A 115343-nucleotide genomic window follows, 5' to 3' on the forward strand; every position below is an offset into this window, starting at 1 on the left:
TTTTGCGAGATCCACGCCAATCACCCTATACTTGTTCATGGTCTTCTCCCGTCTTGAATGAAGTGACACTTTCATTCTGGCGCATTTTGACGCCGACAATGGGGGGGAGGAGACCATCTCATCATCCATGGGCGCTCGGCTTTTTCATCCCTGAAAAAGACGTTTCGCTTTCACGCCTACCTGTGCCGCAGTGTTTGAGAGTGTTAATTAAGGGATTAAAACACTGACTCAAACGGCCCCATCTCGATTTGAACTGACTTGGTTTGGGTATAGTGATTAAGCGTCTCGATACCGTTCTCGCGACCAATGCCCGACTCTTTATAGCCGCCTACCGGCATCTCCGAGGGTGACTCACCCCAGGTGTTAATCCAGCAGATTCCTGCTTCCAACTGATGAATCACGCGGTGGGCACGGTTCAGGCTTTCGCTGAAGACACCGGCGGCGAGGCCATAGGTGGTGTCGTTGGCGCGGCGAATGACCTCTGATTCGTCGTCAAAGGCGAGCACCGACATCACTGGGCCGAAGATCTCTTCGCGCACGATACGCATATCGTCGGTGCAGTCGGTGAATACCGTAGGGGCAGCCCAGGCACCGTTGGCGTAGCTACCGGTGTTCCACTCGTCGTCACCGACTAACAAGCGAGCACCTTGCTGTTTGCCCAGCGCAATATAGGAGAGCACTTTCTCCTGGTGTTCAAAGCTGACCAAAGGCCCAAAGTTAACGCTGGGATCCATTGGGTCACCGGCCTTGATGCGCTTGACGCGTTCCACCAGCTTGGCTTCAAAGGCGTCTTTTACGCTGCGTTCTACAAATACCCGCGTACCGTTGGTACAAATTTGGCCGCTGGAGTAGAAGTTGGCCATCATGGCGGCGTCGGCAGCGCGATCAAGGTCGGCATCGGCGAACACCAGCAGCGGCGACTTGCCCCCCAGTTCCATGGTGACGTCTTTTAATGTCGAGCTAGCAGCAGCGGCCATCACCTTTTTGCCGGTACCCGCCTCGCCGGTGAACGAGACTTTCGCGATGCCGGGGTGTCCGGTGAGCATCGCTCCCACGCGGCCATCGCCCTGAACAACGTTAAATACGCCGTTAGGCAAGCCCGCCTCGGTGAAGATTTCCGCCAGTTTCATCACCGTAAGTGGAGTCACTTCGCTGGGCTTAAACACCACCGCGTTGCCTGCAGCCAGCGCCGGGGCGGCTTTCCAGCAGGCAATTTGAATCGGGTAGTTCCAGGCGCCAATCGCGCCAATCACGCCCAGTGGCTCGCGGCGGGTGTACACAAACGAGCTATCGCGCAGGGGGATCTGGCTGCCTTCAATCGCGGGCGCCAAACCTGCGTAGTACTCCAGCGCATCCGCCCCGGTCACGATATCGACGCTAGCGGTCTCGCTGATTGGCTTGCCGGTGTTGCGGGTTTCCAGCTCGGCGAGCTCATCATTGCGCTCTCTTAACAGCGCGACGGCGCGCAGCATGATGCGCGCACGTTCCATGCCGGTCATGGCGGCCCACTCGCGCTGGCCGCGTTGGGCAGCGGCGACGGCTGAATCGACATCGGCTTGGCTGGCTTGGCCGATAGTGGCCAGCAGGCTGCCATCGAAAGGGTTGGTAACGGTAAACGTATCGCTTGAAGTGGCGTCTACCTGGCGACCATCAATATAAAGTGGTTGTACGTCTTGAGCGGCCATGTAGGACTCCTTAAATAAGATAAAAAATTAGCTGTAAGTGTTGGAAGCGGGTTGTTGGCATCCATAGTGCGCAAGAAGCTGATCGAGATAGGTGTGGGCAAGAAAGCGCGCTTCTTCAGCATCAAGGCCTTCTGGTGTTAGCGCGCCGCGCAGCCATAGCCCATCAATCATGGCGGCCAGGCCGCGGGCGGCGTTACGGGCCTCTAGGCGAGGCATTACACGGCGGAACTGGTGGCATAAATTGCTGTAAAGGCGGCGGTCATTGACGTTTTGCAACCGCTGCAGCATCGGTTTGTGCATGCTGCTGGCCCAGAACGCTAACCAGGTCTTGGCGGCGGGGCCGGTGACCTGAGTGCGGTCAAAGTTACCCTCAATAATGGCGCCAATGTGGGCGCGGGAGGAGTCGTCTTCCAGCGCATGGCGGCGCACCGCAACGGCCGTGGAGAGGTCAGTCAGAATTTGCCGCATGGTCGCTTCCAGCAGGCCATCTTTACCGCCAAAGTAGTGGCTGATAATGCCCGCTGAAACGCCCGCATGACGCGCAATACGCATCACGGTGGTTTCGGCCAGGCCAACTTCATCAATGGCTGCCATGGTCGCATTAATTAACTGCTGGCGGCGTATCGGTTCCATTCCCACCTTTGGCACGACGTTCTCCTAAAGAGATTCTCCTAATTCGTTGAATGCCTTACGCGGGTCGATGCTTGAAACCCGAGCGTAGACATGATTACCTAACCATGATGGCATTTTTTTATTGAACGTTCAATCAATAAAAAGACGCCGACAATATTTATCGATTTAAGGGGACAACGATGATGAGCAGAATTTCTCCACGCTATGCAGGTGCTTTATTGCTGGCTGCGGGTTTGCCTACGGCGGCCTATGCAGATGAGTGCAGCAGCGTGCGGTTTGCTGAAGTGGGTTGGACGGATATTACCGCCACCACTGCGCTCGCCAGTGAAGTGCTCGAAGGCCTTGGGTACGAGCCCAGCATTGATACAGTTTCCGTGCCGATTGCCTACGCCGGTATGCGTAACAATGATTTCGATGTCTTCCTGGGTAATTGGATGCCTTCCATGGCCTCTATCAGCGACCCTTATATCGAACGCGGTGAAGTTGAACGCCTGGCGACCAATCTGGAAGGGGCTAAGTACACCCTGGCGGTGCCTCAATACGTTTACGATGCGGGGGTGACGTCGGTTAACGATTTAGCGGAGCATGCGGAGCAGTTTGACCGCAGCGTTCACGGCATCGAAGCGGGTAACGACGGCAACGAACTCATCGAGCAGATGATCGATGACGACGCCTACGGATTAGGCGATTGGCAGGTGATCGATTCCAGCGAAGCGGGGATGCTGGCGGAGCTGCGCGCTCGGGTGCCCAACGAGCAGTGGATGGTATTTTTGGGCTGGGAGCCGCACCCCATGAACTCCAACTTCGACATGGCCTACCTTTCTGATGCCGATGACTATTTCGGCCCAGACTTGGGCGGCGCGACGGTGCACACCAACACCCGAGCCGGTTTCGTGGAAGAGTGCCCAAACGTAGGTACCTTACTGCGCAATATGACCTTTACCTTGGAAATGGAAAACCAATTGATGAGCGCGATCATGGATGATGGTGAAGATCCCCGTGATGCGGCCCGTGAGTACCTAAAAGCCAATGAGGGTATTCTTGATGAGTGGTTAGCGGGTGTCACGACTCGCGACGGCGAGCCTGGCGCTCCTGCTGTGCGTGCAGCCATTCAATAAGGCAGCTTTGCCACGCCTTGCAATAGAAGCGGCAAGCCGGATTCCGGCTTGCCTTTCGTTATTAAGGTAGGCATAATCTGCACCCGTTGATGAGGGAAAGGCTACGTAGCTCAGCTGGTTAGAGCACATCACTCATAATGATGGGGTCCCCTGTTCAAATCAGGGCGTAGCCACCACATCAGCATTAGCACACTTAATTTACCTCTTTGGTAAATCGTCTGTTTTAGACAACAAAGTGTGCCGTTATGGTGGCCCCTTAGGTCCTCCCGCAACGCTAAACTGCGAACCCCGCCAGGCCCGGAAGGGAGCAACGGTAGTGGTGGCTGCGTGTGCCGGGATGTGGCTTTTGGGGCCGCCTCCATTTCTAGTAAACAATAGATCAGTTGACTCCCCGTCAATTTGTATCAGCAAAACTTGTTGCTGATACAAGTGTGCTTTCCAGCCTTATCTTCTGGTGATCCCAAATAGAATGTCGCTTGTAGTATCAGCTTTAGGTTTAGTTAGCCATACCACCTAGTTCCTGTTGCTGAGTTGTTTGTTCAGTTTCGATTTGACTCTTAGTGTCTATTTCAATCGTTGGCTGCTTGAATTGGCGCAGCTGTCGCTTTAAGTAGTTAGTGTAAAGGTATTTGTTGTAAACCGCCCAACAGTGGAATATCAGGAAAGTGATGATGAAACCCGCCAGCACTATCTTGATCATGATTGAGGCGTAGAGTTGTTCAAGGAACGCTTCCTCCATAATAAAAAACATGTACAGTCTGGCCATCACCAAAATCCACAATGTTAGTGTGGCCAGTGTGATCAAGGTATCGCGTGATCGATAGCCCCAGCTTTTCTGGCAGGGGTTGTCGATGATGACGGGCATCAGTTTATTGTTCATTGAATTGCTCCCCTCTGTCCGGGCTAGTCCAGGTGGCATGCCTTCCTTTTTGGCGCAGCATAGCTTTTGGGAAGGCGATAATGACGGTGGCCATATTGATAATCCAATAGGCGAATGGATACCAGATACTCCAGTAGACGCAGCGGAATATCTCCTTGTCGTAGCGGCTGTCAATATAGAAACTAACGCTGAACTGGATGAAGCTGATGGCGATCAGGATGCTGCCGAAGTAGGAGAGCAGCTTGGCGGTGATAGGCCATGCCATAGGCATTAACAATTGAGATATCAGCCATGCCACAATCAACGTGATAACGGAATAGCACCACACCACGCTGATGATGTACTCCAGCATCAGTAGCCAGAAGCGGCGGTTTTTCCAACGGCTGGTTTGAGAGAAGTAGCGCAGGAACACTTCACCGCCACCTTGCGCCCAGCGCAACCGCTGCTTGAAAAGCCCGCGTAGAGTCTCCGGCATTAGTACCCAACACATGGCCCTGGGTTCATAGCGCACCTGACCGCCTGCCAGCTGTAAGCGCCAACTGACATCAATGTCCTCGGTGATCATGTCGGTATTCCAGCCACCGATCTCTTCCAGCGCCTTGCGCCGGAACGCGCAGATAACTCCAGAAATGGTAAACACCATTCCGTAGATACGCTGGGCGCGTTTGATCAAACCTATAATGGCGGAGAACTCGCCGGTCTGAATCTTGCCAATGGCGGTTGAGCGGGTTCTCACCCGAGGGTTGCCGGTAACGCCACTGACGTTTGGACTACTGATAAAGTGGCTGACCATATAGCCAATGGCGTCGTAGTCGAGTATCGCATCGCCATCGATTCCCACGATGATGTCACCGGTGGCGTAGCTCAAGCCATTGTTCATGGCGCTTGCCTTGCCCTGGTTGGCTTGGTGCAGTACCTGTAGTGCCGGGTACTCGAGTGCTAAGGCATCCAGTCGGCTGGCGGTATCGTCCTTACTACCGTCGTTGACGGCGATAACATCCATGTGCGGATAGTTCTGCTTGAAAAGGTGATGAATGGTCTCATCCACATTCGCCTCTTCGTTATAACAGGGCAGCAATACGGTTACTTTAGGAGCGTTCTCGTCCCACATGAAGGTGGCAGGCCAAGGTTGTTTACGCTCCCAGTGAACGTAGAAGTAGATGCCCCCGCATATCCAGATGGTTGCCATCAGGCTTGGGTAACCGAGTGTAAAGATGGCTAGATGGTCAAGTATATTCATGGGATGGCCCTAAACCGACGTCCAATGGAAAAGACAGGTCGCATCACATTGATATCCGGATGGTTTTGGTGGAAGTCATCGGGATAGTAACCAATGTTTTTGATGCCTTCTTCACGCAAAATGCGAACCCACTGAGCGATCTCAGCGCTGGGAATGGGGGTTTGGGTGTGCCAGTTTTGTGCCTGCAGTTCGAATACCAATTGGTCGGCGCTTACCTGCGCCAGCGAACGCTGGGCAAGGCTTCTCAGCCACTCATCGGGATTCTCGGCTTCTTCCATGTAGGGCATAGCCATCACGGCGACAAAATCGTAACCAGCGGCAAAGTTTTGCATATCCTGGGCAAACCAGCGTTGGCTACGCGGCTCCATCACTGTGACGGCGTAAAGGTTGCGTGAGGTGGTAAATACCTTATTGTCCGCCTGGCGATAGTAGTTCGCTGCCTGTTCCAGCTCGAGAGTGAAATCGGTCAGGTATTCGGTCTTGAAGCGTGTCCAAGTGGTCATCAAGCCTTCGTCATTGCGGATGGCGTTGATATCCCTTGGCAATGACGCGCTCTGATAAGCGCTCAGGGCGCCAGGGGAGGCATCCTCAAAGTCTGTAAAGAAGGCATCGTCGTGAAACAGCAGACCATCGAACTTGGTCAGTCGACCAAGATCTTGGTAAATCTCACGAATGGTATGACGGTTCGCTTCCACGTAAGGCGAGAGGCGACGGTAGTGGTCGGGTGACTCGCTGCCAGTCCTTACATCGGTCACGTACTGGTAACCAGGCCCTAGGTCAAACGACAGCACCGGCATCCATGCATATACCTTTACGTTGGCACGTTTCTTTAACTGCCAGGCAACACGGTTGAAAAGGTCGGCTCTAACCGGCAAATGTCGATTGGGGAAGTAGAGGGCATCGGCTACTCCGTCACCATCCGGATCAGCGTAAGCTTGCAGGTACACTGTGCTGACACCGTAACGGGAAATGCGCTCAATCAAACGGTCGAGATTCTGCTCTTGCTGAATTGGATCCGGGTCATACACATAATCCAGATCAACGTGTACGATCCGCAGCTCTTCGATTTCCCATATGCGGTTGGAAAGTATCTCTTCAATCGTTTCCAGGGTAGTCTCCTGGTCAATGAGATACCGGTTCATGCTGCTCATTGAGTCATTGAGATGGTTGGGAGCACTGAGCAAGCTGAAAGTGTATTCCATACCATATTCGGCGGCGATATCGAGAGTCGCCTGGCTGTAGGCACCGTAGGGCCATACCATGATACGGGGGCTCTGGCCTACCTGTTGTTGGAATCGTTGTTGAGTACGAGCCATATCGTTACGAATCCGCTCAAGGTAAGCAGCTTCGCTTTCATAACCGCTGCGCGCGTTCCATATACTGGTTACCGCGGCTGCTTGTTCGTTGCCCATGGGGTTGCCGACTACCCCGTAATGAAGGTCGTAGGAGTGGGAGGCGATTTCCACCAGCGGTGATTCGTTCAGCGTTCTGACCTGCTCCCAACTGAGAAAACGTTCGCGGGGCAGGGTGATGTTGCCATAGGGCACACGTCCACCAGCGGGTACATCCAGCCAACTGCCTACCACAGCTTGTACGGCGGGGAAGTTGTAGAGTTTGAGTAGTGGGAACACAATGTCATAAAAGCTGCGATAGCCATCATCGAAAGTCAGCAGTACGGCTTTGTCTGGCAGAGGTTGCCTCCCTGCTTTGGCATCCAGGATCTGCTGTAAACTCACTGGCTGGTATCCGCCAACAGCAATGAGGTTGAAGTGTTCAATTAGCCGGCTGCGAGTAATGGTCTGCGAATAGATATCCAGCTCAGGGGTGACGCTGGAGTCCACAATATCGTGATAGCTGATCACCACATAATCCCCCGGCAAGCGGTCAGCCTGGGCCTGCTGAATGTTGACCACTACCAGCAGAACCGCGCTCAGTACAATAACGCGCCAGAGTGTCATAGGAATCTCCATACAAAGCCGGCTGAAATAACATTGTCATATTCAGGAACACCGTCGTAGACGGCTCGTTCGCGGGTAATGCCATATTCAAAATTTACGGTGGGGGTGAGCTCCCAGCTGTGCTGGTACCCAATCGACCACGTGTTCTCGCTGTCGAAATCTTCTTGCCAGTAGCGTCCTGAACCGAGGGAAATGGACTGGATAAAGGACTGCCGGTAGTCAATCGGGGTTTCGTAGTTGACGGTTAATACACCGGCCAGGCTTGCGTCGCGCCGAGGATTGAAATAGCTGGCATCCACATCATCATTACGTGATGCGGATGCCTGTACCTCTCCGTTGACCTGCCAGCGATCCAGATGGTAAAGCGTTTGATTCCAGTAGCCATAAACAGATTGGCGCAGGTTGCTATCGTCAAAATCGGTGGCCATAACGCCGATAGCACCAGCACCACGCTCGTCTTGTCGATAGGCCAGTTCAGCACGGTAGCGATCGGCGTTGACGCCATCCCGCAGTGCCCTCAGTGGTGTGTCGATGGTGTTGATCTCGACGCCCAACGTGGTGGTGACGTGATCCGTTGGGGCGTACTTCAGCTCGGCGAGAGCCAGGAAGTCGTCGTTGAGCTGTGAGCCGTGGCCCGCAGCAAGGGTGACTGTAGCTGGGTGCAGGTTCCATTCGTAGCCGGCTACGTTGTAGGAAGCATAGAGATTCTCATCGTCAAATTCTCCGAACTGGCCAACACGTTGTGCGAAAGGACGAGAGCCGTTGCTATTTCGCGGCCCTTCAAGAAGTACTTCATAGCGCCACTCTCGGGATGCTTGAGTACCGCTACCTTGTCCCTTACTGCGCTCGAACGTACTGCTTAGTTGCGGAGCACGTTGTTCGCGCCACTCTCGCGCTAGGTCATCCCGTGAGGCACTCGGCCTTGCTTCGGTAGTCGTTCTCGCAATTTCAGCAGTGGTGCCTTGCCACTGGCCCCGCTGCAATCGGGCAAGCAGTACCCCGTGCTGGGCAACAGTTTGTTGGTCAGGTGGAAGTAGCTGCTCAGCCTGTTGGTAAGAAGTTTCCGCTTTTCTTGTCCAGCCTCTCTCACGCTCAATATCACCCTTTATCAGCCAAAGGTAGGGATCCGCTGGTGCTTGATTTTGATATTCCGCAAGGCGCTCGCTAGCCTCGTCGGTGCGACCTCGCCAGGCATCAAGTAGAACTTCCAGCAACAAAACTTTTTGATAGTTGGGGTTCTCAATACGTACGGTGCGAGTAAAGTCTAGGCGTTGCTCAGGTTCACTGGCACGCCACTCTTCCAATAATTTGTCCGCATCGCGAAATCGCTGAGCGTCAGTGTAACTGTAAAACAGTCCCTCATTGAGGGGATCGTCAGGGTTGGTTGCCTGTTCGGGGGATTGTCGAATCAGGTTTTCGTAGAGTTCGATGGCTTCATCAGGACGCCCCATGCCATTCAGTGCATAGGCTCTGGCACGCGCCACATAGCTTGGTAGCTGGCCATGCTGGTTTTCAAGCCGCATGGCTAGCGCTTCCGCTTCAGAGAAGCGCCTAAGCTCTGCGAGCGCCACCACCTTGTCGTATTCAGCAATGGTGATAAGTTCTTGGGGGGCATCTGGAGTGTTCAAAACGCTGTTCAATTGCGCCAACCCTTCCTCCGTTCTGGTGGGCTGGTCGGTATGTATGCCCAAGCGTATATCCGTTACCCCTTCATAGTAAGTAAGCCACAGACGGTCATTATCGCTGAAGACATCGGCGTTGGACTGCATGATACGGCGTGCCGCCGAGCTGGCGCCAAGCCCCACGGCCAGACGGTAAAGTGCTTGCAATTCGCCCGTATTGTTTGGATCTTGAGCTACTAGTGCCTGGCGGGCGTCCAGCTCTTGCATGGCGTCAGTTGTCTGTGCTGCCAGGTAGCCCTTTGCCTCAAGCCCAGCCGTTGTTGTACCTGCTACCTGGTTGTACTGCTGCAACGATATATCCGCCAGGGTATAGCTGCCCATATCGGTATGAACCAACGCTTGGCCTAGCCATCCTTGTGGATTTGACGGGTTTCTATAGGTAAGTGTTCGGAACATCTCCAATGCCTTGTCGTATTCACCTACACTGCGAGCCGCACCGGCAAGGTTGGCAAGTTCCGAATCACTGTAATTTTCCGTTTGGCACCAAGGGCACACGTCCAGTGCTTCCTGGTAGCGAGTGGCGCGTACCAGCAGTGCTATCAGATCAGCCCGAACACGCACATCGCGTGTTTGGTGATAAAGTGACTGTAAACCGTCAATGGATGTTTCCAGTGCCCCCTGGCGTGCCTGGATAACCAGTGCTTCGCGTTGCGCATCAGTCGTTGTTTGCCCCTGCACCGCAGCGGAAGTGAGGCAAGCGAGCAGGCAAATCGGCAGTAGGGAGCTAGGACGATTCTGCATGGTGATATTCCTACCCTGGGAGCTAATGACAGCTTGTTTGTAATAAAATGTATCTCTCAGTGTATAGGAGTTTCTTTAAGTAAATATTGGACTAAAACATGAACTTGAAGAGGAATATCATCAGTCTAAGAGGTGAGTTGGCTCATCCTAACGCTATGATGAAAGCCCTTATAAGCTTAATTATAAAGGAACAATATTCTTTAATTTCGGCAAGGTAAGCCACGGACAAGCTCAAGGCCTTGACATAATATTGAGATATTAATGAAGTATATTTATGACCGAAGCTGACATTGCTTATTTATGGATTTCCCATGGAAGCAAAGTGCGGTTAGAGGTGCCGCTTCCCTCTTCTAATTTTAATCAATCTATATTCCCCTCCGTAATTATTGCCCTTCGCCAAACTGTTAAGGTGCTTACTTGCACTAAATCAGCTATCGCGGTACTAAACAGATACTTATTCAGTGACGGATAATGCAATGAAAATGCTACTGCGATGGATGCTTAGCTTTGTGGCGCTATTAGCGCTTCTGTTGGCGGGGCCTGTTTGGATATTGGCGAGTAATCAGGTGGTGACTGATGGGCATTGGTCGTCGCTGGATCGGTCATCTGCTGGTATTGCACCTGATCCAGAGGAGAATTCGGAAGCCGTGGTTCAGGTTTATTCCGCGCGTGCTTATAACTGGCGTGGGGCGTTTGGTGAACATATCTGGATTGCGACCAAGGCGGAAAATGCCGATAGCTACCGACTTCATCAAGTGTTGAGCTGGCGGCGCCCAACGGTGGTCTCTTCAATTGATACGCCTGATCGAGCGTGGTTTGGCAATCCTCCCACACTGTTGGCTGATTATCGCGGCGATGCGGCTGCTCAGATAATACCCCAAATAGATGCCGCCGCCGCTGACTATCCCCAGGCTGAGCTTTATCGAGTGTGGCCTGGGCCGAACAGCAATAGCTTTATTGCCTGGGTAATACGCGAAGTACCCGGTTTTGAGGTGTCGCTCCCGGTAACTGCAATCGGCAAGGATTATATTTTCAATGGTGTTTTTGCGGCTGTGCCCAGTGGCACCGGGTATCAGCTCTCGTTCGGTGGGGTGGCAGGTATTATGTTGGCACTGGAGGAGGGCATTGAACTCAACCTCCTCGGCTTAAGCTTTGGTGTCGACGTGATGCGACCCGCTCTGAAACTACCAGGCATAGGGCGGCTGGGGATGCCCGCTAAAGTATTGGGAAGCTCATCATGACAGTAAAAGCCGTTGTGTTCATTTTTATGCTGAATTCAGGTAAATCATCTGCGTTTTCCCCACTGATAACGAGCAGCAGGTTTAGCTCTTTTGCTGCTGCTCGGTGAAGCGCTGCATGATGGCTAGGGTTTCGTCGCTAACATGGTGCTCCATGCCTTCAGCGTCAATTCGCGCAGTCGCATCTCTCACCCCGAGAGCACGTAAGAAGTGCAGCACGATATCGTGACGGGCGCGTGATGTCTCTGCCATTTTCTGCCCTGCTTCGGTTAGAAACAGCGAGCGATATGGCTTGCTAGTGACTAACTCCAGCTCATTTAGACGCCGAATCATTTTTGAGACCGTCGCCTGGCTGACCGCCATACGGTTGGCAATGTCTGCCGCGCGCGCTTCGCCGCGGTGTGCCAGTAGATCACCAATTAGCTCGACATAGTCTTCAATCAGCTCGGTTTCGTGGGCGTTTCGCACCGTCGCATACTGCTGGGCGTGCTGCTCCACAGGGGGCAGGGCATCACCAGGAATGCTCGGGGCAGGCAATGAAGCGTTTGGATTAGAATCAGTCATTGGTAAATTATATCGAAAGCAGTGGTAACAATCATTGGATACTTCTTGGGATAGTAGCGTATTTTTGGGCAATATTGTTAGCCAAGGCTAAACTGTTTGCACAATGCTTTTTTGTTGAGCTACAGTCTACTTATCGGTCATGTACAAAAAAGGAGAGACAATGAGTAAGTGCAGCCTGGGTATAGCCTTAAGCCTGCCGCTCTGGCTGAGCGCCGCTCTAGCCAGTACGGAAGCGCCCAATGCTGAGGCGCAAGAGAGTGCGATGTCTCCCCTGAATGTGGCCGTCACGTTTTCTGTGCTTGGCGATATAGTTGCCAGCGTGGCAGGGGAGGATGCCAATGTCTCGGTATTAACCCCGGTTGGCGCTGAAGTGCACGAATGGGAATTAACCCCCAGTAATTTCGCTGCTTTGGAAAGCGCAGACGTTGTGTTTTACAACGGCTACCAGTTAGAGCAGTGGATGCCCCAGGTCGAAGCAACGGTCATTGACGGAACGCCGCTGGTGGCAGTCGCCGAAGCCTCTGAATACCCGACTCAGACGATCATTACCGGCGACATGGAAGGCGATGTCGATCCTCATCTATGGATGGATCCGCGTGCGGTGTCAGCTTTTGTTCAAGTGGTCGCTAATGAGCTGGAGCATCTACTCCCTCAGCGGGCTGAAGCGCTTCAGCAGCGTGCTGAAGCGCTGAAAGAAGCGCTGCATGCACTGCATGTTGAACTCCAGGAGCGCCTAGAAGCGATACCTGAAGAGCGCCGCGTGCTACTGAGTAGCGAAGCCGCTTTCCTGTACTTCTCAGACGCTTATCACTTTGAGCATGACGGCATCTGGGGAACCAACGCCGAAACCGAGGGTTCACCCCGTCAGCTTATGCGCGTGGTGGATATGATTAATGAACGCCAACCAGCGGCGCTGTTCTGGGAGAGCACTATTTCCGACCGCCACGTCACCAGCCTGGCACGGGATACCGGTGTTAAAGTCGCGGGGCCGCTATATGTGGACTCGCTTAGCGAGCCAGAGGGTGAAGCGGGCGATTATTTCACCATGATGCGCCACAACGTTGAGCTGTTGCGCGAAACATTGGCAACTGAGTAAACGATCATGGCAACGACTTTTGGCGGCGCCCCCGTGGCGATTAATATCCAAGGGCTCTACGCAGCTTATCAGCGCCAGCCCGTCTTGGAAGACATTGACTTGCAGTTCCCTGCGGGTAAATGGACGGCCATTGTAGGGCCTAACGGTGCGGGTAAATCGACGCTTTTTCATGTGCTTACCGGTAGCATGAAAGCGCTGCGGGGCAGTGTGCAGGCGTTTAATCAGCCGATTGAAATACACCGAAAAGCGGGACATATCGCTTACATGGCCCAACGTGAAGCCATTGAGTGGGATTTCCCTGTTTCCGTATGGGAGACCGTCATGGGCGGCCGCTACGGGCATATGCGCAATGATCCGTTGTGGCGGCGTTTATTGCCTTCGCACTGTTACCATCCTAGCCATGGGGAGGCCGTGCGTGAGGCGCTGAGGGCAGTCGATATGTTGGCATTGGCAGAGCGTCCTATTGGCGCGCTCTCAGGCGGGCAGAAAAAACGCGTATTGCTAGCCCGCGCGCTCGCCCAGCAGGCCAATATTTTACTTCTTGATGAGCCACTGGCGGGCGTAGACCCGCCCAGTGAGCGCTTGATTTTAGGCGTACTTGCTCGGGAGCGCGAGGCAGGGCGCACGGTTATTATGGTGACTCACGATATGCCCGGTGCTCGCCGACATGTTGACCATGTGGTGCTGATCAACCGTTTTATCCGTGGGGTAGGGTCGCCTGATGAAATGCTCAGTGATGCCAAATTGGCTGAGCTGGCGGTGAGCTCAATCGAACAGTCGGCGAACGATGTGCGCGTCGCTGAAGCATCTTCTTCCTTTATGGCTGCCCAGGGGTAAGTAAAGTGACAGAACTAATGACGGCACTGAGCCTGTTTGGCGACACCTTGGTGAGTGGGCTCATCGCTGCGTTGATGGTCATTGTCAATCTGCTGCCTAGCGCTGTTTCAGATGCATTCCAGTACGCCTTTATGCAGCGGGCCTTATTAACCTCGGTGCTAGTGGGTGCTATTTGCGGTATTTTATCTTGCTATGTGGTGCTTAAACGCTGGTCGCTGCTGGGGGATGCTATCTCTCATGCGGTGCTGCCAGGGGTGGCGATTGCCTACCTGTTAGGCTGGCCATTTTTTGTAGGCGCGTTTATAACCGGCGCCTTAACCTCGGTAGGAATTGGTGCTATTGAGCGCCACACACGGATTAAGTCTGACGCGGCCATGGGATTGATGTTCACAAGTGCCTTCGCGCTGGGCATAGTGATTATTAGCAAAATTGCCTCTAGTACTCACCTGATGCATATTCTGTTTGGCAACGTCCTAGGTGTTAAACAGTCGGCGCTATTGCTGACATTGGTAGCCAGTGTGATTGCCCTGTTAGTCGTGTGGCTCGCCTATCGGCCGCTGCTACTTTATGCCTTCGACCCCCTGCAGGCCCAAGCGCTGGGCTTTAATACCAGCATCATTCACTACGGGTTGATCCTACTACTAACTCTTACCATCGTAGCGAGTTTGGAAACAGTGGGGATTATTTTGGTAGTGGCGATGCTGATCACTCCTGGCGCCACGGCACACCTGCTGACCGATCGTTTTAAAACCATGATGCTGATTTCCGTGGCGGTTGGGGTTAGCTCGGCGGTTATTGGGCTATGGCTTTCGGTAGTGCTGGACGTAGCCTCTGGCGGCACCATTGTATTGGTCGCTACCAGTTGGTTCTTTCTTGCCCTACTATTCTCGCCCCAACACGGTTTGATACTTCGCCAGTGGCGTCGCTGGCGTATGGGTTAGCGCTAACACAACCGACTGCCTAATAGCAGCAGCGCCGGGTCTAAGCTGTGCCAACCCCACCAAGCTAACGCTAAACTGGCAAGCAGGGCGACCGCTAAGAGCAGAATAGAAAACGTTTTGGCAGCGTTCATGGGCTTACCTTGGTGAGTGTTGTGCGCTCAAGCGGCTTTTCACTTATAAACCAATGTAGCGCAGCTGCCACGACAGAGAGCACGATAGCCATTTGCCAGACCGTATTGTAGTTGCCAGTAAGGTCATAAAAATAGCCGCCCAGCCAGACGCCCATAAAGGAGCCAAGCTGGTGAAATAGAAATACGATGCCGCCCAGCATGGAGAGGTGACGAACACCAAACACAGAAGCCACGATGCCGTTGGTCAGTGGCACGGTGGAGAGCCATAGCAATCCTATGATGATACCGAATAGGTAAGCGCTAATTGGGCTTAACGGCAAATAAACAAATGCCGTAATCACTACGCCGCGAATCAAGTAGAGCCAGGTTAGCAATTTGGGTTTTGACCAGATACCGCCCATCCAACCTGCCGTATAAGTGCCGACAATATTAAACAGCCCCACTAGCGCCAGTACCGTTGTCCCCACTTGCACTGCCAGGCCTTTGTCGAATAAATAGCCGGGAAGGTGCACGGCAATGAACACCACCTGGAAGCCGCAGACAAAAAAGCCTAAACAGAGTAGCCAAAAGCCTTTTTGGCCTGCTGCTTCATTTAGCGCATCTTTTAGGCTTAAATCGGAGGCCGTTTTGGCCGAGGGCTTATCACGCAGCATGGCCCCCAAAGGAATGATAACAGTGGCAATGGCGGCCATGGCCATTAGCGCTGCCGCCCAGCCTAGCCACTCTAGCAAACCCAGTGTACCGGGCAGCATCGCGAACTGCCCAAACGAGCCTGCCGCGCTGACAATACCCATGGCCATACTGCGCTTTTCGGGCGCCACTGCACGGCCAACTGCGCCAAGGATCACCGAGAAGGTTGTCCCGGAGAGACCAAGACCAATCAACAGCCCAGCGCTGACCGTCATGCCCAGCTCTGAAGTAGAGAGGCTCATAAACAGCAGCCCCAAGGCATAAAGCAAACCGCCAACCACGATAATCCGGGCCGCACCGAAGCGATCCGCCAGTGCCCCGGTAAAGGGTTGCGATAAGCCCCAAACCAGGTTTTGTAAGGCAAGCGCAAAAGCAAATACGCCGCGCCCCCAGCCCAGTTCGCTACTGAGCGGCTCCATAAAGAGCCCGAAGCCATGACGTAAGCCCATGGCCGTCGAGATGACCAGGCTTCCCAATATAATCAACAGCAGTGAGTGGCGAACAACGAAGGCCATGGTGTTCTCTTTATTGGCAGGCTAACAGTTGGCTCACTATCGCATGCGTTGTGCGCTTTTAGAAGCTGCCAAATAGTGTTCCCAAGGTAATCACACTGATTAACGCAATGATCGGCAATGCAATGGTGACCATGGCAACGTTGCCGTAGGACTGGCGATGGGTCAGGCCGCAGATAGCCAGTAGGGTGATAACGGCGCCTGAGTGGGGGAGCGTGTCCATGCCCCCTGCAGCAAGCGTCGCTACCCGGTGCATTAGCTCAGGGCTAATGCCAGCTTGTTGCGCCATGGCTAAGTATTCACTGCCCAGGGTTTCGAGCGCAATTGAGAGCCCGCCGGAAGAGGAGCCGGTGATCCCCGCCAGCACGCTCATCGCCATGGCTTCTGAAATCAATGGGTTGCCAGGTGAAGCCGTAAGCACCGCATCGCGAATAAGGGCAAAGCCTGCCAAACTTGCGATGACCGCGCCGTAACCTACCTCTGAAGCAGTGTTAAAAATTGGTAGCAGCGAACCCAAGCAACCTTTATTCACGCTCTCCTTAAGATCCAGCCAGTGCTTCCAGCGGGTAATGACTAGCCATGCAGAAGCGCTCAGCAGGGCAATTAAAATAGCCCAAAGCCCGCTCTGACCCGACGGGGATACGTTTTCAAACTCGTCGCTGATAAAGCTTAAATCAAGGGCAGGAAACACACCGTAGGTAAACAGCGCATTCAAGCCAATTACCATAATGATGGGTATCAGTGCCAGCCACAGGGGGAGGCTGGTAGTTGCTTGTTCTTCATTGGCAACTGCTTCGCGCTCAGTATGCTGGCCGTATCCTTCCCCATTAGATGCCGCTTTTTTTACCCGTGACTGAAGGTAGAAAGTACCCAGCCCAAGCATAATCAGTCCGGCGATAATACCCAGGCCAGGCGCTGCAAAGCTGTTGGTTTCATAATAAGGAATGGGGATCGCGTTCTGTATTGAAGGTGTACCCGGTAGAGCTGTCATGGTGAAGGTAAAAGAGCCAAGCGCAATAGAAGCCGGAATCAACCGCTTCGGCACATTGGCGCTGCGAAACAGCTCGCGACTGATCGGATAAATGGCAAAAGCGACTACAAACAGCGATACGCCGCCATAGGTGAGAACTGCACAGGCCATGACGACGGTGAGCACCACATGGTGAGTGCCCAGTTTTTTGACAATCCCATTGGCAATTGATTGAGCAGCACCGGAATCGGCCATCAACTGCCCAAACAGCGCGCCCAGCAGAAACAGCGGGAAAAACTGAATCACATAGTTGCCTAGTGCGCGCATAAAGGTATCGGTGTAGATCGGCAATAAAAAGGCGGCGTCGCCAGAGAGCAGCACCGCTAAACATGCCATAAGAGGCGCCAGCAGCAGCACCGAAATGCCTCGGTACGCGAGGAACATTAATAAAAGCAGTGAAATGACAATCGCAAGTATGCTCATGCGAGCTCCTAAGCAAACGATAAAGTAGCCGACGCTGAAATTAAGCGGAAGAGAGATGGTAGGTAGTATGGTGCAATGCAGCAATGGTGTGGCGACTAAAGTCGTAATGCGTGAAGCATTAACCGTGGCCTTAGGTTTACCTATTTAATCTGCTAAAATCCGCCCCCTTCGCCGTTAATGACCTCTCAATAGCTCTAGGAATTTTCATGAATGCAGTAATTCTTGCGGTGCTCGTGATGGTGGCGCTATCGCTGGCGCGTGTCTCAGTAGTATTTGCGTTAGTCGTCGGCGCTTTAGTTGGCGGTTTAGTGGGTGGATTGTCACTAGAGCAAACGCTGGACGCCTTTAATCAAGGCGTTGGCGGTGGCGCCCAGGTAGCCCTGGCCTACGCCACCTTGGGGGCTTTCGCGGTAGCGATCTCCCGCTCTGGATTGCCGGATATGCTGGCTAACCGTTTGATTACACTTCTCGGCAAAGAGACCAACGCCGTGCATCAGGCGCGGGTCAAAATGCTGTTGCTAACGGCTGTGTTGTTGGTGGCTATCTCTTCTCAGAACGCTATTCCAGTACATATCGCCTTTATACCCGTACTGATTCCGCCGCTGTTGACCGTGATGAACCGTTTAAAGCTGGATCGTCGTGCGGTGGCCTGTGCGCTTACCTTTGGCTTAACGGCGCCGTACATGCTGCTGCCGGTAGGTTTTGGAGCGATCTTTCTAAATGATATTCTTCTGGCCAACTTAAATAGCGCCGGGGAGCCGTTGGGGTTGGAAATTACCCGCGGCATGGTGCCTATGGCGATGGCGATACCCGTAGGCGGCATGGCGCTGGGGTTAATCGTTGCGCTATTTTGGAGCTATCGCCGCCCACGAGAATACCAGGCCCAGGATATCGCTAACGCCAACGTGACTGAAGTTCATACCCCCCCTAAGCCGCATATGCTAGGGCTTGTGATGTCGGGTGTAGCTATTGTCGCAGCGCTTGGTCTGCAGCTTTATAGCGGCTCAATGATATTGGGTGGCTTGGTAGGGATTGGCCTGCTTTCCATAGGCGGGATCTTTAAATGGCGCGAAGCGGACGATCTGTTTACCAGCGGTATGCGTATGATGGCGCTGATCGGTTTTATCATGATCTCTGCGGCGGGCTTTGCCGAAGTAATGAAAACCACGGGAGAGATTGATGCCCTGGTATCGGGAGCCTTTGCGCTATTCGGCGATAATCGAGGCTTAGCTGCGCTGGTGATGCTACTGGTCGGGCTGTTTATTACCCTGGGTATCGGCTCGTCGTTCTCAACCATTCCGATTATTGCCGCTATTTTTGTGCCCTTGGCGGTACAGTTCGGCTTCTCGCCAATGGCCACAGTAGTGTTGGTGGGAACCGCCGCGGCGCTAGGCGACGCTGGCTCGCCAGCATCGGATTCAACCTTGGGGCCAACCTCAGGTCTTAACGTTGACCGTCAGCACGACCATATGTGGGACAGCGTGGTGCCGACATTTCTGCACTACAACATTCCGTTAGTAGGCTTTGGCTGGCTAGCGGCGATGATGCTCTAAAGGCGCCGCTTTAAAACGTCTATTTTAGAATTATAAAGGGACAACGCTGGTTGTCCCTTTTTGATTGAGCTGGAGTCTTATCATTATTTAGGCAGGTGGCTTTCAAACGCGCTTAATAGGCCCCTTAACAATGAAAGCTCTTTGCGGCTGGGCTGAGCACGGGCGAAGAGGGCTTGAAGCTGTTCTTCAGTGCGGGCGTGGGGCTGGGTTAAAAAGCCGCTCTCCTGCATTAAGCGGCCCAGATGCGCTTGAAAGTGTAGGAACTGTTCGCGGCTGGGCGGTGTTGCCTCCACTGGGCGCTGATAAGCAAAGCCGCTGTCCTCGCCTTTACGCCAGGCACGGTGCACTTCATAAGCCAGTATCTGTACCGCCTGGGATAAATTCAGAATACCGTAATCAGGATTAGCAGGAATGCTGACCTGGTGGGTGCAGCAGCGGATCTCATCATTCGTCAGTCCCGAGCGTTCGCGCCCAAATACTAGCGCCACTGGCGCCGTTTGCGCGTTCTGGATAACGTCTGCCGCCATCTCATCGGGTTCGTCAAAGTGGGGTAAGGGCAGGCTGCGTAAACGTGCGCTGGCGCCAACGACCTGCACGCAGTCTATGACTGCCTCTTCCAGCGATGTCACAACACGTGCATTTTCGAGCACGTCGGTGGCACCGGCAGCCAACCGGGTGGCTTCTTCATCAGGAAACATGCGAGGGTTAACCAGTACCAGCTCGGTTAAGCCCATGGTTTTCATTGCCCGCGCGGCCGCCCCAATATTGCCGGGATGGAAGGTCTGTACGAGTACGATACGGATATGCTGCAACATGCGCTAAGGAGCCTGGTAGCTTGTAAAAATCGCGGCGATGATACCATGCTAGCCTAGCGGTTTGGTGTACAAAGCGCGTTAACCCGTTGTCCTAAACGCAACAACCCCGCACGAGGCGGGGTTGTTGGTGACTGCCTTAACAGCTGGCAGTCGTGAGCAGAGGGCTCAGGGGTGCATTACATCATGCCGCCCATACCACCCATTCCGCCCATGCCACCCATATCAGGTGCAGAGTCTTTCTCTTCCGGGTCTTCTGCGATCATGCACTCGGTGGTGATCATCAGGCCCGCAACAGAACCCGCGGACTGCAGCGCAGAACGGGTAACTTTAGCCGGATCCAGCACGCCCATTTCAAACAGGTCGCCGAATTCACCGGTCTGTGCATTGTAGCCGAAGTTCCCTTCAGCATCTTTAACACGGTTGATGACAACAGCGGGCTCTTCACCAGCGTTGGAAACGATTTGACGCAGCGGAGACTGCATAGCGCGTAGCGCCATGTTGATACCGTGGTTCTGGTCTTCGTTTTCGCCGGTTAGACCCTGTACTTTCGCCATTACGCGAACCAGTGCTGTACCGCCACCAGGTACCACGCCTTCTTCAACGGCCGCACGGGTAGAGTGCAGGGCGTCTTCAACGCGGGCTTTCTTCTCTTTCATTTCCACTTCGGTGGCAGCACCGACGCGGATAACGGCAACACCGCCTGCCAGTTTGGCAACGCGCTCTTGCAGCTTCTCTTTGTCGTAGTCAGAAGAGGTGTCTTCGATTTGCGCGCGGATCTGGCTAACGCGTGCTTCAATGTCGTTTTCCGCACCAGCGCCATCGATGATGGTGGTGTTCTCTTTCGACATGGTCATACGCTTGGCGGTACCCAGGTGATCCAGGTTCGCTTGCTCAAGCGTTAAACCAACTTCTTCAGAAATAACCGTCCCGTTGGTCAGGATAGCGATATCCTGCAGCATGGACTTACGACGGTCACCGAAGCCAGGAGCTTTAGCAGCGGCTACTTTCACGATGCCGCGCATGTTGTTCACAACCAAGGTTGCCAGGGCTTCGCCTTCGATATCTTCAGCGATGATGGCCAGCGGCTTGCCTTGCTTGGCAACGGCTTCTAGCACCGGCAGCAGTTCACGGATGTTGGAGATCTTTTTATCCACTAACAGGATGTAAGGATCTTCCAGTTCGACCGTCATGGTGTCCTGGTTGGTAACGAAGTAGGGCGAGAGGTAGCCGCGATCAAACTGCATACCTTCAACGACTTCCAGCTCGTCTTCAAAGCCACGGCCTTCATCAACAGTGATGACGCCTTCTTTACCGACTTTTTCCATCGCTTCGGCGATGATTTCGCCAATGCGCTGGTCGCCGTTAGCAGAGATAGTACCTACCTGGGCAATCGACTTGGTGTCGGTGCAGGGTACAGACATTGCTTTGATTTCTTTAACGGCAGCAGCAACGGCTTGGTCGATGCCGCGCTTAAGATCCATCGGGTTCATGCCCGCCGTTACGCCTTTCAGGCCTTCAGCAATAATTGCCTGGGCCAGAACGGTAGCGGTGGTGGTACCGTCGCCTGCGGCGTCAGAAGTCTGTGAAGCGACTTCTTTAACCATCTGGGCGCCCATGTTTTCGAACTTGTCTTTCAGTTCAATCTCTTTGGCAACAGAAACACCGTCTTTAGTCACGGTGGGGGAGCCGAAAGATTTTTCCAGTACCACGTTACGGCCTTTCGGGCCGAGGGTAACTTTTACCGCGTTGGCGAGGACGTCAACACCGCGGGCCATGCGCTTACGAGCATCATCGGAGAACTTAACTTGTTTAGCTGACATATCTGCTACTTCCTAAATTGAATGCAAAAACGTGAAAGTAATGAATCGTTGCGCCCACTAAAAAGGTGAGCAGTAACGATTGTTAGCCTTCAACAACGGCAAGAATATCGGCTTCGCTCATGATCAAGACTTCTTCGCCGTCGATTTTTTGCTTCTCAACGCCATAACCATCTTTAAAGATCACGTTATCGCCAACCTTGACGTCTAGCGGGCGGACATCGCCATTTTCCAGAATGCGACCATTGCCGACAGCGAGGATTTCACCGCGTGTCGGTTTTTCTGCTGCATTGCCCGGAAGCACGATGCCGCCTGCAGTTTTTTGCTCTTCTTCAACGCGACGGACGATGACACGATCGTGCAAAGGACGGATATTCATTCACGTTCTCCTGAGTATGGTTGAAGCCCTGATAAGGGCGGTTAGCTAAAAAGTGTTCTCGAGGTAGTAACCCGCGAGAAGCGAAGACTTCACAGTCTTCATTGTTAATGGCAGCTACCGTTTAGATTGCTGCCGAATTTGTATGCTGGATGAAAAATGGGGGCTGCGGATGACCTTTCAAGGGGGGCAGGTAATAAAAAATTGCTTTTCCACTGATTTTTTTCTGAAGTAAACCTCAACGACGGCGCGGGGGCTCATCTCTGCTGATAAAATCCCCCTCAAGCGGTCCATCCTGTTGTGACGATTGACTGTTTTGATATTCATCAGGCCGAGCTGATGATGCACGTGGGCCTTGCTGGTGCACGGCAACTTTTTTAAGCCCCAGCCAGGTAAGCGCCTTGAACATCAGCTGGCGTGCGCTGGGAATCAGGCACGCCAAGCCTAGCGCATCAGACAAAAAGCCTGGGGCCATTAATAAAGCACCGCCGAAGATAAGTGCAGCGCCAGTTAATAGCTCGCTGGAGGGGAGTTCCCCGGCCTGCATCCGCTGGCGTGCCCGGGCAAAGGTGGATACACCCTCTTTGCGAATTAGATGTAGCCCGACAAAACCGGTGCCGAGCACTAAGAGTAGGGTTGTGAGTAGGCCGATCTGGCTGCCAATCGAAAACAGAACCACAAAATCAAGTAGCGTAAAGAGTGATATAAAAATAAGAATAGGCATGGCTAACTCCCAAAAACGCCAGAAAGCGGCTCGATAACCGTCGTAATTGCGTAATATGGTGTCATAAATATAAATAGCAAGCAGCACGCATTGCGCATTCCAGCGGTGATGTAACTCGATTTATGCCAATAAATCTTCTATGCTGCAATGCACAATGAGGCTGGTTTAATCCGCTGTAAGGAGTCACGAATGGTACTTACCGATAAAGTAATTGCAGTCACGGGTGGAGCGCGCGGGTTGGGTTATGCCATGGCGCTGCGTTTAGGCAAGCAGGGCGCGCGCATGGCGCTATTGGATATGAGCGCTGATGCGCTTGATCAGGCGGTATCGCAACTTTCTGCTGAAGGTGTCGATGCCCAGGCGTTTGTGGTCAATGTTGCCGAAGAGGTCTCCGTGACTCAGGCGTTTGCGGATATTGCCCAACGTATGGCTCCGGTTAGCGGTTGTATCAATAATGCGGGGATTACACAGGATGCGCTGCTGGTAAAGGCCAAAGAGGGGAAAGTGGAAAAACGCATGTCCTTTGAGGCTTGGCAAAACGTTATTAATGTTAATTTGAGCGGTGTTTTCCTATGTGGTCGTGAGGCCGCCACTCAGATGATTGAAGCCGGGCATGAAGGTGTGATCGTCAATATCTCGAGTATTTCGCGTGCAGGCAATATGGGGCAAAGCAACTACGCTGCTGCAAAAGCGGGCGTGCATGCATTAACCGTCACTTGGAGCCAGGAGTTGGCACGCTATGGTATTCGTACCGGCACCGTAGCGCCTGGGTTTGTGGCGACCGAAATGACCGCTGCGATGCGCCCAGATATGTTAGAGCGTATCTCGTCAAGCGTACCGTTAAAGCGTTTGGGCGAACCCGATGATATTGCCCAAAGTGTTGCCTTTATTATGGAGAACGACTACTTCACTGGGCGCATTATTGAGTGTGACGGCGGTTTGCGGCTGTAGCTTTTTGCTGTGGTCATACAGAAGAGGTTGCATAGGGTTGTTGCATAGTTTTGTTGCATAGATGGGCGGCCCTGTTTGGCCGCCGAGCATGTTTAAGGCTATAGCGTGTATTCAAAGCTTAAAAGTAGTCACGGCTAATTTTGCGCTGAAAGTACATCTCCAGGCGTAGTGTCATTGCCCAGCGCGGGTCGTAGCTAACGTCGCGCTGGAAGTGTAGCTCTGGAATCACATCAGCGAATAAAATACCTTTATGAAGATCGCGGCGGTAGCGCGTCTGCAGGTAGTAATTGGTCATGCGCGGGTTGGAGGCACTTTCACCGATGGCTATGGCTGAGTAGCGAAGTGCACTACGCCGATTAATGCGGTGATTGATTTCGGCAACTTCACTGTACTCAAGCTTATCCTCTTCTTCGCGCCACTGGACGGTGGTAATAAAGCGTAAGTGGCGGCGTTCGCTCAGCGGTCGACCGACGTCCCAGCGTGTGCGCGCCGAGTAGCCGTCATTGTTAAACCAGGAAACGCGGTTATTCGACTCAAGCTGCCATGGCCCTTCACCCAGTTGCCAGAGGCGCTCGCTGGTGAAACGCACGTAAGGGTCAAGAGGGAGGCGCAGGCGAACACCTGCCCCTACTCGATTGCTCCAGTTTTCACGTTTATCTCGGCTCTCCAGCCAATCCAAGCCGAGTGTGGAGCTACGACGATCACGCTGGTCATTGGCAAGGCGTCCGGAGCCTTGCTCTTCCAGGGTGCCTTGCGACTCTTCGGGATCACTCTCGATAACCAGTCGCAAACGATCCTCTGAGGTAGGTAAATCAATACGGTAACGAAGGGTGGTGTCGCCACGGGTACCGTCGCCCTCCATCCAATCAATTTCTTGGCCGAAACGAAGATAGGACTCGTTGTTGACCTGCATATGATCGTCAGTGCCAAAGAATCCATCAATGCGGCGCGATGTATTATCTACCCAGTTGCCTACGCTCTCACGAAACGGCTCAATGCGCTCTTCCGCCCACTCGGGTAAATCACTATCTTCCTCCTCTGCGTGCAGGTTCGTCGACACCGTAGTGAGTATGCCAAGCCAGCAGAGGGTTACAAATTTATGCATCGTCAGTAGTCTCGGTAATGGGGGCGTCGTCGCTTAGCTATAGCCTTGATTCAGCGTGCTTTATGGGTCTCAATCTCTTTCGCCCACTCCAGTACACGCTTACGTTGGCCACGGCTATTGAGTCGTTCCGTATCGACACTCGCCGGGATAAGCTGATGATTGGGTGACGCATCTAGGTCGAGATTAAAGGTTCGCGATGCTCCGGTTGGCATGTCTTCGGATCCATAAATAGCGATAACGCGAATTTCAAGCTGAATATTCTGCTCTTGCAACTGATTGTCATCGATTTCCCAATAATCTTTAACCTGACTGACAATATCACCAAACGATTGAATATTCAGGTAATCTCCGGAAGCTAGCGGGCCTTGATGAGTGCGGTAGCTGGTTTCCTGTGGCGCACCTTTTTGTTGCTCCCCAGTTTGCTGCTCACCCTTGCGCTGCTGATACTCCACCACGTCCAGGGAGTAACTGCCCTTTTGGGTATGCAGTACCGCTACAAGGTGCTGAATATAGATTGCTTCACTGCTCATGTTGCTGATTAAGCAGATAGACTCCACACCGATCCCTCTGCCGCGATTAATAATGACGCGAGGGCGGCGCTGCCGCACATAGCCGTTATAGAGAAGCTGGGCATAAAATACCCATACAAAAAGCGTGCAAATGCTCGCTACAGCCGAGATTGCTTGAGCGTTATCGTTGAGCCATTCCATAATGTGAGATCCTTCTCATCTTTATTAGTGATCATCCCTCAATATAGCGTTGGGTGATAGCCATGGAGGGAAATTTTGTAAGTTATTGAGTATAGAGACTAGCGGAAAAGCAGGAGCAAGTCAGCCAAACCGGCTGCTGTTAGGAATCAATGTAGGTAAATGCCAGACGTGCAAATGCATGGCATTAAGCCATTCATGTTTTTCAAAGGAAGAGTATGCGTTATGCGAACAATGCTGATCAAAAAGTAATTCATAAAGCGCCCAAGTTAGGCTATATGAAAACCATTTGAAGCAAGAGGAGGGGTAATGCTAACTAATTGAAAACTAACAAGTAATTGGTGCGGATGGGGAGACTCGAACTCCCACACCTTACGGCACTAGAACCTAAATCTAGCGTGTCTACCAATTCCACCACATCCGCTAAGACGAGGCGTATATTATCAAACTTCTGCTGTAAGTCAATCAATGATTTGTTATTCGTACATAGAACGTGAGGAGACAGCATGGCGTTAAAGCAGTGGCTACAGTGGGGAGGGCATTTGTTCAAGCAGGCCATGCCAGGCTATTGCGCATTTTGCCTGGCACCGGCGCTAGCGGGGCGAGGGTGGTGCGCGACCTGTTTGGACGAGCTGCCATGGAACTTACTTGCCTGTCGCCAATGTGGTGACCCTGTCCCCCATGGCGAGAGCTTGTGTGGACACTGCTTAATTGACCCGCCGGCATTTTCGACCACCCAGGCGGGGCTGCTGTATCAAGGGGTGATTAAACAGCTGGTGCATGATTTCAAATTTCAAGCTTCGCCACGGGCGGGCATGCTACTGGCTGAATTGATGCTGTTAACTCCGCCGACGACTATGGGAGATGCCCTGTTGCCGGTGCCTATGACCACCGCACATGCTTGCACACGCGGGTTTAATCAATCGCACTGGTTGGCAGAGCAGTTAGGCAAAACATGTGATGTGCCGCTGGTTAATGCCAGAAGGGTAAAAGATAGCCCTTCTCAGCGCACGTTGAATCGCCGCCAGCGGGCGGCCAATCTGGCGGGCGCTTTTGTATTTGAATCACCGCCTCCGGCGCATTTGTTAATAATTGATGACGTGGTTACCACAGGTTCCACAGGCCATGCCTTGGCGTGTGCTGCGCTGGATGCAGGTGCAAAGCGTGTTGATATTTGGGCGGCCGCACGGACACCATTAAGCCAGGATTGATAGAATAGCGCTTACGCTAATTCAGCACTCTTTTTTGCCAACCCAGGAGTGGCCTATGTCACACCCGTTTAGCTCTCTTTCGCCCGATTTAGTGATGTCTGCAGTGGAGTCGCTGGATATTTGGCCTGCAGGCGAGCCTTTTGCGCTGAACAGCTATGAAAACCGTGTGCTGCTGTTTCGCGATGACGACGGCAAAAACTGGATTGTTAAGTTTTATCGGCCTGACCGCTGGTCAGATAGTGCGATTCAGGAGGAGCACGATTTTCTGCAGGAGCTGGTAGATCAGCAGGTGCCGGTAGTGGCGCCGTGGCGTAATAAAGCAGGTGTGTCGTTACACTATTTTAAGGATTTTCGGTTTACGCTGTTTCCCCATTGCCCTGGCCAGGCGCCGGAGTTGGATAACCCTTCGCACCTGTTTGCAATGGGGGAGTTGCTGGGTCGGTTGCACCAGGTGTCGGCTAAAAAAGCCTTCCAGCACCGCCCACGTTTAGAGATGGCCAGCGGTATCCTTGATGCTCAACAGCGCGTGCTGGCCAGCGCTTGGATGAATAGTCATCAGCGTCGGGCCTATGACCGTGTGATTGAGAAGGTGCATCAGCAGCTTATAAAGCATGATGTGCCCGCCAGCAGTATGATTCGCTGTCACGGTGACTGCCATTTGGGCAATGTGCTTGGGCGTGATGAGCAGTTTACCCTGGTAGATTTTGACGACTGCACCATGGCGCCCGCTATGCAAGATATCTGGATGCTACTGCCTACCGATGATCCGCAAGGGTGGCGATCCCACTTAAGTGAAATTACCGAAGGGTATGAAGAGACGCGTCCTTTTCCTACTGAGCAGATGGCGCTTATTGAGCCGCTAAGAAGTTATCGGCTGATAAGGCATTCGGCGTGGCTGGTATCGCGTTGGGATGATCCCGCTTTTCCTCGGGCGTTCCCCTGGCTGGCGGATAGCGGCTATTGGGATCAGCATATCCGCCAATTAGAGCAGCAGTGTTTGCAGTTGGACGAGCCGCGCTGGCTGGCATAGCAGCTATGGATTAAACAGCCTGATTAATCCTGAATCACAGTTTTAGTAGGCACAGTCCCCTCAGGCGCAGCTTCGTCAGGCACAGACTCTTCGCGAGGAACGGGATTACCGATACCCTCTCCGTCTACCTGCCGACGCTGCTCGTTAAGTTCTGCAGAAGGATTGTCCTGCTCTTTAATCTCGACGGGCTGATCCAACGTAAGGAGGAATGCCTGGCCAGGGGAGAGTGAACACGCTGTGCCTTCGCAGGCGATGCCGTATTGTCCCTCTTTGTCATAAGCGCTGGCACTAAATTCGCCAGTGAAAATATTACTGTCAGCGTCGTGTGTTTCAATACAGGTCGCCTCTTGGGTCGTAACGCGAATGCGCTCGTCGACCAGGTGTGCACTGCCTATGATGACGCAGTATTCAGGTAAAGAGTGCGAGGCGCTGGCGGCTTGAGTAGGGTGTAGCAAAATATCGTTCAGGCGCGTTTGGTTTGATTCAAATGCAAGCTCTTCAACGACTTCTACGCCGACGGTTGCTTCATTGGGTAGAGAAAGCGTGGCTTCTGAAGCTACAGCCAAGAACGGCGTAGCAAAAAAAGGGGCCGCGAGGGCGGTTAACCAAAAAGGCGTTGGTTTAAATGACATAGCGAACTCTCGATGTTGGCGCCTGCGATAAAGGCAGTAAAAATGAACCCATGAATCATAGCACAGGGCCCTGGGTTACAAAGTGAACCACGCGGCGCTCTGTCGCAGTTAAACAAGTCACAGGCAACCGAGATGCGGTAAAATGCTCCCCTTGCTTAATACTCGTTGTGCAAGATCTTTTAAAGGTATACCTTTTGTATAATGTACGTAGATGAGGGGCGAAGTTTATGTCGCTCTAATGAAGGTGTTACTTCTCATGGGCAAAAAGGGAATTGCCCTTGGTGACCGCCTGGACGCGATTGCGCATGGATCTTGGGATAGTTCTTGAGATGGCTCTTGGGATGGTTCTTGAGATGGTTTTTGAGATAGTTATTGATGAGGCTAAATATGTCCGATGATATTGCTGAGCACTACCGCCAGATAATCTCAGCACTTGGCGAAGACCCCAATCGAGAAGGGTTACGAGATACGCCTAAGCGTGCAGCCAAGGCTATGCAGTTTCTCAATGCGGGCTACACTCAGTCATTGGACGAGATTATTAATGGCGCGGTGTTTGAGTCGCAAACGGATGAAATGGTGCTGGTAAAAGACATTGAGCTCTACTCCATGTGTGAGCATCATCTGCTGCCATTTATCGGCAAATGCCATATCGCTTATTTGCCTGACGGGAAAGTGTTAGGCCTCTCTAAGTTTGCCCGTATCGTCGACATGTTTGCCCGTCGTATGCAGATTCAGGAGAACCTAACCCGTGAAATCGCCGAGGCCGTGCAGGAGGTTACCCAGGCAAAGGGCGTTGCCGTGGTCATTGAAGCGCGACACCTTTGCATGATGATGCGTGGCGTGGAGAAACAAAACTCCAGCATGACATCGTCGGTAATGCTGGGTGGCTTCCGCAAGAACCAAGCGACTCGGCAAGAGTTTTTAATGCTCATTAGCTAAATTAACCGGTGGCCCGCGGCCGGTGGATCATGCCGTAAATTTGGTTTAAAGGGGTGTTTCGTCTTAGCATGAAGACGTTAATGAGCCTACGAGGCCATCATTTTTGGTCAGGAGCCTGTCATGGAAGCGCTTAAAGAAACACAGCTATATTGCCCCTTTGCTTATATCGACGGCAGTTGGGTCGCGGCAGATAGTGGCGAGCAGATTACCGTATTAAACCCGGCCACCGGTGAATCGATTGGCGATATTCCTCGCCTGGGCAAGGCTGAGACCGAGCGGGCCATTGATGCCGCAGATGCTGCGTTACCGGCCTGGCGAGCGCTGACGGCCCAAGAGCGCGCTGACTTACTGTTGAAATGGCACGATCTGATGCTGGAGCATCAGCAGGATCTTGCCATGCTGATGACCTACGAGCAGGGCAAACCGCTAAAAGAAGCCGCGGGTGAAATCGCTTATGCAGCCAGCTTTTTACGCTGGTTTGCCGAAGAAGCGCGGCGCGTTTACGGCGAAACAATTCCCGCGGCAAATACCAATCAGCGCATTGTCGTTACTAAACAGCCTGTCGGTGTGGTGGGGGCGATTACACCGTGGAATTTCCCTGCGGCGATGATTACCCGTAAAGCCGGTGCAGCACTGGCCGCTGGTTGCACGATAGTGGTTAAGCCCGCTAGCCAGACTCCTTTCTCTGCGACGGCTTTAGCGCTGTTGGCCGAACGGGCAGGTATCCCGCGTGGTGTCTTTAACGTAGTACCCGGAAGCGCTAGCGATATTGCCCAAGCGATGACTCAGTCACCTAAGGTACGCAAGATCACCTTTACCGGTTCGACCGAGGTGGGGCGCAAGCTGATGGCCCAAGCGGCGGAACATATCCAGAAAATATCGCTAGAGCTGGGCGGTAATGCGCCCTTTATCGTGTTTGAGGATGCCGATTTAGACGCCGCCGTGGAAGGCGCCATGGCCGCCAAATTCCGCAACGCCGGGCAAACCTGCGTCTGCACTAACCGCTTTTTGGTTCAGTCCAGCGTGATTAACGCCTTTTGTGAAAAATTGGCGGTCGCCATGAACAGCGAACTGCATGTGGGGGATGGTACCAAGCCCAATATCAATATCGGTCCGTTAATCGATGATAACGCAGTTAAAAAAGTCAGCGAGCATGTGCAGGACGCCATCGATAATGGCGCTGAACTCTTGTTGGGTGGCCATCCGCATCCGCTGGGCGGCAATTTCTTTACGCCGACGCTGATCAGTTTCGCGACTGACAAGATGAAAGTGGCTCACGAAGAGACCTTTGGGCCATTAGCTGCTGTCTTCCCGTTTGACGATGAGGAGACCGCTATTGAGATGGCCAATGACACCCAGTATGGCTTGGCGTCCTATTTCTACTCACGTGACCTTGCCCGCGTATGGCGCGTAGCCGAGGCGCTGGAGTACGGTATGGTGGGCATTAATACCGGCGCTATTTCCAACGCTGCTGCGCCGTTTGGGGGTGTGAAAGCCTCGGGGCTGGGGCGTGAAGGCGGCCATCAAGGTCTGGAAGAGTACCTTGAAACCAAGTATCTATGCATTGACCTTGGCTAATTCTCGTATCGCCGCTTATTGAACATAAGAGGGTTCACGAGAGCGTAAAAAAGCCCCATCGGCACAGTGCCGATGGGGCTTTGTCGTTTTTGCTGATATTAAAAAAGGCGTTTAGTGACGGAAGTGGCGCATACCGGTAAAGACCATGGCAATACCTGCTTCGTTGGCTGCATCGATCACTTCCTGGTCGCGCATGGAGCCGCCGGGCTGAATAACGGCGGTAATCCCAGCTGCAGCGGCGGCATCGATACCATCACGGAAAGGGAAGAAAGCGTCAGACGCCATCACCGAGCCGGGCACCGAAAGCCCTTCGTCAGCGGCTTTAATGCCGGCGATTTTGGCCGAATAAACGCGGCTCATTTGGCCAGCGCCCACGCCCACGGTTTGGCCCTCTTTGGCGTACACAATGGCGTTAGATTTTACAAATTTGGCTACGCGCCAGGCAAAAGCCAGATCACGCAGCTCTTGCTCGCTGGGAGCGCGCTGGCTAACCACGGTCAATTCATCGCGAGTGACCATGCCGTCGTCGCGCTGCTGCACCAGCAAGCCGCCATTGACGCGCTTAAAGTCCAACGCAGGCTGCTGCTCAGCTGGCCAGTGGGCGCTGACGTCTAATAAGCGCACATTCTGCTTATTGGCCACAATAGCAGCGGCTTCATCGCTAACGCCGGGCGCAATAATCACCTCGACAAACTGGCGGTCGATAATTGCCTGGGCTGTTTCCGCATCCAGCGGCGTATTGAAGGCGATAATACCGCCAAACGCGCTGGTAGGATCCGTGGCAAACGCTTTGTCATAGGCCGCAAGCGCGGTGGCGCCGATGGCGACGCCGCAGGGGTTGGCGTGCTTAACGATAACGCAGGCGGTCTCGTTAAAGGCCTTGACGCACTCAAAGGCGGCGTCGGTATCGGCCACGTTGTTATAAGAAAGCGGTTTGCCCTGGAGCATTTTTGCGGTAGCAACGCTGGGCTCGCTTGCCTGGGGGTCTACGTAGAAGGCCGCTTGTTGATGGGGGTTTTCGCCGTAACGCATATCCTGCTTTTTATCGAGCTGCAGGTTAAAGGTGCGCGGGAACACTTCATCAGCAGTATTAACCTTACGACCCAAGTAGTCTGCAATCGCGCCGTCGTAGCCAGCAGTATGCTCAAAAGCTTTCACTGCTAAATCGAAACGCGTGCCGCGACTGACGTGGCCATCTTGGGCGGCCAACTCGCCTAGCACGCGGGCATAATCACTGCTATTGACCACAATGGTGGTGTAAGCGTGGTTTTTGGCGCAGGCGCGAACCATGGTAGGGCCGCCGATATCGATATTCTCGATGGCATCTTCAAGCGTGCAGTCAGGCTTGGCAACGGTGGCGGCGAAGGGGTAGAGATTGACCACTACCATATCGATCGGCGTGATTTCGTTCTCGGCCATTACCGCATCATCCTGGCCGCGACGGGCTAAAATGCCGCCGTGAATTTTCGGGTGTAGCGTTTTAACTCGGCCATCCATAATTTCGGGGAAGCCGGTGTGCTCAGACACCTCTTTCACGGCAATAGCATTTTCTTGCAGCAGGCGGAAAGTACCGCCCGTGGAGAGCAGTTCAACGCCGTGCTCGGCGAGGCCGCGGGCGAATTCAATAATGCCGGTTTTATCAGAAACGCTCAGCAGGGCGCGGCGGACGGGGGTGGCGTTGCTGTCAGTCAGGGAAGGATTATCAGCCATGAGAGGGGTATCAGCCATTAGAGTGCTCGTGTGCAGAGTCGAGAATTAAAAACAACAACGCCCCAGGGTTATGGGGCGTCACCTTCGATTAGTCCGTATAGCTTGAGCTTTTTGCGCAGGGTGCCGCGGTTTAGCCCGAGTACATCAGCAGCCCGCGTCTGATTGCCGTCGGTGTGCTCCAAAACGCAGGCCAGCAGTGGCGCTTCTACTTCGGCCATTACCATAGCGTAAAGATCGCTAGCCTGGCTGCCGTCTAAATGCTCAAAGTAGCGGCGCATAGCCGTTTCCACTGCCTCCCGGAGCGGCTGCGGCGGCGAGTTAGCCGCAGGGTCTGCTAGCGTACCCGCTAAAGGGGAGTTGCTCTCGTAAAAGGCGTCGCTGGTAAGAGCGTCGCTTGAGTAGTTGTCGCTAGATAGAAGATCGCGTTCGGTCATGCAGCATAGCTTCCTTTGGCTAGCAAACGCGTGGCGGCGCCGGGGGCCATCGCGTTATTGATCCAATCAAATTGCGTTTCAGGTGACGCTAACGCATTGAACTGCTGCTTAAGCGCGCGCTGTTGTGGCGGCGTAAAGCGTTGGTCGTCGCTGAGGTACCAGCCGACATGTTTGCGCGCGATACGCACACCCATGGTGGTGCCATAAAACGCGTGCAACGCTTCTAAGTGCCCGTGAAGCACTTGGTGGCGCTCCGCGAGGCTTGGCAGCGCCATCCGCTCTCCATGTTGGAGATAGTGGTTGATCTGTTGAAAGATCCACGGGTTACCCTGAGCACCACGGCCGACCATCACTGCATCAGCGCCGGTATAAGCGAGTACTTCGGCGGCTTTTTCCGGACTTGTTATGTCGCCGTTAGCAATTATCGGGATCGATAGGTGAGATTTGATCTCGGCAATTGTGTCGTACTCTGCTTGTCCAGTATAGCGCTGCTGGCGATGACGGCCATGTACAGCGAGCGATTGAATGCCAGCTGACTCGGCGAGCCGGGCAATGCGCAGGGCATTATTTGATTCGGCGCACCAGCCTGTGCGGATTTTTAGTGTGACGGGTATCTCAACCGCTGCTACTACCGCATCGAGTATTTCAGCTACCAAGGCTTCATCGCGAAGCAACGCCGACCCTGCCGCTTTGTTACACACTTTTTTGGCCGGGCAGCCCATATTGATATCAATAACCTGCGCGCCCAGCTCGGCATTCAAACGCGCTGCCTGGGCGAGCATTTCAGCGTCGCCTCCAGCAATTTGCACCACTCTCGGCTCAGGCTCACCACGGTGATCCATGCGCAGCAGGGATTTGCGAGTATGCCATAGACTGGGGTCTGCAGTGACCATTTCCCCCACGACCCATCCAGCGCCAAGCCGCCGGCATAGTTGGCGGAAAGGGCGGTCGGTGACACCGGCCATTGGCGCAAGCATAACCCGATTGGGTAATGCAAACGAACCGATGGCGACTGATCCATTGGTGGCCGATACATTGGTGATTGGGCCAATGTTGGCAGGTGGTGGGTTTAACGTCATGGCATCGAACTTTATTGGTTTTGAGCAGTGAGTGCTGGGATGGCGACGAGTAGGCGTTTCAAGGGGGCGTATGATACGCCTACTCGCTGATGGGGTGAAGGCCAATTGCCGCTTTAACGCGAACGCACGCCGCTCAGCCGTACCCATCCTTCGCGGATTACGGGCTCATCCATGATAAGGCCCTGCGTTGCATAGGCTTCGTAAACATCATCGGCCTGATTGGCCAAAATCCCCGATAGCGCAATGCGGCCGCCAGGTGCCACATGCCCGGCAATCATCGGTGCCAGTTCAACCAACGGGCCGGCTAGAATATTGGCGGTCACGATAGGATAGTGGCCGCCATCGCTTAACTGCTCAGGGTAGTAGAGAGTTAAATCCGACTCAGCAATAGCGTTACGCTCAGCATTGTCGCGGCTGGCCTGTAGCGCCTGGGGATCAATATCGGTGGCATCGGCATGGCGAGCGCCTAGTTTAAGCGCAGCAATGGCGAGAATGCCGGAGCCACAGCCTACATCCAGCACTTTTTGTCCTGCTAGATGACCCGCCACCGCCAGCTCATCCAGCCACTCCAGGCACAGTGCAGTGGTCGGGTGCGTGCCGGTGCCAAAGGCAAGGCCAGGGTCGAGTATCAAGTTAACGGCGTTGGCCTCGGGTGGTTCGTGCCAGCTGGGAACAATCCACAGGCGTTGACCCATGCGCAGCGGCGTGAAGTCATCCATCCACTCCCGCTCCCAATCCCGATCGGCAAGCAGCTCATACTCAATGGTCGGGCAGGGCTCGCCAGGCATCTGTTCCGACCAGGCGGCCTCGATGCGCTCCAGCATGCTCTCGACGCCCTCCAGGTCATCGTAGAGGCCGGTGAGGATGGTATCTTCCCATAGCGGGGTGGTGCCGCGTTCGGGCTCAAATACCGGATCATCGTGGGCATCTTGAAGGCCAATGGCGGTCGCACCTTCCTCAAGCAGTAGCTCTTCAAGGAGCTCGGCCTGTTCGGGAGCGACGTGGGCTTTGAGTTGCAGCCAGGGCATGAGAGTTCTCCGCAAGGCGATTTAAAGACACATACAGTAAAGACACGTGCAGTAAAGACAAAGACGGGGTGGACATGGCCACCCCGCTGGGTATCACATAGTGCGCTGGAAAGCGCTTAGCCGCTAGCTGCTGAGTTTCTTTTCCAGGTAATGAATGTTGACCCCGCCTTGACGGAAGTAGCTGTCGCGAACTAAATCTTTTTGCAGGTCGATATTGGTTTTAATACCTTCCACCAGCAGTTCGTCGAGGGCATTGCGCATTCGTGTCAGGGCTGTTTCACGATCGGCGCCCCAGGTGATCAGCTTGCCGATCAGAGAATCATAGTGCGGGGGTACGGTGTAGCCGGTATAGAGATGGGAATCCATGCGGACGCCTAAACCACCGGGGGCGTGAAACAGCGTTACCTTGCCGGGCGAGGGCATAAAGGTGCGCGAGTCTTCGGCGTTAATACGGCACTCAAAGGCGTGGCCATTGAGCTGTACATCTTCCTGCCGAATCGACAGCGGCAGGCCGGAAGCGATGCGTAGCTGCTCTTTGACGATATCCACGCCAGTGACCATTTCGGTGACTGGGTGCTCGACCTGTACGCGGGTATTCATCTCGATAAAGAAGTATTCGCCGTCTTCATACAAGAACTCAAAGGTACCTGCGCCGCGGTAGTTGATCTTGATACACGCCTGGCGGCACGCTTCAAGCACCTGGGCGCGAGCTTCTGGGTCAAGGCCTGGCGCCGGGGCTTCTTCGAGCACTTTTTGGTGACGCCGTTGCAGTGAGCAGTCGCGGTCATAAAGATGAATCGCGTTACCCTGGCCGTCAGCTAGCACCTGGACTTCGACGTGGCGCGGCTTCTCCAGGAACTTTTCCATGTAGACCGTGCCATCACCAAAGGCGGCGTGGGCTTCAGTACGGGTCACCGTAATCGCCGATAGCAGATGGCCTTCAGTGTGCACCACGCGCATACCACGCCCACCGCCGCCAGAAGCCGCCTTAATGATGACCGGGTAACCGATACGTTGTGCAGTGGCTAGGTTGGTGGCGTCGTCGTCACCCAGTGGGCCGTCGGAGCCTGGAACCGTGGGAACGCCTGCTTCCTTCATTGACTGGATGGCGCTGACTTTATCGCCCATCAGGCGAATCGTCTCGGCGCGGGGGCCAATAAAGGTAAAGCCTGAACGCTCAACCTGTTCGGCAAAGTTGGCGTTTTCAGACAAAAAACCATAGCCAGGGTGTATAGCAGAGGAGTCAGTAACTTCGGCCGCACTGATCAGGGCCGGAATATTTAAGTAAGACTGCGCTGACGAAGCCGGGCCAATACACACGGCTTCATCCGCCAAGCGAACGTGCATGAGTTCACGATCAGCCTTGGAATGCACCGCTACGGTTTTAATGCCCAGTTCTTTACAGGCCCGCAGGATACGGAGGGCAATCTCGCCGCGGTTGGCGATAAGTACCTTGTCCAGCATGGGAGAGTCCACCCGTGTTGAAAATGAAAGATTAAGCGATAACGATCATCGGTTGATCGAATTCCACTGGCTCGCCATCTTCCACCAGGATGGCTTCCACTACACCGTCACGGTCAGCTTCAATCTGGTTCATCATTTTCATGGCTTCAATGATGCATATGGTGTCGCCCTGCTTAACGCTATCGCCGACTTCAACAAAGGATTTGGCGCCCGGCGCTGGGCTGCGGTAGAAGGTTCCTACCATAGGAGAGTTAACGGCTTCACCCTGGTAGCTTGCGCTCTGAGGCTCGGCTTCAGAAGCAGGCGCTGATGCCGGAGCGCCCGCAGCGGGAGCGGCTGGTGCATAGCCAGGATGCTGCGCATATTGGGGCATCGGCTGTGGCTGCCACGAAGCACCGTTGGGATGGCGGCTGATGCGTACTGACTCTTCGCCCTCCTGAATTTCAATCTCGCTAATGTTGGACTCTTCGAGCAGCTCAATCAGTTTCTTAACTTTGCGGATATCCATGGCATGGCCCCATCAATGTCATAAAAGTAGTCATAAAGCGCTCAAGCCTATGTGTAGGGAGCTCTTTATGGCGCGTACGTTGCGCAGTAAACCAGATTTAAAAATGAGGAGAACGCGGCATGTTAGCGAACGTTACCCCGTTCTCAGCGTTAAAAAAGCAAGTTTTTAGCTAATATGGGAGCGGAGTTTGCCGAAAAAGTGCCAGGATGTCCAGCAACACCCTAAGCCAATATCAAAACCAGCATCTAGAGCAGAATTAAACAACTGTTTGACGATATTCGCTGCAAAAAGCCGTTTTAGCGCTTGAGCGAGCTGTTATGACAGGTATTGAAATCAGCGGTTCACCAGCCATTGGCTGACAGTTTCAAGGTGCTCGTACAGTTGGTCGGCAGTCACTTCGCCTTGAATGCGCGCAGCGCGAATTTCTTCTCCCTGGCTAAAAAAGAGTAGGCTGGGAGGGCCGAAGAGTTTGAATTGATCAAGCAACTCACGACTCTGGGCGTCAGTGTGGGTGACATCGGCGGCGATCAAGGTGTAGTCGCTCAGCGCTGTAGATACCCGCGGATCGGGATAAACATCCCGCTCCAGCAGCTTGCAGGAAATGCACCAGTCGGCGGTAAAGTGAACTAATACCGGCTGGTTGGCAGCTTCGGCTTGAGCAATAGCCGCATCAAGCTCGGTTAAACTGCTTACTTCAGTAAAGTCGAGAGTTTTTGCGCTAGACTCGCCGGAAATGCTGGACGTTGCCGCGAGAGGACGCAAGGGGTTACTACCCCCTTGAGCGGCACCAATCACCAGCACTACCCCCCAAGCTAACAGCATTAGCCCCAGCGTTTGACGTGCCCGCGGCCACCCCTGTGGTTGGTTGAAGTTGAGTGCCCCAAGCGCCAGCGCCGTGCCTATCGCCAACGCTGCCCATAGCAACAGTGCAACGGGCGCGGCCACTAAGCGCTCGATCATCCAAATCGCGACGCCCAGCAGCAATAGGCCAAAGGCGATCTTCACTCCATTCATCCAGGCGCCTGAGCGGGGCAGTAGCGTGGTGCCAAAGGTGCCGACCAGAAGCAGCGGTACGCCCATACCCATTCCCAACGCAAACAGCACCGCGCCGCCCATCGCCGCATCCCCGGTCGACGAGATAAACACCAGCGCACCCGCTAAGGGGGCTGTTACACAGGGCGACACCACCAGCACCGATAGGGCGCCTGCTAAGGCTAGCCCCGCCGGACCACTACGTTGCGCACGGGTCTGCCAAGCGCCGATACGGTTTGCTAAACGGGGCGACAGGTTAAGGTTAAAGGCCCCGAACATGGCCAGTGCAAAGAGCGTGAACAGCACGGCAAAGGTGATTAATACCGGAGCTGACTGTAGACGCGCCTGAAGATTAAGCCCGGCACCAAACAATCCCATTAACACCCCAACCAGCGCGTAGGTCAGCGCCATGCCGAGTACATAGCTTAACGAGAGCGCAAAGGCGCGGGGGCGGGTAGGATTTTGGCCGACTACGATCGATGACAGAATCGGAATCATCGGCAGCACGCAGGGGGTAAAGGTAAGCCCCAGGCCGGCAATAAAAAACAGCCCCAGCGCTAGCGGCAAACTAGCATCGCTGATCAAAGCACTAAAGCGGCTGTCTTCGCTTTGAGGCCCAGAAAAGTCACCCTGTGGGGGGGCAGTTTCACTTGCGGTGTTATCTCCTGCCTGCCAGTTTGCAAATTGATTGGGCGGCTCCGTTTCGCTGGCCTGAAGCTGGGTGCGCTCCGGTGGGTAGCATAACCCCGCATCTGCACAGCCTTGGAAGGTTAGCTCAATATTTAAAGGGCCTGAGTAGGGCGCCTCCAGTGGAACTTCAAACACTAACTGGTCACGGAACACATACACATCGCCCATGAACTCATCGTTGGTAAAGATGCCTCCAGGAATGATGGGGTCGCCAAGGCTGGCATCCGCTGTTTGGCTGGTTAGCGCAAGCTGGTGGCGATAGAGGTAGTATTCGTCGGCGATATCGATGCCGATATAGAGCGTGTTACCATCATGCCAAGCGGCTGGCTGAAAGGCTTCCATAACAGGTAAAAATTCGTCTTGGTTGCTAGACGATGAAAACCACTGTGCGTTGACATTTAGTGGCAGTAGGCCAAGAAAAAAACTCAATAACGTGAACAGGCTTAGGCGTTTAATAGCTAACACGGTGCGTCCTTAATCAATGGCATCGCAGTGAAAGGCGAATAGCATACCGCAACCTTAAACCTCTGGCGTATACGCTGCGGTGACATGACGCGGACATTAGTATTACGTTAATTCTCCTAACGCAATAAGGCCGCCCGAAGGCGGCCTTATAACGACTAACGGCGCAATAAACGCCGCAATACCATGTTACGCCTTCTGATAGGCGGCCACTGACTTCTCAATTGCCTTGCGGGCAGCGTCTGCGCCTTCCCAAGACTCTACTTTTACCCATTTGCCTTTTTCGAGATCTTTGTAGTTCTCGAAGAAGTGGGCAATTTGCTGGCGCAGTAGCTCAGGCAGATCGGTCACTTCATGGACATCGTCGTAGAGTGAGCTGAGCTTGGCGTGGGGCACGCAGATCAACTTGGCATCTTCACCGGCTTCGTCGGTCATGTTCAGAATGCCTACCGGCCGCGCGCGAATAATGCTGCCAGGCTGAACCGGGTGCGGGGTAACCACCAAGGCGTCCAGGGCATCACCATCGTCGGCCAGGGTGTGTGGGATAAAACCGTAGTTAGCGGGGTAGAACATGGGAGTGGCCATAAAGCGGTCAACGAGGAGTGCGCCCATGTCCTTATCAATTTCATACTTAATGGGGTCGTGGTTAGCTGGAATTTCGATCACCACGTAAACGTCGTTGGGGAGATCCTTTCCAGCGGGGATATTGTCGAAGTTCATCGTTGATTCCTTGGTAGTTCAGTGACTAAAGTCGTGCAGTGGCTAAAGTCGTGCAGTGGTTAGGCAATCGTTGCAAGTCGTTTATGGCGAAGAATTATACGAACATGGCTGCCCGATTACCAATGCGACATAGGTTGGCCGCAAGCGATAACGCATGTGTCCTCAAAACAGACGAATACGATAGAGACGTTTGGTGGGCATCGTTTCTGTTCTGCTGCGTGTATCATAGGCAGCGTTTATTGACAGTGTTGGTTGAAAATGTTGGTTGACAGTGATGTCCCTCGATCGAGTCGGCAGCCTAGGAGGATGACTTGTCGCACGCCCAGTTGCTCATCAGTTATGGTCAAGCGTTTGTCGCGCCCGATCGGCGCCTGCACCGCAGTTCAATGTCTGTTCGCTTTCCTGAAGCGCCCCTGCTGCGTGCCAAAGGCGGCTGCGCGGTGATTAGCGACTCCATTTCACGCAATACCATGGCCAAACAGGCGGGGGATATAAGCGTACGCGGCTTTCTGGCTGACTACTTTTCTACCCCCGACCACTGGGATGTTAAAACCTCAGCCACCCGCGTACTGCGTGCGCTCAACAGCTGGTGTTACAGCCAAAGCCAGCACGTCAAAGAGGGCAGTTTTGTCTCTTCCATGTCGGCGATGGTCTTTCGTGGTCGCGAAGCCCACCTGTTTCATATGGGGGATACGCTGGTGTTTCGTTTGCGCGGTGCGGAGTTTGAGCAGTTAAGTCGCGACCATGTGACCGATCTAGGCGGCTATCGCTACCCTTCGCGTGCGCTGGGCATGGACGGCAGCGTCGATATTGATTACACCCATATAGCGCTTAAACAGGGCGACTTGTTCCTGTTCACCACCCAGGGCGTGCGCGGCACGCTGCTGCCTTCCGACTATGTGCGTTTGATTCGCCAGGATGCCAGTGATCTGGATGCCGCCTGTGAGCGCTTAGCTAATGAGGCCAAACAGCGCGCTCAGGAGCGCGGCTACGGTGGAGATCAGTTCTGCTTCCAATTGGTACGTATCGACGAACTACCCGACGAGGTGACTGAGCATCCGGGGCAGCTTTATGGCGACCTGCCGATTCCGCCCGAGCTGGCTCCAGGTGAGCGTCTAGATGGGTTGGAGGTGCTTGCTGTGCTATCACGGACGGCCCAGTCGCGGGTGTATCGTGTTCGTGACGTGCATAGCGAGCGGGAAATGGTCATGAAAGCGCCCAGCCCCGAGCTTTCGTTGCGCAATGCTTACCTTGAACACTTTCTGCTCCAGCAGTGGGTGGTGGAGCGCGTTAATTCGCCCTTTGTGGTGAAGGTGATGGAGCCATCCCGGCCGCGTCGCTACCTCTACTATTTGATGCAACATATTGAAGGCGAGACGCTACGGCAATGGGCGGAACGCCATCCTCAAGCCAGCCTGACCCAGCGTCTGGATATTGCCAATCAGTTGGGTAAAGCGGTGCAAGCGCTGCATCATCGGGAAATTATTCATCAGCAGATCACTCCCGATAATATCCTGATCGACCCCCACGGCAAGCTAGTGCTCACCGATTTTAGCGCCTGCCATATGCGTGATGGCGAAGGCCACCGTCACTCCGGCGAATTGCTCCGCCAAATTGGCTTTAACGAGCACACCGCCCCCGAATATGCCTTGGGCGACAGCATTGGTCGGCGCAGCGATCAATACTCGCTAGCCTCTACCACTTACTGGCTTTTGACGGGGGCTTTGCCGTATACGCTGACACCCAATCGGTTGCGCAGTCATACTGACCTGGAAGAGTTGACCTATCGCAGCGCGCGCACCACTAACCCGGAAATCTCTCCAGAGCTAGACGATGCGCTACGCCGCGCCCTGGATCCTCAAAGGGCGCTGCGGTTTAGGCGCATGTCCGAGTTTTTGCATGCGTTGAGGGTGCCGCTTGGGCGACTACCCAATCGCGAAGAGAGCCGCCAGGAGCCGCGGCGGTTTTGGCAGGGGGTGGCAGGCATACTGCTGTTGCTGCTCGTGCTTTCCTGGCTATTGAGGTAGCAAAGAGCATACAAAAGCGGGGAGATGAATCACTTCATCGCCCCGCTTTTTATTGCCGCTAACTCAGTCGTTTTGCGTTAGCAGACTTACAACGTAAAAACAGGCAGTTTGCGTTCTGCTTTGGCCAGTTTCAGCTTAGCCACTTTGGGCAGGCCGTTCTCAAACGGCGGGAAGTCCTCGCCCTGAATCAGCGGTGAGAGATAGTCCCGGCAGGTTTGGGTAATGGCAAAGCCGTTTTCGCTGATAAAGTCCCGGGGCATGAATTTCTCTTGATTGGCCACCTGGGCGAGCGGGGCAGAGATGACATCCCACTGGTAGGGCGACTGAGAAATACGGCGAATGGCCGGCATCATGGCGTTTTTACCTGCCAGCGCCAAGGTGACTGCTTCACGACCCACCGCATAGGCTTGTTCAACGTCGGTTTTAGAGGCCAGATGGCGTGCCGCCCGCTGAAGGTAATCAGCCACCGCCCAGTGATACTTGTAGCCTAAATCCTGCTTGATCATACCGGCAAGCGTCGGAGCTACACCGCCAAGCTGACGGTGGCCGAATGCATCGGTATTACCCGCATCGGCCAGGAAGGTACCATCTTCGTAGCGCGCGCCTTCAGAGACCACGATAACGCAGTAGCCATACTGCTTGACGCTCTCTTCAACCCGCGCCATGGCCGCTTTACGGTTGAAGGGGATCTCCGGGAAGATAATCATATGCGGCGGCTCGCCTTCGGCTTCGCCAGCTAAACCACCGGCGGCGGCGATCCAGCCCGCGTGGCGGCCCATTACTTCGAGCACAAATACTTTGGTGGAAGTGGCGCACATGGAGGCGATATCCAACGAAGCCTCCAGAGTCGAGGTGGCAATGTACTTGGCCACACTGCCAAATCCTGGGCTGTTGTCGGTAATCGGCAGGTCGTTATCGACGGTTTTGGGCACGTGGATAGCGGTCAGTGGATAGCCCAGCTTCTCGGAAAGTTGCGAGACCTTTAAGCAGGTGTCGGCGCTGTCACCACCACCGTTATAAAAGAAGTAACGAATATCGTGGGCCTTGAATACCTCAATCAAGCGCTCGTACTGGGCGCGGTGGGTATCAATATCTTTCAGCTTGTAGCGGCAGGAGCCAAAAGCGCCGCCCGGCGTATGGCGCAGAGCCGCAATCGCTTCATCGCTCTCCTGGGTAACGTCGATCAGGTCTTCCGTTAAGGCACCAATAATGCCGTTATGACCGGCGTAAACCTTGCCAATCTGGTCGGGTGCTTGACGGCAGGCTTCGATAACGCCACAGGCGCTGGCGTTGATCACGGCGGTGACGCCACCGGATTGGGCGTAAAAGGCATTATGCTGGGCCATGGAAACGTCTCATCTCCTGAAAACGGTTGGGTGAATCGGCAACAATTTATCACTGCGCTATTTATCACTGCGCTATTTATCACTGCGCTATTTATCACTGCTACGTAGCGCGGGGTGCAGGTGGCAGTGGGTTACAAAATGGCGTTGCTGCGGTGTCGCAAAGTTTAGCGTAAAGACCTGTTGACTGCATTAGCTGCGGCGGGCTGCTAATCCCCGCCGTCCATCTCCTGTTCACGCTGGGCAAGCTGCCAGCCACCCAAGTCTTTATAGCGGTTGACCATGGCGCAGAACAGCTCGGCGGTGCGCTCGGTGTCATAGCGAGCGGAGTGGGCGGCCTTGTTATCAAACTCAATGCCTGCAGCACGGCATGCCCTGGCAAGTACCGTTTGCCCATAGACCAGGCCTGCAAGGGTGGCGGTATCAAAGCTTGAGAACGGGTGAAAAGGATTGCGCTTGATACCGCAGCGATTGACCGCTGCGTTCAAGAAGCCCTGATCGAACGCCGCATTATGGCCAACTAAAATAGCCCGGGTGCAGTCGTGGGCCTTGATCGATTTTCTGATCGGGCGGAATATCTCCCCCAGCGCTTCAGACTCGCTCAGCGCCACCTGGCGGCGTAGGGGATCGTCCAGATTAATGCCGGTAAAATCGAGCGCGGACTGCTCCACGTTCGCCCCTTCAAAGGGCTGAATGTGGTAAGCATAGGTGGCATCAGGAAGCAGGTTGCCCTCCGGATCCATGGTTAGCGTGACGGCGGCTATCTCAAGTACGGCGTCACCTTGGGCATTAAATCCCCCGGTTTCTAAATCAACGACCACGGGCAGGTAACTGCGAAAACGTTGGGCCATTAATTCGCGGGCAATTGCCTCGCTCATGCAGCTCTCCTTATCTTCAAGCGAGTAATAGTTGAAGCGAGTAATAGTAAAGCGAGTCATCAATCAACATCAGCGGTAAGCCACCGCTGTGAATGGTGTGATTCTAGCAGCTTTAGCCCCCAGGCGTCGTTGACGGTATTCGCTGGGCATTGAGAACGCTATACTCAAGGTCTGTTTCAAAGGGCTATCTCAAAGGTCTAGCCCTGAGAGCGATCGCATTAGCCGAGCGCTAATGGCAGATGTGGTTTTTACTCATGAATTTCATATGGTCAACGAGGAGCAAAGAATGTCCGATGTCAAAAAGGTTGTGCTGGCTTATTCAGGCGGCCTGGACACATCCGTAATCGTTAAGTGGTTGCAAGAGACCTACAACTGCGAGGTAGTGACTTTTACTGCCGACATCGGTCAGGGCGAAGAAGTCGAACCGGCGCGAACCAAAGCGCAAGCGCTTGGCGTAAAAGAGATTTATATCGAAGACCTGCGCGAAGAGTTCGTGCGTGACTACGTCTACCCGATGTTCCGCGCCAACACTATCTATGAAGGCGAATACCTGCTGGGCACCTCTATCGCTCGCCCGCTAATTGCCAAGCGCTTGATCGAAATTGCCAATGAAACCGGCGCCGACGCTATTTCACACGGTGCCACGGGTAAAGGCAACGACCAGGTACGCTTTGAACTTGGTGGCTATGCCCTGAAGCCCGGCGTAAAAGTGATCGCTCCTTGGCGCGAGTGGGACTTAACTTCTCGCGAAAAGCTAATGGCTTACTGCGAAGAGCATAAGATCCCGGTCGACTTTGCCAATAAAAAGAAAAAATCGCCTTACTCCATGGACGCCAACCTGCTGCACATCTCCTACGAGGGCGGCATTTTGGAAGATCCCTGGGCCGAAGCCGAAGACGATATGTGGCGCTGGAGCGTCTCTCCTGAAGCCGCACCCGATACCCCCACTTACGTTGAGCTGACGTATGAAAAGGGCGATATCGTGGCCATCGACGGTGAGCCGTTGAAAGCTCATGAAGTGCTCGAAAAACTCAATAAATTGGGCGGTGACAACGGTATCGGCCGTTTGGATATTGTTGAAAACCGCTATGTAGGTATGAAATCCCGTGGTTGTTACGAAACGCCAGGGGGCACCATTATGTTGCGTGCCCACCGTGCCATTGAGTCGCTAACCCTGGATCGCGAAGAAGCCCACCTGAAAGATCAACTGATGCCCAAATACGCGGAAGTGATCTACAACGGTTATTGGTGGAGCCCAGAGCGCCGCATGCTGCAGGCGGCGATTGACGAGACCCAAAAGAATGTATCGGGTGTCGTGCGTATGAAGCTCTATAAGGGCAACGCTATCGTGGTGGGGCGTAAGTCTGATGATTCGCTGTTTGATGAATCAATCGCTACCTTCGAAGATGATGCGGGCGCTTACGACCAGAAAGATGCCGAAGGCTTTATCAAGCTGAACGCGCTGCGGTTGCGCATTGCCGCAGGTAAAGGGCGTAAACAGAGCTAAATAAAAGAGCACCGCAAACCTTGCTAGGAGCCTGTCCGGCTTGGCCGATCGTCGCGAGAAGCACGGATTTTGAGCCAAATTTATCGATCGATTGAGGCGAATAGCGCGCTATTTAACGAAATCGACCGAATAAAGTTGGCCAGAATACCGGGATTCGCAGTAGGTCAGTGTTAAGTCGGACAGGCTCCTAGGGCGGCAGGCTGTTACTGCCGCCCTACAAGAGAAGGAGCCGCTGTGTATCAAAAGGAGTCATCATGCTAAAAAAAATACTTTCCGGTCTCTTTGGTAGTGGTCGTCAGGCTGAGTCAGGCGCTACCACCAAAGCTGCTGAGCCGGTGGAATACAAAGGCTACGAGATTGTTTCTCAGCCAGACAATCAGAGCGGCCAGTACCGCGTCAGCGGTTGGATTCGTAAGGCTGGCGCCAGCGGTGAAACCCTTGAACACCGTTTTGAGCGTTCCGATATGCTACCAGGGCGAGATGCCTGCGATACCATGATGGTCACCAAAGCTCAGCGCTATATCGATGAAGTGGGTGATGCGATGTTTAAGCCTGACCCACGCCGGGCAGGCGATAGCGAGTAGTAATACCGTCAAAACATTTAGTCAAAGGAGAGGCGTATGCGTGTAGTACACCAAGCCTCACCCTGGCGCTCTCTATTCCATGAGAATGGAACGCTTAATACCTCGGCGCTCAACGCGCCGTTAGATCATCTCTTCGCTAAACTCTTCGCAAATCACTCCTCGCCGCACACCTCTTTAGCGGAAGCCTACGCGTGGCAACTGCCGCTAGTGGAAACACTGGTGCATTATGACCTGCCCGCCTGGCGGATAAGCCAGATTATCAGTGACCACAATGCCCATCTCTATCGGCAGGCTATCGTACTATCCCAGGACGAAATGCAGGCGCAAGGGTGGGGTGCACCGCCAGTCGACTACTGCGTACTGCTGCTGGGTTCCGCGGCGCGCTTCGAGAGTCTGCTAGGCCCCGACCAGGATAATGCGCTGATTATTGACGATTACCCTGACTACCGGCATGTGGAGATCGACGGCTACTTTCAGGCCCTGGGCGAACGGTTTACCCAGCGCCTGGATGATGCAGGGATTCCACTCTGCCATGGTCATGTCATGGCGCGCTGGCCGATGTGGCGCAAACGGCTTAGCGAATGGCAAGCACAGCTTGAGATATGGAGCACTGATCGACAGGTAAAACGCGTCCAGCAGACCAATATCCTGCTCGATTTTGCCCCGGTAGCGGGCAATCCAGCGCTTGCTGCGCAGCTGGGGGAGAGCATCGCTTTGATACTGCCCAAAGCGTCACTGTTTATGGATGAAATGATGGCACTACTGGATGAGCTACCGGTGGCGCTGGATCGCTTTGGGCGCCTCGCCTCAAGCCCAGGCCTGGATGCTCCCCACGAGCACGCCATTAACCTTAAGCATCAAGGCTTGCTACCCTTGATCAGCGCAGCGCGCTTGCTCTGCCTGCGCCATGGGCTGCGTGATATAGCCACTCGCGAGCGATTGATCGCGCTCAGTCATAAGGCGGATGCGCTGACGTCGACTGAGTCGGCGTTGCTTGTCGCCGCTTTTGAGCGTCTGCAGCAGCGTCTATTGGATCAACAGCGGTATAACAAATCCCGTGGACAAGTCGCAGATGGTTGGGTTGACCTGCGGCGCCTACGCGAAGATGAGCGTCTACTGCTGAAGTTTGACCTGCAGCAGATTAAACGCTTGAGTTCTAGTGCTCAAAGCGGGGGGTAAAATAAATCAGCCTACATCGGTATACACAAGTGAGCGTGCTTTAGAGGCCGCTTGGAGCATGACGTCGGGCGGAAAATCAACGGGAGAAAATTGGCTCTCAGCTGCCTCTACATCATTGAGTAACTTACCTAATGAGCCTGTGCGTTGATTGATAGCATCTTCTATGAGTCGACCAAGTCTAATTTCCTTATTCATGAGCTCTGCACTAATACCGAGAATGGTAGGCATTAGCGAGAATAAACCGGCAATAAAGCTTTCTTGCTCATCTAGTCGGCGTTGGTCAGCCATCATTTCACAGGCAAAAGCACGAGTTAAGCCTTTGATAAGGTTTAGTTTGCTAACAGGGCTGTTGTTGGAGAGCATCACAATGGTGACCAGAGTACGTAGCTCTCTCAGCCCTATAATATGTAAACAATCAATCAGCTTAGTCGTGGGACGACGTGACCCCTTCTCCGCGGAATTGGCACGCTTGAATATTGCGCTCAGTAAGTAAGGATCCCTAGCTACTAACGTACTGATTTCAGAGAGGCGTACGTTGTCACTATACAGTGCAGAGAGTAACTGCATTTGGTTGGCGCGTGACGCTGAGAGACGAGCCGTTTGCGTTGGTTGGGTTTTGGGGCGTTCATAAAAATAGCCCTGGAAAAGAGTAAAACCAAGCGCTCTACACTGGTTAAACTCTTCCTGCGTTTCCACTCGTTCTGCCAGGAGCGTAACCCCTTCTTTATGCAGTTTTTTTATAAGTTCTTTAGGTATGCTATTGGAAATATCAAACTTGACGATGTCACAGAAGGGCAGAAAAGCATGGTTATGTTCATCTAAAACAAAATCATCTAATGCTAATTTAAAGCCTTGGCTTTTAATGTAGTGCAAGGCATCAATCACTTCTTTCGTGGGTGGGGTATCCTCGAGAACCTCAATCACTATTTGCTGGCTAGGCAGCCCAGTCAGGTCTGGATTGGTGAGCCATTCCGCGGAAGCATTAATAAACAGCTGGCGTGAACCGCAAAGTTTATCCAGGCCAATTTCATAAACAGCAATTGCACATGCTCTAGCGGTGGCTTGGACATTATCAATAACGTCGGCGGTCTGGTTTGTTGCATTAGCACGATAAAGAAGTTCGTCGGCGACATGGCGTAGCTGAGCATCAACGATTGGCTGTATCGCAATAGTATACTCGTTGGTGCTGGCTTGTTGAGGAGGGGGACACTCATTTTTCATCGGCTCATCCACGGCATGCTGCTTTAGGCGAAAGTAGAATTCTGAAATAAAGAATAACTTAGTTTAAGTGAGCAAAGCTAGCCGTTGTAACCAATATGTGATCAACGCTTTACTTCATCCGGCGCGGCGGGGAGTTCCAGCGTTAAGCAGGCGCCACCAAAGGTTTTGGCATCTTCAACCCAGAGCCGCCCACCCAAGTGGGCGATAATGCCCCGACTAATCGGCAGACCTAAGCCGCTGCCTCTTGGTCGGCCACGGGGGATATCGTCATCCTGCTGAATTTGATGGAATTTTTCAAAGACTCGTTCACGTTCATCTTCGCTAATACCCGCACCATTATCCTCGACGCTTAGCCGGAAATGACGGCGATGGCGGTAAAGCGTAAGGCGTACTTTTGGCTGTTCCCGGTCGGCAAACTTACCTGCATTATCCAGCAGGTTAATAATCACCTGCTCTAAACGGTCATGGTCGCCCACCACCATCGCTGGATCTACTTCTAAGCTGACCTCCAGCACAATGCCGCGCTCTTCATGCAGATGGGCAATGGCATCGATGCTGTGCCGGGTCAGGGCGGCAAGGTCGAGGGGCACCGGATTAAGTGTTAAACGACCACTCTCCAGGCGGGCAAGATCGAGGATCTCCTCAATTAAACGCGACAGCCGCTGGCTTTCGTGAACAATGACACCCAGAAAATGCTGGCGCTTCTCGTCAGGTAGCTGTCCGCTATCGCGCAAGATTTCCGCAAAGGCACGGATGGAGGTGAGCGGCGTGCGCAGCTCGTGGCTGACCATGGCGACAAACTCATCTTTCAAGCGATCCAGCTCACGTAGCCGCTCGTTGGCGCTACGCAGCTCTTCGCCGATTTTCACCAGTTCCTGGGACTTCTGCTCCAAACGGCGGTTGTACTCCAGGGTTTGTGAGGTCGTATCCAGAATGCTTAGAATCGACTCAATATCCAATGCTTCACCGCGCACTACCGAGTTGATCAGCACTCGCGCTGAGGAGCTGCCCAGTGCTCCCGCCAGCGCCTGTTCGGCGCGGGTAATCAACTCGGCGGTGGCGGGCTCATCTGCCGCGTAAGCGCTTTTGCTACCGCTATGGTTAAACACGCGGCGGGTCGTCTGGGCACCCAAATAGCGAACGAGCAGCTCTTTGAGTGCCCCTTGGGTAGTTTGCCCGCGCCAAAGTGACGTCGATAGCGAGCTGGTTTGTAGGTTAGGGTGCATCGCTTCAGTGAACAGCGCTGCCTGGGTTTGCTCAAGAGGCGTGGGGCGGGTAAACAGCGAGACACCTACCAATAACCCCACATTGGCCAACATGCTCCAGAGCAGCGAATGGGTGTAAATATCCCAATTTTCGAGCCCGAATAAGCCGTAGGGCATCAGCCAGGCAATTCCCCAGGGGCCTTCAGTGAGCAGAGAAGCATTCAACCAGCCAGACTGGGCAAACCCAGGTAGCAGCAGCGTGTAGCACCAGATTAAGAACCCGGCGATTAAGCCAACGGTGGCGCCTTGGCGAGTAGCGCCGCGCCAATATAGGCCAATTAAAAGTGCCGGGGCAAACTGCGCTGCCCCGGCAAACGAGACCAGCCCAATCGTCACTAAACTATAGGAGTCGCCAATCAGCGCATGGTAGAGATAGCCAAGCAGCAGAATCAGCACGATAGCGACGCGGCGAATACCCAATAGCCAACCGGCAAGCTCGCCTTTGGTACTTAGGTGCAGCCGCCGTGAGCGCAGCAACAGGGGCATCACCAGCTGGTTGCTGACCATGGTGGAGAGCGCAATGGTCTCGACAATCACCATACCTGTCGCTGCCGATAGGCCACCAATAAACACCAGTAGCGGCAGGCCTTCTAAACCGGCTGAAAGGGGCAGGGTCAGCACGAAGCTATCCGGGTCACCCGCGCTGACGCCAAGCAGCAGACCCGCCAAGGCAATGGGAATAACGAACAGATTAATCAGCAGCATATAGAGGGGAAATAGCCAGCTTGCGCGAGCTAAGTGCGCCTCATCGACATTTTCGACCACCAATACCTGAAATTGCCGAGGCAGAGTTAAAAAGGCCAGAAAGGCCAGCACCAGCATACCTACCCAGCCAGTGACGCCACCGGGAACGCTGTCCAAGCGCATGCTATCGATAAGGGCCGGCGTGGCCGCTACCTGGGCAAATAACGCGGTGGGGCCTGCAAACATCACGAACACCACGAATACGCCAACGGCCGTAAAGGCCACCAGTTTGACGATAGATTCCACCGCAATGGCCGCCACCATTCCTTCATGACGCTCGCTGGCATCCAGGTGGCGCGTGCCAAACAGGATAATAAACACGGCTAATACCAGGGCGACCCAGAGGGACTTGTCCATCCAGAAATGTTCATCCATCAAGGTGGTATCGGCTGCACGGGGATAATTGATCAGCACCGCGTGGCTGACGGTAATCGCTTTTAGCTGCAGGGCGATATAGGGGGTGATACTAATCAGCGCCATCAGCGCAACAAGGGCGCCTAAACTGGTGCTTTTGCCATAGCGGGCGCTGATAAAGTCGGCAATCGAGGTGATCCGCTGTCGCGCGGCGATGCGCACCATCTTGCGGATGACAAAGGGAGCCAGCAGCATCGCCAGCGTCGGCCCCAGGTAGATGAGTAAAAAGCTGGGGCCATATTCGGCGGCGCGGCCAACGCTGCCGTAGAACGTCCAGGCCGTGCAGTAAACGGCGATAGAGAGGGCATATACCGTTGGCGAGCCAATGATCGAGCGACCCTGCTCCGCCCGCCGATCGCCCCAGGCGGCAACCACAAACAGCAGCGCCAGATAGCCAAAGGCGGTGCCGAGGATAATCGCCTCGCTACGCATGGTTAGCGGCCCGCACGCTGTTCCATAAGCCAGGCGGTCAAGCCGATTACCACTGTCCAGGCGATAAATAGGTAGAGCGGTAGCCAGCCCACGCTAACGGTGGGTAGTCGATCCACCACGATAATCAACGGCGGGCAGAACAGCAGCAAGGCAATCGCCACCAGGGCCACTAGACGCTCTGTTTGGCGTGATTTCATTGCGAACGGTTTCATCAGGCACTGGCATCCTGTCGGTCGAAGGCGTTGGCTTGCAGCGCTAACAACTGCTCAAGTGTATCGACACCGCGGGCTTCCAAGCGTGGCAACAGGGCTAGCCATAGCTCGGCGGTCACGCGGGCATCGCCTAATGCAGTGTGGCGGGTGCCCGGTGGAAAAGCCAGATCGTAGCGCTGGGCAAGGCTATCCAGATCATGCCCATCGAGAGCTTCGTCCAGTGCCCGGGAAATCAGCAGGGTATCGATCACAGGAATATCAAAGGCGACCCCTTTGTGGCTAATGGCGAGCAGATCAAAGGCGGCGTTATGGGCCAGCAGTACCGCTTCGCCGACATAGTCACGAAAGCGGGTCAGCACAATATCCAGCGGCGGCGCACCGACCACATCGGCATCGGTCAAGCCGTGAATCGCGGTGCTAGCGGGAGGAATAGGCCGCTGGGGGTCGACTTTTTGATCGAAGGCTTCGCTGGCCAATAAACGCGCGTTGACCACGCGACAGGCGCCAAGACTGATTACCGTATCGCCCCGGCGCAGCTCAAGCCCGGTGGTCTCCGTATCAAAGGCGACGATTTCCAGGCTGCGCAGCGTTCGGCTTGCCAGCGCTTCATCCGGCGGGGGCAGGTCGGCGATGCCAAAGTCATGGAATTCAGGGCGTGGCGGGGCGGTTTCCCGTGGGGCGCCGACGCGCTCCATGGCGGGCAGGGGGAGCCGCAGGCGTGAATAAATGCCATTATCGTCGGCCAGGCTCCAGATGTCGCTGGCGTGTTGGCGCAGCACATCGGCGACGCTGGGCGTCAACGGCAGTGAGTTGAGCGGCTGCTGGCGCCACACCGCCAGTTCATGCTCGGGGATCGCCTTACCTCGCCAAATAAGGTCGAGATAGACGCGTTTGTTACCCAGGCATATCTCACCTTCAAAGCCACTGTCAGGAAGGTGGGCATTGAGGTGTTTCACCAAAGAGTCAAACAGTGCGATCAAAGCGGGGGCGTCGCCTTTAAACCAGGCAGGCATGCCCACCGGAGTAATTAAGCGGTGCGCCGGATCAAGGCGCTCATCAAGCGCCTGCCAGAAGTCGTTTGACCACATCGGCGTTAAGCGCTCGCCCTGGTGCTGCATATCGTCGAGCAGTTGGCCGATTTTCGCTACGTTGTCGCCGAGCGTAGCGCCCTCTTCTTGAATAACCCGCTCAAAACGCTGACGTAAAGACGACGTGCTGGCATCGTTTTGGTTACGCAGTTGAATCAGGGCATCGGCGGCGCTGGTCAGGCTGGCGGTATGTTGACGCAGCGGTGTGAGCATATCGGCCAGTTCCGCTCTAACGCCCATTTCGCTCGACCAGGAGGCAGTGGCGTCGCTAAAGGTCAGCAGTGTTTCGCCATCGCTACCCGGCACGCGGCGTAAAATCACCTTGAGCCAGCGGTCGTCACAGGGGGCGAGTAATTCGCGCGGTGAGCCGTCGTTAGGTAGTTGGCCGAGCATTTGTTGTAGGCTCGCCACCGGTAGCAGCGCTTCCAAGCGTTTGCCCAGCCCTAGCCCGGTATTACCCGCAAAAAAGTCCTCTGCTGCCTGGTTGAACAGCATAAGTCGGCGGTGGTGATCGCACAGTAGCAGCGGCGTTTCGAGAACCTGCAGCAGCGTTTCCAACTCCTGGCGAATACGAGCCGCACTTCGCGCGCCGTCAGCGTGAGCGGTGGCTAAGCGGCTGCGGTCTGCTCGCCAGCTTTCGCGCACCCGGCGCAGGTCGGGCCCCAACCCTTTGAGCCAGCCTTCGGGAGGGTGTTCGTCCCGGGCATCGGGGTTGGCGACTAAGCGCGCCAACTGCACCTGCAAATGGCGCAGCGGTGTAAATAGCATGCGCTCAAGCAGTAAACCGACTAAAAAAATCGTTGCGCCACCGGAGAAGCTGCCTAGCCACAGTGCTATGCGCGTTACACCAGTGGGGGCAAGCTGGGCATCCAGCCAGGCGGCAAAAATGGCCCCGCCCAGCAAACTAATACCGCTAAGCAGTAGCCATAGACCAATCAGGCGCTGACGTTTGGGTAGCCCGACCCGGGTCATGGCTGCTCCTCGATCAGTAGCGCTTTGACTTTTTCCACCAGCGACTGGGTTGAGAAGGGTTTGGTGATGTAATCATCGGCGCCCAACGCCATGCCTTTCTCCCGCTCAACATCACGCCCGTGAGCGGTCAGCATGATAATCGGCAGTTGGGCGGTAGCCGCCTCGCCACGCAGCCGCTCTAACACGTCAAAGCCGCTAATCCCCGGTAGGCTAATATCGAGTAGCAGCAGATCGGGCTGGCTATCATTCACTCTTGCCAGAGCCTGTTCACCATCTTCGGCAGTGACGACCGCAAACCCTGCTTGCTCCATCAGGAATTCCAGCGATAAAACAATGTTGGGTTCGTCATCGACAACGAGCACTTTAGCCATGGAGCTCTCCTGCTTTTAGTTGTTTTAACCTTGCCTGGAGTCTAGATAGATCTTACGGGTCGGCCAAGACGACCTTGGCCGAATGCAGGCAAGACAGGGACTACTGTAAAAGAGCTTTCCAAAAGAGCTTTCAAGCGCGCTTTGTTACACTGCATGTCTCTTGGTCATGGCTTAGGGTGTTATGGCTTTCCACTGATTTGTTTGCTAGGGCTGTTAATGCGCGTATTACTGTTATCTGCCTATGAAGCGGTAAGTCATCGCTACTGGGCGGAGAGTTTGATGGACACTATTGGTGAGGTCAGTTGGACGTCGTTGAGCTTGCCGCCAAGACATTTTCGCTGGCGCATTCGCGGTAATCCGCTGAGCTGGATGTTAAAAGAGCAGGCTACGCTGAGTCAGCATTTCGATGTAGTTTTGGCTACGTCGATGGTTGATTTGGCAACGCTGGTCGGGCTTTTTCCTCACTTGGGACAAGCTAGAAAAATCGTCTATTTCCATGAAAACCAGTTTGCCTATCCGGAGTCGAGCGATCAGATACCACAAGTAGAGGCCAAGATGGTCAATCTTTATACGGCGTTGGCGGCGGATAGCGTGGTGTTTAACAGCGCCTATAATCGCGACTCTTTTATCGATGGCGCGCGAGCCTTTCTGAAAAAAATGCCGGAAAACCTCCCCGCGGTTAAGCCCTTAGAGGCGCTGCGTTCGCGTGCCCAGGTGTTGCCGGTACCCATCCCTGTTAGCAATAAAACGTCTCGCGTTGCAACGATGCCCCATCGTATCGTTTGGAATCATCGCTGGGAGTATGACAAAAACCCCGATGATTTTTTTGCCGTGCTGTTTGCCTTGAGCGACGCCGGGGTCTCATTTGAGCTAGCGGTACTGGGTCAGCGTTTTCGTCAAGCCCCGGCTATTTTTGCCGAGGCCGAGCAGCGCTTAGCCAAGCATATTGTGGCTTGGGGGCCGCAGCCGGAGGAGGCGTATCGCGAGCTGCTGGATAGTGCCGGTATTGTGGTATCGACGACATGGCATGAGTTTCAGGGCTTGGCGATTATGGAGGCGGCTCAGCGCGGGGCGCTGCCACTGGTGCCTGACCGGCTCTGTTTCCCCGCTCTCTACCCGCCAGTCTATCGTTACGACGGTACGCGGGAGGGGCTGTACGATCGACTCAGTGCCTGGCTAACCGACCCCGCAGCTCGTCCAGAACCCCTTGAGAGCACCGCTTGGGAGTGGCCCGCATGGCGCGAAGCTTACCGTCAGTTGCTGATGGGTTCGACTTAATAGCTTGGGCTTTCGTTAGTCGTTAAGCAATCTCGGTTTTTTCCTTAAACTCGCACAGATCCTCAATGATACAGCTACCGCAGCGGGGTTTGCGGGCAATGCAGGTGTAACGGCCGTGCAGAATCAGCCAGTGGTGAGCATCGTGAAGAAACCCTTTTGGCACATGGCGCAGTAGTTTTTGCTCCACCTCAACGACATTTTTGCCTTTCGCGATACCGGTGCGGTTGGATACCCGGAAGATATGCGTATCCACTGCCATGGTGGGCTGGCCAAAGGCGGTATTGAGAATCACGTTGGCGGTTTTACGGCCGACCCCCGGCAAGGCCTCTAACGCTTGGCGGGTGTTGGGTACCTCGCCGCCGTGTTGATTGACCAGTATATGGCAGGTTTTCATCAGGTTTTCGGCTTTGGTGTTGTAGAGACCGATGGTTTTGATATGCGCTTTAAGTTCGTCGATACCTAAATCAATAATCGCCTGGGGCGTATTGGCAACAGGGTAAAGTCGTGCGGTGGCTTTATTCACCCCCACATCGGTGGCTTGAGCAGAAAGCAGGACAGCGGCAAGCAGTTCAAACGGCGTGTTCCAATTTAGCTCGGTAGTGGGGCGAGGATTTTCCGCCTGAAGGCGAGCAAAAATTTCATGGCGCTTTTGGGCATTCATGGCGGTTCTCTTGGTCTAATTATCCCAGTTGTGTACTTAACGACTATTTATATGTCGACTATTTAATCGTACCGGTGACCCGCACGCGGCGATCGGCGCGCGGAGTGGCAGCCACTGGTCGGGCACGGGCAGCGCTGCGTTGGTCGATGACGTTTTTCAGGGCGATTAACATACCCGCCACAAAAAACGCCCCCGGCGGCAGCACGAAAAACAGGAACTGGTAGTCGTCGGCAATGGTGAGTTGCCAATGGGCCGCACCAGGCCCAAACAGTAGTGCCATACCGCTAAACAGTGTGCCCTGGCCGAGTAGCTCGCGTAGCGCGCCAAGCACGACCAGTACCGCGCCAAAACCGAGTCCCATCATAAAGCCGTCGATAGCCGCTGGAAGAACCGGCTGGCGGGAGGCAAAGGCGTCGGCGCGGCCGAGAATGGCGCAGTTGGTGACAATCAGCGGAATAAAAATCCCCAATACCTGGTAGAGCGGGTAGGCATAGGCGGCCATCAGCAGCTCTGCGCAGGTAACAAAGGCGGCAATCACCATCACAAATGCGGGCAGGCGCACTGCGCTGGGCACCTGGTGACGAATCAGTGAAATCGCCGTGCTGGCGCCCACCATCACCAGTAGCGTGGCCAGCGCCAGCCCCAGCGCATTGACGACGCTGCCGCTGACCGCCAGCAGTGGGCAGAGCCCCAGCAATTGAACCAGTGCGGGGTTGTTTGACCAAAGGCCGCTGCGGGCAAGTTCGCGCCACTGGCTCATAGGGAGGGCTCCTCAAATGACATTGGTAGCGGTGTATCGGCGGCGTACTGAAGCGCTTTATGCACCGCGTTCACCACGGCCCTGGGGGTAATCGTCGCACCGGTAAAGGCATCAAACTGGCCGCCGTCTTTAGCCACTGCCCAGCCGCCCTGCGGTAAGCTATCTAATCCCAGACCGTTAAAGTTAGTGATCCAGTCGCTGCGGCTGCGCTCAATATCATCGCCCAGGCCAGGGGTTTCCTGGTGCTGGGTAACGCGCACGCCGGTAATACGCTGTTGTTTATCAATGCCTACCAGTAGGCGGATTTCGCCGTTATACCCCTGCCGCGTTATGACCGGCAAAATCACTGCGCTGCTCTCGTTACTGTTCTCGTTACTGCTCTCGTTAATAGTCTCGCTATCACTCACCCACCAGCCTTGGCTATCGCTCTGAAGCCCTAGCGCTTCTGGATTGGGAAGCGTAAAAGTGCTTTCCAGTACTTGGGTAACGGGCGTGTTCGCCAGCGATTGGGGCAGCACTTCTTGAAGCTGGCGGTGCTGGTAAGCCAACTGATGCGTTTCTATACGTTCGGCGGTAAGCGCGCGGGTAAGCGCGACACTGCCCGCGGTGACCAGCGCAAAGGCCCCCAGCGCAAAGGCGCCGCGCTGCATGGCCTGGAAGAGAGTCATAGTCGCTCTCCTGGCTTTCCTGATGTGGCTTTTGGCTGACCGGTGGGGCGCGGTACGCTATACAGGTCGAGTAGCGGCACGCACAGGTTCATTAACAGCACCGCAAAGGCCACCGCATCGGGGTAGCCGCCAAAGGTGCGGATAGTGATCACCAGCGCGCCAATGCCCACGCCATAGAGTAACTTACCGCGTCGACTGGTGGCGGCGGAAACCGGATCGGTGGCAATAAAAAAAGCCCCAAATAGCGTTGCCCCGGTAAGCAGGTGAAATAGCGGCGAGGCAAAGTGGCTGGGGTCGCTGAGGTAAAATAGCGTGGCAAGTACCACCAAACTTCCCACCATCGCCACCGGGATATGCCAGCTAATAATCCTCTTCGCCAGCAACAATACGCCACCCGCTAACCACGCAAGGCCCACCCATCGCCAGGCATTCAGAGTGCCTTCCGGCAGGGGGCTGGTCGCCCAGAACTCGCTGGCAAGTACCGCGTCGCCTTTGTGTTTAAAGGCATCAAGCGGAGTGGCACCGCTCAAACTATCCAGCTGGGCGGTCGGCAGCGTTCCAGCGATTTGCGCCCATAGGCCATCCGGTATGAGTCCCTGGGGCGGTGCCCATAGCGTCATATAGGTAGGAAAGGACACCAGTAGCAGCGCATAGCCCACCATGGCGGGGTTAAAGGGGTTATGGCCCAAGCCGCCGTATAGCTGCTTGGCGACCACGATGGCCGCGATCATACCCACGCCGATAAGCCACCAAGGGCTGGCAGGGGGCAGTGACGCGCCCAGTAAAACGCCGGTAAGTAGGGCGCTTGAGTCATTCAACATTACGCGAATGGGCCGCCTGCGTAGGCGCAGCACGGCGGCTTCAAGGGCGACTCCAAATGCCGCGGCCAGTAGCACATTGCTGATGACACCGAGGCCAAAGAAGTAGCTCATGGTGGCGATACCAGGCAGCGTCGCAATGATCACCCAGCGCATTAGGCTCGCTGTTGGCGGCACGTTAGTCGCCTTCGCGGCATCGTTAACGCCTGAGGCGTGCATCATGCTCATGGTGACTCCTTACTAGCGCTGTCGGGTGACTGCTGTTCACGCGCCTGGGCAAGCTGCCATTCGGCCGCCTTTAAGTTCTCCTGGGCGGTGGCAAGCTGCATTTCTAAATCATCCAGGGATTGTTTGGGATCTTCCTGGGCCACCCGCGCCAGGGTTTTTTCCGCTTTTTTGACCGATGCTTTAGCGGCAGCATGGGCAATCCGCAGGCCGCGTAAATCGACTTTTTCGCTGCTGGATGTGGCCGTGTTAGAGGGGCGCCGTTGTTGCGCCTGCCGGGCTTGCTTGCGTGCCTGTTTTTCAGCCTCTTCCCGAGCGAGCCGTGCTTGGCGGAACTCAAAACGGTGTTTGGCGTGCTCGGCTTTAGTGGCTTCAATCCTCTGCAGGCGTAGTCGGCTTTTGGCTTCGCGGTAATCCACAACCAGCGGAATATGGCTGGGGCACACATAGCTGCAGGCGCCGCACTCAATGCAGTCAAACAGGTGGTAGCGCTCCAGCTTGGTATCGTCTTGAGCGCGGGCGTACCAATGCAGCTGCTGTGGCAGCAGCGCCACCGGGCAAACACTTTCGCACTCACCGCAGCGTATGCAGGGCGACTCTGCTGGGGGCGGCGGTAGCTCATCAAGGGTGGCGGCGATCAAGCAGTTAGTCAGCTTGGTAACCGGCGTATCCAGCGTCAGCAGCGGTGTGCCCATCATGGGGCCGCCCTGAATCACTTGGTTTAGCGCCGAGTGATTCACTCCCGCTTCCTCAAGCAGTTCCTTGACCGAAGTGCCCAGGCGTACCCAGCGGTTGCCGGGCTGGGCAATGGCTTCCCCAGTGAGCGTGACGATTCTTGAAACCAGCGGCTGACCATCGAGCACCGCGTGTAGAATCGCCAGCAGGGTGCCGGGGTTATGGCACAGTACCCCCACATCAGCGGGCAGCCCGCCACTGGGTACATTGAGATCTAACAGCTTTTTAATTAGCTGGCGCTCGCCGCCGCTGGGGTAGCGGGTGGGGATGACTGTTAGCTCGACCGGCACTGGTTGACTATCAGCCAGGGCTTGCTGCAGGGCTCCAATGGCCTCGGGTTTGTTGTCTTCAATGCCAATAACGATATGCCGCGCGCCACACAGTTTGGCGATGATCTGCGCTCCTTCAAGTATCTCGCCAGGGTAGTGGCGTAGAGCAAGGTCATCGGCGGTGATATAGGGCTCGCACTCGGCGGCGTTGATCACCAGGGTGTCAATCGCATGCCGTTCGTCCACTCGCGCTTTGATATGGCTGGGAAACCCCGCTCCGCCTAAGCCGACAATGCCACTTTCGTTTAAACGCTCCAGCAACTCATGGCGCCCGGCACTGCGCCAGTCGAGGCTGGGCAGCCGGAACCACTCATCTTGCCCATCGCTTTCAATGGTGATTTGGGCTGTAGTGACCTCGGTGACCGTGCCGCTTATGCTGGTGTGCAGGTTGCTGGAGATCATGCCTTCACGATTGGCAATCACACTGCCGACTTTTACTCTATCTCCCGGTGCCACACAGGGCGTGGCGGGTTGGCCGCTGTGCTGCTGTAGCGGCAGCGTCACTCGACTGGGCAGCGGCGCTTCAATCAGCGTTGCCTGGCTAGAGCGCTGTTTCCGTTCAGGAAGATAAACGCCACCAGGAAAGTCATAGGCGCTCGGCATGAAGACCCCCTGGGGCAGGTTGGCGGTCGCTGACAATTAATTCCGGCGAAGGCGTTATGATCGGCTGCCACTGGGTGAGCGGTGCTGAGCGAGGCAGCATATCAATACAGTCCACGGGGCAAGGGTCAAGACAAAGATCGCAGCCGGTGCACTCGTCTTCAATCACGGTGTGCATCAATTTAGCCGCGCCAATAATGGCATCCACCGGGCAGGCCTGAATGCACTTGGTGCAACCAATGCACTCCGCTTCGCGAATAAACGCTACCTTGGTTTCGCTCTGGGCGTCGCCGTCAAGTGGCTCAGGTTCGCGACCGAGAAGATCAGCAAGGGCGTGAATGGTCGCTTCACCGCCGGGTGGGCATTTATTCAGCGCATCGCCCTGATTGATTGCTTCAGCGTAAGGGCGGCAGCCAGGGTAGCCGCACTGGCCGCACTGGGTTTGTGGCAGTAGCGCATCAATCTGCTCAACTAATGGATTATCTTCGCGTTTGAAGCGCTCGCTAACCACGCCCAAAAGCGCCCCGAAAATAATACCCAGTCCGGTAAGCACTCCCACCGTACTGAGAATGCCCCACCACGAAAAGGTGTCACTCATGGCGGTTACCCCTGTACTAGCCCAGAAAAACCCAGAAACGCCAATGACATTAGGCTGGCGGTGACCATGGCAATCGCAGCACCCTGAAAGGGTTTGGGGACATCCGCTCCCGCTAGTCGTTCCCGCATTGCCGCGAATAGCACCAAGATAAGCGAGAAGCCCAGCGCCGCCCCTAACCCGTAGAGGGTGGTATGAAAAAAGCTTAATTCACGATTTAGCGACAGTAGCGCGACGCCCAACACTGCGCAGTTGGTGGTGATCAGCGGTAGAAATATTCCCAGCACTTGATGCAGCAGCGGACTTAGTTGGCGCACCATGATTTCGGTAAACTGCACCACGGCGGCGATCACCACAATAAAGCTGATGGTGCGCAGGTAGGTAATATCCAGCGGCACAAGCAGGCCGTGATACACCACAAAGCTCGCAGCAGATGCCAGGGTCAGCACAAAGGTGGTGGCCAGGGACATGCCCATGGCCGACTCCAGTTTATTGGAGACGCCCATAAAGGGGCAAAGGCCCAGAAACTGAACCAGCACGAAGTTATTGACCAGCGCAGTGCTGATCAAAATGATAAATAGCTCACTCATGGCGGCGTATTGTGCGAAGAAAAGGCGGCGTTGGCTAGTGAAAGCGTATAGACCTTGGCGCAGTGTCGTCCTGCGGCCTTGGCAGCGTAGAGCGCTTGATCCGCGGCCGTCATCAATTCACTGGGCGTCATGGCGCCTTCTATCTCCAACTGACTAATGCCAATGCTAACGGTGACATATGAGGCTACGGGCGACACCTGGTGAGGATGCTGTAATTGGTCGATGGCATGGCTAAGCGCTAGGCTTTTCTCCACTGCCTGGGTGGCGGAAGTGGCGGGTAGCATGGCACTAAACTCTTCGCCGCCTGTGCGCGCTATAAAAAAACCATGGGCAGAGGCGACGCCGTGCATCGCCTGGGCTACCCGCTGCAAACACACGTCACCTTCAGGGTGCCCATAATGATCATTAAACAGTTTGAAATGATCAATATCGATCATCATGACTGAGAGTGGCTGCTCAGAGGCTAGGGCAATATTGACCACCTCTTGCAAGCGTTGATCGAATAGCCGGCGGTTGGGTAAACCGGTCAGGGGGTCATGGGTAGAAAGCTCCATTAGCTCGGCGTTAAGTTGCTGTTGGCGCTTAAACTGCTTTTGAAAAGCGCGCGCGAGTATGCCTATTTCATCACCACGCTGTAACAAGCTGTGTGGCCCTTCAAGATCATCACTGGCTTGCTGGGTGAAACGGGTTAAGATTTTAAGGGGGTTTAGGATAATGCGTTCTAATAGCAGCAGTACAAGGACTATAACCAATAGCATTAAGCAGGCTGTCCATAGCAGTACGTAGCGAAAGGTCTCTAAGCTGGCCAAGTAACTGGTGCGAGTAAGCTGAGTTCCCAACGCTAGCTGCTCGTCGAGTGGATAGGTAGGTAGATAACGCTGGGCAAAGATGGTATTGCCACTGATAGTAATAGTCATATCGTTATTCTTGCTGCTATTAACCATCGATAGCGTCGTTTCTAGCCCAGTATAATCCTTAATTAAAGCAAGCCATGTATTATCCATGGGACGCACTTTGAACAGCCAGCCCTGGGGTGGGCCGCTTTCGTCGGTACGAAAAATAGGATTGGAGGCCACTATTAGCGGCGGTGAGCTTGCATACAGCTCGCTTTTCCCTTGTTTTGGATCTTCTTTAATAGAAGCCTGCATAGTGCGAATCAACCCTGCCATCCAACGGCACTCACGTTCTGCGCTGTAGCAGGTGTGGTATCGGCCGGTAGTGGGATTGATGCCCGCTAAAAAATGCACATCTCCCTCTGCGTTGAAAAAGGCCATTAACTGGTAGTCCATCTCTTCAAACATTTGCTGGCTAAAGTTGGTATCGGTATAGCCTGGGTAATTACCTTGGATGAATTCGTAAGTATCGTCCCAAATTGCCCAATCTCGTGCTTGAGCCAATAAATTTTGTTGGCTGATCTGCAAGGCGCGTTCAATTTTCTTCACCTCTTGTGTGACTACCGCGCGCTCTTCTTTATGTAGTGCCGGAAATATTACCCATTTGCTCAATACCACTAAGGACATAAGCGCGATGAGCAAAACGCCACCCAAGGCGGCTAGAAAACGAAAGCGCAAAGATCGGGAGTAGTGTTGAACCATGAGGTGTGCCTGAGCCAAGCAAGGAAATGTATCCCAACAATAAAAAATAAAAGGGGCAAAAGGCGGTTAGCCTCTGCCCCTTAAGAACGCAGTACTGCTATTACGTCACCCGCTGGCCCGGCTCGGCACCCGTGTCAGGGGAGAGCAGATAAATGCCTTCTTCGTTGGCCGAGGCTAACACCATGCCTTCCGATACGCCAAAGCGCATTTTGCGCGGTGCCAGGTTGGCGACCATGACCGTTAAACGGCCTTCCAGGGCTTCCGGTGCATAGGCGGAGCGAATGCCCGAGAAGACATTGCGGGTTTCGCCGCCCAGGTCGAGGGTCAGCTGCAGCAGCTTGTCGGCCCCTTCGACGTATTCGGCTTTGGCGATACGCGCAATGCGCAGGTCGACTTTGGCAAAGTCTGCAAAGTCGATTTCAGCTGCGATAGGCTCTTCCGCCAGCGGGCCTTTGGGGACTTCCTTCAATTTTTGCTCTTCCACGAGATCTTCCTTCGACGCTTCAATCATGGCATCGATTTTGTCGCGTTCAACGCGGGTCATCAGTGGTTTGAATTTGTTGATCGAGTGATCGGTCAATACATTTTGACGCGTATGCCAATCCAGCGACTCCACGTTAAGAAAATCACGCGCTTGCTCGGCCATGGCGGGTACCACGGGCGCTAGATAGACCATCAATTGGCGGAACAGGTTAATTCCGACCGAGCATATGTCTAAGACTTCAGTATCGCGGCCATCCTGTTTGGCCAGTGCCCAGGGCTCTTTGTCAGCAATATAGGTGTTGGCTTCGTCAGCCAGTTCCATAATTTTACGCATTGCCCGGCTAAATTCCCGCGTTTCAAAGTCTTCGGCAATATCGTCACCGGCGGCAATAAAACGCGCCACCATCTGCGGTTCTGCGCAGTGCTCGGATAGATTTCCACCGCCAAGTTTTTTAACAAACCCGGCGCAGCGGCTGGCAATATTGACCACTTTGCCGACCAGATCAGAGTTTACCCGCGCGGCAAAGTCTTCCAAATTCAGATCCAGGTCATCGACCTTGGAAGTGAGTTTGGCGGCAAAGTAGTATCGCAGGTACTCCGGGTTGAGATAGTCGGCGTAGGTGGCGGCTTTAATAAAAGTGCCGCGGGATTTCGACATCTTGGCGCCGTCTACCGTCAGGAAGCCGTGGCAGTTGACCGCGGTGGGTGTGCGCAGGTCTGCACCATGCAGCATGGCGGGCCAGAAGAGTGCGTGGAAATAGACAATATCCTTGCCGATAAAGTGATACACCTCGGCATCCGAGTCTTTATTCCAAAAACTGTCGAAGTCGATACCTTCACGGTCGCATAGATTCTTGAAACTGGCGAGGTAGCCGATAGGGGCGTCCAGCCATACATAGAAGTATTTGCCGGGGGCGTCGGGAATTTCGAAGCCGAAGTAGGGCGCATCGCGGGAAATATCCCACTCGTTAAAGCCGGACTCAAACCACTCCATCAGCTTATTGCGGATTTGCGGCTGAACATGGCCATCGTCAATCCAGCCCTGCAAAAAGTCGGCAAAGTCGGGCAGCTTAAAGAAGTAGTGGGTCGAGGTGCGTACTTCGGGGGTGGCGCCGGAAATTGCCGAGACCGGGTTGATCAAGTCGGCGGGAGTATAGGTAGCGCCGCACTTTTCGCAGTTATCACCATACTGGTCATCGGCGCCGCACTTGGGGCAGGTGCCTTTAATAAAGCGATCCGCTAAAAACAGTCCCTTTTGGGGGTCGAACATCTGCTCAATATCGCGGGTGGCGATATGGCCTTTGTCGCGCAGGCGCTTATAAATCATTTCGCTGAAATGGCGGTTTTCAGCGGAGTGAGTCGAGTGGTAGTTGTCGAACCCGACTCCAAAGCGTGAGAAGTCTGTCTGGTGGTCGTTGGAGACCCGCTCAATCAGTGCTTCAGAGGTAATGTCTTCCAGCTCGGCCCGCAGCATAATGGCAGTGCCATGGGCGTCATCGGCACACACGTAGTAGCACTGTTGGCCACGGCTTTTCTGGAAACGAACCCAGATGTCAGTCTGGATATACTCAAGCAGGTGACCGAGATGGATCGCTCCGTTGGCGTAGGGGAGCGCGCTAGTCACCAAAATGTTGCGCGTGGCGGTTGTAGGCATGGTGAAGGTTAATTCCGAGTGAATAAAGGTGCCGGGCAGGCAGTAACAAAAACACGGCGAAGTTACAAAACGCTTCGCCGCTGACGCTGTTGACGGTAATGATTAGTAGAGCGCTTGCTCTTCCTGAACGACTTCGCGGAGCAGTTCTAAAAAGAGTTTATCCGCTTCAGAGTGTTCAGCCGGGTCTTCCGGAATATGCACGCTGGTGGTATCGGAAATTTCGTTGGCAATCCGCGCCATTGCCGCTGGGCTATTGCCTTCAGCCAGTTGTTCTTTGGCAATCGCCAGTGATTGCTCAAGGATTTTTGGGTCTTGCAGCAACTTACGAATAAAGCCACGTAGCTCGTTGATGATACGTGTTTTCTGAATTTCTGAACCGGACATGGGAGTCTCCTTAGGATCGCGATTGACGACAGCGCCAAGCGAAACCAATCAATGCGTTGACCATAGCATTTTTTCCGCCAACCGGCATGAGTTGCCGAGCATTAATACGCCTCATTAAAGGGTAAGACGACCAGCCTTGTGTTTCACGGGGTTAGCGTACTGGGCAAGCCAGTAGGGGCGTAATGCCTCGGGTACATCGGCAAGTCGGGCATTAAAGCGCTCTCTGTCCTGGCGTGTAATCGACTTGCGCGCTACCAGCTCCGGCGCCTCGCCTAACGCCTCTAAAGCTAAATAGTGGCTGGGGAAGAGGCGATAGCCGCCGATCACCTGGCGATCAATCTCAGCCGCCACTTCGTCTGGCGTGGCCATATCGGAGCCCACCGGTGTGCCAAAATGCAGCCGTACACGGCCTTTAGTGCCGGTAATGCCTGCCACAATCGAGCGGATATCCTCGAACTCACTTTTGGCGTAGCTGCCTAGGGTGTCGATATCGTGCAGTTCCTGGGCTTTTTGCACATCGCAGGGGTCATACTCGTAGCTAATCGAAACCGGTAATAGTTTCAGTTCCGCGATGGCTTCGCCAAACACCATATCGCGCTCGGCATTACGTCTGGCCATGGTCAGCATTTTAATAATGGCCGGCTCTGTGTGGTCGATGCCGTTCTTAGCCCGGCCTTCGCGCTGGGCCATCCAGATAGAGTGCTGGTCTTCGGTAATGGTATGGCGAATATACGCCGACAGCTGTTGATACGCCGCCAGCATGGCGCGCTTGCCCCGTGCACTACGTGGCACAATAAAACTTTTATTCAGTCGCATCAGGTCGGTGACGTAAGGCTTTTTGAGCAGATTGTCACCGATAGCGATGCGCACGGTGTCGCGGTTTGCCTGATACAGCGCATAGTTGACGAAGGCGGGATCCAGCGAGATGTCGCGATGATTGCCAATAAAGAGATAGGCGCCTTTGGGGTCGAGTTTGTCCAGGCCGGTGACGTCAAAGGCGTCTGTGGTGGTACGAATCATGCGCTCCATATAATGGGCAATGCGCATTTGAAATTCGTAAACCGTTGAAACATCTTTGACTTCACGCCGCACGGCACGGCTAGCAAACAGGCGTGCTAATGACGGCGCCCAGCGTGCCATGCGCGGCAGTCGGAAGCGGGTTAGCGCATCAAGCAGTTCGTTATCCCGTGAGAGCCTGGCAAGTACGTCGGCCACTTCATGATCCATAAAGGGCCGAATATCGGCCCACGGGTCTGTCTCGTTAGAGATGCTGGTAGCGTTATTGTGTTGAGTCATGCGAACCGTTGGATGATAAATAATAAATATCGATTAATAACATCGAGGCGAAGGTCAACAGAACCACTTATTGAGCCGTGGGTTCCCGCTGCGTCTCGCCGCCGAGCCACTCTATCAAGCGCGGAATATCGGTGGATAGCGCTTGGGCCATTAAAATAAAGTCTGTCTCCAGGCGGGCGAGGGCATCGTCGCCGTCGTCAGCGTGGTCGGCTTCTTCAATCAAGGCATCACCAAAGCGTAACGATTTTAGCGCCAAGTCATCGTGTAGCATAAAGCTTAACCGGCCTTCCAGACTAATGGCGAGTTTACTGGCTTGGCGGCCGCTCTCCAGCAGTTGCTGAATTTCATCGCTGTCTAGATCGACCTGACGAGCACGCAGCACGCCGTCATCGCCTTTGGCCTTGAGCTCTACCTGATCGCCAAGCTGTAGATCGGCAGGTCGGCTAGCCACGTCACCCAGCCAAGTGGTCATGGCACGGATAGGCAGCGTTTGTGAGCTGAGCGGGGTGACTTTTAAACTGCCCAGGGTCTCGCGCAATAAATCCAGAATATCCTCAGCGCGGGTGCGCGAACTGGCGTTGATGCCGATCATCTGGCCGCGGGTGTCCCACCACAGATCGATTTTCTGGCTGCGCACAAAGGCGCGGGGCAGTAAGTTTTCAGTCACCTGCTCTTTGAGCGCGGTCTTCTCTTTGCGAGTCACTTTACGGCCTTCGCTGGCCTCAATGTCGGCCACCTGCTCATCAACTTCTTCTTTGACCACAGAGGCGGGCAGCAGGCGCTCCTGGCGCAGGGCAGAAAGCAGCCGGTGTCCCTGAATTTCGTGAACCAGTTGACCGCCACCGAGACGTCCTGCGGGCGCCGTCCAGCCCAGGCGTCGCGCATCGGCGTTGCCCAGTGGTTTAGCGGAGTGCTCGTCTAAAGCGCTAGCAAGCGTATCGCTGGATAACTCGGGCGCGCCGTGCAGGCGGTATAAATGCAAGTGCTTAAACCACATGGAGCCAATCCTGTTCAAAAGGTGGCACATTATGGCGAAAGTGGGGCCTTCCTGCCAGCGGCTGCCGCCAATCGTCTCTGTTGCACGCGTTTCAAACTTGTGTTTGATTGGATGTTGGCTAATACATATAAAGGAGCTGTTATGACCATGTCACTGTCACGGGTTCAATTACGCGTTCGCGGTTTTCACTTGGATGGCTACGGGCATGTGAATAACGCCCGCTATCTTGAATTTATGGAAGAGGGGCGCTGGGATTTCTTTGATCAGCATCCTGCGATGATCAAGCAGCTCCATCAAGCCGGGCGGGCGTTTGTTGTCGTCAATTTGAATATTGATTATTTGGCGGCGGCGGGCCACGGCGACGATTTGGAAATCATGACCGGGATCGTCGATCTAGGCGAACGCAGCGGCGTGTGTCACCACCGCATTGTGCGCAAAGACGGCACCGTTATTGCCCGTGCGGATTTAACCTTCGTATTGCTTGATATGCGCGCCAATAAGGCCGCCGCAATCGAGGGAGAGGTGCGTGAGGCGTTAGCCGCGTTAATCGTGACGAAAGAGGCATTTAGCCCCTAAACGGCTTTGCTGAGCTGTCTGGCTGCCCTTGCTGCTTTTGCGGTGGTATGATGGCGGAGTATTTGCGCGCCGTTCTATGCTAATTTCAGGGCGGTGTTTTTAAGCGCTTTCAACTCTCGCAGTGCCAATGCAGTGCAAAGGATCTGACTTTCATGGGTGACATCGCCAGAGAAATCTTGCCCGTCAATATTGAAGACGAGCTCAAACAGTCGTACCTCGACTACGCGATGAGCGTCATTATCGGCCGCGCGCTTCCAGATGTGCGGGATGGCCTTAAACCGGTTCACCGGCGTGTGCTGTTTGCCATGCATGAACTGGGTAATGATTGGAATAAACCGTACAAGAAGTCGGCGCGTGTCGTCGGCGATGTCATCGGTAAATACCATCCGCACGGTGATAGCGCGGTATACGACACCATCGTACGTATGGCGCAGCATTTCTCGATGCGCCATGTGCTGGTCGACGGCCAGGGTAACTTCGGTTCGATTGATGGGGATAACGCGGCCGCTATGCGTTATACCGAGGTGCGCATGTCGCGCCTCGCCCATGAACTGCTTGCCGACCTGGAAAAAGATACCGTCGATTGGGTGGATAACTACGACGGTACCGAGCGTATACCCGCCGTATTGCCCACCAAAGTACCTAACCTGCTGATCAACGGCTCGTCGGGTATCGCGGTAGGCATGGCGACCAATATTCCGCCGCACAATATGCGTGAAGTCATCGACGGCTGTTTGGCGTTGATCGACGACTATACGCTGTCGGTGGATGACTTGATGGAGTATATCCCCGGCCCTGACTTCCCCACCGGCGCGATTATTAACGGTCGCGCGGGTATTTTGTCGGCGTATCGCACCGGCCGTGGGCGTATTTATGTGCGCGCATGCCACACCATCGAGCACCACGAAAAAACCGGTCGCGATCACATCATCATCACCGAGCTGCCCTATCAGGTGAACAAGGCGCGGTTGATCGAGAAGATCGCCGAGCTGGTGAAAGAGAAGAAGATTGAAGGCATCGCCGAACTGCGCGATGAGTCGGATAAAGATGGCTTGCGCGTGGTTATTGAGATCAAGCGCGGCGAATCTGGCGACGTTGTGGTCAATAACCTGTTTGCCCAAACACAGCTGCAAAACGTGTTCGGGATTAACATGGTGGCGCTGGAAAATGGTCAGCCACGTACGCTCAATCTAAAAGAGATGCTGGAAGCCTTCATTCGCCACCGCCGCGAAGTGGTTACCCGGCGCACGCTGTATGAGCTGAAAAAAGCCCGTGAACGCGGCCATCTGCTGGAAGGTCTGGCTGTGGCTATCTCGAATATCGATGAAGTCATTGAGCTGATCAAAGCCTCGCCCAATGCAGCAGAAGCGCGTGAGAAACTGCTCGCCAAGACTTGGCAGCCTGGTCAGGTAACCGCCATGCTGGAGCGGGCCGGTGCCACTTCATGCAAGCCAGAAGAGCTTGAAGAGGGCTTTGGCCTCAATACTGCCGCTACTTCGTATCGTCTATCGCCTGCCCAGGCGCAAGCGATTCTGGAACTTCGTCTGCACCGCCTGACGGGGCTCGAAACCGAGAAACTGCTCGATGAATACCTGTCTATTCTCGAGAAAATTGCCGAGCTTACCGAGATTCTGGCTTCAGCCGATCGCTTGATGGAAGTCATCCGCGAAGAGCTGCACGCCGTACGTGATCAGTTTGGTGATGACCGTCGCACTGAAATTCAGGCCAGCCACCTGGATCTTTCGATGGAAGATTTGATCGCTGAAGAAGACATGGTGGTCACCGTATCCCGCTCTGGCTATGCCAAGACGCAGCCTCTGTCGGACTACCAGGCTCAGCGCCGTGGTGGACGCGGCAAGTCTGCCACTGCGATGAAAGACGAAGATGTGATTGAGCACCTACTGGTGGCCTCTACTCACGACACCGTGCTGCTGTTCTCTAACCGCGGCAAAGTATACTGGTTAAAAGTCTACGAAATGCCCAACGCCAGTCGCGGTTCTCGCGGTAAGCCCTTGGTTAATATGCTGCCCTTGGAAGAGGGTGAAGCGGTTAACGCCATCTTGCCGGTGCGCGACTACAACCCCGAGCACTATATTTTCTTTGCCACCGCTAAAGGCACCGTCAAGCGGACGAGTCTTGAGCAGTTCTCCCGCCCGCGTAACAGTGGTTTGATTGCCATTGACCTGGAAGAGGGCGACCGCTTGGTGGGCGCTGCAATTACCACCGGTAACGATCACGCCATGCTGCTGTCGTCCAATGGTAAGGCGATCCGCTTTGAAGAGAGCAACGCTCGAGCGATGGGGCGTACTGCCCGCGGCGTGCGTGGTATGCGTTTGGCTGGCGATGCGGAAGTGATCAGCCTGATTATTCCCAAGAGTCAGCAGATCGACGCCGAAGCGGATGCCGAAGGGGAAGCGCAGGATGGCGCTCAAGAGGGTACTGTGACCGGCACCGTGGATGGTCAGATCTATATTATGACCGCCAGTGAAAATGGTTACGGCAAGCGCACCCGCTTGGAAGAATTCCCGCTGCGTGGCCGCGGTGGTCAGGGTGTTATCGCCATGCAGACCAGCGAGCGTAACGGTTCGCTGGTAGCGGCGATGCAGGTCTACGACAGCGATGAAATGATGCTGATCACCGACCGTGGCACGCTGGTGCGTACCCGCGTGGAAGAGGTCTCTACGACGTCGCGTAATACGCAAGGCGTCATGCTGATTCGCTTGGGTAAAGAAGAGAAGCTGGTCAAGACAGTACGCGTTGATGAGCCGGAAGAGAGCGAAGAGCTAAACGGTCTCGAAGCAACTGACTCTGAAGAAACCAGTCTCGACGATGCGCCGGCGAGTAACCATTCAGATGATGGACAGGATGCAGGGGCTGATGACACGTCACTATAATTTCTGTGCAGGGCCAGCGGCCCTGCCAGTCGCTGTGCTGGAACGTGCCCGTGAAGAGCTGCTGGACTACCAGGGGCGTGGCCTTTCCGTAATGGAAATGAGCCACCGCAGCGATGAATTTATCGCCATTGCCGAGCGCGCTGAAGCCGATTTACGTCAGCTTTTAGGCGTGCCGGATAATTATAAAGTGCTGTTTTTGCAGGGCGGCGCCAGTATGCAATTTGCCATGCTGCCGATGAACCTACTGGGGCAGGGCGGTAGCGGCAACTTTATCCAAACTGGCATTTGGGGCAAGAAGGCGTTCAACGAAGCTAAGCACTTGGGTTTCGATTGCCATGTGGTGGCCAGCAGTGAGCCCAATGGCCATACGGCGGTGCCCGCGCGTGATGCGCTTCAGGTAAGCGCTGATGCTGCCTATTTGCACTACACCTCCAACGAGACGATTGGTGGCTTGGAGTTTGACTATACGCCCCATGTCCAACGTGCCGATGGGGCTAATGTGCCGCTTGTCTGCGATATGTCGTCAAATATCCTCTCTGGGCCCATCGACGTTAGTGAGTTTGGGTTGATTTATGCCGGGGCGCAGAAAAATATTGGCCCCGCGGGGTTAACGCTGGTAGTCGTGCGTGAAGATCTGCTGGGTAAAGCTCAGGCCAACATCCCTTCGCTATTTAATTATCAAATGCTGGCCGAGGCGGGTTCGATGGTGAATACGCCCCCTACTTACGCCTGGTATCTGGCCGGCCTGGTATTTCAGTGGCTGAAAGAGGATATCGGTGGGCTGGCAGCGATGGACGCCATCAATCAGCGGAAAGCCGATAAACTTTACGCGGCAATTGATGCCAGCGAGTTGTATAGCAACCCCATTGCCAAACATAACCGCTCGCGGATGAACGTGCCCTTTGTCTTAGCCGACTCAGCGCTAGATAAGTCGTTCTTACAGCAGGCCGATGCGGCGGGACTGCTTAATTTGAAAGGCCACCGCAGCGTCGGCGGTATGCGTGCCAGCCTGTACAACGCGGTGCCTGAGTCTGCGGTAGATGCCTTGATTGCATTTATGGCCGATTTTGAAAAAACAAGGGGCTAACCATCATGTCCGACACGTCGATCAATCTGGACGAGCTACGCCAGCGCATCGATCAGCTCGATAGCGATATTCTCAATCTGATCAGCGAACGCGCCAGCTGCGCCCAGCAGGTGGCCCACGTCAAGCTGGCCGAAGATAAGGATGCGGTGTTTTACCGCCCTGAGCGCGAAGCCCAGGTGCTGCGGCGCATTATGGCGTTAAACAAAGGCCCGCTGGATTCAGAAGAGATGGCGCGCCTGTTCCGCGAAATCATGTCGGCGTGTTTGGCGCTTGAGCAGCCGGTTAAAGTCGCCTACCTGGGCCCAGAAGGCACTTTTACCCAGCAGGCGGCGCTCAAGCATTTTGGTGAAAGCGCCGTGAGTTTGCCCATGGCAGCCATCGATGAGGTGTTTCGTGAAGTCGAGGCGGGCGCCGTGCATTACGGCGTGGTGCCAGTGGAGAACTCCACCGAAGGGGTGGTCAATCACACCCTGGACACCTTTATGGACTCGTCGATCAAAATTTGTGGCGAGGTGGTGCTGCGTATTCACCACCACTTGCTGGTCAGTGAAAACACCCGCCGCGACAAGGTCTCGCGTATCTATTCGCACCCGCAATCCTTTGCCCAGTGTCGCAAATGGTTGGATGCACATTTTCCTCATGCAGAGCGCGTACCGGTTTCTTCCAACGCTGAGGCGGCGAAACTGGTTAAAACCGAATGGCACAGTGCGGCGATTGCGGGCGATATGGCGGCCAAGCTTTATGGCCTTGAGCATATTGCCGAAAAAATTGAGGACAGCCCGGACAACTCCACACGGTTTTTGATTATTGGCAATCAGGATGTGCCTATGGCGGGAGAGGATAAAACCTCGATTGTGGTTGCCATGCGCAACCAGCCAGGCACTCTGCACGCGTTGCTGGAGCCGTTTCATCGCCATCAGATCGATTTAACCCGCCTTGAGACACGTCCTTCCCGTGCAGGCGTATGGAACTACGTGTTTTTTATTGATTTTAAAGGCCATCGTGATGAGCCCAAGGTGGCAGCAGTGCTTGAAGAAGTGCAGCTGCGGGCGGCGGATCTACGCGTGCTGGGCTCCTACCCCATAGGCGTGCTGTGACGTTAATGGTCGAAAGCAGCGTAAAAGCATCAGGTTGTCATGAGTCGCGCCTATTGATTGTTGGTTTGGGATTGATTGGTGGCTCGCTAGCGGCTGCACTGCGCGCTTCAGGATTTCAGGGGAAGATTGTTGCCTGTGATCCTGATGAGCAGGAGATCGCTCGCGGTATCGAGATGGGGTTGATCGATTCGGGCGGTACTTATCTAGCTGAGCAAGCCAATGACGCCACCATGGTGGTGCTGGCGGTGCCGGTGCTCGCCATGGAGAGCGTTATGGCCAGCTTGGACAAGGCGCTGTCCAGGGCATCAGCTGATGTGGTCATCACCGATGTGGGTAGTACCAAGGCGACTATTCGCGCCTGCGCTCAGCGGGTATTTGGTCAAGTCCCCACCAATATGGTGTTAGGTCACCCCATTGCCGGTTCAGAAAAAAGCGGTGTCGCAGCGGCTAATCCGCGTCTCTATGTCGACCACAAGGTTATCCTGACGCCTGAGCCGAACGTCGATTGTAACGCTTTGCAGCGCGTGCGCTGTTTATGGGAAGCCTGCGGTGCCGATGTGCTGGAAATGGACGTAGAGCGCCACGACCATGTGTTGGCGCGTACCAGTCATTTGCCCCATCTGCTGGCCTTTTCACTGGTGGACACGCTGGCGCGTCAGGACGAACGGCTGGATATTTTTCGCTATGCAGCGGGCGGCTTTCGCGATTTCACCCGTATCGCAGGTAGCGATCCGGTGATGTGGCGGGATATTTTTATTGCCAACAAAGAGGCGGTGCTGGCATCGCTGGATGATTTTGAAGCGGGGCTTTCTCGCTTGCGGCATGCGGTAGAAGTCGGAGACAGCGATGCGCTGATTGCCACCTTTGATCGGGCGAGCCACGCCCGGCACTATTTCGACTCTTTATTGAACAAAACCAGTTATCAGGCGGAATATCATATGCAACCACAAGGTAAGGTTACCTACCGTGTGCAGCCGGGCGGTCAAGCCCAGGGGCGCTTGCGCGTACCGGGCGATAAATCCATGTCACACCGCTCCATTATGCTGGGCGCGCTGGCGGAAGGCGTCACTGAAGTAAAGGGCTTTCTTGAAGGCGAAGATAGTCTGGCAACCCTGCAGGCATTTCGTGAAATGGGCGTGGCGATTGAAGGGCCGCATCAGGGTAAGGTCACCATTCATGGTGTCGGTATGCATGGCTTAAAAGCCCCCGCTGGCCCGCTCTATGTGGGTAACTCGGGCACCGCTATGCGGTTGTTTTCAGGGCTGCTGGCTGGCCAGGCGTTTGACAGCGAGCTAACCGGCGACGAGTCCCTGACTAAGCGCCCCATGGGACGCGTGGCTGACCCGCTGCGCCTGATGGGAGCCACCATTGAGACAGCCGAAGGCGGGCGTCCGCCGCTTAAAATTCACGGCGGTGCCGCCCTTAAAGGCATCGAGTATGATATGCCCATGGCCAGTGCCCAGGTTAAATCCTGCCTGCTGTTGGCGGGGCTCTACGCCGAAGGCGAAACCCGGGTGCGCGAACCTGCGCCGACCCGTGACCATACCGAGCGTATGCTTAATGGCTTTGGCTATGCGGTTTCCCGTGAGGGAGATACCTGCTGGTTGAAGGGGGGCGGTAAGCTGACGGCCGGACCGATCGATGTGCCTTCAGATATCTCATCTGCAACCTTCTTTTTAGTGGCAGCAGCGATTACCCCAGGCTCAGATATCACCCTTGAACACGTCGGCATCAATCCAACTCGGGTTGGCGTAATTAATATTCTTACCCTGATGGGGGCGAACTTAGCGCTGGAGAATGAGCGTGAGGTGGGTGGGGAGCCCGTAGCCGATATCCGTATTCGCTATGCGCCGCTGAAAGGTATTGATATCCCCGAAGAGCAGGTGCCGTTAGCCATTGATGAATTCCCCGCGCTATTTATTGCCGCTGCGAATGCCGAGGGGGTAACCCGTTTAAGAGGTGCTGAAGAGCTGCGCGTCAAAGAGTCGGATCGCATTCAGGCCATGGCCGATGGCTTGGCCGTTTTAGGTGTTCAGCACACCGTTGTAGAAGACGGTATCGATATTGTCGGTAATGGCGATGCTCAAAAAGCCAGCTACGGCGGGGGGCGTGTCGATAGCCTGGGTGATCACCGTATTGCCATGGCCTTTGCGATTTCATCGCTACGGGCAAATGCAGAAATTGTGATTGACGACTGCGCCAATGTGGCGACCTCTTTCCCCGATTTTGTCGAATTAGCTACGCGTATTGGCATGGGCGTTAGCGTGGAGGGTGCCCATGAGTGAGCGTGTTGCCGCTGTTCCCGTTCTCACCATCGATGGCCCTGGTGGCGCCGGGAAAGGTACTATTAGTGGCTTGGTAGCCGAGCGCTTGGGCTGGCACCTGCTGGATAGCGGCGCGCTTTATCGGCTGACGGCTCAAGCAGCGTTGAAGCATAACGTGGCGGTCGACGATGAGGAGGGGCTTGCACGCTTGGCGGAGCAGTTGGATGTGGCCTTCCCGATTGAGGAGGGGCAGCCGCGTACCTTTCTTGAAGGTGAAGATGTTGGTCAGCAAATCCGTACTGAGCAGGCCGGTGAGCGCGCTTCGCAGGTGGCAGCGCTGCCTGCGGTTCGTCAGGCGCTCTTACAGCGGCAGCGTGATTTTTGTCAAACGCCAGGTTTAGTGGCTGATGGGCGTGATATGGGCACCGTGGTGTTTCCCGATGCACCGCTAAAGATTTTTTTAACCGCCAGTGCCGATGAACGGGCGCGTCGACGCTATCTGCAGTTGCAGGAAGCCGGGGTGGATGCTAGTCTTTCGAGTCTTTTAAAGGAGATTCAGGCACGCGATGCACGCGACACGCAGCGCAGTGTGGCTCCTCTCAAGCCGGCAGATGATGCCATTACGCTTGATACCACGCGCCTGAGCATACCGGAAGTGGTTGATCGACTGACCGAACTGCTCGCCCAAAGAGGGCTGGTAAGCGGCGTGTGATTCTCCCTTGCGGCGCTTTTGGATAGGTGTCACGACGTGGCAGGGCACTAAACTCACATCGGTGAGCCCGGTCAGGTCTAACCAGCGTTAACACCCCCAAAGGCTGAGTGACATTAGGCCCGCACTTGCTGGTGGTGCGGAGAAGGCATTTATGCCTCAACAACGTAATTACGTAGGAACACCATGAGCGAAAGCTTTGCTGAGCTGTTTGAACAGTCTCTTAACGACATCAACATGGAGCCAGGCGCTATTGTCGCGGCCCAGGTTGTCGACATTGACGGTGACTGGGTTACTGTCAACGCTGGTCTGAAATCTGAAGGTCAGATCCCTGCGTCACAATTCCGCGATGAACACGGAAACCTGAACATCGCTATCGGTGACGACGTGCACGTTGCACTTGAAGCCGTAGAAGATGGTTTCGGTGAGACGCGTCTGTCCCGCGAAAAAGCCAAGCGCGCAGAAGCTTGGAAGATTCTGGAAGCAGCCTTCGAGAAAGACGAAATCATTAAGGGCGTTATTAACGGTAAGGTTAAAGGCGGCTTCACTGTCGAAGTTGACTCTATCCGTGCCTTCCTGCCAGGCTCGTTGGTTGATGTTCGTCCTGTTCGCGACACTGCGCACCTGGAAAACAAAGAGCTGGACTTTAAAGTCATCAAGCTCGATCCAAAGCGCAACAACGTTGTGGTATCACGTCGTGCGGTTCTGGAAGCAGAGAACAGTGCCGAGCGTGAAGCGCTGCTGGCGACTCTGCAAGAAGGCCAGCAGATTAAAGGTATCGTTAAGAACCTGACAGACTACGGCGCTTTCGTAGACCTGGGCGGCGTTGACGGCCTGCTGCACATTACAGACATGGCGTGGAAGCGTATTAAGCATCCGTCTGAAATCGTTGCCGTTGGCGACGAGATCAACGTCAAAGTTCTGAAGTTTGACCGTGAGCGCAACCGCGTATCACTGGGTCTCAAGCAGCTGGGCGAAGATCCGTGGGTCAACATCAAAGAGCGTTACCCGGAAGGCATGAAAGTGCACGCGGTCGTCACTAACCTGACTGACTACGGCTGCTTTGCCGAGCTGGAAGAGGGTGTTGAAGGTCTGGTTCACGTTTCTGAAATGGACTGGACCAACAAAAACATCCATCCGTCTAAAGTCGTGCAAGTGGGCGATGATGTTGACGTCATGGTGTTGGATATCGACGAAGAGCGTCGTCGTATTTCTCTGGGTATCAAGCAGTGCACTGCTAACCCATGGGAAACCTTCAACACTGACTACAACAAGGGCGATCGCGTTTCAGGTACCATCAAGTCAATTACTGACTTCGGTATCTTTATCGGCCTTGAAGGCGGTATTGACGGTCTTGTTCACTTGTCTGATATTTCTTGGACGGATACTGGCGAAGAAGCCGTACGCAACTTCAAGAAAGGCGACGAAGCTGAAGCCGTTATCCTATCTATTGATCCAGAGCGTGAGCGTATCTCGCTGGGTATCAAACAGATGGATTCTGACCCCGTTGCTGAGTACCTGTCAGTTAACGATAAGGGCAGCATCGTAACCGGTCGCGTCATTGAAGTTGATGCTAAAGAAGCGCAAGTTGAATTGGCGACTGACGTTATTGCGGTGTTGAAAGCCTCTGAAATCAGTGCTGACCGCGTAGAAGACGCGCGCAATGTACTGAACGAAGGTGACAGCGTAGAAGCTCGTATTGTCAGCGTTGATCGCAAGAGCCGTCAGATTAATCTGTCGGTAAAAGCGAAAGACCAGGACGATACGCGTCAGAACCTGAAGAAGATGCGTGAGCAAGAGCCGGAAACAGCTGGCGGCCCGACCACCATCGGTGACTTGATCAAGCAGCAGATGGGCCAAGACTAATTATCGGTTAGTTATTGGTTAGTGAAAGCGCCGCCCTTAGGGGCGGCGCTTTTGTTTGTAGCGTTTGAGCGCTAGTAGTTGTTCAACAGAAGGTTCGCATAGTTGCCAGGGCTATTAGATTTAAACTCTTTAGCAGCAATAGAGTTTTAAAAAAACGATTAGTAATTGGGTGAAAATCAACTAGACTGTTGTCAGTTACACTTTTTACAGGAATAATGTGCCTGCATTCTGAACTAGTGGGTGTCGAGGTCGTCAATTTGCACCTAAGTTAGATCCCATTCAGTTGAACCCCGTTCAGTTGGATACGCTATTAAAGGAACCCCTATGTCTTTACTTAACGAATATATTCAGAAAGAACAGCAGCTAAAGCAGCTTCAAGAAGACCTTCAGCGCTTAGAAGGCGATCAGCGCCTGAAAGGCGAGTTGGAATTTAAGGCTAAACTTGAAGCGCTAATGAATGAATTCGGCAAGCGCCCGGGTGATGTTATCGCCTTATTAGATCCGACTGCTGACCAGCGGAGCGCTAAAACCACAGCGAGTGGCAATGCCCGTCGTAAGCGCCGTCTTAAAATTTACAAAAACCCTAAAACAGGGGAAGTGATCGAAACGCGCGGCGGCAACCATAAAGGATTGCGCAGCTGGAAAGACAAGTACGGCGATGAAACCGTCGAGTCTTGGTTGGAGCGCATGGAAGACTAAGCTGTCTAATCACCGGCATTTCTGTACAGAAATGCCGGTTTTCTATTGCCATAGGCTTTCAGCTATACTCCAGTGCCGTTATCCCTGTTGCTAACCTGTTAATGGGATGCGAAGTTCTAAATGATCCGCTTTCCATAATACCTGCGGGGGGTGGCCACTAACGTGCCAAACATCCTGCCTGTTGAGCAGATACATGATGGTGTGCGTCAAAGCGCCATAAAGGCCAGCTAAGCTGTCAAAACATGTGCTCGCATAGTAATGGGTAGGAATGTCGACTCGCCGATAGAGAACAGGCAGTGCAATGTCTTGTGCATTGTCCGTGTCCGCTAGGTACAGGCCAATGTCGGTACGGTAAGAGTGAAAAGACTCCTTATTAAGTGCATTAATTCTGTCGGCGAGTATATCGGGCAGTGCGATAATGGTCGTTGATAGCCGCAGTCGCATCTGTAAGCACGCTAGCTGCGTATTGTGATAGCTTTCATCCCCTAGCCCCTTAATATGCTCGGGAGCTTTGTAGAGGCGCATTAGAACCATTTGGCGGCCAGTGGTTTTTTCGATACGCGTGTGCAAGCCATGAGGTGGCAATGGGCGGTGGAAATTGGTTTTCAGCTTTAGGCGGAAATTGCGTGGGCTGAACTGATAACGACGTTGAAATGCCCGTGAGAAAGACGAGTGGTTTTGGTACCCGCAACGTATTGCAATTTGCGCTATATTGAGAGGAGTAAGCGCAAGCAGCACCGCCGCGCGTTCCAGTCGCCTTATTTCACGGTAGGCGCTAGGTGAAATGTGAAAGCTTTGCCGAAATTGGCGCCGGACTTGAGAAGATGAATACCCTATGTGATTAGCAAGGTCTTCGATACCGAGTGACTTATCGAGTGTATCCTGCAGCCAGATCTCAGCTCGTGTCATCGCGTTGAACATTCTCTGGCCTCTCATGCGTGAATCGTACAGGTCGTGCTTATCTCGCCTGTAGTGCACTCTCCCAGTGCGTTAGTGTTGGTAACCTGGCTGAAGGGAAAAAATTCAGCCTACAGATAAGAGTCGTGTCTCTATTCTCAGGCTACTTGTAGGTAATGTTGATGCGAAGCATCGATTTAATGAGTTGTCGCTGACTGTGCCGTGTTTGATAAATGTGCTGGTTACCCTCATATACTTAATAATGATGCCTTTATGCTGGTAACTGGGTGGCAAAGGCAAGTTTGCTCGTTATCTTTACGCGTTTGTGCACAGTTTTCGCCAAAAAAAGCGACATTAGCAGTCATATCGACCATTTCAAGCAAGGTGTAAATGAAACATCGATGAAATATCAAAAGGTTCAAAAGCCAATAGATGAGCGTGAGAAGCTGCGCAAGTTTCGTGAATTAGACGATGCTTTTGCCCAGGCGTTACGCCAATTAGATGATCCAGAAAGCGATTTAGATATACCGACAGGCCCGCCGGTACGCTCGCTTGCGGCACTGGAACAAGAAGATGAAGAAATCCAGCAGAAGGAACAGCAACAAGACCAGGAGCGTATTTTTAAACAGCGCTTTGATGCTCTGTTGAGCGAGTATGGTGTGGATCATAACGACCTGGCCGAGCTGATCGAAGCACTGCTTGGCTATGGCGTATGGCAGCAGGATGTAGTGCCTGGCAGCTAGTACCTGCAAAACATCGCAGAAGGCTTTGCAGGTGTGCCTATGCTAGCGGTAGCGATAAATCCGCAAGCTCGGCAGAAATACATCCTGTTCTAGTTTCTCATCGCGTCGCCTTGCCCGTGTGCGGGTGCTGGGGGGCTGTGGTGCAGGTAGGTTAATGTGGGGCAGGCGTTGATTATTGTCAGGTACAAAAATAGGCATGGCGGCATTTAGTGCCCGTCGTGTATGCCCGTCGTCGAGTGGTTCGGTAAAGAACAGGTTTGCCCGCATAAGTGGGGCCTGAGTTTGCACTTGAGCAAGCACTTCACCGCTGGGGATGCCGGCTAGCTTGCGTAGCTGAATACGAATATGCGGCGCATCGGTATCAAGCTGCAAAAGCTTATGTTCAGCTTCTTGCACTGAGAGGCGTTTAATAGAGCGGCCACTACTGTACCAAGCAAAGCGAACGCGTGAGACAGGCGCTTGGGCAATAGGTAACTGCCGCCAGCTCTGTTTAAGATGTAAGCGAGCAAGTCCATTGCGGCGTAACGCTTCATCCACGTGAGGGTGGCGTTGCGGCAGGCGGCTTTTGGCATCGCTAAGTGCCTGTGGAAATGCCTGCTTAATATGTTGCAGTAGGTTACTAAAATGGCCTTTGGCTTGATTAACCGCGTCAATCGCCCTTACCAGTTCATCATTAGCGGCGACGACGGCAATATAGTTGCGCGTCTCGCGGCCATCTTGATCCTGTTCATGCCACATGTCGAATAGGGCTTTACGTAGCCAATCACTAGACGGGGCCGCTTGATTAAAGACCCATGTAGGTGGTAGCTGCTGCTCGTATAGCGAGACGGCTGCTTCAATGGTTTCAAGCAGATGATCAAACTGCTGCTCCAATTGAAGCAGCACATGATAGGCCGAAGGCGATGAGGGGGTAGCGTTTGTTTCGGCCATGGGAAGTGTAAGGGCTCGCTAGGTCAGTTATACGGTTTTTCAGGTGAGTGGCGCATCCTTGTCGGCTTGCGCTAGGAGCGTTTCTATATCGGCCTCATCCATGGCGGACTCGCCCGATATACGGTGCGACTCATCGGCCCAGGCGCCTAAATCTAATAGTTGGCAGCGTTTGCTGCAGAAAGGGCGATAAGTGCTCTCTGGCAGCCAGGGCACGCGCTTAGCGCATTGCGGGCAATTAACTTCTAGCGGGGAATCGTTGGCAGGGCGAGCCATAAAAAACTCCAATTGCGATAACAAGCGCGATATCTCAGTAGTTAAGCTGCCGACGGTAGCGTTCGTCAAGCCGTGCCACTTGCTCCATCATGCTGGCGTGGTCACCGCTGTTATCTATCACGTCGTCTGCTTTGGCTAACCGTTGTTCGCGGGAAAGTTGGGCGGCGAGAATAGCACGCACCTGGCTTTCACTCACCCCATCACGCTGTTGGGTTCTCGATAATTGTAACGCTTGTGGCACGTCGACCACCACCGTGCGATCCACTAGCGCATTTTGACCCGACTCAAACAGTAACGGTGACACAAGCAGCACATAGGGTGCCCCCTGGGCTTTGAGCCGTGCTAAGTGCTGCAGTAGCCGCTCCCTTATGCGGGGATGTGTCACTGATTCTAGCCACTGCCGTTGTGCTGGATCTTTAAAAATAATCTCGCGCAGAGCGGCACGGTTAAGCGTGCCGTCCTGATGCATGATCTGATTACCGAAGCGATGTTGAATGGCTAACAGGGCCGGTTCTTCAGGCAAGACTATTTCTCTGGCGACATCGTCGGCATCGACCCAGGCGGCGCCGAGTGCTTCAAAGGCGCGAGCAACGGTCGATTTACCCGACCCAATGCCACCCGTTAATCCGATAATCATCTACTGCCTCATATAGCTAAATTTTATATGGTCAAATTCCGCATGGCTAAGTTTTACATGATTCAGTTTTACACGATTCAGTTTTAAATAGTTCAGTTTTACATGAGCAGGTTGAGATACATTGCCATTATTTCATCACCGACTAACAGTGCCACCCAACCCGCGAGGGCGAGAAAAGGGCCAAATGGTAGTGGTGCGCCGCGTAGACGAGGAGAGTAGGCCTGGGCAGCTAGCCCAACAATGGCCCCAAGCCCTGCGGAAAGGATCAAAATCAGCGGTAAAAAACTCCATCCCAGCCAGGCGCCCAGCGCTGCTAGCAGCTTAAAGTCGCCATAGCCCATTCCCTCTTTACCGGTGACCAGTTTAAATAGCCAATAAAAACTCCATAGTGAGAGATAGCCTAGCATGGCGCCGATAACGGCACTCGGCAGCATAAGTGGCTGGAAAAGAAGCTGAAACAGTAACCCTGCCCAAAGTAAGGGTAGGGTAATCACGTCGGGCAGTAGCTGGGTACGAAAGTCGATTACGGCGAGAGCTAACAGTATTAGGCAGGCGCCGTAAATGAAGAGTGATTCTGCAGTAAGCCCGTGGAGCGCCAGCACAGCCACGGCCAACAAGCCACCGGCTATTTCTACCAGTGGGTATTGAATGCTAATAGGTGCTTGGCACGCAGCACAGCGCCCGCGGCGTTTTATCCAGCCAATTAACGGTAGGTTGTCGTGCCATGCAATAGGGGTTTCGCAGCGTGGGCACATGGAGCCCGGCGTGGCCAGGTTAAAGCGCGGTGAGTGTTCGGCGCTAAGCTCAAGCGCTTCGCGGGCTTCGTTACGCCAGCCTCGCATAAGCATTACCGGAAGGCGAGTAATCACCACATTCAAAAAGCTGCCTAGACATAGCCCAATCAATAAAACAATTAACCACAGGATGATGGGAGGGTGATACATGTCGCTCCTTGGGTTTGTTTAAATTAGTTTCTTGCGAGTTTGAATCTTAGAGGGCGGAGCCTAAGTCGAAGATGGGTAGATACATAGAGACCACCACGCCGCCGACCAGCACACCCAGTACCACAATAATAATCGGCTCCATCAGCGAGGTGAGGGCATCGACCTTATTATCGACTTCCTCTTCATAGTAATCAGCCACGCGATTGAGCATGGCATCAAGCGATCCAGCCTCTTCACCGACGCTGACCATTTGAATCGCCAGGGGAGGGAAGCGGTTGGTCATTCGCATGGCGAAGTATAGCTGTTGCCCGGTGGCTACGTCCTGGCGCGTTTGTACCACCGCACGTTCATACACTTTATTGCCTGTGGCACCAGCGGCGGTATCCAAGCCCTCGACAAGCGGAACGCCGGAGACAAAGGTGGTCGCTAATGTACGCGAAAAACGGGCGATCGCAGATTTATGCATAATATCGCCAACGACCGGTAAGCGAAGCAGCAGTGCATGCATACGGTAAGCGACGCTTGGCGAGCGTTGAATGCTTATTTTGAGCAGAAGCACGGCAGCCACAACAGCGCCGAGCGCGGCTAGCCAATAACGCTGGGCAAGCTGGGATAAATTCACGGTCAGTTGGGTTAGTGCAGGGAGTTCTGCGCCAAAGCTTTGGAACATGCTTTCAAACTCAGGCACCACTTTAATCAATAGCAACATGGTCACGGCAACGCCAATCGTCATAACGGCGGTGGGGTACCAAAGGGCTTTCTTAACCCGCGCTTTCAGCGACTCAACTTTCTCTTTATAGGTCGCAATCCGATCGAGCATTTGATCCAGCGCACCTGACTGCTCACCAGCACTGACTAGGCTAACAAACAGCCGATCAAAGTGTTTGGGGTGACGGTTCAATGTATCTGAGAAGCTGGTACCCGACGATACATCGCTCATCATATGCTGAACAAGGGCAACCATAGCCGGTTTTTTGAGGCTCTCTGCCACTACTTGAAGTGCTTGCAGCAAAGGGATGCCAGCACGAATCATGGTCGCCATTTGACGCGCAAAGACCATGATATCGTTGGGGTTAATGCGACCGCTGCCGCCCAGGCTGCCTTTTTTACTAATCCGGCGGATAACAATATGTTGCTTGGTGAGTTCAGCGGCTACTTCGGCTTTACTACGGCCAATCATCTCACCGCTTAGCGCTCTATCTTGCGGGCCTTTACCACTCCATTTCCAGCGCGATAGCTTGATGGCGGGCGTTTGGCGTCGACGTGCCGTTTTAGCCATGCCTTACTCCTTGCTCACTCGGTTAACCTCTTCCAGGCTGGTAATACCCTGCATGACTTTCAGTAACCCACTGCGGTGCAGGCTTGGGTAGCCCTCCCTGCGCCTCTGCTGATCGATATCCAATGCGTTGGCATCGCGCATAATCAGTTGACGCATCGCTTCAGTAATCGGCACTACCTCATAAAGGCCAATTCGCCCTTTATAGCCGTGGGTACAGTGCTTGCAGCCTACCGGTTTGTAGATAGTCGCCTGTTGGATTTCTTGACTGTTGAAGCCCTCTTTGCGCAGCGCCTCATGGGGAATGTCAATGGGCTCTTTGCAGTGTTGACACAGTTTGCGAGCCAACCGCTGGGCAATAATCAAACTAACGGCGCTGGCGATGTTAAACGAGGAGACGCCCATATTAGCCAGTCGAGTCAGCGTTTTAGCTGCCGAATTGGTATGCACCGTGGAGAGTACCAAATGGCCTGTCTGGGCCGCTTTAACGGCAATTTCAGCGGTTTCAAGGTCACGAATTTCGCCTACCATCACCACATCCGGGTCTTGGCGTAGAAACGCCCTGAGCGCACTGGCAAAATCGAGGCCGATCTTAGGCAATACATTCACTTGATTGATGCCGGCGACTTTGATTTCAACCGGATCTTCAGCGGTGCAAATATTGCGCTCAACTTTATTAAGGATATTAATGCCGGTATACAACGAAACGGTCTTACCGCTTCCAGTAGGGCCGGTGACCAGAATCATGCCTTGGGGTTGTTTTAACGCATGTTCATAATAGCTTCGTTGTTCATCGGTAAAGCCCAGTTGCTCAATCCCCAGCTGTGCTGCGGTAGGATCTAGTATCCGCAGCACCAACTTTTCGCCATAGACTGTTGGCAGTGAGTTAACCCGGAAATCGAGAGAGCGGGTGCGCGAAAGCTTTAACTTTATCGAACCATCCTGCGGTAAGCGACGTTCCGAGATATCCAGTCGGGCCATAATTTTGAGGCGGGCCGCGATACGATTGCGCATGGCAAAGGGCGGCCGCGCCACTTCTATGAGCATCCCATCGACACGAAAGCGTATCCGGTAGAGAGTTTCGTAAGGCTCAAAATGGATATCGGAAGCGCCCCGGCGGATCGCGTCTAATAGGATTTTGTTGACGAACTTAACAATGGGCGCGTCTTCATTACTCTGAGAGGATGCTTCAAGCGGAATTTCACTTCCCTCGTTATTCTGCGCAATGCTCAGCGAATTAACCGCATCATCCAGCTCATCCAACTGATCAAGCATGCCCCGCCTGTTTTGAGCAAGGTAACTGTTGAGCGCGACCGTAATTTGATCAACAGGAGCGAGGATGCCTTCCACACTCAGGCCGGTCGCAAACTGCAACTCATCCAGTTGCGTCAACGTGGCGGGGTAGGGAACCGCAACCGTCAGGCGATGGCCGTGGCGCGCTAAGGGCAGAACGTTAAGGCTCTGCAGTACTTTGACAGGGTAATCAGAAGCGGGAGGCAGTGCGGTAAGCCGAACGGCCTCCAAATCTATAACCGGCAGTCCATACTCCCAGCCAGCCGCCAGGGTGGCTTTGTTAGGGTCGACCAGGCCGCTTTCGATCACATACTGAAGTAGCGATATTTCCAGATTCGACGCGGTTGTTTCCGCCGTGACGGCCTGGGCATCGGTCAACAAGCCGTGCTTAACCAAACGCTGGGCAATGCCGCGCAGGCCGCCACGTGCAGCGGCATGGCTTAACGTCGACCCAAAAGGGGGTTGGCTCATTCAAAAACCTATTTTACATCGTTTTAAGCGTATTACTTGTACCATAAACTAGTGTTTACAGGCATTAAATGGCTGGTAATCCCAATCCGCTAAAGTGGTAGTCGACTGGCCGATAACGCCCATAGCGCGTGTTGTAAAAACAGATCACGCAAGCTAATGTATCTTAATATTTTCTAATTCATTTTAAGGAATCACTGTCCTTACAACGGCTTGCCCTTCCTCATCAGGAGATGCCTTCATGCAGAGTGCTGCACAACCTATTACACAGAATGCCAAACAAGGTGGTTTCACTCTGATTGAGCTGCTGATCGTTATCGCTATTATTGGCGTTCTGTCGGCTGTGGCGGTGCCGCAGTACCAGTCTTATATTCAGCGAGCTGAAGCCTCATCCGCATATTCAACCCTGAAGTCCTTACAAACAGGATTTGATGCTGCGGTAGCCTCTGGGGTTAATCCTGCAACTGAGTTTCAAGCAGGGGATGAAAATAATGCGTTCGAAAACTATGTCGGTTTTAATGAAGATGATCTAACGGGTGGAAATACCCTTACTTATTCAGGTTTAAACTCCATTGCTCCTACAATTACCTTCAATTTTGGATCAATAGGAACTGCTGCATCTGGTGAAGAGAGTGCATCAAACACAATGTCAGTCACCAGAGATGCCAGCAGCGGCAGTTGGACTTGTAAGGCAACTATTCCTGGCAATATCCTTCCACGCGGCTGCCAAAATTAAACCGGTGATAAATTAAGTCAACAAGCTTGCTTTCACTTTTCAGCCGCTTTTGGGAGCGGCTGTTCTGTTTCCATACTTCCTCCGCATTTGTTCTCTACACTGTAAGTTCTGACCTTAAGCGAGGAGCTTACAGTGAAGCCCATCAAACTGATTGCCATAGGCGCGTTTGGCGCATTGCTGCTCAATAACGCAGCCTTCGCCCAGCCTGCCCATGCCCCGGCCCACGGTGCCCGTGATAAGGGCCAGCACCAGCAGCATGAATCTAACCGACATAGCCACTCTCGCGATGAACGGGTCGATTTACCGCGCATCAACGAACGTGAAATACGCCAGTTACTGCGCCGACATGACGCACCACGAGCCGAAGCGTTACCGCCAGGTATTCAGCGCAATCTTGAGCGTGGTAAACCGTTACCCCCGGGTATTGCCAAGCGATTTGATGGCCATCTAGCGTCCCAATTGCCGCGCTACCCAGGCTATGAGTGGGAGCGTGTCGGCGCCGATGTGGTGTTAATCGAAGCGGCCACACGCATCGTTGTGGATGTTTTGGTAGACGTTTTGCGCTAACCACTATCGCTGGAAGTCGGTTTGACTCGAAAATTACATCGCAGCGGCTTATGGTAGAGACTCATAGCATCATCGCGTTCTAAAGGGAGATTCAATGAGCGACCATACACTAGCCGCGCGTCTTGAAATTACTATCGCTATTGCTGAAGAAGCGGGGCAGATGATTATCAAGGCGCGGGAGCAGCAGGACTTTGCCCAGCGCTTAAAAAAGGATAACGAGCTAGTCACCGATGTGGATGTGGCCGTGGACAAGCTGATTAGTCAGCGCCTGGAGGAGCACTTCCCCGGTGAAGCGCGGCTGAGTGAAGAGCTTGCCCCCGAGAGCGCTTTGCATGAAACGGCGCCAAAGCTTTGGGTGGTGGATCCCATTGACGGCACGGTTAATTTTGCCCAAGGGCTTCGCCACGTAGCGGTCTCGATTGGCTGGATGGAAGCGGGTGTTGCCAAGGTAGGCGTTGTGCATGCACCGTTTTTAGGCGAGACCTTTAGTGCTGCCGAAGGCGCCGGGGCTTTTTGCAACGGCAAGCCCATACAGCCCAGCAATGCAGATTCACTGGCCCACACCTTGGTTGGTACGGGTTTTCCCTATCGCAAAGAGGAGCGGAAGCACCTTTTGAAGCGATTGGAAGCCGTGCTGTTTGAGTGCCAAGACGTACGTCGTAATGGCGCTGCAGCGCTCGATTTATGCGATGTAGCCTGTGGTCGCCTGGATGCTTATTACGAGAGTGTCTCGCCCTGGGATTTCGTTGCAGGCTGGGTTATTGCCCGCGAAGCCGGCGCACGGGTAGGGCACTTATACCCTGTGCCTTCAGCGGTGCCGGAAGATATTTACCCAGACCATTTAATCGTAACGGCCCCCGGTGTATATGACGCCATGGCCTATCTATTACTTGAGGCGGATCAACGTAAGCCATAAAGGACGATGAGAGTCATAGCGGTGTGTGACAAATACTTGAAAAGAAAGCGCTATAAGGGCTTTTCATTTATGCAAGAAACCGCTAGTATACGCACCGTCTTGAGGCAAAGATGTAGCGGCCAATAAAGACAGCGGAGCGTGGCGCAGCTTGGTAGCGCGTTGCAATGGGGTTGCAAAGGTCGCAGGTTCGAATCCTGTCGCTCCGACCAAAGATTATTAAAAACCGCCGATTTGGGTAAAACCAATCGGCGGTTTTTTGTTTGTCCAAGTTTTCGAATTATTAATCTAGAGTTATTAGTAGTTCCGCGCCTGGCACGTTTGCTGCTATGTTAACACCTGTATGGATTTACTCGCTGAAGCCACGTGCGTGCTGGCAGAGGTATATAAACAATGCCCTATGAAATCATGCTTAAGCGTATATATGCGCCGATAGAGGAGCACGACGGTGCGCGTGTCCTGGTTGATCGGTTATGGCCTAGCGGGGTGTCGCGCCACTCGCTGGCGTTGAACGAGTGGTACCCGGAGATAGCACCCGGCTCTCAACTATGCCGTCAATATCAACAGCAAGAAATCAGCACGTCACTGTTTCTTGAGCGGTACAGTAGTGAGCTGAAGGCATGCCCTGATAAGCTGCTGCCTTTAATGAGGTTCGCAAGAATGGGGCAGCTCACTTTATTAACCGCAGTGCGACAAATTGAGGATTCACACCTTCCGGTAATCAAAAGATTGACGCTATCAGCGCTTGAAGAGGAAGACGCAAGTGATAGTGAGTTTTGCTCTTCCCCCTGCTTGGCGCACACATTACCCACTTCTCAACGTTAGACCGTTTGCTTAACGCGTCATCATCTGGCTTGGCGATGACTGGATTGATGCCCCTGTAGGCCAGTGCGCCTAATGTTAATGGCTTAATAAGCCCAGATAACAGCAAACAATATACCCCACCCCAGAGCACTGGCAGCCATAATCGTATAAGTGGCCGAGATAGTTGCCACATCAAAGTCTTGATGCGTACACGTACAGAGAGCTTGTAAGCCGTGATAAATCAAGCTGCAAGAGATGCCCAGCGCAGCGAGTATCACCACTACGTTGAACAAGAGGTTGGGTACCCATAGTGCCAACGACGAGATGAATAACGGCAGTGGTGCAAGTACAGCGAGTAAATAGGCATCTTGATAGCTGATGGTTAACTCTTCGGTTCCGTTGACGACGGCATAGATTACCCAGCCGATAACGAAAAAACTCAGTAATTCCGCAAGGAAAATAATTGTAGTGATAAAACGCCACTCTCGGTGAGCAAAACCCGCCATAAACGCATCGCTGTAATGGGTACCCGCATAATAGAGCATTACTGGCGGCAACAGCGACATGGGTAAAACCACCAGCCACGCTAATAAGGGAATGGAGGGGGAGGAAGCCTGTAACTCTTTCCAGCCCTCACGATGGTTGAATGGCAATTTGAGAAAAGTGAGTGCCCTCATTTCAGGTTTCTCCTTAAGGCGCAAACCAAATGGTCTTTGTATCATGATGTGATATTATGTTTAAAAGACGCTATAAATTGTTGAGCAAGTGATAGTTGGTTATGTGGCAAAGAGAATTTAAAAAGGGACAAAAAAACAGATGCTTGATAAAAACGACTTTGAGCGGCTGTCGCAATTTCGTTACCGGCTGCGCTGTTTTCTTCGCCATAGTGAAGATATCTGTCGCCGCTATGGGCTGACACCCTTGCAGTATCAATTACTGCTACATCTTCGTGGTTTCCATGGAAGAGACTGGGCGACGGTGGGGGAGCTAGCGGAGCGGCTTCAATCAAAACATCATGGGGTGGTGGCGCTAGTTGACCGCTGTGAGCAGTTATCGTTGGTAGAGCGGCGGCAAGGGCGTGAGGATCGCCGCCAAATAGAAGTGCACTTATTGGAAGAGGGGGTGAACCGGGTAACGCAAATTGCAGAAGCTCATCAGCCTGAGTTGCGTCACTTACAGGAAGAGACGCCATTTCCTGGCTGGAATAACCCCTCTTAATGCAGAGCTGAAGTCGTCTGTTATAGCCAATATACATTACATGTCCTGGTTAGAAATGTTTTGGGCGATTAGCGTGTTTAGCCTTGAAGTGTGGGTGTAGTGGTCAAGTAAAACTGACCACCGCACTTCTGGATTGAGGACAGTACGGCTGCAAATTAAGAGCGCTATTAAGGGCATGATGTTTGCTGGTATAGGCACTGTCTGGATCTAGCCGACGCGGACAGTGCCCAGAGTTTCCCAGAAGTCTACCGTTCAGCGCTTGGCACCCTGTAATGCCTGCTCTTCGATATCTCTATCGACCGAAGAAACATAGTACTCGTCGTCAAAAGCGCCCTCTGGCTCCTTGAGCCATACCAGGCAGATCAGCCAGCTAATGAAAGCGCCAGTGGCGATGATGTAGAAGAACTGCGACGGAGTGACAAACGTAAAGATAGTCAGATAGACCACCGCGCCGACATTACCGTAGGCGCCGGCCATGCCCGAGATCTGCCCGGTGATGCGGCGCTTGATGGAGGGAATGATACCGAAGGTCGCTCCCTCTGCGCCTTGTACGAAAATCGAGGTGCCGATGGTCACCGCAATGGCCAGAATGAGCGGCCAACTCGAATTGAGCATGGCCATCAGCAAGAACCCAACGCTAATGCCAAACATGTAACACAGCATGACGAAACGGCGATTGCCCATACGGTCGGATACCATGCCGCCCATCGGGCGCGCCACCAGATTGACGAAAGCGAACGACGCAGCGATCAGGCCAGCCGTTGCGGCATTGAGCCCCCAGGTCTCCTCAAAGAACATGGGCAGCATCGACACCACCGCCAGCTCAGCACCGAAGTTGGCAAAGTAGGTGCTGTTAAGTGCGGCCACGCTGTTAAATGAGTATTTATCATCCTCGGGTACTCCCTGGCGCAGGATTGGCAGGTTGACCCGCAGAATCTGTACGATCTGGTAAATAACGATCGCCACGATGACTAAGTAAGCGACGACGGCACCGGTGACCGATAAATAGCCCATATACTGAATACGCCAGACCAGGATGGCGAGTACGCCGACCAGCGGGATCGTCCAGATGATCAGCTTGATCATATCGCCCCAGGAGCTCACTTCCATGGCGGCGGATTTGCGTGGCTTACGGTGAGCCTGGGCGTCCGGGCCATCAGTGATCGCGAACCAGTAGTAAACACCGTAAGCCGCCATAACAACCGCACTTTGCGCGATAGCCCAGCGCCAGCCATCGGGGCCGCCATACATACTCAGGGCGATGGTCGGCAGCGACATGGCCGCTACGGCGGAGCCGAAGTTACCCCAGCCAGCGTAGAAGCCTTCGGCGAAGCCGATGTCCTTGGGCTTGAACCACAGCGCTGTCATATGGATACCGACCACGAAGCTGGCGCCAATCGAACTCAGCACCAGACGCGCCACAAGCAGCTGCGTCATGCTGTTGCCGAAAGCAAACGCCAACGCGGGTATCGACATCGTCACCATAAGCACCGAGAACACCCGACGTGGGCCGAACCGATCCAGTGCCATGCCAACGATTATGCGCGCGGGAATAGTCAAGGCGACGTTGCAGATGGCGAACAGCTTGAGATCGTCCGTGGTCAGCCAGTCGACGCTCTTGAGCATGCTCGAAGCGAGCGGCGCCATGTTGAACCACACGTAAAAGGTAATAAAGAAGGCAATCCAGGTCAGGTGCAGGGCCCGGATTTCAGGGCTGCGAAACTTGAATACAGCGGAAACTTTCATGGTCGTATCGTCCTATGTCCCGATGGGGGTATGTCCCAAAGGTGGGTAGAGGCTGCTCAAGGGCTGGGTAGGATCAACAAGGGACACTCGGCGCGCCGGGCCAGAAACGAGCTGACGCTGCCGAAAGTCATGTAATCGAGTTCGTCGACGAAGTAAGTCAATGACTTGGCGATAATGCCGCCGTCCGGCTGGTGGCTATGGCGGGCAATCACCAGTAGGTCTGGCGAGAGTTTGCGGGTGGCCTGAAGCAGCATCTTGCGAGCGTCCCCCTCGGCGAGAAGCTGCTCGGCTTGAAAACCCTCGCCAGTTGCAAACGCCACTCCCTCCTGAAGGTGCTGTTTCAGCTCGTCCTGCTCCTGCTGAAACAGCGTTTCGTTGTTATCGGTGGCATCGAGTGGATTCTCCACCACACCGACCAGTACCAGCAGCGGCTGGTTGCAGCGGAACATGTTGACGACCTGGGCGAGTGCCAGCTTGGCGTTCCGAGAGCCGTCATAGGCAATCATGATTTTCATGGTGTCCTCCCGCATTGGGGTAGGGGGGTAAGACCCGGAGCTTGGCTCCGGGCGTAAACAAGCAAGCCGCACTCAGGGGTTCTTAACGTAGGCACCTTTGCGTAGGTAGAACCACCAGTTGATGACGAGGCAGATAGCGTAGAAGGCCGCAAAGCCGTACATGGCAAGTTCCGGTGTGCCGGCTTGGATTTGCTCGCCCATTACCCGCGGGGCGATGAAGGCGCCATAGGCCGCGACGGCAGAGGTCCAGCCAAGTACCGGGCCTTTCTGCTGCTGATCGAAAATCACACCGATGCTGCGGAAAGTGGAGCCGTTGCCGATACCACTGGCGGCGAATAGCACAATGAATAGCAGCAGGAATAGCCAAAAGAATTGATTGGGATCGGTGGCGTTATAGGCCTGCATCATCACATAGCCGGTGGCGATGGAGGCGACCACCATGATCGCAGAGATTATTTGGGTAACGATGGAGCCGCCCACTTTGTCGGAGATCCATCCGCCCAACGGGCGGATTAGAGCGCCCACGAAGGGGCCTATCCAGGCCCAGGTCAAAGCGCTGGGCGCCTCGGGGTTGGCCACGCGAATCAGCGTGCCATCGGCAGTCGCTTCCATCATGCTGCCGAAGATGACGTTGATGGAGAGCGGGAGGGCTGCTGAGAAACCGATAAAGGAGCCGAAGGTCAGGATGTAGAGAATGGTCATTGACCAGGTGTGCTTGTTGGAAAATATCGCGAACTGCTTCTGGATATTGGGCTTGATGTCGCCAGGAATCAGGCGCAACAACACAAGGGTCACAACGATGGTTAGCGGCAGGGCAATCCACATATTAAGCCAACCGAGCGCCAACATACCGATGACCGCGGTCACCATACCGACGCCGTAGAGGCCTAATATTTTGCTGAAAGCCGCCAGCGGCGAACCCGGGTTGGGCGTAACAGCGCGAAGATTGTTCATGCCGAACCAACCGGCGAACGCTAATGGGATCAAGAACACGAGCCAGATAAAGCCAGCATTCTGGATCCAGGTATCGGTACCGGCTTCGATCCGACCGATCAAGGTACCGCTGGCGCTTTGCAACTCCATTGGAGAACCGGCAATCGCGCCGAAGACGCCGACGGTCATTACCAGCGGGATCACAATCTGCATGGTAGTGACGCCGAAATTGCCCAGGCCCGCATTCATGCCTAGGGCGTAACCTTGCTGCTTGCTGGGGTAGAAGGTGGAAATATTGCTCATCGAGCAAGCGAAGTTACCACCGCCGATACCGGACAGCAGTGCCAACGCCTGGAATACCCAGAACGGCGTGCCTGGATTCATCAAGGCAATACCGGTACCGGCGGCGGGGATCATCAGCAGCGCGGTGGTCAGGAAAATAGTGTTGCGCCCGCCAGCGATGCGGATCATGAACGATGCTGGGATGCGCAGCGTGGCACCCGCTAGACCGGCAAGCGCTGTCAGGGAAAATAACTGGTTAACCGTGAACGGAAAACCCAGGTTCTGCATTTGAGTGGTGATCATTCCCCACATCATCCAGACAGCGAAGCCCATCAGCAGGCTGGGAATGGATATCCATAGGTTGCGGTTGGCGATGTGCTTGCCTTCCTGTTCCCAGAATTGGGCGTCTTCGACATCCCACTTCTCAATGTCGGCGTTTCTCTTGCTCATGTCGGTTCCCCCTTGGCATCAAACCTTTCTGCACTTAGCAGTTAGAAGGCAAGATACGCTTGAGGAAGAAATTGGGGAATAGGTGAAAATAGCAGCAAAATCAGCGACATACCTCTTGAGAGGTAGTCGCTAAAAAGCCCGGATTGATTGATTTTAAAGACAAAAAATCGAGAGGGGGTAAAGGCGGGTCAGAGCAAAAGTACGCTGGGAGTCTTTGGAGGTATCCACACAGAACCGATTAGTGATCGATACCTTCCTGGACTGCCCAGACGGCGGCCTCGACACGTGAGCGTAAGTTGAGCTTCTTGAGTAGGTGTTTGACGTGAACCTTGACCGTGCCTTCGGTAATATCCAGCTTGCGCGCGATGAGCTTGTTGGAGAGTCCCCCAGCAAGCTGTTGCAGAATTTCGCGTTCACGTTGGGTCAGACTGTGAATGTCGGGCGTGGAGGGCGCATTGCGCTGGTTGCGCAGGGCTTCAGCGAGTAGGGCGGTCAGGCTTTCGCTGATGACCATGCGGCCCAAGGCAGCCTGGCGCAGTTGGCGAACCATGTCTTCAGGCTCCATATCCTTTAACAGGTAACCGTCAGCACCGTTACGCAGCGCGGCGACAACATCATCCTCATGGTCGGAAACAGTGAACATCACCACACGGCCGCTATAGTTGGCTTCCCGTAGGCGGCGCAAGGCTTCTAAGCCATTGACGCCCGGCATGTTTAAATCAAGTAACACCAGGTCAGGCTCAAGTTTGAGGGCCAGGGCAATGCCCTCTTCGGGATCGCCTGTCTCACCAACCAGTTCAAGGTCGTCTTCTAGCTCAAGCAGCTGAATCACACCACGCCGTAGTAGCGGATGGTCGTCGATAATCATCAGACTGGCAGGTGTGTCTTTGGCGGTGGTCAGCGTCATTAAGAAGTCCCTGTACCTAAGTGAGAGTTGGTGGTAGCCGAAGCGGGCTGCTGCTGAATTAGGCGAGCAGTTAAAGGGGTAAAGTCTACCTCAACACTGGCTCCTCCGGCGGGGCGATTAGCGATGTTCAGTTGCCCATTCAGGGTAGTGGTACGGTCACGTATGATCACCAAGCCGTAATGCATTGGCGGTGAGCTATCGTCTTCCAGGCCGATGCCGTCATCCTCGATACGCACTAACAAGCGGGCATCGGCGAATCGTACGGTGACCTTAGCCCAATGGGCTTGGGCATGTTTGTGGGTATTGGCCAGTGCTTCACGAATGATCTGCAGTACGTGAATTTCTTCATTGGGATTAAGCAGATAAGGCGGCACATCGTAATCAAGCTCGACCATTGCCTCCATACGCTGGCTGAACTCATCGACGGTCTGGCGCAGGGCAAATTGCAGCCCCGGCCCCTCAAGTTTTAGTCGGAAAGTGGTGAGTAGCTCACGCAGTTGACGGTAGGCGCTGTTCAAACCGGTACGTAGCTCATCGAATACCGCAGACTGCGCCTCTCGGGTTGCCTCTTTTTGCTGCATGCGTTCAAGTCGGGCGACCTGCATCTTTAGGTAAGATAGCGATTGCGCTAGGGAGTCGTGCAGTTCCCGCGCGATGATGGTGCGCTCGTTGATCAATGTGACGTGCTGCTGCTCTTCGATACGCCGCTGCAGGTACACCGCCGTGGCCAGCTGGTCGGCTAACATGGTGAGCAGGCGACGCGTGCTATCGTTTAGCCGTTCCTGGGGATACCACACTTCCAGGGTGCCTAGCAGCGTATCGCCTACGCTGATCGGTAGCAGCAGGCATTGCGACTGGTTATTGGCCACCAGGTCGAGGGGGCGAGGATCAATCAGGCAGGCATGACAATCCTGATCGCGGCAGTACTCGGGGCGGGTACGCGAATGCGTTTCCAGTACCGGCATTGCGCGTTGATCGAAAGGGTCTTTTAACGAAAGCCGTATTGGCCCGATATTCAGTAGCTTTTCCAGTTCGCGTAGCATGGGAGCTGCGCTAGAGCAGAGGTCATTACCGCCGCCATACAGCGCGCGACTGGCATCATGCATCACCCGCAGCGCCTGATTGCTGCGCTCAAGCTCCTGTTTCTTGCGGGATACCTTGTCTTCCAACGCGGCGTAACTTGTTGCCAGCTCGGCAGACATCTTGTTAAAGGTATGGCCCAATAATGCCAGCTCGTCGCTACCGCGGAGCTGTGAACGCGGCTTGAAGTTACGCTGTGCCGCCTCTCGGGCCAGTACCATAAGCTGGCGCAAAGGGACTACCAGATTGTAGCGAACATCGTAGAGGGCGATGGCGACCACTATCGCAATCAACACTAAAAAAAGCACTTGCATCATGCCCAACAGCCGCACCTTGGCCTCGGTGCTCTGTTCCAGGTAGGTGACTAGCATCTCGATGTCATTGACCATCGCAACGATCATCGCTTCTCGCGTATCCAGGTCAAGCGCTGTGGCGGTGGACGGTGCTTGTAGAGCCGGGCGAAGCGTGTGCTGCCAGTAGGTTTGAAGTTTTTCCAGTTGACGTCGGCGCTCGTGGCGATCATCAGCGGGGATCGTTTGCTGTAGCGTTGTGCCATGCAAACGCTGATCAAAACGCGTTATCAGACCTTCGAGCTGCTCTTCACTCGCCTCTTCAGGGGCATACTCCAGGCGCTGCAAGGCCCCCAATATCTGATAGGCATTCATGCGTAATGAGCCCGCGACATTAATCGCGGCCGCGTCGCCACGGCTGCTGTTAGACATTGCCATGGTCAGGGTGATGCTAATGAGTGCCATACCGCTAATGGCAAGCAGAGACGCAATGATGCGAGCAACCAGGGAGCGTTGAAGTAATTTCATGGCAGTTCCGATAGCGCGGAAGGGGTAAGAGAGTGTGACAGTGTCTGCATCTTGATACGAGGGCTATTCCTTTGGGGTTAGTCGACCTACCTCCAATGCTTTTTGACCTACGTCAGGTATTTACCGACAATTCTGGCATGCCTTCCGATGTCTTTATACCCTCGTTGGGAAACGCCATGCCATCATCCGTGCCGCCTCCCACGTTGGAGACATCTACACAGCCAGTAAATGGTTACCAGTTACTGGTAGCCATGCTGTTAATGCCACTGGCAAGCGCCTTGGCGGTGGCTAGCTGGACACTTTACGCACTGCTCGCAAAGCAATCTCTCTATGTGCTGATACCGTTGAGTAGCGGTATGCTCCTGGCCTGGCCGGCCTGGTATATCGCCAGACGGGGCGACACCTGTCGCTTGATGCAGTGGCTTTTGCTGGGGCTCGCACTGGCGCTGGGTGGGTTTGGAGTGGCAAGCCGTCCTTGGGAGTTTTTGTTGGTGGGGGCTGGACTTGGACTGGGAGGTGCGGTGATTACGACTGGCATCGCCCACGCCAAAGGCTGGATGCCTGATCGCTGGGTGCTTCTTCTTGTAGCCCTGTGTCTCGCTATAAGCGCAGGCGTGGGGTTTTCCTTACGGATGACGCCTCTGGTAGTACAAGCCTATGGCTGGCGCGCCGCGCCACTCAGCCTCTTGATCCCGCTGTTTATGATCATGCTACTGCTGTGGCTTTTTGTAGAATCACCCGAGTAACGCCACCTACTAATCTTCCCGACTAGGGATAAGGCCTATTTTATGACCATAGCGACGTTTGCTGACCTACTGCAGGAAGCGCATAAACAACCTAAACCCCAGCGCCTATTGTTTGTGTTCGTTCGCGCAGAGCTGCCCGATTTCCCCGATGCTGAGCAGCGTCGTCGCTTCGAACAGGGCGAAGGTGGGGTGTTGGTGCCGGTGATATGCGTAGACAAATCGACCAAAGAACTGAGCAGCATGGCGGCCTTAGTCGAAGAGTCTCGCCGCACCGAGATCGAATGGGATCTGGTGTTCGCTGCGGCCATGGATGACCCAAAGGACGAAGCCGAGGTTGAACGGCAGCTCCAGCGCATGATGGAGTCACTGCAAATGGGTAATATCACTTCTTTTCTTGCCTTCGATCCACACGGCGATGCGGTTAATGTCGGCTAGGGGGTGACCATGGAGCACTATTTTCTCATCAAACACCTGCACATGACCGCCGCTGCGCTGAGCATTACACTTTTCGTGGTTCGCGCCTGGTGGTCGGTGCAGGAAAGCCCGCGACTCCACGCCCGTTGGGTCAAGGTACTGCCCCATCTCATTGATACGGCCCTGCTGGGGCTGGGGGTAACCTTGATGGTGCTGCTCTCCGTATGGCCCTGGCAGCTTCCCTGGCTTGGTGCCAAACTGCTGGCGCTGCTGGCCTATATCGGTATTGGCACCATTGCGATTAAGCGCGGGGCGACGCCAACGGTGCGAGCCTTGGCAGCGGTAGTGGCGGTGGCTATCTTCGCCTATATGGTGGGGGCCGCTGTTCATCACAGCCCGCTTTCCTGGCTAGCCTGAATTGCGGCTACTTTCTGCCTCACTCCTCACTCCTCACTCCTCACTTTTATTGCGTCATTGAGTGGGCGGCATGGCCGCTCCCTTCGTGGCGCCCGAGCTGGGCGAGTAATTCCAGGTCGATATCGTCATAGGCGATTATCTCGCCACCATGAACTTCTGCGAACTGCTCGGCACGCTCATGGCTGGAGAACGGCGCAAGGGTGTGGCCCATGCTGCCGCGCCGGTCATGGCCGACCACATACCAAGCTTCTGCTGCAGGGATAAAGGCATCGTCTTTAGGTGTTTCCCAGGGCGTCACGCCGACATCATGCACATAGGCGTGGCGCAGCTGGGTCTGATTTTCGGGCTGCTGGAGGAAAACAAACATCTCCAGCGTGGAGCAGAACTTGCGCGCGTCACTGTGGCGCTCCATAAACGCTTGACCTTTAGGGCCCTCGAATTCGGTGATAAACATGCCGCATACATGGCAGATGTCATCGCCGCTAATAGGTTGAGGTGGCATCCTTTCGGCACTGTCAGTGGCGTTGTTGCAACCGGTCAGGAGTAGTAGAGCAATAAGGGCTAGCGTGGGCATGGTCAATCCTCGGTAATAGATGATGTTAAGAGATGATGTTAAGCGGCATGACGGTGGAAGCGACGGACGGCTAACAGCAGGGGCATCACTACCCAAGCCAGCATTGCCAGGGGTGGCCAGGCAGAATGGAACGCGCCTTGCTGCGCGATAGCCGCGATACCACTTTCAAGCTGTGTGCTGTCGAACCCCGACAGGTTGATCAAACGAAAACTGTCGGTGGGATTGAGCAGCATCAGGTAGGGCAGCCAGTCGCCTCCCTGCTTGACGCCAACCAACAGGGCCAGCAGCACCAAATCGAATACCAACACGAACAGAAACCACACTCCCAGTGCCAGCCCGGCGGCCCGTGCCTTTTCGCTGACCGTTACGCTGATCAGGTAAGCAAAGGCCAAAAATACCCAGCCCAAGAGCACACTGCTGGTGATCAATCGTGCTAGGCCGAAGATTAGTTCGATAAGCGGTACGCCTTCTGCGCCCAGCGCGATAACGAACCCCGCGATACCAAAACCTAGTAGCGTGGCGACGGCCAGGATCATTCCATGGCCGCAGAACTTTCCAAACAGCAACGCCGAACGACTCAAGGGGTAGGTGAGTAGCAGTAGTAGCGTGCCGGCCTCCTGCTCACCAACAACGGCGTCGTAGGCTAGCATCAGCGCAATTAAGGGGATCAGAAAAACGGCCAGAGTAGATAAACTGACCAGGGTGGTGGCCAGCGAAGTGAAACCGAGACCGCCGCTCGCAGCGGCACCAAAATAGGCGATACCCATTGCCAGAACAGCAAGAATCACGGTGATCGCCAGTACCCAGCGGTTACGCAGGCCATCCTGGAACTCTTTGGCGGCGACAATGAACATGGCCTTCATGCGCTGGCTCCTGGCGTTAGCGAGGCGGGGCGAGTAGAAAAATGCGTGTAGAGATGCTCAAGCGTGGGCGGTGATAGCTCGATGTCGTCGATATTCGGCATGGTGGTTAACTGACGTAGCACCTGCATTTTATTTTCCGCGGGCACGTTGACCTCAACACAGCGCTCATTGATAGGGGTAGGCTCAAGACACATGGCTTTCCAGAGCTGAGACTGCATGGCCAGCAAAGTGCCGTGGATACGAAACGTTAGCGGTAGCTGTGCTTCTTCGCGCAGTTGTTCAAGGCTGCCCAGGGCCAGGCGTCGCCCTTTGCCCAGGATCAAGGCGCGGTCAATATAGGGCTCGATACCGGGCAACACATGGGAAGAGAGCAGCACGCTACAGCCGTTATCGCGTAGAGCTTTTACCGCTTGATAAAAGTCGCGGGTGGCAGCGGGGTCAAGGCCGGTAGTGGGTTCATCCAGCAGCAATAGCTGGGGAGATCCTAGTAAAGCCTGGGCTAGACCAAGGCGCTGGCGCATGCCCTTGGAGTAGGTTTTAACGCGACGGTCGGCGGCTTCGACCAGGCCCACACGTTGGAGCAGAGCCGCGACCTGATGGCGTTTGGCTTGCTTGAGCCGAGCGAAGTATGTGAGCACTTCGCGCCCGGTAAGCTGTTCATAGAAAGTGACGTTTTCAGGAAGATATCCCAACTGACGCCGCAGGCGTTCGGCATGTGGCCCATCTGGAGCGCCACCGAGGACGTCAACCTGGCCCGAGCAGGGCGCAATTAAGCCCAGGATAAGTTTCATGATGGTCGTCTTGCCAGCGCCGTTATGTCCCAGCAGAGCAAGCACCTCACCTTTTTCGATGGTGAGATCCATTTCGGCTAGGCGTACCAGCGCCCCGTGTCGTTTGGTAACGCGCTGTAGAGTTATCACTGGGTTCATGAAGCATTTCCTTCTTGGTCGGGCACGCTCATCAGTGGTGCGCTGTCCTTGACCCCCGGGGGACGAAACACCGGGAACTGGCGCTGTACCCAGCGTAGCGCCAGCACCGCTGGGCTTTGCATCAACAGGCGCGCAGAGGGGTGGCGCCAGAGAAGATGATCCATGGCGTCGTTAGGCTCGTGTGCCGTATCGCCAAAGCCATCGTTGTCCAGATCCCAGCCCAGGTAGTCGCTCCAGTAATTGCCCGACCAATCCTGCTCACGGGTGGCGACATACATGACTTGCTGCTTATTGGCGATGAAGGCATTGCCCGCCATGAGGTTATCCTCTGAACCGGCGGTGAGATGGATGCCGATGTCGCTGGCTGCGAAACGGTTATTCTCGATACGATTGAACTGCGAGTTGTAAACGAACAGCGCCTTGCCGTCGCCGCCAGCGAGACGGCCCTCGCCATCTGCTCCCAGGGGCTGAGTGACGCCTTCTACACGGTTGCCGCTCAACAGGGAGTCGGTGATGTTGTTCATCAAGATGCCGTAGTTGTCGTCTGCTTCCGAACGGTTATCAACGACTTCCAAGCGTTTGGATTGCATCAGGGCGTAGCCGGTTCGGGTTCGCTGGGTCAGGTTGCCTTCGAGACGATTGTCGAAGGAGTACATGTAGTGCACGCCATAGCGCAGGTCATGCAGGGTGTTGTCGCGCAGCACGTTGTGGCGGCTGCTGTCGAGATAGATGCCGTCGCGGGTTTGCGCAACATCGTTGGATTCGATCATCGAGTGGCTAACGTTATAGAGATGAATGCCGTTGCCGCGATCTTGGGAACGCAGTTGGGTATCGCCACGAATGGTATTGCCTATCACACTGACGTCATTGACAGCATCGAGCCAGATGCCGAAGCCAGGCCCGCTTAGCTGGTTATTTCGGATGGTACTACCGTGAGCGGAGGGCTCGACAAAAATAGCGGCCTCCAGTTCTGTCAGGTTATTCCCCCAGTCTTCAATTTGGACGCCTTCAAACATAATATCGGGAGCTGCCAGCACCACCGCATGGCCGTGGCCTCCTGCATCGAGGATGGCATGCAACTCGCCCCGGATATGCAGTGTGCGGTCAATAACCACACGCCCAGGGTAGCGCCCTGCAGGCAGCAGCAATTGATCGCCGTCGGTAGCCTGTTCGATCAGCGGCTGTAACGGCTCACCAGGCGTGGCGAGCCAGTCAGCGGCATAAACCCCGCTAGGCACCCAAAAAAGCCATAGCAGAGTCAGCAGGCAACCTAAATGGCCAGGGTGTCGTTTCATGGTGTTCTCCCGCAGCGGGCCGAAGGAATCGGCCCGCATTGTGTCGTCAGACTCCTGTCAGTGAGGCGTCAGGCGGGTTCGACTAGCATGCGACCAGTCATTTCCATATGCATCGCGTGGCAGAACCAGTTGCAGTAGTACCAGTGCACCCCGGGTTTGTTGGCGGTGAAGGTGACGCTAGCGGTCTGCTGAGGGCTGATCTCCATCTGCACACCGTGGTTGACCATGCAGAAGCCGTGGGTCAGATCCTCGACCTGATCAAGGTTGGTGATGACTACGGTCACCTCATCGCCCTGTTTGACCCTGAATTCGGTCAGGCCAAATTGCGGTGCGATGGAGGTCATGTACACGCGTACTTGATTGCCATCGCGGATTACCTTGCTTTCGCCTTCCAGGTTCACGCCATCCGCCTCGGCCATGGCCACGGTCTCGGCAAAGAAGGGGTCGTCTCGTGTCCATACTCGGCTCGGGTTGATCTGGTCGGCACGTACCAGAATGCAGTCGTGGGGCTCGGCATAAGTGGGGCCGTCATGCACCAGTTTCATTTCTTCCCCGGAAATATCGATCAACTGATCGTTTTCAGGGTGCAAAGGGCCTACCGGCAGGAAACGGTCTTTGGAAAACTTCGACAGCACTACCAGCCACTTGCCGTCGGCGTCCCGGGACTCGGTAAGGCTGGCGTGGTTGTGTCCTGGTTGGTAGTGCACGTCGAGCTTCTGACGCAGGTAGTTGACGTCTTCGCCATTGTAGTGGCGAATGGCATCCTCAATATTCCACTTGGCTACCTGGCTATCGATAAACAGCGTGGTATAGGCGTTGCCCCGGCCATCGTAGGTAGTGTGAAGCGGGCCCAAGCCCAGTTCAGGTTCACCCACGATGGTATCGCGCGGTTCGATACTGTCGTCGAACAGCTTAGGCAACTTGTCGATGGCGATGATCGAACAGGTGGGAGACAGCTTGCCGTTGGCGATGAAATATTTCCCATCCGGTGAGGTATTCACGCCGTGGGGGTTCTTGGGAATCGGAATGTAACGTGTCAACTGCGAACCTTTGCGCCCATCCAGCACCGGTACGCTTGATTCACCCAGGGTCTTGTAGCTCCCGGCCGCCACTGCGGCTTCAATCGCTTCAACATCGAACACTACGACCCAGTCGCGCTCGTTACGCATGGTTTCGGTCAGGGTCATGCCCTTTTCCGAGTTGTAGCAGGTAGAGGCGACGAAGCGGCCAGTATAGTCGGCATCTGTGTTGTCGAGGTTGCCATCGACGATCACCTGCCAAGCCACGTCCATGCTTTCAGCATCGATAGCGTTGAACATAGTGAAGTAGTTGTCGGGGGTCTCCAGGTCGCGGCCGTCATTGATCTGGGGGATCGGCAGCTCAGCATTGGCGAAGACGTACTTGGTGTAAGGCACTTTCTGCAGGCGCAAGCCGTGAATCGCCTGGACGTTGGGGATGGTTGTGATCTTATCCGTCTTCATGATATCGAGACGAATGCGCGCAACGCGGGTGTTAGCCTTGTCGTTGATAAATAGGTACTTGCCGTCGTAGCTGCCCTCGGTCATGGATATATGGGGGTGGTGGCAGTCGCCGTTGAGGAAATGGCTTGATTCGCCGAGTATCCGCTTCGACTCGTTGCTGATTCCCCAGCCGGAGGCGCTATCCACGTTGAACACTGGAATGCGCATCAGTTCGCGCATTGACGGCACGCCGAGTACTCGAACCTCGCCGGAGTGGCCCCCGCTCCAGAAACCGTAGTATTCATCAAGTTCACCTGGCGCAACCTCGATACCGTTGCCGCCAGCCGCCTGTACCTGCCGGCTGTTGAGCAGCGCCCCCGCGCCGAAACCTCCGGCCAGGCCTGCCCCGGCAACACCAGTAACGGCGGTATTACGCAAGAAGTGGCGGCGGCCGATGTTCTCGATATGGTCTTTTTTATCGCTCATGTTTGATTCCCCTGGGGTCATTCTTGCTGGTGAAGAGGGATGCGTTGCCATTCGGCCTGTTGACCGGTGGCGGTATCCCGCTGGGTCTCAACGCTATTGCCGCGCGATGACATCTTGGTTGCTTTGTCGAAGCGCTTGCGGCGCTTGACCATGGGCGGGCAACGCTGGTCGTCGTGGTAGGTCACTTGGCAGTCGAGACAGTAGTGGCACTCATTGGCATTGATGCGGCCGTCCGGGTGGATGGCGGCCACTTCGCACTCATTGGCACAGATCTGGCACGGCGTACCGCAGCTACCGCGGTGGCGCTTGAGCCAGTCGAACAGGCGTAGGCGAGAGGGGATTGCCAACCCGGCGCCTAACGGGCACAGATAGCGGCAATAGAATTTGTGGTTGAAGGCAGAAATCGCCACCAAGCCCAGGGCATAAACAATGAAGGCCCAGTCACGTTGGAAACGCAGTGTGATCGCAGTCTTGAACGGCTCCACCTCGGCGTAGCGTTCGGCGGTGCCGAGCGAATGTAGCGAGACAGCGAACAGGGCCAGCAGGATAATGTACTTGATCGCCCAGAGCCGCTCATGAAGGCCGAAAGGTACTTCTATCTGCTTTACTTTAAGTTTGCGTGCGATCTGGTTGACCAAATCCTGCAAGGCGCCGAAGGGGCATAGCCAGCCACAGAACACGCCGCGCCCCCACAGCAGCAAGCTCACCGCCACAAACGACCAGAGGATGAACAGCATTGGATCGATAAGAAACGACGACCAACTGAAGCCACTGATCAGCGAATTGGTGAAGGTCAGGATATTGACGACTGAAAGCTGGGCCAGCGAGTACCAACCAATAAAGACCAGGGTGTAGACCTTGAATCCCTGACGCAGCGGATTCAGTACCCTTGGGTGACGCGCCAGCACGTCCTGGAATAGCATGATGCCGGTGAGTACCAATAAGCTGGCACCCAGTACTCCAATCTGAAATGCTTTGTCCCGCCATACCTGCACCCAGATAGGCTCTTCCACAGGTGGCTCAGGCCGCTCTATATAGGCTTCGGGAATACTGTAATCGGCACTGAAGCGACTGAATTCGGTGTCCAAAGGGCCAGATGCGCGGCGTACCAGTAATTCCAGCTGCCAGGGTTGCCCGGGGTCAAAGCCCGCTTCTTCGCGAACGATGAAGATATCGCGCTCGGCCAATGAGGGCGCACCGTCGAGAGCCAGATCACCCAGACGGATGTGATCGCAATCATGAAAGCTGACTCGGGTATTGCCCTGGGAAAGCTCGATGCGATCAAAGATGCCGCCGCGCACATACCCAGAGCCCTTAAAGGAGTAGTCGCCCCGGCCCATGACGGCAACGGCATGCTCGTCAGGCCCCAGCTCGGCCATAAGCTGCTCATAGCCGGTATCGCCCAGCAGGTTGCGGCCAGCGGTTGGTGGGTTGAGGTAGGTGTAAAACAGCTCGATGAAGGTCTTATCAGACGGCTGTGGCGAGCGAAGGTAATCTTCGGCAGGCGTGCCAGCAAAGCTTTCATCGACCTCGCCATGGGTAAGATGCAGGCGGCGAATGGTGCCGTCGCCGGTCAGTTCTTTCCAGTCGGCGGGGGCGAAAACATCGTCGCGTACCTGCGCCGCCGGGGTGAGCGATAGGTCGGCAATCAACTGCTGTTCGGCGGCCACTTGCCTGGCACTGCGCATGATGGTGTCGCTAACGACGATGACGGTCACCGTCGCGCCAGAGATGGCGTCGAGATTGTCGCCGACCCTGAGCCTGTCATTAACGTGGGCCGATAAGTGCTCATTGGCGAAGCTATTCAGCTTCGACTCGGGAATGCCCACCAGCATGATCGGCTCTGAATGACTGAGGACGTCGGCCTGAACAATACGTCCATCCAGGTCTATTGCTACCAGCATATTGACCGGTTTGCCCGAGTAGGCAGGGATTGGAGCGACCTCTACACTCTCAAAAGCATAACCGAGCAGTTGACCGTCGCCATCAAGCACCTGGCTTACTGGCCACTGGGAATCCGCTGCCTCAAGGCGCTCGGCATTGGGAAACCCCTCGCGCACCTGCTCCAGTTCGATGGCTTGGGCGGGCAGTGTTATTGCCAGGAGTAGCAGTAAGCTAATCCAGATGCCGGTAATACGGCGCGGGTAAGCCACAGGGGGCATCGTGGTTTCCTTTCGGGTCAAGAGCGTTATAGAACCGGTTCTAGCAAGTGGTCGACGGCAGCTTTCACTTCGTCATCGCTCAAGCCCAATTGACCTCCCTTCGGCGGCATTGCCTGAAAACCGTTAATAGCGTGGTCGTACAGAGTGTCCGTGCCCTTTTCCAGGCGTGGCTCCCAGTGCTCGGCATTGCCACGAATGGGAGCTCCCGCGGCACCTGTCATGTGGCAAGCCATGCAGGCTTGGTTATAGGTGGCTTCGCCATCCGCATGAGCGGTAATCGAAATAGAAGCAACAACACCGAGCAACAGCATGGACGCGAGGGTTTTCATTGAAGTATTCCTTATGCATCTTTTGGGTTGAAATTGCCGATTCGGCAACGTGGCAATGTGGTTTATAGAGGGATACGGGTTGCTGGATACCGATTTCTCAAGTACGAGAAAAGGTATGAAGTTCACTTTAAAGAAAGGAGGGGAACTTATGTTGACCTAGATCATTTTTAGACTCGTGTACCCCTACAGAGCACTGGCTTACCCCTTAGTGGGTAGGTGATAACGTCAGTCGTTATAGTGATTGCAACTCGAAATTCAGACGATTGGCAATGCACCACGGCGCTTATGGGCGTGGCGATGTAGAGATGGTTTTACAGCAAGGATTATTTCAACATGTTCAAGTACTGACGCAGCACTTCGGCATTATTGCGGCGCTCGTCCTTAGAGGCAAACACCAGAGTAACCCGCTCTTTCTTGGCACGTTGTGCAAGCTCACGAAGAGCCTCGCGATAGGGCGTTAACTCTTTGAGGTAGCGACGGCGGAAGTCACTCCAGTCGAGAGAGCCATTATGAAACACTTTGCGAAGCTCGCTGCTTGGGGCGACCTCCTTGCGCCATTCATCGATTTTGGCTTCTTCCTTGGACACCCCACGCGGCCAGATTCCGTCGACTAGGACACGATAACCATCGTTGCTGTGAGGTGTCTCGTAGGCACGTTTCAATTCGATACTCATCGTTACCTCGTTAGTCACTGGGTTACTCAATAAACCTAGCTAATTAATAGCTCCCGTTCTACCTGAACCTTAGTACGCCCAAACAATCGCCATTAGTAAACCCCACGCCAACACCCCGGCGGCCATAACGGTGTAAGTAGCGGACATCGTTGTTACGTCATTTGTTGAGCGTTTACACAGAGCTTGCAGCCCGTGGTAGACCAAGCTGCAAGAGATACCTAGTGCCACCAGCACTACCAGAGCATTGAACAACAGGCTGGGGATTAACAGAGCAATCGCTGCTGACCAAAGTGGCAAAGGTGCTAGGGCTGCCACCAAATAAGCGTCGTGGTAGCTAATCGATAGATCGCGATCGCTATTGACCACCGCATGAATTAGCCAGCCCATTACCAAGAAGGTGAGCAGTTCAGCCAGGAACAGAATGGTGGTGATGAAGCGCCACTGCCGGTCAGCGAAGCCCGGTGCGAAGATATCCCCGTAGTGGGTGCCAGCGTAATAGAGCATCACGGGAGGTAACAACGACATGGGCAGCACGATGCACCAAGCTAGAGTGGCGATTGAAGGATGGCGTTGCTGGAGGTCTTTCCACCCTGCTAAATGAGAAAAGGGCAGTTGAATAATGGTTAGAGGGTTCATTGTCTAGCCTCGCGGTCAGTTGTGATCGTTATAGGTTTAAAATATCACAATGTGATATTAATGTTCAGAATTAAGGCATATTGGTATTTTGTCAAGAGTGAAATTTAATTCATCCTGTTTTAAGAGAGCGTCACCCACATCAGCAGCATTGGCATATGCCCGTCTGGAACCTGAGAAGTCATAGCATCGCTTCCCTTCCCTCTGAAGCTGCTAAGCACTGGTGCAAATCGTACAGAGTGCTCGTACATGCTTATTAAGAACAAGCTGCGTTCTTGCTCTTTTCAATTAGCAATATTGAATGTGACAAAGTTTTTGCTCTTGCCAAAAATTGATCTGTGGCAAGGTTGCCAGGGGTGTTCTTCTGCTAACATTAAAATGTAAATAATATGCATCTTAAAAAATAATGCCTTTCGGCTTGCCAGCCAAAGGCCTATCAAGTCTAGCAAGGGAGTATGGCTTATGGCTGATGGAATGACTAAATCAGCGGCCCGCAATATTTTCTACGGTGGTTCGTTGTTCTTCTTCCTGCTATTTGCTGCGCTAACGGCTCATAGCCATTGGTACATGGCCAATGTCTCTACCGACAGTGAAGGCCTTACCGAGTCCGTGAAGCATGGCAAAGAAGTGTGGGAAAAAAGTATGTGTATCAACTGCCATAGCATCATGGGGGAAGGCGCCTACTTTGCTCCTGAGTTGGGAAACGTCTGGGAGCGTTATGGCGGCCATAAAAATCCTGAGGCCGCTCGAGCAGGTATTAATGCCTGGATTCGTGCCCAGCCATTGGGGATCGAAGGTCGCCGCCAGATGCCCGCCTATGACTTTAGCGAAGAAGAGATGAACTCGTTAATCGACTTCCTAGAGTGGACAGATAGCATCGACGACCAGGACTGGCCCCCGCATCCTGCTGGCTAAAACACCCAGACAGCGGATGAATAAAGGAGAACCGCACAATGAAATATGAAACCCAGAAGGTCGCCTTGCCTTTCTTTATGGTGGCCATGGCGTTATTTACACTACAAATTGTCTTCGGGCTGCTGGCCGCCGCCGTCTATGCTTGGCCCAACTTCATGGCCGAGGTGATGCCCTTTCATATCATGCGTGTCAGCCATACCAATCTGTTGATTGTGTGGCTATTGATCGGTTTTATGGGCTGTACCTACTATTTGATGCCAGAGGAAGCCGAACGGGAAATTCATAGTCCCAAGCTGGCGTATATCCAACTGGCGATCTTTGCTTTTGCCGGGGCCGCTGCGCTGGTCGGCTATCAGTTCGGGATCCACGAAGGGCGGGAGTTTCTGGAGCAGCCGTTCTGGGTGAAAATACTCATTACCATTTCTTTTCTAATGTTTCTGTTCAATACCAGCATGACACTGCTCAAGGGGCGCAAGACCGCTATCAATCTGGTGTTGATGCTGGGGCTTTGGCTAGCGGCGGTGTTCTGGTTATTCGCTTTCTACAACCCGAGCAATCTGGCGGTAGACAAGCTCTACTGGTGGTGGGTGGTGCACCTCTGGGTGGAAGGTGTATGGGAGTTGATTATGGCTTCCTTGCTGGGTTACCTGCTGATCAAGATGACCGGCGTGGATCGTGAAGTAATCGAGAAGTGGCTGTATATCATTGTTGGGCTGGCGCTATTCTCTGGCCTGCTGGGCACCGGGCACCACTACTACTGGATCGGTGCGCCTGGCTACTGGCAGCCTATCGGCAGTATCTTCTCGACGCTTGAAGTGGCGCCTTTCTTCGCCATGGTGGTCTTAGCCTTTACCATGTTCTGGAAGGGCAGCCGTAACCACCCTAATAAAGCGGCCATGCTATGGGCGCTAGGCTGCCCGACTATTGCCTTCTTTGGCGCGGGTGTATGGGGCTTTATGCATACACTCTCGTTCGTGAATTACTACAGCCATGGTACTCAGGTGACCGCCGCGCATGGCCACCTGGCTTTCTACGGCGCCTACGTAATGCTGATACTTGGCGTGATTACCTACGCCATGCCACAGATTCGCCGCGTACAGCCGTACAACCAGGTACTGAACATGTGGGGCTTTTGGATTGTTACCAGTGCCATGTGCTTTATGACCTTTACCCTGACCTTCGCCGGGGTTGTACAGACACATTTGCAACGCGTCATTGGCATGAATTACATGGAAGTACAGGATCAGTTGGGCTTGTTCTACCTCATGCGCCTGGGTGCCGGCGTAGCCGTAGCCGTGGGGGCGATCATGTTGCTCTACTCCTTCTTCGGGCCTGCTCGTGAGCAAGTGCCAGCAGGGGGTACTCAGATGACTGCTGGGCCAGGCTCTATCTAAACTCAACGGTCCTGCGGGGCCGTTTTTGCTGCCTTTTTAATCTTTTTCGGCAATGGAGTGTCCCCATGCCTCTCTCTTCCGTCGCTAATTGTGTCGATGAGCGTGATATACCCTTCTACGAAAGTGTCGGCAATGAATGCAGTATGTTCGAGCACGCCTTTCGGCAACGTTTGCCACTGCTACTTAAAGGCCCCACTGGGTGTGGTAAGACGCGCTTTGTTAGCCATATGGCCGCCAAGTTAGGGCGTCCACTATTCACTATTTCATGTCATGACGATCTAACGTCAGCTGACCTTACTGGCCGCTACTTGTTACAGGGCGGTGAGACCCGCTGGGTCGATGGCCCGCTTACTCGCGCAGTGCGCGAAGGGGGAATCTGCTATCTCGATGAGGTGGTAGAGGCGCGTAAAGATGTCACGGTGGTGCTGCATCCGCTTACCGATGACCGTCGTTTGTTGCCGTTGGAGCGTACCGGTGAACTGCTTGAAGCGCCGGATGATTTCATGTTGGTGGTGTCTTATAACCCAGGCTATCAGCATATTCTCAAATCGCTAAAACCCAGCACTCGCCAGCGTTTCCTTGCCATGTCGTTTGATTTTCCACCTCCCAAGGTGGAACGCGACATCGTCGCTCGAGAGAGCGGCCTGCCAGACGATCAGTGCGCCGCGCTGGTCAATCTTGCCGCCAGCCTGCGGGCCATGAAGGGGCAGGATTTAGAAGAGGGCGTTTCCACTCGCCTGCTGGTTTACTGCGCTACCCTGATCGCCGCAGGAGTGCCTATTTTGGAAGCTGCCCGCGCCACCTTGGTGGAGCCGCTAAGCGATGACGCAGATGTGCAGGAAGGGCTGATGGAAGCCATTCAAGCGACCTTTGGATGAGGGCACTGCATGCTTGAATTTCTTGAAGTCGAAGAGTTTGTCGGCAGGCATTGGCACCGCTGGGCTTCTGGTGCGGCAAGCTACCCTGACCATCCTGAAGCTGCAGTATACCTTGAAGCGCTGCGTCCCATGCTCGGCGTCTTCTTTCGCGCCGGGGGCGGCGAGGCGGGTATTGAGGTGGCCGCGATTGCGGGGCGCAGTTCTTCGCATCGCTTGTCGCTACGCCAACGGCTTGGGCTTGACGAAGAAGTACTTGATCAAGCGCGGCGCGATGAAGAAAGCCTGCTATTACCACCGCGCATCGCGCTGTTCGAAGAGGCTTCCTTAAACCGCGATCTTTATCTTTGGTTGGTCGCTTACCTGGTGAGTGCCCGACGAATGTCAATCGTTGAAGAACCGCTGCAGAGTGACCTTCTTCAGTTATGTGAGGCGCGCCGGGCGACGAAGGTGGCGCTTACCCGTTTTCCGGGGCTTGCTTCGCGTCACGCCAAGCTATGTGAGGCATTACTGGCCATTCGACCGCAGCGCAAGCGGCTGCCCCCCATGGAAGCGGCATTGGAGACGACGCTGCGCGCACTGCTCGGTGGCCCCGTGCCTCAAGAGGGCTGGGCCTGCGACATGTACCGTGCCATAGCCAACGGCGGAGAATCCCTGGGTGACTTTCATGCCCCTCGGGGCTACCGGCCACCGTTGCCGGTACCGCTATGGGGGCTGGCAGTGACCCTGGGTACGAATCGAGACGCACGAATCGAACAGGAGGATGATGAGACGCCGGTTACAGGAAAAAACGCCCCGGAAGATGACCATGGGAAGCGCAAGGCCGACCGCCGTGAGCAGGATCAGGCCGACCGCGATGACTCTTTGATGCTCAATGCTTCCGAAAAGATGCTCTCCTGGGCCGAGATGGTCAATCTCAATCGTCATGTAGAGGATGAAGAAGATGATGAGGCCAAACAGGCGGCCGATCAGATTGATGAAATTGTGCTCAGTGCCAACCGTAAGAAGGCGGCTTCCAAGTTAAAGCTTGATCTTGACCTGGTTCCCGATGAAGTCAGTGGGGGATGGCTGCGTGGGCGCCATACCTATCCGGAATGGAATCATCGTAAGCAAGTCTATATGCCTGACCATTGTGTGGTACTCAGCGATGTCCAGAGCGAAGAAGGGGAGACCTGGCAGCCGGATGAAACGACAAGACGGCGCATTCGCCGTGTCAGACGTGAGTTTGAAGCACTCAGGCCGCGCCGTGAGACGCTACGTGGCCAGCTGGATGGCAGCGAGTTGGATATGGATGCTGTTATTCGCTCACGCTGCGATCTCGCCGCAACCGGTGAAGCCAGCGATCGTCTCTATCAGGCTAGCCGCACCCAGGCGAGGGATTTGGCGGTTTCAATCCTGGTCGATGTATCGCTTTCCACCGAGGCGTGGCTGGAAGACCGGCGAGTGCTGGATGTGGCCAAAGAGGCGCTGTTGGTCTTGGGTCATGGCCTTGCGGGGTGCGGCGATGATTATGCTATTCACAGCTTTACCTCACATCGCCGTCAGCGTGTTTGGGTCAATACGCTGAAAAGTTTTGATGAGCCCATGGGCGAGCGTGTGTCACGACGGATTGCCGCACTAAAGCCCGGCCACTATACGCGCATGGGGCCCGCTATTCGGCATCTTTCCCAGGCGCTTGCCAAACGGCCTAACCGACATCGGTTGCTATTGCTATTGACCGACGGCAAACCTAATGACACCGACTATTATGAAGGGCGCTATGGTATTGAGGACACGCGTAAAGCGGTGCTTGAAGCGCGACGGGAAGAAGTGCGCGTGTTTGGGGTAACGATTGACAGGGAGGCGGGGCGTTACATTCCTCACCTGTTCGGGCGGGGTGGTTATGCCATTGTGCAGCGACCCGAGCATCTCTCCCTGGCGCTGCCGAGTATCTACCGCCAGATTATTGCTTCCTAAGGAGGTTTTTCATGTCTCGCCGGCGTTTCGTCGTGGCAATTAGCCTATGGTCTTTGGTCGCGTTAGGCGTCATTGTGCCGCTGGTATGGCTTATCAATAACCGTGATTGGGGAGTGGCGCTAATGCTGCTAGTGCCCTTTGTCGTTTACGGCCTGATGCGCCTGGGCCGGCTGCTGGAGACCTGGGCCAATACAGCGCATCGGTCTTCGGGCGCTTCGGGTTCTGATTCCACGCTGCGCTGAAAACTACTCGGGCTATCATGTTATGTGAAAGCGACCGACCAGATAGCCTGCGGCGATCAGCGTTAGCGTTAGCAGCGTCAGGGCAATGAAAATTCCCTTCCAGACTAAGGTAGCTGCGCGCAAGTTTAAATAGACCATTAGCACACGGTGGGCTTTGAAACCGGTCGCCATCAGTACCAGGGCGGCTGACCATAGGGGAAGCGCCTGCCAGTCGGTGGTCTGATCTAGCCGAGCTGACACCATGGAAACCACGGTCAGCGCCATTAATAAGGCCCAGGTAATCAGCAAGCGTCGTGTACCGGGGAGTGCCGTCATTGCTACCTCAGGTTTATCTAAGTAGGTAAATCAGCGGATAGAGCAGAACCCATATCAAGTCCACCATATGCCAGAAGGCTGCCGCCGTTTCTATGTTCTCAGTCGAGGCGCGCCAGCTTACCAAGCCCAACAGCAACAAACCGAACACAACGTGAGCAAAATGAAAGGCGGTTAAACCGTAGTAAAAACCGAAAAAGACGTTGGTTTCTGGCATTAACCCGGCAGCAAATTTGTCAGCGTACTCAATGCTCTTGATAACGCAAAACGCCAGGCCCAGCAGCATGGCTGCAGCTAGCCACTGTCGGCTGCGCCGAAGTTGCTTGGCGCTTATTGCCTCCACGGCAAAAGCGACACAGAGCCCGCTGGTTAGCAGCACCAGCGTATTGATGCCGCCTAACACAGGGTCGAGCTGTTGTTGTGAGGCATTGAAAAGGGCGGGGTCAAGGGCGCGCTGGGCAGCGTAAAGCGCAAAGAAAGCGGTGAAAACCAGCATTTCGCTGAGAATCAGCACCCACATCAAGGGATTGCCAGGTAATGCCGATAACGGCCCCCATCCGGGGTTGGGCAGGTCGCGACTCATTAACCCTTCCTAAGCAGAGTTATCTATAATCATGGTCTATTCGTTGTGCCAAAGAATATAAATAATATTTTATATGCATGTTAATTTCAGTGCAATATTTGACTTCTTTGACGCGTGTCAGTAACCAGCTCCACAGCAACGCTTAGCATCAGTCGCCTGGTGTTTGCCGATGAGGCCATTATCACGGAGTATTTGTTATGTCGTTGCTGCCCCTGTCTTTTTCCTTGTCCTCTTTTGCAATTTCTCCGCCTGTCACCGTTCATCAAGTGATTCGAACGCTTGATCCACGGGTTCCTTTTGCCATCAAACGACGTCTCGTGGAGCCCCTGCTCAACCGTACCTTCGCTATACCGCTTGCAGAGGGAGAGTTTGACGCGCTGGAAGGTCGACGCATTAGTCTCACTATTGCCGATTTAGGCGTAACGCTCAGCCTCACGCTTGAATCCCAGCGCTTGCTATTATGCCGCGAGAAGGGCGAGGCAACCATTCGTGGCGGCTGGCGTGAATTCTTGTGCCTTGCCACGCGCCGCGAGGATCCCGACAGTCTGTTTTTCCAACGTCGTTTGATCATTGAAGGGGATACGGAGCTGGGG

107 protein-coding genes, 3 tRNA genes and 1 other RNA gene (1 of these 111 running past the window's edge) are annotated in these 115343 nt (G+C 54.4%); 42 read left to right on the forward strand and 69 right to left on the reverse strand.

Features of this window, described 5'->3' with window-relative positions; all coding sequences use genetic code 11:
• Positions 1-215: 215 nt before the first annotated feature.
• Positions 216-1685: a betaine-aldehyde dehydrogenase gene (gene betB, locus QT231_RS00005; RefSeq protein WP_308334920.1), complete on the reverse strand. Its 1470-nt coding sequence runs from the start codon at positions 1683-1685 to the stop codon at positions 216-218.
• Positions 1686-1712: 27 nt separating this feature from the next.
• Positions 1713-2333, reverse strand: a complete 621-nt coding sequence (betI, locus tag QT231_RS00010; protein ID WP_308334921.1) for a transcriptional regulator BetI — start codon at positions 2331-2333, stop codon at positions 1713-1715.
• A gap of 167 nt (positions 2334-2500) precedes the next feature.
• Between betI and QT231_RS00015 the strand changes: the two genes are divergently transcribed.
• From QT231_RS00015 to ffs, 3 genes are all read left to right on the forward strand, one after another.
• A complete protein-coding gene (locus QT231_RS00015; RefSeq protein ID WP_308335222.1) occupies positions 2501-3436 on the forward strand; it encodes a choline ABC transporter substrate-binding protein in 936 nt (311 codons plus the stop codon).
• A 99-nt stretch (positions 3437-3535) separates the two neighbouring features.
• Positions 3536-3612, forward strand: a tRNA-Met gene (locus tag QT231_RS00020).
• A gap of 79 nt (positions 3613-3691) precedes the next feature.
• Positions 3692-3788: signal recognition particle sRNA small type (gene ffs, locus QT231_RS00025), an RNA gene on the forward strand.
• Positions 3789-3932: 144 nt separating this feature from the next.
• Here ffs and QT231_RS00030 read toward each other — a convergent pair.
• From QT231_RS00030 to pgaA, 4 genes are read right to left on the reverse strand one after another with little or no spacing between them, the layout of a single operon-like run.
• On the reverse strand, positions 3933-4316 hold the full coding sequence (locus tag QT231_RS00030; protein ID WP_308334922.1) for a hypothetical protein: 384 nt from the start codon (positions 4314-4316) through the stop codon (positions 3933-3935).
• Entirely contained in the window at positions 4306-5556 is a 1251-nt protein-coding gene (gene pgaC / locus QT231_RS00035; RefSeq protein ID WP_308334923.1) for a poly-beta-1,6-N-acetyl-D-glucosamine synthase, read from the reverse strand. The genes QT231_RS00030 and pgaC overlap by 11 nt, the downstream gene beginning before the upstream one ends.
• Entirely contained in the window at positions 5553-7514 is a 1962-nt protein-coding gene (pgaB, locus tag QT231_RS00040) for a poly-beta-1,6-N-acetyl-D-glucosamine N-deacetylase PgaB (protein WP_308334924.1), read from the reverse strand. Before pgaB ends, pgaC begins: the two co-directional genes overlap by 4 nt.
• A complete protein-coding gene (gene pgaA, locus QT231_RS00045; RefSeq protein ID WP_308334925.1) occupies positions 7511-9937 on the reverse strand; it encodes a poly-beta-1,6 N-acetyl-D-glucosamine export porin PgaA in 2427 nt (808 codons plus the stop codon). Before pgaA ends, pgaB begins: the two co-directional genes overlap by 4 nt.
• Positions 9938-10413: 476 nt before the next feature.
• Between pgaA and QT231_RS00050 the strand changes: the two genes are divergently transcribed.
• Positions 10414-11178, forward strand: a complete 765-nt coding sequence (locus QT231_RS00050) for a DUF3750 domain-containing protein (RefSeq protein WP_308334926.1) — start codon at positions 10414-10416, stop codon at positions 11176-11178.
• 81 nt (positions 11179-11259) lie between these two features.
• Here the strand turns inward: QT231_RS00050 and mntR are convergent, their stop codons facing one another.
• Positions 11260-11739 (reverse strand): manganese-binding transcriptional regulator MntR, encoded by a 480-nt coding sequence (gene mntR, locus QT231_RS00055; protein WP_308334927.1) that lies wholly within the window; start codon positions 11737-11739, stop codon positions 11260-11262.
• Between the two features lie 160 nt (positions 11740-11899).
• Here mntR and QT231_RS00060 point away from each other — a divergent pair, with 160 nt between their 5' ends.
• Genes QT231_RS00060 through QT231_RS00070 form a run of 3 tightly spaced genes read left to right on the forward strand, consistent with a single transcriptional unit; the run spans position 11900 to position 14613 of the window.
• Positions 11900-12835 (forward strand): metal ABC transporter substrate-binding protein, encoded by a 936-nt coding sequence (locus tag QT231_RS00060; protein WP_308334928.1) that lies wholly within the window; start codon positions 11900-11902, stop codon positions 12833-12835.
• Between the two features lie 6 nt (positions 12836-12841).
• Positions 12842-13672, forward strand: a complete 831-nt coding sequence (locus QT231_RS00065) for a metal ABC transporter ATP-binding protein (protein WP_308334929.1) — start codon at positions 12842-12844, stop codon at positions 13670-13672.
• 17 nt (positions 13673-13689) lie between these two features.
• Positions 13690-14613, forward strand: coding sequence for a metal ABC transporter permease (locus QT231_RS00070; RefSeq protein ID WP_308334930.1), 924 nt, complete (start codon positions 13690-13692; stop codon positions 14611-14613).
• Positions 14614-14615: 2 nt separating this feature from the next.
• Here QT231_RS00070 and QT231_RS00075 read toward each other — a convergent pair whose 3' ends face one another.
• The 3 genes from QT231_RS00075 to QT231_RS00085 are packed head-to-tail and all read right to left on the reverse strand — an operon-like array spanning position 14616 to position 17399.
• Positions 14616-14744, reverse strand: coding sequence for a hypothetical protein (locus QT231_RS00075; RefSeq protein WP_308334931.1), 129 nt, complete (start codon positions 14742-14744; stop codon positions 14616-14618).
• On the reverse strand, positions 14741-15949 hold the full coding sequence (locus tag QT231_RS00080) for an MFS transporter (protein WP_308334932.1): 1209 nt from the start codon (positions 15947-15949) through the stop codon (positions 14741-14743). Before QT231_RS00080 ends, QT231_RS00075 begins: the two co-directional genes overlap by 4 nt.
• 58 nt (positions 15950-16007) lie before the next feature.
• Positions 16008-17399 carry a GntP family permease gene (locus QT231_RS00085; protein ID WP_308334933.1) on the reverse strand — a complete coding sequence of 464 codons (1392 nt, stop codon included), beginning with the start codon at positions 17397-17399 and terminating at the stop codon, positions 16008-16010.
• Positions 17400-17605: 206 nt separating this feature from the next.
• Here QT231_RS00085 and QT231_RS00090 point away from each other — a divergent pair, with 206 nt between their 5' ends.
• A complete protein-coding gene (locus tag QT231_RS00090; protein WP_308334934.1) occupies positions 17606-18952 on the forward strand; it encodes a Na+/H+ antiporter NhaC family protein in 1347 nt (448 codons plus the stop codon).
• A gap of 83 nt (positions 18953-19035) precedes the next feature.
• Here the strand turns inward: QT231_RS00090 and QT231_RS00095 are convergent, their stop codons facing one another.
• The 4 genes from QT231_RS00095 to QT231_RS00110 form a co-directional block, all read right to left on the reverse strand.
• The gene (locus QT231_RS00095; protein WP_308334935.1) at positions 19036-19767 is read right to left on the reverse strand and encodes an RNA methyltransferase; all 732 of its coding nucleotides are present in this window, start codon (positions 19765-19767) and stop codon (positions 19036-19038) included.
• A 176-nt stretch (positions 19768-19943) separates the two neighbouring features.
• Positions 19944-21587 carry a chaperonin GroEL gene (gene groL, locus QT231_RS00100; protein ID WP_308334936.1) on the reverse strand — a complete coding sequence of 548 codons (1644 nt, stop codon included), beginning with the start codon at positions 21585-21587 and terminating at the stop codon, positions 19944-19946.
• Between the two features lie 82 nt (positions 21588-21669).
• On the reverse strand, positions 21670-21963 hold the full coding sequence (locus QT231_RS00105) for a co-chaperone GroES (RefSeq protein ID WP_027959273.1): 294 nt from the start codon (positions 21961-21963) through the stop codon (positions 21670-21672).
• 235 nt (positions 21964-22198) lie between these two features.
• Positions 22199-22684, reverse strand: a complete 486-nt coding sequence (locus QT231_RS00110) for an FxsA family protein (RefSeq protein WP_308334937.1) — start codon at positions 22682-22684, stop codon at positions 22199-22201.
• A gap of 189 nt (positions 22685-22873) precedes the next feature.
• Here QT231_RS00110 and QT231_RS00115 point away from each other — a divergent pair, with 189 nt between their 5' ends.
• Positions 22874-23635, forward strand: coding sequence for an SDR family oxidoreductase (locus QT231_RS00115; protein WP_308334938.1), 762 nt, complete (start codon positions 22874-22876; stop codon positions 23633-23635).
• 118 nt (positions 23636-23753) lie between these two features.
• Here QT231_RS00115 and QT231_RS00120 read toward each other — a convergent pair whose 3' ends face one another.
• The 3 genes from QT231_RS00120 to QT231_RS00130 form a co-directional block, all read right to left on the reverse strand.
• Positions 23754-24740: a hypothetical protein gene (locus QT231_RS00120; protein WP_308334939.1), complete on the reverse strand. Its 987-nt coding sequence runs from the start codon at positions 24738-24740 to the stop codon at positions 23754-23756.
• Between the two features lie 50 nt (positions 24741-24790).
• Entirely contained in the window at positions 24791-25450 is a 660-nt protein-coding gene (locus QT231_RS00125) for a hypothetical protein (protein ID WP_308334940.1), read from the reverse strand.
• Positions 25451-25786: 336 nt separating this feature from the next.
• A tRNA-Leu gene (locus tag QT231_RS00130) sits at positions 25787-25871 on the reverse strand.
• Between the two features lie 82 nt (positions 25872-25953).
• On the opposite strand from QT231_RS00130, the gene QT231_RS00135 reads away from it, so the two are divergent.
• Complete coding sequence (locus tag QT231_RS00135) at positions 25954-26658, forward strand: ComF family protein (RefSeq protein ID WP_308334941.1); 705 nt, start codon at positions 25954-25956, stop codon at positions 26656-26658.
• 55 nt (positions 26659-26713) lie between these two features.
• Positions 26714-27688, forward strand: coding sequence for a serine/threonine protein kinase (locus QT231_RS00140; RefSeq protein ID WP_308334942.1), 975 nt, complete (start codon positions 26714-26716; stop codon positions 27686-27688).
• 23 nt (positions 27689-27711) lie between these two features.
• Here the strand turns inward: QT231_RS00140 and QT231_RS00145 are convergent, their stop codons facing one another.
• Positions 27712-28320, reverse strand: coding sequence for a hypothetical protein (locus tag QT231_RS00145; RefSeq protein ID WP_308334943.1), 609 nt, complete (start codon positions 28318-28320; stop codon positions 27712-27714).
• 387 nt (positions 28321-28707) lie between these two features.
• Between QT231_RS00145 and folE the strand changes: the two genes are divergently transcribed.
• Both folE and QT231_RS00155 read left to right on the forward strand, forming a co-directional pair.
• Positions 28708-29259 carry a GTP cyclohydrolase I FolE gene (folE, locus tag QT231_RS00150; protein ID WP_308334944.1) on the forward strand — a complete coding sequence of 184 codons (552 nt, stop codon included), beginning with the start codon at positions 28708-28710 and terminating at the stop codon, positions 29257-29259.
• A 120-nt stretch (positions 29260-29379) separates the two neighbouring features.
• Positions 29380-30837, forward strand: coding sequence for an NAD-dependent succinate-semialdehyde dehydrogenase (locus QT231_RS00155; RefSeq protein WP_308334945.1), 1458 nt, complete (start codon positions 29380-29382; stop codon positions 30835-30837).
• Between the two features lie 111 nt (positions 30838-30948).
• Here QT231_RS00155 and purH read toward each other — a convergent pair whose 3' ends face one another.
• From purH to ppa, 8 genes are all read right to left on the reverse strand, one after another.
• Positions 30949-32565 (reverse strand): bifunctional phosphoribosylaminoimidazolecarboxamide formyltransferase/IMP cyclohydrolase, encoded by a 1617-nt coding sequence (gene purH, locus QT231_RS00160; RefSeq protein ID WP_308334946.1) that lies wholly within the window; start codon positions 32563-32565, stop codon positions 30949-30951.
• 50 nt (positions 32566-32615) lie between these two features.
• A complete protein-coding gene (fis, locus tag QT231_RS00165) occupies positions 32616-32981 on the reverse strand; it encodes a DNA-binding transcriptional regulator Fis (protein WP_308334947.1) in 366 nt (121 codons plus the stop codon).
• Positions 32978-33958, reverse strand: a complete 981-nt coding sequence (dusB, locus tag QT231_RS00170) for a tRNA dihydrouridine synthase DusB (RefSeq protein ID WP_374694369.1) — start codon at positions 33956-33958, stop codon at positions 32978-32980. Before dusB ends, fis begins: the two co-directional genes overlap by 4 nt.
• A 215-nt stretch (positions 33959-34173) precedes the next feature.
• Positions 34174-35088 carry a 50S ribosomal protein L11 methyltransferase gene (gene prmA, locus QT231_RS00175; RefSeq protein WP_308334949.1) on the reverse strand — a complete coding sequence of 305 codons (915 nt, stop codon included), beginning with the start codon at positions 35086-35088 and terminating at the stop codon, positions 34174-34176.
• 123 nt (positions 35089-35211) lie between these two features.
• Positions 35212-36552 carry an acetyl-CoA carboxylase biotin carboxylase subunit gene (gene accC / locus QT231_RS00180; RefSeq protein WP_308334950.1) on the reverse strand — a complete coding sequence of 447 codons (1341 nt, stop codon included), beginning with the start codon at positions 36550-36552 and terminating at the stop codon, positions 35212-35214.
• Between the two features lie 31 nt (positions 36553-36583).
• Complete coding sequence (gene accB / locus QT231_RS00185; protein WP_308334951.1) at positions 36584-37060, reverse strand: acetyl-CoA carboxylase biotin carboxyl carrier protein; 477 nt, start codon at positions 37058-37060, stop codon at positions 36584-36586.
• A 333-nt stretch (positions 37061-37393) separates the two neighbouring features.
• Entirely contained in the window at positions 37394-39247 is a 1854-nt protein-coding gene (gene dsbD, locus QT231_RS00190; protein WP_308334952.1) for a protein-disulfide reductase DsbD, read from the reverse strand.
• A 186-nt stretch (positions 39248-39433) separates the two neighbouring features.
• A complete protein-coding gene (gene ppa / locus QT231_RS00195) occupies positions 39434-39964 on the reverse strand; it encodes an inorganic diphosphatase (RefSeq protein WP_308334953.1) in 531 nt (176 codons plus the stop codon).
• 311 nt (positions 39965-40275) lie between these two features.
• On the opposite strand from ppa, the gene QT231_RS00200 reads away from it, so the two are divergent.
• Entirely contained in the window at positions 40276-41991 is a 1716-nt protein-coding gene (locus QT231_RS00200) for a protein kinase (RefSeq protein WP_308334954.1), read from the forward strand.
• 86 nt (positions 41992-42077) lie between these two features.
• Here QT231_RS00200 and QT231_RS00205 read toward each other — a convergent pair whose 3' ends face one another.
• Positions 42078-43337 carry a 6-phosphofructokinase gene (locus tag QT231_RS00205; RefSeq protein WP_308334955.1) on the reverse strand — a complete coding sequence of 420 codons (1260 nt, stop codon included), beginning with the start codon at positions 43335-43337 and terminating at the stop codon, positions 42078-42080.
• A gap of 206 nt (positions 43338-43543) precedes the next feature.
• Entirely contained in the window at positions 43544-44212 is a 669-nt protein-coding gene (gene rnt, locus QT231_RS00210; RefSeq protein ID WP_035579015.1) for a ribonuclease T, read from the reverse strand.
• 286 nt (positions 44213-44498) lie between these two features.
• Here rnt and QT231_RS00215 point away from each other — a divergent pair, with 286 nt between their 5' ends.
• From QT231_RS00215 to QT231_RS00225, 3 genes are all read left to right on the forward strand, one after another.
• On the forward strand, positions 44499-45719 hold the full coding sequence (locus QT231_RS00215; RefSeq protein WP_064232994.1) for an argininosuccinate synthase: 1221 nt from the start codon (positions 44499-44501) through the stop codon (positions 45717-45719).
• Positions 45720-45973: 254 nt separating this feature from the next.
• Complete coding sequence (locus tag QT231_RS00220) at positions 45974-46303, forward strand: HlyU family transcriptional regulator (protein ID WP_308334956.1); 330 nt, start codon at positions 45974-45976, stop codon at positions 46301-46303.
• A 36-nt stretch (positions 46304-46339) separates the two neighbouring features.
• A complete protein-coding gene (locus tag QT231_RS00225; RefSeq protein WP_308334957.1) occupies positions 46340-47482 on the forward strand; it encodes a DUF294 nucleotidyltransferase-like domain-containing protein in 1143 nt (380 codons plus the stop codon).
• Positions 47483-47488: 6 nt separating this feature from the next.
• On the opposite strand, the gene QT231_RS00230 is transcribed toward QT231_RS00225, so the two are convergent.
• The 5 genes from QT231_RS00230 to QT231_RS00250 form a co-directional block, all read right to left on the reverse strand.
• Positions 47489-48715, reverse strand: a complete 1227-nt coding sequence (locus QT231_RS00230; protein ID WP_308334958.1) for an EAL domain-containing protein — start codon at positions 48713-48715, stop codon at positions 47489-47491.
• An 89-nt stretch (positions 48716-48804) separates the two neighbouring features.
• Complete coding sequence (locus QT231_RS00235) at positions 48805-51558, reverse strand: sensor histidine kinase (RefSeq protein WP_308334959.1); 2754 nt, start codon at positions 51556-51558, stop codon at positions 48805-48807.
• A gap of 2 nt (positions 51559-51560) precedes the next feature.
• Entirely contained in the window at positions 51561-51770 is a 210-nt protein-coding gene (locus tag QT231_RS00240; protein ID WP_308322903.1) for a hypothetical protein, read from the reverse strand.
• Positions 51770-53830, reverse strand: a complete 2061-nt coding sequence (locus tag QT231_RS00245) for a 3'-5' exonuclease (RefSeq protein ID WP_308334960.1) — start codon at positions 53828-53830, stop codon at positions 51770-51772. Before QT231_RS00245 ends, QT231_RS00240 begins: the two co-directional genes overlap by 1 nt.
• Complete coding sequence (locus QT231_RS00250) at positions 53827-54201, reverse strand: response regulator (protein ID WP_308334961.1); 375 nt, start codon at positions 54199-54201, stop codon at positions 53827-53829. The genes QT231_RS00245 and QT231_RS00250 overlap by 4 nt, the downstream gene beginning before the upstream one ends.
• 216 nt (positions 54202-54417) lie before the next feature.
• On the opposite strand from QT231_RS00250, the gene QT231_RS00255 reads away from it, so the two are divergent.
• On the forward strand, positions 54418-55479 hold the full coding sequence (locus QT231_RS00255; RefSeq protein ID WP_308334962.1) for a DUF3524 domain-containing protein: 1062 nt from the start codon (positions 54418-54420) through the stop codon (positions 55477-55479).
• Between the two features lie 22 nt (positions 55480-55501).
• Here the strand turns inward: QT231_RS00255 and nth are convergent, their stop codons facing one another.
• From nth to QT231_RS00315, 12 genes are all read right to left on the reverse strand, one after another.
• Entirely contained in the window at positions 55502-56140 is a 639-nt protein-coding gene (gene nth, locus QT231_RS00260; RefSeq protein ID WP_308334963.1) for an endonuclease III, read from the reverse strand.
• 58 nt (positions 56141-56198) lie between these two features.
• The gene (locus QT231_RS00265; protein WP_308334964.1) at positions 56199-56900 is read right to left on the reverse strand and encodes an electron transport complex subunit E; all 702 of its coding nucleotides are present in this window, start codon (positions 56898-56900) and stop codon (positions 56199-56201) included.
• Entirely contained in the window at positions 56897-57568 is a 672-nt protein-coding gene (rsxG, locus tag QT231_RS00270) for an electron transport complex subunit RsxG (protein ID WP_308334965.1), read from the reverse strand. Before rsxG ends, QT231_RS00265 begins: the two co-directional genes overlap by 4 nt.
• Positions 57565-58614 (reverse strand): RnfABCDGE type electron transport complex subunit D, encoded by a 1050-nt coding sequence (locus QT231_RS00275; RefSeq protein WP_308334966.1) that lies wholly within the window; start codon positions 58612-58614, stop codon positions 57565-57567. The genes rsxG and QT231_RS00275 overlap by 4 nt, the downstream gene beginning before the upstream one ends.
• Positions 58611-60278, reverse strand: coding sequence for an electron transport complex subunit RsxC (gene rsxC, locus QT231_RS00280; RefSeq protein WP_308334967.1), 1668 nt, complete (start codon positions 60276-60278; stop codon positions 58611-58613). Before rsxC ends, QT231_RS00275 begins: the two co-directional genes overlap by 4 nt.
• A complete protein-coding gene (rsxB, locus tag QT231_RS00285) occupies positions 60262-60873 on the reverse strand; it encodes an electron transport complex subunit RsxB (protein WP_308334968.1) in 612 nt (203 codons plus the stop codon). The genes rsxC and rsxB overlap by 17 nt, the downstream gene beginning before the upstream one ends.
• A 5-nt stretch (positions 60874-60878) precedes the next feature.
• Complete coding sequence (rsxA, locus tag QT231_RS00290) at positions 60879-61460, reverse strand: electron transport complex subunit RsxA (protein WP_308334969.1); 582 nt, start codon at positions 61458-61460, stop codon at positions 60879-60881.
• Entirely contained in the window at positions 61457-63055 is a 1599-nt protein-coding gene (locus QT231_RS00295; protein ID WP_308334970.1) for a diguanylate cyclase domain-containing protein, read from the reverse strand. Before QT231_RS00295 ends, rsxA begins: the two co-directional genes overlap by 4 nt.
• Before the next feature lie 100 nt (positions 63056-63155).
• A complete protein-coding gene (gene metG / locus QT231_RS00300) occupies positions 63156-65192 on the reverse strand; it encodes a methionine--tRNA ligase (RefSeq protein ID WP_308334971.1) in 2037 nt (678 codons plus the stop codon).
• 102 nt (positions 65193-65294) lie between these two features.
• Complete coding sequence (locus QT231_RS00305) at positions 65295-65576, reverse strand: hypothetical protein (protein ID WP_308322917.1); 282 nt, start codon at positions 65574-65576, stop codon at positions 65295-65297.
• A gap of 114 nt (positions 65577-65690) precedes the next feature.
• Positions 65691-66872, reverse strand: a complete 1182-nt coding sequence (locus QT231_RS00310; RefSeq protein ID WP_308334972.1) for a 1-acyl-sn-glycerol-3-phosphate acyltransferase — start codon at positions 66870-66872, stop codon at positions 65691-65693.
• 67 nt (positions 66873-66939) lie between these two features.
• Positions 66940-67869, reverse strand: coding sequence for a recombination-associated protein RdgC (locus QT231_RS00315; RefSeq protein WP_308334973.1), 930 nt, complete (start codon positions 67867-67869; stop codon positions 66940-66942).
• A 141-nt stretch (positions 67870-68010) separates the two neighbouring features.
• Between QT231_RS00315 and QT231_RS00320 the strand changes: the two genes are divergently transcribed.
• From QT231_RS00320 to QT231_RS00355, 8 genes are all read left to right on the forward strand, one after another.
• Positions 68011-68445: a thioesterase family protein gene (locus QT231_RS00320; protein WP_308334974.1), complete on the forward strand. Its 435-nt coding sequence runs from the start codon at positions 68011-68013 to the stop codon at positions 68443-68445.
• A gap of 152 nt (positions 68446-68597) precedes the next feature.
• A complete protein-coding gene (gyrA, locus tag QT231_RS00325; protein WP_308334975.1) occupies positions 68598-71339 on the forward strand; it encodes a DNA gyrase subunit A in 2742 nt (913 codons plus the stop codon).
• The gene (serC, locus tag QT231_RS00330) at positions 71323-72426 is read left to right on the forward strand and encodes a 3-phosphoserine/phosphohydroxythreonine transaminase (protein ID WP_308334976.1); all 1104 of its coding nucleotides are present in this window, start codon (positions 71323-71325) and stop codon (positions 72424-72426) included. The genes gyrA and serC overlap by 17 nt, the downstream gene beginning before the upstream one ends.
• A gap of 5 nt (positions 72427-72431) precedes the next feature.
• Positions 72432-73523 (forward strand): prephenate dehydratase, encoded by a 1092-nt coding sequence (gene pheA / locus QT231_RS00335; protein ID WP_308334977.1) that lies wholly within the window; start codon positions 72432-72434, stop codon positions 73521-73523.
• A gap of 5 nt (positions 73524-73528) precedes the next feature.
• The gene (locus tag QT231_RS00340) at positions 73529-75808 is read left to right on the forward strand and encodes a bifunctional prephenate dehydrogenase/3-phosphoshikimate 1-carboxyvinyltransferase (RefSeq protein WP_308335223.1); all 2280 of its coding nucleotides are present in this window, start codon (positions 73529-73531) and stop codon (positions 75806-75808) included.
• Positions 75801-76499, forward strand: a complete 699-nt coding sequence (gene cmk / locus QT231_RS00345) for a (d)CMP kinase (protein WP_308334978.1) — start codon at positions 75801-75803, stop codon at positions 76497-76499. Before QT231_RS00340 ends, cmk begins: the two co-directional genes overlap by 8 nt.
• Positions 76500-76682: 183 nt before the next feature.
• Positions 76683-78362 (forward strand): 30S ribosomal protein S1, encoded by a 1680-nt coding sequence (gene rpsA, locus QT231_RS00350; RefSeq protein ID WP_088701565.1) that lies wholly within the window; start codon positions 76683-76685, stop codon positions 78360-78362.
• 324 nt (positions 78363-78686) lie between these two features.
• Positions 78687-79061 (forward strand): histone-like nucleoid-structuring protein, MvaT/MvaU family, encoded by a 375-nt coding sequence (locus QT231_RS00355; RefSeq protein ID WP_308334979.1) that lies wholly within the window; start codon positions 78687-78689, stop codon positions 79059-79061.
• Positions 79062-79151: 90 nt separating this feature from the next.
• Here the strand turns inward: QT231_RS00355 and QT231_RS00360 are convergent, their stop codons facing one another.
• Positions 79152-79982, reverse strand: a complete 831-nt coding sequence (locus tag QT231_RS00360; RefSeq protein ID WP_308334980.1) for a helix-turn-helix transcriptional regulator — start codon at positions 79980-79982, stop codon at positions 79152-79154.
• Between the two features lie 377 nt (positions 79983-80359).
• Between QT231_RS00360 and QT231_RS00365 the strand changes: the two genes are divergently transcribed.
• Positions 80360-80701, forward strand: a complete 342-nt coding sequence (locus QT231_RS00365) for a hypothetical protein (protein ID WP_308334981.1) — start codon at positions 80360-80362, stop codon at positions 80699-80701.
• Positions 80702-80743: 42 nt separating this feature from the next.
• Here the strand turns inward: QT231_RS00365 and QT231_RS00370 are convergent, their stop codons facing one another.
• The 6 genes from QT231_RS00370 to pilB all read right to left on the reverse strand — a co-directional run bounded on the left by QT231_RS00370 (position 80744) and on the right by pilB (position 86525).
• Positions 80744-81631 carry a DNA replication terminus site-binding protein gene (locus tag QT231_RS00370; RefSeq protein WP_308334982.1) on the reverse strand — a complete coding sequence of 296 codons (888 nt, stop codon included), beginning with the start codon at positions 81629-81631 and terminating at the stop codon, positions 80744-80746.
• Positions 81632-81670: 39 nt separating this feature from the next.
• Positions 81671-81904 carry a DNA gyrase inhibitor YacG gene (yacG, locus tag QT231_RS00375; protein WP_022523595.1) on the reverse strand — a complete coding sequence of 78 codons (234 nt, stop codon included), beginning with the start codon at positions 81902-81904 and terminating at the stop codon, positions 81671-81673.
• Positions 81905-81938: 34 nt separating this feature from the next.
• A complete protein-coding gene (gene coaE / locus QT231_RS00380) occupies positions 81939-82541 on the reverse strand; it encodes a dephospho-CoA kinase (protein ID WP_308334983.1) in 603 nt (200 codons plus the stop codon).
• Between the two features lie 98 nt (positions 82542-82639).
• Entirely contained in the window at positions 82640-83485 is an 846-nt protein-coding gene (locus tag QT231_RS00385) for an A24 family peptidase (protein WP_308334984.1), read from the reverse strand.
• A 46-nt stretch (positions 83486-83531) separates the two neighbouring features.
• Positions 83532-84764, reverse strand: coding sequence for a type II secretion system F family protein (locus QT231_RS00390; protein ID WP_308334985.1), 1233 nt, complete (start codon positions 84762-84764; stop codon positions 83532-83534).
• Positions 84765-84767: 3 nt separating this feature from the next.
• Positions 84768-86525: a type IV-A pilus assembly ATPase PilB gene (pilB, locus tag QT231_RS00395; RefSeq protein ID WP_308334986.1), complete on the reverse strand. Its 1758-nt coding sequence runs from the start codon at positions 86523-86525 to the stop codon at positions 84768-84770.
• A 238-nt stretch (positions 86526-86763) separates the two neighbouring features.
• On the opposite strand from pilB, the gene QT231_RS00400 reads away from it, so the two are divergent.
• From QT231_RS00400 to QT231_RS00420, 5 genes are all read left to right on the forward strand, one after another.
• Entirely contained in the window at positions 86764-87258 is a 495-nt protein-coding gene (locus QT231_RS00400; RefSeq protein WP_308334987.1) for a pilin, read from the forward strand.
• A 132-nt stretch (positions 87259-87390) separates the two neighbouring features.
• Positions 87391-87825, forward strand: a complete 435-nt coding sequence (locus QT231_RS00405) for an anti-virulence regulator CigR family protein (RefSeq protein WP_308334988.1) — start codon at positions 87391-87393, stop codon at positions 87823-87825.
• A gap of 94 nt (positions 87826-87919) precedes the next feature.
• Entirely contained in the window at positions 87920-88741 is an 822-nt protein-coding gene (locus QT231_RS00410; protein ID WP_308334989.1) for an inositol monophosphatase family protein, read from the forward strand.
• A gap of 132 nt (positions 88742-88873) precedes the next feature.
• A tRNA-Pro gene (locus QT231_RS00415) sits at positions 88874-88950 on the forward strand.
• Between the two features lie 196 nt (positions 88951-89146).
• Positions 89147-89563, forward strand: coding sequence for a DUF488 family protein (locus QT231_RS00420; RefSeq protein ID WP_308335224.1), 417 nt, complete (start codon positions 89147-89149; stop codon positions 89561-89563).
• An 83-nt stretch (positions 89564-89646) separates the two neighbouring features.
• Here the strand turns inward: QT231_RS00420 and QT231_RS00425 are convergent, their stop codons facing one another.
• The gene (locus QT231_RS00425) at positions 89647-90219 is read right to left on the reverse strand and encodes a YIP1 family protein (protein WP_308334990.1); all 573 of its coding nucleotides are present in this window, start codon (positions 90217-90219) and stop codon (positions 89647-89649) included.
• A 139-nt stretch (positions 90220-90358) separates the two neighbouring features.
• Between QT231_RS00425 and QT231_RS00430 the strand changes: the two genes are divergently transcribed.
• Entirely contained in the window at positions 90359-90760 is a 402-nt protein-coding gene (locus tag QT231_RS00430) for a MarR family transcriptional regulator (protein ID WP_308334991.1), read from the forward strand.
• A gap of 252 nt (positions 90761-91012) precedes the next feature.
• Here QT231_RS00430 and QT231_RS00435 read toward each other — a convergent pair whose 3' ends face one another.
• The 5 genes from QT231_RS00435 to QT231_RS00455 all read right to left on the reverse strand — a co-directional run bounded on the left by QT231_RS00435 (position 91013) and on the right by QT231_RS00455 (position 97491).
• Positions 91013-92506 (reverse strand): MFS transporter, encoded by a 1494-nt coding sequence (locus tag QT231_RS00435; protein WP_308334992.1) that lies wholly within the window; start codon positions 92504-92506, stop codon positions 91013-91015.
• A 56-nt stretch (positions 92507-92562) separates the two neighbouring features.
• The gene (locus QT231_RS00440) at positions 92563-93021 is read right to left on the reverse strand and encodes a universal stress protein (RefSeq protein WP_064232881.1); all 459 of its coding nucleotides are present in this window, start codon (positions 93019-93021) and stop codon (positions 92563-92565) included.
• A gap of 72 nt (positions 93022-93093) precedes the next feature.
• Complete coding sequence (locus QT231_RS00445) at positions 93094-94686, reverse strand: antiporter (protein WP_308334993.1); 1593 nt, start codon at positions 94684-94686, stop codon at positions 93094-93096.
• A gap of 238 nt (positions 94687-94924) precedes the next feature.
• Positions 94925-95593, reverse strand: coding sequence for a two-component system response regulator NarL (gene narL, locus QT231_RS00450; RefSeq protein ID WP_308334994.1), 669 nt, complete (start codon positions 95591-95593; stop codon positions 94925-94927).
• Positions 95593-97491: a type IV pili methyl-accepting chemotaxis transducer N-terminal domain-containing protein gene (locus tag QT231_RS00455; RefSeq protein ID WP_308334995.1), complete on the reverse strand. Its 1899-nt coding sequence runs from the start codon at positions 97489-97491 to the stop codon at positions 95593-95595. Before QT231_RS00455 ends, narL begins: the two co-directional genes overlap by 1 nt.
• Positions 97492-97667: 176 nt before the next feature.
• Between QT231_RS00455 and QT231_RS00460 the strand changes: the two genes are divergently transcribed.
• The 3 genes from QT231_RS00460 to QT231_RS00470 are packed head-to-tail and all read left to right on the forward strand — an operon-like array spanning position 97668 to position 99068.
• The gene (locus QT231_RS00460; RefSeq protein WP_308334996.1) at positions 97668-98237 is read left to right on the forward strand and encodes a hypothetical protein; all 570 of its coding nucleotides are present in this window, start codon (positions 97668-97670) and stop codon (positions 98235-98237) included.
• A gap of 42 nt (positions 98238-98279) precedes the next feature.
• Positions 98280-98672 (forward strand): ribonucleotide reductase subunit alpha, encoded by a 393-nt coding sequence (locus tag QT231_RS00465; protein ID WP_308334997.1) that lies wholly within the window; start codon positions 98280-98282, stop codon positions 98670-98672.
• A 9-nt stretch (positions 98673-98681) separates the two neighbouring features.
• Positions 98682-99068 (forward strand): SirB2 family protein, encoded by a 387-nt coding sequence (locus QT231_RS00470; protein WP_308334998.1) that lies wholly within the window; start codon positions 98682-98684, stop codon positions 99066-99068.
• A 46-nt stretch (positions 99069-99114) separates the two neighbouring features.
• Here the strand turns inward: QT231_RS00470 and QT231_RS00475 are convergent, their stop codons facing one another.
• The 9 genes from QT231_RS00475 to QT231_RS00515 all read right to left on the reverse strand — a co-directional run bounded on the left by QT231_RS00475 (position 99115) and on the right by QT231_RS00515 (position 108476).
• Entirely contained in the window at positions 99115-99642 is a 528-nt protein-coding gene (locus QT231_RS00475) for a nitrous oxide reductase accessory protein NosL (protein WP_308334999.1), read from the reverse strand.
• A gap of 38 nt (positions 99643-99680) precedes the next feature.
• Positions 99681-100505, reverse strand: a complete 825-nt coding sequence (locus QT231_RS00480) for an ABC transporter permease subunit (protein WP_308335000.1) — start codon at positions 100503-100505, stop codon at positions 99681-99683.
• Positions 100502-101434, reverse strand: a complete 933-nt coding sequence (locus QT231_RS00485) for an ABC transporter ATP-binding protein (protein WP_308335001.1) — start codon at positions 101432-101434, stop codon at positions 100502-100504. The genes QT231_RS00480 and QT231_RS00485 overlap by 4 nt, the downstream gene beginning before the upstream one ends.
• Positions 101431-102729, reverse strand: coding sequence for a nitrous oxide reductase family maturation protein NosD (locus tag QT231_RS00490; protein ID WP_308335002.1), 1299 nt, complete (start codon positions 102727-102729; stop codon positions 101431-101433). The genes QT231_RS00485 and QT231_RS00490 overlap by 4 nt, the downstream gene beginning before the upstream one ends.
• A gap of 68 nt (positions 102730-102797) precedes the next feature.
• Complete coding sequence (gene nosZ, locus QT231_RS00495) at positions 102798-104675, reverse strand: TAT-dependent nitrous-oxide reductase (protein ID WP_308335003.1); 1878 nt, start codon at positions 104673-104675, stop codon at positions 102798-102800.
• 17 nt (positions 104676-104692) lie between these two features.
• A complete protein-coding gene (nosR, locus tag QT231_RS00500; RefSeq protein WP_308335004.1) occupies positions 104693-106837 on the reverse strand; it encodes a transcriptional regulator NosR in 2145 nt (714 codons plus the stop codon).
• 26 nt (positions 106838-106863) lie between these two features.
• Positions 106864-107166: a c-type cytochrome gene (locus QT231_RS00505; RefSeq protein ID WP_308335005.1), complete on the reverse strand. Its 303-nt coding sequence runs from the start codon at positions 107164-107166 to the stop codon at positions 106864-106866.
• Positions 107167-107489: 323 nt separating this feature from the next.
• Positions 107490-107840, reverse strand: coding sequence for a DUF488 family protein (locus QT231_RS00510; RefSeq protein ID WP_308335006.1), 351 nt, complete (start codon positions 107838-107840; stop codon positions 107490-107492).
• Positions 107841-107909: 69 nt separating this feature from the next.
• On the reverse strand, positions 107910-108476 hold the full coding sequence (locus QT231_RS00515) for a Yip1 family protein (protein WP_308335007.1): 567 nt from the start codon (positions 108474-108476) through the stop codon (positions 107910-107912).
• Between the two features lie 459 nt (positions 108477-108935).
• On the opposite strand from QT231_RS00515, the gene QT231_RS00520 reads away from it, so the two are divergent.
• From QT231_RS00520 to QT231_RS00540, 5 genes are all read left to right on the forward strand, one after another.
• Positions 108936-109388, forward strand: coding sequence for a cytochrome c (locus QT231_RS00520; RefSeq protein WP_308335008.1), 453 nt, complete (start codon positions 108936-108938; stop codon positions 109386-109388).
• A gap of 38 nt (positions 109389-109426) precedes the next feature.
• Positions 109427-110782, forward strand: coding sequence for a cbb3-type cytochrome c oxidase subunit I (locus QT231_RS00525; RefSeq protein ID WP_308335009.1), 1356 nt, complete (start codon positions 109427-109429; stop codon positions 110780-110782).
• Between the two features lie 65 nt (positions 110783-110847).
• Entirely contained in the window at positions 110848-111660 is an 813-nt protein-coding gene (locus tag QT231_RS00530; RefSeq protein ID WP_308335010.1) for a CbbQ/NirQ/NorQ/GpvN family protein, read from the forward strand.
• A gap of 9 nt (positions 111661-111669) precedes the next feature.
• Positions 111670-113613, forward strand: coding sequence for a VWA domain-containing protein (locus QT231_RS00535; RefSeq protein WP_308335011.1), 1944 nt, complete (start codon positions 111670-111672; stop codon positions 113611-113613).
• Between the two features lie 11 nt (positions 113614-113624).
• On the forward strand, positions 113625-113855 hold the full coding sequence (locus QT231_RS00540) for a hypothetical protein (protein ID WP_308335012.1): 231 nt from the start codon (positions 113625-113627) through the stop codon (positions 113853-113855).
• 15 nt (positions 113856-113870) lie between these two features.
• Here QT231_RS00540 and QT231_RS00545 read toward each other — a convergent pair whose 3' ends face one another.
• Together QT231_RS00545 and QT231_RS00550 are read right to left on the reverse strand one after the other, a co-directional pair.
• Positions 113871-114170, reverse strand: coding sequence for a hypothetical protein (locus QT231_RS00545; protein ID WP_308335013.1), 300 nt, complete (start codon positions 114168-114170; stop codon positions 113871-113873).
• Positions 114171-114183: 13 nt separating this feature from the next.
• Positions 114184-114750 carry a cytochrome c oxidase subunit 3 family protein gene (locus tag QT231_RS00550; protein WP_308335014.1) on the reverse strand — a complete coding sequence of 189 codons (567 nt, stop codon included), beginning with the start codon at positions 114748-114750 and terminating at the stop codon, positions 114184-114186.
• A gap of 197 nt (positions 114751-114947) precedes the next feature.
• On the opposite strand from QT231_RS00550, the gene QT231_RS00555 reads away from it, so the two are divergent.
• Positions 114948-115343, forward strand: partial view of an SCP2 sterol-binding domain-containing protein gene (locus tag QT231_RS00555; RefSeq protein WP_308335015.1) — the 5' portion only. 102 nt of this gene lie beyond the right edge of the window; 396 of the gene's 498 nt are visible here — the first part of the coding sequence; its start codon is at positions 114948-114950; its stop codon lies off the right edge, out of view.

The organism is Halomonas sp. SpR1, from assembly GCF_031010175.1.
Taxonomy (GTDB): domain Bacteria; phylum Pseudomonadota; class Gammaproteobacteria; order Pseudomonadales; family Halomonadaceae; genus Vreelandella.

Bases quoted from the DNA above. Each gene is read 5' to 3' on its own strand.
- QT231_RS00445 (WP_308334993.1), bottom strand. From the start codon at position 94,686: ATGAGCAAGAGAAACGCCGACATTGAGAAGTGGGATGTCGAAGACGCC.
- QT231_RS00430 (WP_308334991.1), top strand. From the start codon at position 90,359: ATGCTTGATAAAAACGACTTTGAGCGGCTGTCGCAATTTCGTTACCGG.
- rpsA (WP_088701565.1), top strand. From the start codon at position 76,683: ATGAGCGAAAGCTTTGCTGAGCTGTTTGAACAGTCTCTTAACGACATC.
- QT231_RS00535 (WP_308335011.1), top strand. From the start codon at position 111,670: ATGCTTGAATTTCTTGAAGTCGAAGAGTTTGTCGGCAGGCATTGGCAC.
- rsxG (WP_308334965.1), bottom strand. From the start codon at position 57,568: ATGACTCTCTTCCAGGCCATGCAGCGCGGCGCCTTTGCGCTGGGGGCC.
- nosZ (WP_308335003.1), bottom strand. From the start codon at position 104,675: ATGAGCGATAAAAAAGACCATATCGAGAACATCGGCCGCCGCCACTTC.
- mntR (WP_308334927.1), bottom strand. From the start codon at position 11,739: ATGACTGATTCTAATCCAAACGCTTCATTGCCTGCCCCGAGCATTCCT.
- QT231_RS00110 (WP_308334937.1), bottom strand. From the start codon at position 22,684: ATGCCTATTCTTATTTTTATATCACTCTTTACGCTACTTGATTTTGTG.
- QT231_RS00470 (WP_308334998.1), top strand. From the start codon at position 98,682: ATGGAGCACTATTTTCTCATCAAACACCTGCACATGACCGCCGCTGCG.
- QT231_RS00305 (WP_308322917.1), bottom strand. From the start codon at position 65,576: ATGTCCGGTTCAGAAATTCAGAAAACACGTATCATCAACGAGCTACGT.
- QT231_RS00220 (WP_308334956.1), top strand. From the start codon at position 45,974: ATGCTAAAAAAAATACTTTCCGGTCTCTTTGGTAGTGGTCGTCAGGCT.
- QT231_RS00365 (WP_308334981.1), top strand. From the start codon at position 80,360: ATGAAATATCAAAAGGTTCAAAAGCCAATAGATGAGCGTGAGAAGCTG.
- accC (WP_308334950.1), bottom strand. From the start codon at position 36,552: ATGCTGGACAAGGTACTTATCGCCAACCGCGGCGAGATTGCCCTCCGT.
- QT231_RS00315 (WP_308334973.1), bottom strand. From the start codon at position 67,869: ATGTGGTTTAAGCACTTGCATTTATACCGCCTGCACGGCGCGCCCGAG.
- betB (WP_308334920.1), bottom strand. From the start codon at position 1,685: ATGGCCGCTCAAGACGTACAACCACTTTATATTGATGGTCGCCAGGTA.
- QT231_RS00455 (WP_308334995.1), bottom strand. From the start codon at position 97,491: ATGAAATTACTTCAACGCTCCCTGGTTGCTCGCATCATTGCGTCTCTG.
- QT231_RS00015 (WP_308335222.1), top strand. From the start codon at position 2,501: ATGAGCAGAATTTCTCCACGCTATGCAGGTGCTTTATTGCTGGCTGCG.
- QT231_RS00360 (WP_308334980.1), bottom strand. From the start codon at position 79,982: ATGTTCAACGCGATGACACGAGCTGAGATCTGGCTGCAGGATACACTC.
- fis (WP_308334947.1), bottom strand. From the start codon at position 32,981: ATGACCGAACGCGATCTTCTATCTAGCGACAACTACTCAAGCGACGCT.
- QT231_RS00515 (WP_308335007.1), bottom strand. From the start codon at position 108,476: ATGAACCCTCTAACCATTATTCAACTGCCCTTTTCTCATTTAGCAGGG.
- QT231_RS00095 (WP_308334935.1), bottom strand. From the start codon at position 19,767: ATGTTGCAGCATATCCGTATCGTACTCGTACAGACCTTCCATCCCGGC.
- QT231_RS00490 (WP_308335002.1), bottom strand. From the start codon at position 102,729: ATGAAACGACACCCTGGCCATTTAGGTTGCCTGCTGACTCTGCTATGG.
- accB (WP_308334951.1), bottom strand. From the start codon at position 37,060: ATGGATATCCGCAAAGTTAAGAAACTGATTGAGCTGCTCGAAGAGTCC.
- rsxC (WP_308334967.1), bottom strand. From the start codon at position 60,278: ATGCCGAGCGCCTATGACTTTCCTGGTGGCGTTTATCTTCCTGAACGG.
- ppa (WP_308334953.1), bottom strand. From the start codon at position 39,964: ATGAACTTCGACAATATCCCCGCTGGAAAGGATCTCCCCAACGACGTT.
- nosR (WP_308335004.1), bottom strand. From the start codon at position 106,837: ATGCCCCCTGTGGCTTACCCGCGCCGTATTACCGGCATCTGGATTAGC.
- QT231_RS00215 (WP_064232994.1), top strand. From the start codon at position 44,499: ATGTCCGATGTCAAAAAGGTTGTGCTGGCTTATTCAGGCGGCCTGGAC.
- QT231_RS00105 (WP_027959273.1), bottom strand. From the start codon at position 21,963: ATGAATATCCGTCCTTTGCACGATCGTGTCATCGTCCGTCGCGTTGAA.
- QT231_RS00225 (WP_308334957.1), top strand. From the start codon at position 46,340: ATGCGTGTAGTACACCAAGCCTCACCCTGGCGCTCTCTATTCCATGAG.
- QT231_RS00320 (WP_308334974.1), top strand. From the start codon at position 68,011: ATGACCATGTCACTGTCACGGGTTCAATTACGCGTTCGCGGTTTTCAC.
- prmA (WP_308334949.1), bottom strand. From the start codon at position 35,088: ATGCCCTGGCTGCAACTCAAAGCCCACGTCGCTCCCGAACAGGCCGAG.
- QT231_RS00550 (WP_308335014.1), bottom strand. From the start codon at position 114,750: ATGAGTCGCGACCTGCCCAACCCCGGATGGGGGCCGTTATCGGCATTA.
- QT231_RS00480 (WP_308335000.1), bottom strand. From the start codon at position 100,505: ATGAAGGCCATGTTCATTGTCGCCGCCAAAGAGTTCCAGGATGGCCTG.
- QT231_RS00080 (WP_308334932.1), bottom strand. From the start codon at position 15,949: ATGGCCTTCGTTGTTCGCCACTCACTGCTGTTGATTATATTGGGAAGC.
- QT231_RS00245 (WP_308334960.1), bottom strand. From the start codon at position 53,830: ATGACCCGGGTCGGGCTACCCAAACGTCAGCGCCTGATTGGTCTATGG.
- nth (WP_308334963.1), bottom strand. From the start codon at position 56,140: ATGAATGCCCAAAAGCGCCATGAAATTTTTGCTCGCCTTCAGGCGGAA.
- coaE (WP_308334983.1), bottom strand. From the start codon at position 82,541: ATGATTATCGGATTAACGGGTGGCATTGGGTCGGGTAAATCGACCGTT.
- pgaC (WP_308334923.1), bottom strand. From the start codon at position 5,556: ATGAATATACTTGACCATCTAGCCATCTTTACACTCGGTTACCCAAGC.
- QT231_RS00275 (WP_308334966.1), bottom strand. From the start codon at position 58,614: ATGAGCATGATGCACGCCTCAGGCGTTAACGATGCCGCGAAGGCGACT.
- QT231_RS00525 (WP_308335009.1), top strand. From the start codon at position 109,427: ATGAAATATGAAACCCAGAAGGTCGCCTTGCCTTTCTTTATGGTGGCC.
- QT231_RS00050 (WP_308334926.1), top strand. From the start codon at position 10,414: ATGAAAATGCTACTGCGATGGATGCTTAGCTTTGTGGCGCTATTAGCG.
- QT231_RS00115 (WP_308334938.1), top strand. From the start codon at position 22,874: ATGGTACTTACCGATAAAGTAATTGCAGTCACGGGTGGAGCGCGCGGG.
- cmk (WP_308334978.1), top strand. From the start codon at position 75,801: ATGAGTGAGCGTGTTGCCGCTGTTCCCGTTCTCACCATCGATGGCCCT.
- groL (WP_308334936.1), bottom strand. From the start codon at position 21,587: ATGTCAGCTAAACAAGTTAAGTTCTCCGATGATGCTCGTAAGCGCATG.
- QT231_RS00520 (WP_308335008.1), top strand. From the start codon at position 108,936: ATGGCTGATGGAATGACTAAATCAGCGGCCCGCAATATTTTCTACGGT.
- folE (WP_308334944.1), top strand. From the start codon at position 28,708: ATGTCCGATGATATTGCTGAGCACTACCGCCAGATAATCTCAGCACTT.
- QT231_RS00510 (WP_308335006.1), bottom strand. From the start codon at position 107,840: ATGAGTATCGAATTGAAACGTGCCTACGAGACACCTCACAGCAACGAT.
- pilB (WP_308334986.1), bottom strand. From the start codon at position 86,525: ATGAGCCAACCCCCTTTTGGGTCGACGTTAAGCCATGCCGCTGCACGT.
- QT231_RS00295 (WP_308334970.1), bottom strand. From the start codon at position 63,055: ATGGTTCAACACTACTCCCGATCTTTGCGCTTTCGTTTTCTAGCCGCC.
- QT231_RS00400 (WP_308334987.1), top strand. From the start codon at position 86,764: ATGCAGAGTGCTGCACAACCTATTACACAGAATGCCAAACAAGGTGGT.
- QT231_RS00485 (WP_308335001.1), bottom strand. From the start codon at position 101,434: ATGAACCCAGTGATAACTCTACAGCGCGTTACCAAACGACACGGGGCG.
- QT231_RS00250 (WP_308334961.1), bottom strand. From the start codon at position 54,201: ATGGCTAAAGTGCTCGTTGTCGATGACGAACCCAACATTGTTTTATCG.
- metG (WP_308334971.1), bottom strand. From the start codon at position 65,192: ATGCCTACAACCGCCACGCGCAACATTTTGGTGACTAGCGCGCTCCCC.
- pheA (WP_308334977.1), top strand. From the start codon at position 72,432: ATGTCCGACACGTCGATCAATCTGGACGAGCTACGCCAGCGCATCGAT.
- QT231_RS00205 (WP_308334955.1), bottom strand. From the start codon at position 43,337: ATGGCCCAGCATAATGCCTTTTACGCCCAATCCGGTGGCGTCACCGCC.
- QT231_RS00135 (WP_308334941.1), top strand. From the start codon at position 25,954: ATGGCGTTAAAGCAGTGGCTACAGTGGGGAGGGCATTTGTTCAAGCAG.
- QT231_RS00460 (WP_308334996.1), top strand. From the start codon at position 97,668: ATGCCATCATCCGTGCCGCCTCCCACGTTGGAGACATCTACACAGCCA.
- QT231_RS00120 (WP_308334939.1), bottom strand. From the start codon at position 24,740: ATGCATAAATTTGTAACCCTCTGCTGGCTTGGCATACTCACTACGGTG.
- QT231_RS00540 (WP_308335012.1), top strand. From the start codon at position 113,625: ATGTCTCGCCGGCGTTTCGTCGTGGCAATTAGCCTATGGTCTTTGGTC.
- dusB (WP_374694369.1), bottom strand. From the start codon at position 33,958: ATGCTTGCGCCAATGGCCGGTGTCACCGACCGCCCTTTCCGCCAACTA.
- pgaA (WP_308334925.1), bottom strand. From the start codon at position 9,937: ATGCAGAATCGTCCTAGCTCCCTACTGCCGATTTGCCTGCTCGCTTGC.
- QT231_RS00310 (WP_308334972.1), bottom strand. From the start codon at position 66,872: ATGACTCAACACAATAACGCTACCAGCATCTCTAACGAGACAGACCCG.
- rsxA (WP_308334969.1), bottom strand. From the start codon at position 61,460: ATGAGTGAGCTATTTATCATTTTGATCAGCACTGCGCTGGTCAATAAC.
- QT231_RS00155 (WP_308334945.1), top strand. From the start codon at position 29,380: ATGGAAGCGCTTAAAGAAACACAGCTATATTGCCCCTTTGCTTATATC.
- QT231_RS00235 (WP_308334959.1), bottom strand. From the start codon at position 51,558: ATGCGTAGCGAGGCGATTATCCTCGGCACCGCCTTTGGCTATCTGGCG.
- QT231_RS00370 (WP_308334982.1), bottom strand. From the start codon at position 81,631: ATGGCCGAAACAAACGCTACCCCCTCATCGCCTTCGGCCTATCATGTG.
- rsxB (WP_308334968.1), bottom strand. From the start codon at position 60,873: ATGAGTGACACCTTTTCGTGGTGGGGCATTCTCAGTACGGTGGGAGTG.
- QT231_RS00240 (WP_308322903.1), bottom strand. From the start codon at position 51,770: ATGAAACCGTTCGCAATGAAATCACGCCAAACAGAGCGTCTAGTGGCC.
- QT231_RS00385 (WP_308334984.1), bottom strand. From the start codon at position 83,485: ATGTATCACCCTCCCATCATCCTGTGGTTAATTGTTTTATTGATTGGG.
- QT231_RS00475 (WP_308334999.1), bottom strand. From the start codon at position 99,642: ATGCCCACGCTAGCCCTTATTGCTCTACTACTCCTGACCGGTTGCAAC.
- narL (WP_308334994.1), bottom strand. From the start codon at position 95,593: ATGACGCTGACCACCGCCAAAGACACACCTGCCAGTCTGATGATTATC.
- QT231_RS00425 (WP_308334990.1), bottom strand. From the start codon at position 90,219: ATGAGGGCACTCACTTTTCTCAAATTGCCATTCAACCATCGTGAGGGC.
- QT231_RS00145 (WP_308334943.1), bottom strand. From the start codon at position 28,320: ATGTCATTTAAACCAACGCCTTTTTGGTTAACCGCCCTCGCGGCCCCT.
- QT231_RS00060 (WP_308334928.1), top strand. From the start codon at position 11,900: ATGAGTAAGTGCAGCCTGGGTATAGCCTTAAGCCTGCCGCTCTGGCTG.
- QT231_RS00065 (WP_308334929.1), top strand. From the start codon at position 12,842: ATGGCAACGACTTTTGGCGGCGCCCCCGTGGCGATTAATATCCAAGGG.
- rnt (WP_035579015.1), bottom strand. From the start codon at position 44,212: ATGAGCGAGGCAATTGCCCGCGAATTAATGGCCCAACGTTTTCGCAGT.
- QT231_RS00265 (WP_308334964.1), bottom strand. From the start codon at position 56,900: ATGAGCCAGTGGCGCGAACTTGCCCGCAGCGGCCTTTGGTCAAACAAC.
- QT231_RS00090 (WP_308334934.1), top strand. From the start codon at position 17,606: ATGAATGCAGTAATTCTTGCGGTGCTCGTGATGGTGGCGCTATCGCTG.
- QT231_RS00085 (WP_308334933.1), bottom strand. From the start codon at position 17,399: ATGAGCATACTTGCGATTGTCATTTCACTGCTTTTATTAATGTTCCTC.
- serC (WP_308334976.1), top strand. From the start codon at position 71,323: ATGACACGTCACTATAATTTCTGTGCAGGGCCAGCGGCCCTGCCAGTC.
- QT231_RS00075 (WP_308334931.1), bottom strand. From the start codon at position 14,744: ATGAACGCTGCCAAAACGTTTTCTATTCTGCTCTTAGCGGTCGCCCTG.
- QT231_RS00390 (WP_308334985.1), bottom strand. From the start codon at position 84,764: ATGGCTAAAACGGCACGTCGACGCCAAACGCCCGCCATCAAGCTATCG.
- purH (WP_308334946.1), bottom strand. From the start codon at position 32,565: ATGGCTGATACCCCTCTCATGGCTGATAATCCTTCCCTGACTGACAGC.
- QT231_RS00140 (WP_308334942.1), top strand. From the start codon at position 26,714: ATGTCACACCCGTTTAGCTCTCTTTCGCCCGATTTAGTGATGTCTGCA.
- yacG (WP_022523595.1), bottom strand. From the start codon at position 81,904: ATGGCTCGCCCTGCCAACGATTCCCCGCTAGAAGTTAATTGCCCGCAA.
- QT231_RS00355 (WP_308334979.1), top strand. From the start codon at position 78,687: ATGTCTTTACTTAACGAATATATTCAGAAAGAACAGCAGCTAAAGCAG.
- QT231_RS00410 (WP_308334989.1), top strand. From the start codon at position 87,920: ATGAGCGACCATACACTAGCCGCGCGTCTTGAAATTACTATCGCTATT.
- QT231_RS00125 (WP_308334940.1), bottom strand. From the start codon at position 25,450: ATGGAATGGCTCAACGATAACGCTCAAGCAATCTCGGCTGTAGCGAGC.
- QT231_RS00420 (WP_308335224.1), top strand. From the start codon at position 89,147: ATGCTTAAGCGTATATATGCGCCGATAGAGGAGCACGACGGTGCGCGT.
- gyrA (WP_308334975.1), top strand. From the start codon at position 68,598: ATGGGTGACATCGCCAGAGAAATCTTGCCCGTCAATATTGAAGACGAG.
- QT231_RS00530 (WP_308335010.1), top strand. From the start codon at position 110,848: ATGCCTCTCTCTTCCGTCGCTAATTGTGTCGATGAGCGTGATATACCC.
- QT231_RS00545 (WP_308335013.1), bottom strand. From the start codon at position 114,170: ATGACGGCACTCCCCGGTACACGACGCTTGCTGATTACCTGGGCCTTA.
- QT231_RS00435 (WP_308334992.1), bottom strand. From the start codon at position 92,506: ATGAAAGTTTCCGCTGTATTCAAGTTTCGCAGCCCTGAAATCCGGGCC.
- QT231_RS00505 (WP_308335005.1), bottom strand. From the start codon at position 107,166: ATGAAAACCCTCGCGTCCATGCTGTTGCTCGGTGTTGTTGCTTCTATT.
- QT231_RS00030 (WP_308334922.1), bottom strand. From the start codon at position 4,316: ATGAACAATAAACTGATGCCCGTCATCATCGACAACCCCTGCCAGAAA.
- pgaB (WP_308334924.1), bottom strand. From the start codon at position 7,514: ATGACACTCTGGCGCGTTATTGTACTGAGCGCGGTTCTGCTGGTAGTG.
- QT231_RS00440 (WP_064232881.1), bottom strand. From the start codon at position 93,021: ATGAAAATCATGATTGCCTATGACGGCTCTCGGAACGCCAAGCTGGCA.
- QT231_RS00340 (WP_308335223.1), top strand. From the start codon at position 73,529: ATGGTCGAAAGCAGCGTAAAAGCATCAGGTTGTCATGAGTCGCGCCTA.
- QT231_RS00255 (WP_308334962.1), top strand. From the start codon at position 54,418: ATGCGCGTATTACTGTTATCTGCCTATGAAGCGGTAAGTCATCGCTAC.
- QT231_RS00070 (WP_308334930.1), top strand. From the start codon at position 13,690: ATGACGGCACTGAGCCTGTTTGGCGACACCTTGGTGAGTGGGCTCATC.
- QT231_RS00465 (WP_308334997.1), top strand. From the start codon at position 98,280: ATGACCATAGCGACGTTTGCTGACCTACTGCAGGAAGCGCATAAACAA.